This window comes from Metabacillus sp. RB-C-LZQ-3-1, from assembly GCF_058315175.1.
Genome location: NZ_JBZFLI010000017.1, coordinates 1 through 86,104, shown reverse-complemented (window position 1 = coordinate 86,104; position 86,104 = coordinate 1). Strand labels below are relative to the sequence as shown.

General features: G+C 35.2%; 105 protein-coding genes, 1 tRNA gene, 1 rRNA gene, 1 pseudogene and 1 riboswitch. Of the genes and pseudogenes, 85 read left to right on the top strand and 23 right to left on the bottom strand.

The features are described 5' to 3' along the window. Nucleotides 1-943 precede the first annotated feature (943 nt). The 5 genes from AC4GZ8_RS21265 to AC4GZ8_RS21245 all read left to right on the top strand — a co-directional run bounded on the left by AC4GZ8_RS21265 (nucleotide 944) and on the right by AC4GZ8_RS21245 (nucleotide 3,855). Nucleotides 944-1,363 carry a BlaI/MecI/CopY family transcriptional regulator gene (locus tag AC4GZ8_RS21265; RefSeq protein WP_491083910.1) on the top strand — a complete coding sequence of 140 codons (420 nt, stop codon included), beginning with the start codon at nucleotides 944-946 and terminating at the stop codon, nucleotides 1,361-1,363. After that, complete coding sequence (locus tag AC4GZ8_RS21260; protein ID WP_491083909.1) at nucleotides 1,360-2,214, top strand: M56 family metallopeptidase; 855 nt, start codon at nucleotides 1,360-1,362, stop codon at nucleotides 2,212-2,214. The genes AC4GZ8_RS21265 and AC4GZ8_RS21260 overlap by 4 nt, the downstream gene beginning before the upstream one ends. A gap of 138 nt (nucleotides 2,215-2,352) precedes the next feature. Continuing rightward, nucleotides 2,353-2,757 (top strand): DoxX family protein, encoded by a 405-nt coding sequence (locus AC4GZ8_RS21255; protein WP_491083908.1) that lies wholly within the window; start codon nucleotides 2,353-2,355, stop codon nucleotides 2,755-2,757. 8 nt (nucleotides 2,758-2,765) lie between these two features. Beyond that, entirely contained in the window at nucleotides 2,766-3,446 is a 681-nt protein-coding gene (locus AC4GZ8_RS21250; RefSeq protein ID WP_491083907.1) for a DsbA family protein, read from the top strand. Nucleotides 3,447-3,453: 7 nt separating this feature from the next. Next, complete coding sequence (locus AC4GZ8_RS21245; protein WP_491083906.1) at nucleotides 3,454-3,855, top strand: disulfide oxidoreductase; 402 nt, start codon at nucleotides 3,454-3,456, stop codon at nucleotides 3,853-3,855. Nucleotides 3,856-4,121: 266 nt separating this feature from the next. On the opposite strand, the gene AC4GZ8_RS21240 is transcribed toward AC4GZ8_RS21245, so the two are convergent. Then, complete coding sequence (locus tag AC4GZ8_RS21240) at nucleotides 4,122-4,235, bottom strand: YjcZ family sporulation protein (protein WP_491083905.1); 114 nt, start codon at nucleotides 4,233-4,235, stop codon at nucleotides 4,122-4,124. 313 nt (nucleotides 4,236-4,548) lie between these two features. Here AC4GZ8_RS21240 and AC4GZ8_RS21235 point away from each other — a divergent pair, with 313 nt between their 5' ends. Continuing rightward, nucleotides 4,549-5,283 (top strand): YwaF family protein, encoded by a 735-nt coding sequence (locus tag AC4GZ8_RS21235; protein ID WP_491083904.1) that lies wholly within the window; start codon nucleotides 4,549-4,551, stop codon nucleotides 5,281-5,283. 15 nt (nucleotides 5,284-5,298) lie between these two features. Here the strand turns inward: AC4GZ8_RS21235 and AC4GZ8_RS21230 are convergent, their stop codons facing one another. From AC4GZ8_RS21230 to AC4GZ8_RS21215, 4 genes are all read right to left on the bottom strand, one after another. Continuing rightward, nucleotides 5,299-5,484: a hypothetical protein gene (locus tag AC4GZ8_RS21230; protein ID WP_491083903.1), complete on the bottom strand. Its 186-nt coding sequence runs from the start codon at nucleotides 5,482-5,484 to the stop codon at nucleotides 5,299-5,301. 334 nt (nucleotides 5,485-5,818) lie between these two features. Then, complete coding sequence (locus tag AC4GZ8_RS21225; protein WP_491083902.1) at nucleotides 5,819-6,592, bottom strand: 3D domain-containing protein; 774 nt, start codon at nucleotides 6,590-6,592, stop codon at nucleotides 5,819-5,821. Between the two features lie 345 nt (nucleotides 6,593-6,937). Next, a complete protein-coding gene (locus AC4GZ8_RS21220; protein WP_491083901.1) occupies nucleotides 6,938-8,005 on the bottom strand; it encodes a PQQ-dependent sugar dehydrogenase in 1,068 nt (355 codons plus the stop codon). 98 nt (nucleotides 8,006-8,103) lie between these two features. Next, a complete protein-coding gene (locus AC4GZ8_RS21215) occupies nucleotides 8,104-8,433 on the bottom strand; it encodes a hypothetical protein (RefSeq protein WP_491083900.1) in 330 nt (109 codons plus the stop codon). A gap of 172 nt (nucleotides 8,434-8,605) precedes the next feature. On the opposite strand from AC4GZ8_RS21215, the gene AC4GZ8_RS21210 reads away from it, so the two are divergent. Further along, on the top strand, nucleotides 8,606-9,196 hold the full coding sequence (locus AC4GZ8_RS21210) for a nitroreductase family protein (protein ID WP_491083899.1): 591 nt from the start codon (nucleotides 8,606-8,608) through the stop codon (nucleotides 9,194-9,196). Between the two features lie 186 nt (nucleotides 9,197-9,382). Further along, the gene (trhO, locus tag AC4GZ8_RS21205) at nucleotides 9,383-10,330 is read left to right on the top strand and encodes an oxygen-dependent tRNA uridine(34) hydroxylase TrhO (protein ID WP_491083898.1); all 948 of its coding nucleotides are present in this window, start codon (nucleotides 9,383-9,385) and stop codon (nucleotides 10,328-10,330) included. 44 nt (nucleotides 10,331-10,374) lie between these two features. Here trhO and AC4GZ8_RS21200 read toward each other — a convergent pair whose 3' ends face one another. After that, nucleotides 10,375-11,247 (bottom strand): helix-turn-helix domain-containing protein, encoded by an 873-nt coding sequence (locus AC4GZ8_RS21200; RefSeq protein ID WP_491083897.1) that lies wholly within the window; start codon nucleotides 11,245-11,247, stop codon nucleotides 10,375-10,377. A 143-nt stretch (nucleotides 11,248-11,390) separates the two neighbouring features. Here AC4GZ8_RS21200 and AC4GZ8_RS21195 point away from each other — a divergent pair, with 143 nt between their 5' ends. From AC4GZ8_RS21195 to htpG, 6 genes are all read left to right on the top strand, one after another. After that, the gene (locus AC4GZ8_RS21195; RefSeq protein WP_491083896.1) at nucleotides 11,391-13,682 is read left to right on the top strand and encodes a beta-L-arabinofuranosidase domain-containing protein; all 2,292 of its coding nucleotides are present in this window, start codon (nucleotides 11,391-11,393) and stop codon (nucleotides 13,680-13,682) included. 423 nt (nucleotides 13,683-14,105) lie between these two features. After that, complete coding sequence (locus AC4GZ8_RS21190) at nucleotides 14,106-15,716, top strand: extracellular solute-binding protein (protein ID WP_491083895.1); 1,611 nt, start codon at nucleotides 14,106-14,108, stop codon at nucleotides 15,714-15,716. A 183-nt stretch (nucleotides 15,717-15,899) separates the two neighbouring features. Beyond that, nucleotides 15,900-16,757: an ABC transporter permease gene (locus tag AC4GZ8_RS21185; RefSeq protein ID WP_491083913.1), complete on the top strand. Its 858-nt coding sequence runs from the start codon at nucleotides 15,900-15,902 to the stop codon at nucleotides 16,755-16,757. A gap of 36 nt (nucleotides 16,758-16,793) precedes the next feature. Next, entirely contained in the window at nucleotides 16,794-17,696 is a 903-nt protein-coding gene (locus tag AC4GZ8_RS21180; RefSeq protein WP_491083894.1) for a carbohydrate ABC transporter permease, read from the top strand. 175 nt (nucleotides 17,697-17,871) lie between these two features. After that, nucleotides 17,872-18,510, top strand: coding sequence for a YesL family protein (locus AC4GZ8_RS21175; RefSeq protein WP_491083893.1), 639 nt, complete (start codon nucleotides 17,872-17,874; stop codon nucleotides 18,508-18,510). Nucleotides 18,511-18,680: 170 nt separating this feature from the next. Then, nucleotides 18,681-20,561 (top strand): molecular chaperone HtpG, encoded by a 1,881-nt coding sequence (gene htpG / locus AC4GZ8_RS21170; protein ID WP_491083892.1) that lies wholly within the window; start codon nucleotides 18,681-18,683, stop codon nucleotides 20,559-20,561. Nucleotides 20,562-20,624: 63 nt separating this feature from the next. Here the strand turns inward: htpG and AC4GZ8_RS21165 are convergent, their stop codons facing one another. Continuing rightward, nucleotides 20,625-22,034, bottom strand: a complete 1,410-nt coding sequence (locus AC4GZ8_RS21165) for an aminotransferase-like domain-containing protein (RefSeq protein WP_491083891.1) — start codon at nucleotides 22,032-22,034, stop codon at nucleotides 20,625-20,627. 111 nt (nucleotides 22,035-22,145) lie between these two features. Here AC4GZ8_RS21165 and AC4GZ8_RS21160 point away from each other — a divergent pair, with 111 nt between their 5' ends. Next, nucleotides 22,146-23,048 carry a DMT family transporter gene (locus AC4GZ8_RS21160; protein ID WP_491083890.1) on the top strand — a complete coding sequence of 301 codons (903 nt, stop codon included), beginning with the start codon at nucleotides 22,146-22,148 and terminating at the stop codon, nucleotides 23,046-23,048. Nucleotides 23,049-23,132: 84 nt separating this feature from the next. Here AC4GZ8_RS21160 and AC4GZ8_RS21155 read toward each other — a convergent pair whose 3' ends face one another. After that, entirely contained in the window at nucleotides 23,133-23,885 is a 753-nt protein-coding gene (locus tag AC4GZ8_RS21155) for a YqcI/YcgG family protein (RefSeq protein WP_491083889.1), read from the bottom strand. A 300-nt stretch (nucleotides 23,886-24,185) separates the two neighbouring features. Here AC4GZ8_RS21155 and AC4GZ8_RS21150 point away from each other — a divergent pair, with 300 nt between their 5' ends. The 8 genes from AC4GZ8_RS21150 (at nucleotide 24,186) to AC4GZ8_RS21115 (ending at nucleotide 32,423) form a co-directional block, all read left to right on the top strand. Then, nucleotides 24,186-25,919, top strand: a complete 1,734-nt coding sequence (locus AC4GZ8_RS21150) for an ABC transporter ATP-binding protein (protein ID WP_491083888.1) — start codon at nucleotides 24,186-24,188, stop codon at nucleotides 25,917-25,919. 152 nt (nucleotides 25,920-26,071) lie between these two features. Further along, nucleotides 26,072-26,278: a PspC domain-containing protein gene (locus AC4GZ8_RS21145; RefSeq protein WP_491083887.1), complete on the top strand. Its 207-nt coding sequence runs from the start codon at nucleotides 26,072-26,074 to the stop codon at nucleotides 26,276-26,278. Nucleotides 26,279-26,479: 201 nt separating this feature from the next. Beyond that, nucleotides 26,480-27,034: a TetR/AcrR family transcriptional regulator gene (locus tag AC4GZ8_RS21140; RefSeq protein ID WP_491083886.1), complete on the top strand. Its 555-nt coding sequence runs from the start codon at nucleotides 26,480-26,482 to the stop codon at nucleotides 27,032-27,034. 66 nt (nucleotides 27,035-27,100) lie between these two features. Beyond that, nucleotides 27,101-28,546 carry a serine hydrolase domain-containing protein gene (locus tag AC4GZ8_RS21135; protein WP_491083885.1) on the top strand — a complete coding sequence of 482 codons (1,446 nt, stop codon included), beginning with the start codon at nucleotides 27,101-27,103 and terminating at the stop codon, nucleotides 28,544-28,546. Nucleotides 28,547-28,752: 206 nt separating this feature from the next. Further along, nucleotides 28,753-29,262 (top strand): YhcN/YlaJ family sporulation lipoprotein, encoded by a 510-nt coding sequence (locus AC4GZ8_RS21130; RefSeq protein WP_491083884.1) that lies wholly within the window; start codon nucleotides 28,753-28,755, stop codon nucleotides 29,260-29,262. Between the two features lie 176 nt (nucleotides 29,263-29,438). Beyond that, entirely contained in the window at nucleotides 29,439-30,254 is an 816-nt protein-coding gene (locus AC4GZ8_RS21125; protein ID WP_491083883.1) for an alpha/beta fold hydrolase, read from the top strand. Between the two features lie 20 nt (nucleotides 30,255-30,274). After that, the gene (locus AC4GZ8_RS21120; protein ID WP_491083882.1) at nucleotides 30,275-31,483 is read left to right on the top strand and encodes a PP2C family protein-serine/threonine phosphatase; all 1,209 of its coding nucleotides are present in this window, start codon (nucleotides 30,275-30,277) and stop codon (nucleotides 31,481-31,483) included. 289 nt (nucleotides 31,484-31,772) lie between these two features. After that, a complete protein-coding gene (locus AC4GZ8_RS21115) occupies nucleotides 31,773-32,423 on the top strand; it encodes a TVP38/TMEM64 family protein (RefSeq protein ID WP_491083881.1) in 651 nt (216 codons plus the stop codon). Nucleotides 32,424-32,664: 241 nt separating this feature from the next. Here AC4GZ8_RS21115 and AC4GZ8_RS21110 read toward each other — a convergent pair whose 3' ends face one another. The 6 genes and pseudogenes from AC4GZ8_RS21110 to AC4GZ8_RS21085 all read right to left on the bottom strand — a co-directional run bounded on the left by AC4GZ8_RS21110 (nucleotide 32,665) and on the right by AC4GZ8_RS21085 (nucleotide 35,956). After that, nucleotides 32,665-33,870 carry a tyrosine-type recombinase/integrase gene (locus tag AC4GZ8_RS21110; RefSeq protein ID WP_491083880.1) on the bottom strand — a complete coding sequence of 402 codons (1,206 nt, stop codon included), beginning with the start codon at nucleotides 33,868-33,870 and terminating at the stop codon, nucleotides 32,665-32,667. 11 nt (nucleotides 33,871-33,881) lie between these two features. Next, nucleotides 33,882-34,259: a hypothetical protein gene (locus tag AC4GZ8_RS21105; protein ID WP_491083879.1), complete on the bottom strand. Its 378-nt coding sequence runs from the start codon at nucleotides 34,257-34,259 to the stop codon at nucleotides 33,882-33,884. Between the two features lie 5 nt (nucleotides 34,260-34,264). Further along, nucleotides 34,265-34,870, bottom strand: a complete 606-nt coding sequence (locus tag AC4GZ8_RS21100) for an ImmA/IrrE family metallo-endopeptidase (protein ID WP_491083878.1) — start codon at nucleotides 34,868-34,870, stop codon at nucleotides 34,265-34,267. A gap of 75 nt (nucleotides 34,871-34,945) precedes the next feature. Beyond that, entirely contained in the window at nucleotides 34,946-35,044 is a 99-nt protein-coding gene (locus AC4GZ8_RS21095) for an SHOCT domain-containing protein (RefSeq protein ID WP_491083912.1), read from the bottom strand. A gap of 78 nt (nucleotides 35,045-35,122) precedes the next feature. After that, nucleotides 35,123-35,590, bottom strand: a pseudogene (locus AC4GZ8_RS21090) (PH domain-containing protein); the annotation flags it as partial. A 15-nt stretch (nucleotides 35,591-35,605) separates the two neighbouring features. Then, complete coding sequence (locus AC4GZ8_RS21085; RefSeq protein WP_491083877.1) at nucleotides 35,606-35,956, bottom strand: helix-turn-helix domain-containing protein; 351 nt, start codon at nucleotides 35,954-35,956, stop codon at nucleotides 35,606-35,608. Nucleotides 35,957-36,115: 159 nt separating this feature from the next. Here AC4GZ8_RS21085 and AC4GZ8_RS21080 point away from each other — a divergent pair, with 159 nt between their 5' ends. From AC4GZ8_RS21080 to AC4GZ8_RS20825, 52 genes are all read left to right on the top strand, one after another. Then, nucleotides 36,116-36,361, top strand: a complete 246-nt coding sequence (locus AC4GZ8_RS21080) for a helix-turn-helix transcriptional regulator (protein ID WP_491083876.1) — start codon at nucleotides 36,116-36,118, stop codon at nucleotides 36,359-36,361. 11 nt (nucleotides 36,362-36,372) lie between these two features. Next, the gene (locus AC4GZ8_RS21075; protein ID WP_491083875.1) at nucleotides 36,373-36,564 is read left to right on the top strand and encodes a helix-turn-helix domain-containing protein; all 192 of its coding nucleotides are present in this window, start codon (nucleotides 36,373-36,375) and stop codon (nucleotides 36,562-36,564) included. After that, nucleotides 36,564-37,259, top strand: coding sequence for a Rha family transcriptional regulator (locus AC4GZ8_RS21070; RefSeq protein WP_491083874.1), 696 nt, complete (start codon nucleotides 36,564-36,566; stop codon nucleotides 37,257-37,259). Before AC4GZ8_RS21075 ends, AC4GZ8_RS21070 begins: the two co-directional genes overlap by 1 nt. A 54-nt stretch (nucleotides 37,260-37,313) precedes the next feature. Beyond that, nucleotides 37,314-37,841, top strand: a complete 528-nt coding sequence (locus AC4GZ8_RS21065) for a helix-turn-helix domain-containing protein (protein ID WP_095302109.1) — start codon at nucleotides 37,314-37,316, stop codon at nucleotides 37,839-37,841. 94 nt (nucleotides 37,842-37,935) lie between these two features. After that, entirely contained in the window at nucleotides 37,936-38,118 is a 183-nt protein-coding gene (locus tag AC4GZ8_RS21060) for a hypothetical protein (RefSeq protein ID WP_491083873.1), read from the top strand. A 281-nt stretch (nucleotides 38,119-38,399) separates the two neighbouring features. After that, nucleotides 38,400-38,576: a YjzJ family protein gene (locus AC4GZ8_RS21055; RefSeq protein ID WP_491083872.1), complete on the top strand. Its 177-nt coding sequence runs from the start codon at nucleotides 38,400-38,402 to the stop codon at nucleotides 38,574-38,576. Further along, nucleotides 38,563-40,530: a hypothetical protein gene (locus tag AC4GZ8_RS21050; RefSeq protein ID WP_491083871.1), complete on the top strand. Its 1,968-nt coding sequence runs from the start codon at nucleotides 38,563-38,565 to the stop codon at nucleotides 40,528-40,530. Before AC4GZ8_RS21055 ends, AC4GZ8_RS21050 begins: the two co-directional genes overlap by 14 nt. Next, nucleotides 40,530-41,417 (top strand): recombinase RecT, encoded by an 888-nt coding sequence (locus AC4GZ8_RS21045; protein WP_491083870.1) that lies wholly within the window; start codon nucleotides 40,530-40,532, stop codon nucleotides 41,415-41,417. Before AC4GZ8_RS21050 ends, AC4GZ8_RS21045 begins: the two co-directional genes overlap by 1 nt. Further along, entirely contained in the window at nucleotides 41,414-42,118 is a 705-nt protein-coding gene (locus AC4GZ8_RS21040) for an MBL fold metallo-hydrolase (RefSeq protein WP_491083869.1), read from the top strand. Before AC4GZ8_RS21045 ends, AC4GZ8_RS21040 begins: the two co-directional genes overlap by 4 nt. Then, nucleotides 42,105-42,281, top strand: coding sequence for a hypothetical protein (locus tag AC4GZ8_RS21035; RefSeq protein ID WP_491083868.1), 177 nt, complete (start codon nucleotides 42,105-42,107; stop codon nucleotides 42,279-42,281). Before AC4GZ8_RS21040 ends, AC4GZ8_RS21035 begins: the two co-directional genes overlap by 14 nt. 25 nt (nucleotides 42,282-42,306) lie before the next feature. Then, the gene (locus AC4GZ8_RS21030; RefSeq protein WP_491083867.1) at nucleotides 42,307-43,275 is read left to right on the top strand and encodes a Lin1244/Lin1753 domain-containing protein; all 969 of its coding nucleotides are present in this window, start codon (nucleotides 42,307-42,309) and stop codon (nucleotides 43,273-43,275) included. A gap of 4 nt (nucleotides 43,276-43,279) precedes the next feature. After that, nucleotides 43,280-43,480 (top strand): Fur-regulated basic protein FbpA, encoded by a 201-nt coding sequence (locus AC4GZ8_RS21025; protein WP_491083866.1) that lies wholly within the window; start codon nucleotides 43,280-43,282, stop codon nucleotides 43,478-43,480. Continuing rightward, nucleotides 43,477-43,707 (top strand): hypothetical protein, encoded by a 231-nt coding sequence (locus AC4GZ8_RS21020; RefSeq protein ID WP_491083865.1) that lies wholly within the window; start codon nucleotides 43,477-43,479, stop codon nucleotides 43,705-43,707. The genes AC4GZ8_RS21025 and AC4GZ8_RS21020 overlap by 4 nt, the downstream gene beginning before the upstream one ends. A gap of 3 nt (nucleotides 43,708-43,710) precedes the next feature. Further along, nucleotides 43,711-44,517: a DNA adenine methylase gene (locus tag AC4GZ8_RS21015; RefSeq protein ID WP_491083864.1), complete on the top strand. Its 807-nt coding sequence runs from the start codon at nucleotides 43,711-43,713 to the stop codon at nucleotides 44,515-44,517. A 22-nt stretch (nucleotides 44,518-44,539) separates the two neighbouring features. After that, nucleotides 44,540-44,719, top strand: a complete 180-nt coding sequence (locus AC4GZ8_RS21010) for a hypothetical protein (RefSeq protein WP_491083863.1) — start codon at nucleotides 44,540-44,542, stop codon at nucleotides 44,717-44,719. 11 nt (nucleotides 44,720-44,730) lie between these two features. Then, entirely contained in the window at nucleotides 44,731-44,880 is a 150-nt protein-coding gene (locus AC4GZ8_RS21005; protein WP_491083862.1) for a DUF6011 domain-containing protein, read from the top strand. Beyond that, nucleotides 44,870-45,310, top strand: a complete 441-nt coding sequence (locus AC4GZ8_RS21000) for a DUF1064 domain-containing protein (protein WP_491083861.1) — start codon at nucleotides 44,870-44,872, stop codon at nucleotides 45,308-45,310. The genes AC4GZ8_RS21005 and AC4GZ8_RS21000 overlap by 11 nt, the downstream gene beginning before the upstream one ends. 117 nt (nucleotides 45,311-45,427) lie before the next feature. After that, nucleotides 45,428-45,880 (top strand): hypothetical protein, encoded by a 453-nt coding sequence (locus AC4GZ8_RS20995; protein WP_491083860.1) that lies wholly within the window; start codon nucleotides 45,428-45,430, stop codon nucleotides 45,878-45,880. A gap of 34 nt (nucleotides 45,881-45,914) precedes the next feature. Next, entirely contained in the window at nucleotides 45,915-46,166 is a 252-nt protein-coding gene (locus AC4GZ8_RS20990; RefSeq protein WP_491083859.1) for a hypothetical protein, read from the top strand. A gap of 39 nt (nucleotides 46,167-46,205) precedes the next feature. After that, a complete protein-coding gene (locus AC4GZ8_RS20985) occupies nucleotides 46,206-46,604 on the top strand; it encodes a hypothetical protein (RefSeq protein WP_491083858.1) in 399 nt (132 codons plus the stop codon). A 121-nt stretch (nucleotides 46,605-46,725) separates the two neighbouring features. Continuing rightward, nucleotides 46,726-46,908: a DUF3954 domain-containing protein gene (locus AC4GZ8_RS20980; RefSeq protein WP_491083857.1), complete on the top strand. Its 183-nt coding sequence runs from the start codon at nucleotides 46,726-46,728 to the stop codon at nucleotides 46,906-46,908. 232 nt (nucleotides 46,909-47,140) lie between these two features. Next, nucleotides 47,141-47,344 (top strand): hypothetical protein, encoded by a 204-nt coding sequence (locus AC4GZ8_RS20975; protein WP_491083856.1) that lies wholly within the window; start codon nucleotides 47,141-47,143, stop codon nucleotides 47,342-47,344. Between the two features lie 63 nt (nucleotides 47,345-47,407). Next, on the top strand, nucleotides 47,408-47,530 hold the full coding sequence (locus AC4GZ8_RS20970) for a hypothetical protein (protein WP_491083855.1): 123 nt from the start codon (nucleotides 47,408-47,410) through the stop codon (nucleotides 47,528-47,530). 108 nt (nucleotides 47,531-47,638) lie between these two features. Then, on the top strand, nucleotides 47,639-48,097 hold the full coding sequence (locus tag AC4GZ8_RS20965; RefSeq protein ID WP_491083854.1) for a helix-turn-helix transcriptional regulator: 459 nt from the start codon (nucleotides 47,639-47,641) through the stop codon (nucleotides 48,095-48,097). 374 nt (nucleotides 48,098-48,471) lie between these two features. After that, nucleotides 48,472-48,708: a hypothetical protein gene (locus AC4GZ8_RS20960; RefSeq protein ID WP_491083853.1), complete on the top strand. Its 237-nt coding sequence runs from the start codon at nucleotides 48,472-48,474 to the stop codon at nucleotides 48,706-48,708. A 73-nt stretch (nucleotides 48,709-48,781) separates the two neighbouring features. Beyond that, on the top strand, nucleotides 48,782-49,585 hold the full coding sequence (gene terS, locus AC4GZ8_RS20955; protein ID WP_491083852.1) for a phage terminase small subunit: 804 nt from the start codon (nucleotides 48,782-48,784) through the stop codon (nucleotides 49,583-49,585). After that, nucleotides 49,578-50,852, top strand: coding sequence for a PBSX family phage terminase large subunit (locus tag AC4GZ8_RS20950; protein ID WP_491083851.1), 1,275 nt, complete (start codon nucleotides 49,578-49,580; stop codon nucleotides 50,850-50,852). The genes terS and AC4GZ8_RS20950 overlap by 8 nt, the downstream gene beginning before the upstream one ends. A 14-nt stretch (nucleotides 50,853-50,866) precedes the next feature. Continuing rightward, nucleotides 50,867-51,070: a hypothetical protein gene (locus tag AC4GZ8_RS20945; RefSeq protein ID WP_095302346.1), complete on the top strand. Its 204-nt coding sequence runs from the start codon at nucleotides 50,867-50,869 to the stop codon at nucleotides 51,068-51,070. A gap of 18 nt (nucleotides 51,071-51,088) precedes the next feature. Continuing rightward, complete coding sequence (locus tag AC4GZ8_RS20940) at nucleotides 51,089-52,594, top strand: phage portal protein (RefSeq protein ID WP_491083850.1); 1,506 nt, start codon at nucleotides 51,089-51,091, stop codon at nucleotides 52,592-52,594. After that, complete coding sequence (locus AC4GZ8_RS20935) at nucleotides 52,594-52,881, top strand: hypothetical protein (RefSeq protein WP_491083849.1); 288 nt, start codon at nucleotides 52,594-52,596, stop codon at nucleotides 52,879-52,881. Before AC4GZ8_RS20940 ends, AC4GZ8_RS20935 begins: the two co-directional genes overlap by 1 nt. Next, complete coding sequence (locus tag AC4GZ8_RS20930; protein WP_491083848.1) at nucleotides 52,881-53,984, top strand: phage minor capsid protein; 1,104 nt, start codon at nucleotides 52,881-52,883, stop codon at nucleotides 53,982-53,984. The genes AC4GZ8_RS20935 and AC4GZ8_RS20930 overlap by 1 nt, the downstream gene beginning before the upstream one ends. After that, complete coding sequence (locus AC4GZ8_RS20925; protein WP_491083847.1) at nucleotides 53,984-54,133, top strand: hypothetical protein; 150 nt, start codon at nucleotides 53,984-53,986, stop codon at nucleotides 54,131-54,133. Before AC4GZ8_RS20930 ends, AC4GZ8_RS20925 begins: the two co-directional genes overlap by 1 nt. A gap of 100 nt (nucleotides 54,134-54,233) precedes the next feature. After that, nucleotides 54,234-54,830, top strand: a complete 597-nt coding sequence (locus AC4GZ8_RS20920) for a phage scaffolding protein (RefSeq protein ID WP_491083846.1) — start codon at nucleotides 54,234-54,236, stop codon at nucleotides 54,828-54,830. 23 nt (nucleotides 54,831-54,853) lie between these two features. Next, complete coding sequence (locus AC4GZ8_RS20915; protein ID WP_491083845.1) at nucleotides 54,854-55,834, top strand: major capsid protein; 981 nt, start codon at nucleotides 54,854-54,856, stop codon at nucleotides 55,832-55,834. Between the two features lie 17 nt (nucleotides 55,835-55,851). After that, nucleotides 55,852-56,160 carry a hypothetical protein gene (locus AC4GZ8_RS20910; protein ID WP_095302352.1) on the top strand — a complete coding sequence of 103 codons (309 nt, stop codon included), beginning with the start codon at nucleotides 55,852-55,854 and terminating at the stop codon, nucleotides 56,158-56,160. A 2-nt stretch (nucleotides 56,161-56,162) separates the two neighbouring features. After that, on the top strand, nucleotides 56,163-56,546 hold the full coding sequence (locus AC4GZ8_RS20905) for a head-tail connector protein (protein WP_491083844.1): 384 nt from the start codon (nucleotides 56,163-56,165) through the stop codon (nucleotides 56,544-56,546). Then, on the top strand, nucleotides 56,536-56,877 hold the full coding sequence (locus AC4GZ8_RS20900; RefSeq protein WP_491083843.1) for a putative minor capsid protein: 342 nt from the start codon (nucleotides 56,536-56,538) through the stop codon (nucleotides 56,875-56,877). Before AC4GZ8_RS20905 ends, AC4GZ8_RS20900 begins: the two co-directional genes overlap by 11 nt. Then, the gene (locus tag AC4GZ8_RS20895; RefSeq protein ID WP_095302355.1) at nucleotides 56,878-57,246 is read left to right on the top strand and encodes a minor capsid protein; all 369 of its coding nucleotides are present in this window, start codon (nucleotides 56,878-56,880) and stop codon (nucleotides 57,244-57,246) included. A 14-nt stretch (nucleotides 57,247-57,260) separates the two neighbouring features. After that, nucleotides 57,261-57,659, top strand: coding sequence for a minor capsid protein (locus AC4GZ8_RS20890; RefSeq protein ID WP_491083842.1), 399 nt, complete (start codon nucleotides 57,261-57,263; stop codon nucleotides 57,657-57,659). Next, nucleotides 57,660-58,112, top strand: coding sequence for a phage tail tube protein (locus AC4GZ8_RS20885; RefSeq protein WP_141231564.1), 453 nt, complete (start codon nucleotides 57,660-57,662; stop codon nucleotides 58,110-58,112). A gap of 60 nt (nucleotides 58,113-58,172) precedes the next feature. Next, entirely contained in the window at nucleotides 58,173-58,556 is a 384-nt protein-coding gene (locus AC4GZ8_RS20880; protein ID WP_491083841.1) for a hypothetical protein, read from the top strand. Nucleotides 58,557-58,565: 9 nt separating this feature from the next. Then, complete coding sequence (locus AC4GZ8_RS20875; RefSeq protein ID WP_491083840.1) at nucleotides 58,566-59,189, top strand: Gp15 family bacteriophage protein; 624 nt, start codon at nucleotides 58,566-58,568, stop codon at nucleotides 59,187-59,189. A 6-nt stretch (nucleotides 59,190-59,195) separates the two neighbouring features. Further along, nucleotides 59,196-61,802 (top strand): phage tail protein, encoded by a 2,607-nt coding sequence (locus AC4GZ8_RS20870; protein WP_491083839.1) that lies wholly within the window; start codon nucleotides 59,196-59,198, stop codon nucleotides 61,800-61,802. 1 nt (nucleotide 61,803) lies between these two features. Continuing rightward, the gene (locus AC4GZ8_RS20865; protein ID WP_491083838.1) at nucleotides 61,804-62,610 is read left to right on the top strand and encodes a phage tail domain-containing protein; all 807 of its coding nucleotides are present in this window, start codon (nucleotides 61,804-61,806) and stop codon (nucleotides 62,608-62,610) included. Nucleotides 62,611-62,621: 11 nt separating this feature from the next. Continuing rightward, nucleotides 62,622-64,526, top strand: coding sequence for a glycoside hydrolase family 55 protein (locus AC4GZ8_RS20860; RefSeq protein WP_491083837.1), 1,905 nt, complete (start codon nucleotides 62,622-62,624; stop codon nucleotides 64,524-64,526). A 103-nt stretch (nucleotides 64,527-64,629) separates the two neighbouring features. Continuing rightward, a complete protein-coding gene (locus AC4GZ8_RS20855; RefSeq protein WP_491083836.1) occupies nucleotides 64,630-65,856 on the top strand; it encodes an O-antigen ligase family protein in 1,227 nt (408 codons plus the stop codon). Nucleotides 65,857-66,051: 195 nt separating this feature from the next. Then, the gene (locus tag AC4GZ8_RS20850; protein ID WP_491083911.1) at nucleotides 66,052-68,049 is read left to right on the top strand and encodes a phage tail spike protein; all 1,998 of its coding nucleotides are present in this window, start codon (nucleotides 66,052-66,054) and stop codon (nucleotides 68,047-68,049) included. Beyond that, a complete protein-coding gene (locus tag AC4GZ8_RS20845; protein WP_491083835.1) occupies nucleotides 68,049-68,201 on the top strand; it encodes a hypothetical protein in 153 nt (50 codons plus the stop codon). The genes AC4GZ8_RS20850 and AC4GZ8_RS20845 overlap by 1 nt, the downstream gene beginning before the upstream one ends. Before the next feature lie 2 nt (nucleotides 68,202-68,203). Then, entirely contained in the window at nucleotides 68,204-68,386 is a 183-nt protein-coding gene (locus tag AC4GZ8_RS20840; RefSeq protein WP_491083834.1) for a hypothetical protein, read from the top strand. A gap of 24 nt (nucleotides 68,387-68,410) precedes the next feature. Continuing rightward, nucleotides 68,411-68,545 (top strand): hypothetical protein, encoded by a 135-nt coding sequence (locus tag AC4GZ8_RS20835; protein ID WP_283936336.1) that lies wholly within the window; start codon nucleotides 68,411-68,413, stop codon nucleotides 68,543-68,545. A 35-nt stretch (nucleotides 68,546-68,580) separates the two neighbouring features. Then, nucleotides 68,581-68,985 carry a phage holin family protein gene (locus tag AC4GZ8_RS20830; RefSeq protein ID WP_491083833.1) on the top strand — a complete coding sequence of 135 codons (405 nt, stop codon included), beginning with the start codon at nucleotides 68,581-68,583 and terminating at the stop codon, nucleotides 68,983-68,985. Further along, a complete protein-coding gene (locus tag AC4GZ8_RS20825; protein ID WP_491083832.1) occupies nucleotides 68,985-69,905 on the top strand; it encodes a peptidoglycan recognition protein family protein in 921 nt (306 codons plus the stop codon). The genes AC4GZ8_RS20830 and AC4GZ8_RS20825 overlap by 1 nt, the downstream gene beginning before the upstream one ends. A gap of 29 nt (nucleotides 69,906-69,934) precedes the next feature. On the opposite strand, the gene AC4GZ8_RS20820 is transcribed toward AC4GZ8_RS20825, so the two are convergent. From AC4GZ8_RS20820 to AC4GZ8_RS20810, 3 genes are all read right to left on the bottom strand, one after another. Further along, a complete protein-coding gene (locus AC4GZ8_RS20820) occupies nucleotides 69,935-70,141 on the bottom strand; it encodes a hypothetical protein (RefSeq protein WP_491083831.1) in 207 nt (68 codons plus the stop codon). A 93-nt stretch (nucleotides 70,142-70,234) separates the two neighbouring features. Further along, on the bottom strand, nucleotides 70,235-70,456 hold the full coding sequence (locus AC4GZ8_RS20815; protein WP_491083830.1) for a hypothetical protein: 222 nt from the start codon (nucleotides 70,454-70,456) through the stop codon (nucleotides 70,235-70,237). A 5-nt stretch (nucleotides 70,457-70,461) separates the two neighbouring features. Then, on the bottom strand, nucleotides 70,462-70,671 hold the full coding sequence (locus tag AC4GZ8_RS20810; protein ID WP_491083829.1) for a helix-turn-helix transcriptional regulator: 210 nt from the start codon (nucleotides 70,669-70,671) through the stop codon (nucleotides 70,462-70,464). 314 nt (nucleotides 70,672-70,985) lie between these two features. On the opposite strand from AC4GZ8_RS20810, the gene AC4GZ8_RS20805 reads away from it, so the two are divergent. Genes AC4GZ8_RS20805 through AC4GZ8_RS20795 form a run of 3 tightly spaced genes read left to right on the top strand, consistent with a single transcriptional unit; the run spans nucleotide 70,986 to nucleotide 73,241 of the window. Further along, nucleotides 70,986-72,266 (top strand): FtsK/SpoIIIE domain-containing protein, encoded by a 1,281-nt coding sequence (locus AC4GZ8_RS20805; protein ID WP_491083828.1) that lies wholly within the window; start codon nucleotides 70,986-70,988, stop codon nucleotides 72,264-72,266. Beyond that, complete coding sequence (locus tag AC4GZ8_RS20800; protein WP_491083827.1) at nucleotides 72,247-72,789, top strand: replication-relaxation family protein; 543 nt, start codon at nucleotides 72,247-72,249, stop codon at nucleotides 72,787-72,789. The genes AC4GZ8_RS20805 and AC4GZ8_RS20800 overlap by 20 nt, the downstream gene beginning before the upstream one ends. Before the next feature lie 11 nt (nucleotides 72,790-72,800). Then, entirely contained in the window at nucleotides 72,801-73,241 is a 441-nt protein-coding gene (locus AC4GZ8_RS20795) for a hypothetical protein (RefSeq protein ID WP_491083826.1), read from the top strand. Nucleotides 73,242-73,349: 108 nt separating this feature from the next. Here AC4GZ8_RS20795 and AC4GZ8_RS20790 read toward each other — a convergent pair. Together AC4GZ8_RS20790 and AC4GZ8_RS20785 are read right to left on the bottom strand one after the other, a co-directional pair. Then, a tRNA-Ala gene (locus AC4GZ8_RS20790) sits at nucleotides 73,350-73,422 on the bottom strand. Between the two features lie 104 nt (nucleotides 73,423-73,526). Next, nucleotides 73,527-73,892: a DUF2188 domain-containing protein gene (locus tag AC4GZ8_RS20785; protein WP_491083825.1), complete on the bottom strand. Its 366-nt coding sequence runs from the start codon at nucleotides 73,890-73,892 to the stop codon at nucleotides 73,527-73,529. Nucleotides 73,893-74,067: 175 nt separating this feature from the next. Between AC4GZ8_RS20785 and AC4GZ8_RS20780 the strand changes: the two genes are divergently transcribed. The 3 genes from AC4GZ8_RS20780 (at nucleotide 74,068) to AC4GZ8_RS20770 (ending at nucleotide 78,587) form a co-directional block, all read left to right on the top strand. Next, nucleotides 74,068-75,795: an ABC transporter ATP-binding protein gene (locus tag AC4GZ8_RS20780; RefSeq protein ID WP_491083824.1), complete on the top strand. Its 1,728-nt coding sequence runs from the start codon at nucleotides 74,068-74,070 to the stop codon at nucleotides 75,793-75,795. Then, entirely contained in the window at nucleotides 75,792-77,642 is a 1,851-nt protein-coding gene (locus AC4GZ8_RS20775; protein WP_491083823.1) for an ABC transporter ATP-binding protein, read from the top strand. The genes AC4GZ8_RS20780 and AC4GZ8_RS20775 overlap by 4 nt, the downstream gene beginning before the upstream one ends. Nucleotides 77,643-77,708: 66 nt before the next feature. Beyond that, nucleotides 77,709-78,587, top strand: a complete 879-nt coding sequence (locus tag AC4GZ8_RS20770; RefSeq protein WP_491083822.1) for an SMP-30/gluconolactonase/LRE family protein — start codon at nucleotides 77,709-77,711, stop codon at nucleotides 78,585-78,587. Nucleotides 78,588-78,840: 253 nt separating this feature from the next. Here the strand turns inward: AC4GZ8_RS20770 and AC4GZ8_RS20765 are convergent, their stop codons facing one another. Beyond that, nucleotides 78,841-80,235, bottom strand: coding sequence for a protoporphyrinogen oxidase (locus tag AC4GZ8_RS20765; RefSeq protein ID WP_491083821.1), 1,395 nt, complete (start codon nucleotides 80,233-80,235; stop codon nucleotides 78,841-78,843). A 215-nt stretch (nucleotides 80,236-80,450) separates the two neighbouring features. Here AC4GZ8_RS20765 and AC4GZ8_RS20760 point away from each other — a divergent pair, with 215 nt between their 5' ends. Together AC4GZ8_RS20760 and AC4GZ8_RS20755 are read left to right on the top strand one after the other, a co-directional pair. After that, entirely contained in the window at nucleotides 80,451-81,221 is a 771-nt protein-coding gene (locus AC4GZ8_RS20760; RefSeq protein ID WP_491083820.1) for a hypothetical protein, read from the top strand. Nucleotides 81,222-81,371: 150 nt separating this feature from the next. Continuing rightward, the gene (locus AC4GZ8_RS20755) at nucleotides 81,372-82,289 is read left to right on the top strand and encodes a DMT family transporter (RefSeq protein WP_491083819.1); all 918 of its coding nucleotides are present in this window, start codon (nucleotides 81,372-81,374) and stop codon (nucleotides 82,287-82,289) included. A 12-nt stretch (nucleotides 82,290-82,301) separates the two neighbouring features. On the opposite strand, the gene AC4GZ8_RS20750 is transcribed toward AC4GZ8_RS20755, so the two are convergent. The 3 genes from AC4GZ8_RS20750 to thiT form a co-directional block, all read right to left on the bottom strand. Then, entirely contained in the window at nucleotides 82,302-83,420 is a 1,119-nt protein-coding gene (locus AC4GZ8_RS20750; protein WP_491083818.1) for a gluzincin family metallopeptidase, read from the bottom strand. Nucleotides 83,421-83,716: 296 nt separating this feature from the next. Further along, nucleotides 83,717-83,899, bottom strand: a complete 183-nt coding sequence (locus AC4GZ8_RS20745; protein WP_491083817.1) for a hypothetical protein — start codon at nucleotides 83,897-83,899, stop codon at nucleotides 83,717-83,719. A 148-nt stretch (nucleotides 83,900-84,047) separates the two neighbouring features. Next, nucleotides 84,048-84,617 carry an energy-coupled thiamine transporter ThiT gene (gene thiT, locus AC4GZ8_RS20740; RefSeq protein ID WP_491083816.1) on the bottom strand — a complete coding sequence of 190 codons (570 nt, stop codon included), beginning with the start codon at nucleotides 84,615-84,617 and terminating at the stop codon, nucleotides 84,048-84,050. Between the two features lie 105 nt (nucleotides 84,618-84,722). Then, nucleotides 84,723-84,828: riboswitch (TPP riboswitch) on the bottom strand. 122 nt (nucleotides 84,829-84,950) lie between these two features. Between thiT and AC4GZ8_RS20735 the strand changes: the two genes are divergently transcribed. Continuing rightward, the gene (locus AC4GZ8_RS20735; protein ID WP_491083815.1) at nucleotides 84,951-85,598 is read left to right on the top strand and encodes a hypothetical protein; all 648 of its coding nucleotides are present in this window, start codon (nucleotides 84,951-84,953) and stop codon (nucleotides 85,596-85,598) included. 432 nt (nucleotides 85,599-86,030) lie between these two features. Then, nucleotides 86,031-86,104, top strand: a 16S ribosomal RNA gene (locus tag AC4GZ8_RS20730); the annotation flags it as partial.

Genomic DNA, 86,104 nt, shown 5'->3' with positions numbered 1-86,104 from the left:
ATATGGTGAGTTTTCTTTATAAGGTTTATGAGGACCAAATCCGTTCGGAAAATCAGAGAAAGTGGTCATCATAAAGGAGATGAAGACCATATCCCTTCGGAAAATCAGGGGAAATGGTTTTCATAACGGGGATTTGAAGACCAAATCTCTTTTGGAAAACGAAGAAAGTGGTCATCATAAAGGAGATGAAGACCATATCCCTTCGGAAAATCAGGGGAAATGGTTTTCATAACGGGGATGAAGACCAAATCTCTTTTGGAAAACGAAGAAAGTGGTCATCATAAAGGAGATGAAGACCAAATCCCTTCGGAAAATCAGGGGAAATGGTTTTCATAACGGGGATGAAGACCAAATCGCTTTGGAAAATCAGGGGAAATGGTTTTCATAACGGGGATGAAGACCAAATCCCTTCGGAAAATCAGGGGAAATGGTCATCATAAAGGAGATGAAGACCAAATCGCTTTTGGAAAACGAAGAAAGTGGTCTTTATAAAAGTGATGAGGACCAAATCCCTTCAGGAACATCAAAGAAAATGGTCTCCATATAGATAATGAAGGTCAAAACTCTTCGAAAAAATAGAAGAAATAGTTTTATAGCAAATGCCATTTGTTCCATCAACCTGAACCACTTAGGAATTAAAACACATTAAAATTGACAGCTCGGCAGTCACATTGACAGTTAATTTTGCAGTTTTTTTATTTGTACAATGATTGTTGTCCATCATAAAGAATGATGTCAATTGTCATGTCAGAACGATCAAAAATATTCAATACCCTTGATAAATATAGATAATGACGTGTATCAATTTACACGTCATTTTTTATGTCATTTATAAAGAATGCACACGTAAACGGAACCCTATATATCTTAAACGGCTCGTCTTTTCTGTGCTTGCCGGAATAATTCATTTACACTACAATATGTAATGAAAGGTGAGATCATAATGAATATTAATAATTTCCGATTCGACCAGGTAGGATTAAATCGTTTTTTTGGTCCTCTAGAAGCTAAGATTATGGACATTCTATGGCAAGGCTCTGAGAAAAGCATAAAGCAAGTTCAACAACAGCTGGAGAAAGAGAAAGCAATCAATTTTAATACCGTTATGACCGTAATGAACCGTCTAGTGGAAAAGGGTATCCTGCAAAAAAGGTTAGAAGGAAGAACATCTCTTTTTAAACCTGTTAAAACAAAAGAGGAATTTATTGAGGAACAATCGAAAAAGCTAACTGATAACTTACTAGATGAATTTGGTGGTTTAGTTGTCAATCATATGTTGGACTCTTTAACGGAAGTCGATCAACAATTATTAAATCGACTGGAAGAAAAAATTGATCAACTTAAGAAAGGAAAAAAGCAATGAATTGGAGATATAAATCCTTAGTTGTTTTAGGTCTAGGTCTTTTCTTAGCCATCGTTCTTTTTATCCAGATGGGGGCGTATTTATTTAATCATATTTTTGGAACGATGATTCATTATAATGTATTTCAGCTTTGTATTAGTTTGTTTAGAGGAAACACGATGCTATATCATTTCATTTTATTTTTAGTAAACTCGTTTATTGCTTGGACTGGCATAATGATTTGTATAAAAATCATTCAACAAATGATTCTATGCTCAAAGATGAAAAAAAGAGTGAAACGAGAATTAAATCATTCAACTACTGAAGACATGAATATGTTGTTTAATCGAAAGAAAAAGGATATCCATGTTATTCATCACCATGAGCCTATTGCTTTTACAATTGGTTTCTTACATCCAATCATTGTCCTCTCAACAAATCTTATTGACATGTTGGATAAAACTGAACTTGAGGCTGTTATTCACCACGAAACTGCACATCAAAAATATAATGATCCCCTAAAAGTACTTATTTTACAAGTGATTTCAGAGGTAATGTGGTATATCCCGTTAACAAAATGGAGTTATGAAAATTATAAAATAATGGTTGAATTAGTTGCCGATGAATATGCGGTTAATCGGATGGGTTCAGAGGTAGGGATAGGCAGTGCTTTAGTAAAACTAATCAAAACACGTATCAGTCATCGACGATCTTCTCCAGTTTTAGTACCCTTTTCAGATGGATCTGTGCATTTTCGGATAAAACAGTTACTAGAACCTGAATTTTCTATTCCTGTTAAATGTCATTTTACATCCATTATTGTGTCTATTAACATGATTGGAATGTTGATGATGGTCATGATCATTGTTTAGTTACGATGTTAATGCTTGACCCAAAAGTTCACCTACACTACAATGGGTAGTGTAGGTGAGGATAGGGTAATAGATAAGAATTTTTTACCACAAAACACTACGTTATGTAGTGTTATTAAATGAAAAGGAGAATAAAAAATGAAATCATTGGAAGTAGGAATATTAATTCTTCGTGTTTATTTAGGATTTGCCTTTTTTATGCATGGACTTGCAAAGTTTCAAGGTGGTGTTGAAAACACAGCAGGCTGGTTTGATAGCATAGGAATACCGGGGTTTACTGCTTACATCATTGCTTTTGTTGAATTAATTGGTGGTTTGTCTTTGATTGTTGGATTTGGTACACGATATATTTCGGCGTTATTCTTTATCATTATGATTGTTGCAACGTTTAAGGTGAAACTATCATCAGGTTTTATGGGGAATAGTCAAGGCTCAGGTTTTGAACTGGATTTGGCTTATGCTGTTATGTCTTTACTTCTTGTTTTTTATCCAACATCGACCCTATCGCTTGACGCGAAGGTAGGGAAAAGGAAAGAGAGATAGGTGAAATAATGGCTTCCCGTAAGAAAAAAGAAAGTAAACCTCAAAAATTAATCGTTTTGATTGTTGGTATTTTTGTTATTTGTATGGCTGCATTGATGTTTATATCAAACCCTTCAAGCTCGACAGTAGAAGCATTAAACGTTGAAAATCAGCCGTATCTAGGTCAAGAGTCGGCCCCGGTTCAAATTATTGAATTTGGTGATTATAAATGCCCGATTTGCAAAAATTTTCACGAAGGATTTGTTTCACAAATAGAAAAAGATTTCGTTGAAACTGGTCAAGCAAAATTTTATTTTTTAAACTATTCGTTTATTCATGTGGATTCTATTCGGTCTGCGAAGTTTGCAGAAACTGTTTACGAGGAGTTAGGTAATGATGTATTTTGGAAATTTCACGATTTACTTTATGAAAAGCAGCCAGAAGATTTAAAGTATGAAAAAATAGATGTTTTTACCGAAGAGTTTCTAGAAAACTTGTTAAAAGAAATTGTTTCTGAACAAGAAGCTAGTAAAGTACTTTCTTCCTTTCAACAGAATAAAGCAGAAGCGGCATGGGACAAGGATATGAAGCTAGCAAACAAATTGAAGCTAACCGGGACTCCAACTATATATGTGAATGGTAAACAATTTGAAGGGAATAGTTATGAAGATCTTAAAGATATGGTTGAAGATGCTATAAAAGGAGAGTAATGAAGGAATGAATAAATCATTACTTTTTTCATGGATAGTATCTCTTGTTGCAACCTTAGGGAGCCTTTTCTTTAGCGAGGTTCTTCATTATGTTCCTTGCACATTATGTTGGTATCAGAGAATTCTTATGTATCCTTTAACGATCATTTTAGGAGTTGCGTTTTACTATGGAGATCGAACAGTCTACAAGTATGGCTTCCCAATAGCAGTAATCGGAATGTTTTTTTCATTCTATCATTATTCTTTGCAGAAGCTCTCATTTTTGCAAAAATTTGAAATGTGTACAAATGGAATTCCTTGTTCTGGTGAGTATTTAAACCTGCTAGGGTTTATTACCATCCCTTTATTAGCATTCTTAGCTTTTACACTAATAGCGATTAGCATGTATATTATAAGGAAAAACAATTGATGAATATCAAAAACTCTTACAGATAGATGGTTGTTTTTATATAGGTTCTTTGAGCAAAAACTGTTTAGGATTGAAGCTAGGATCCAAGACATTCCTTTTACTTATTACATAGCAAAAATGTTTACGATAAAAGGTTAAATCAAATAATAAAGGTCTTCGCCAGAGGGGGTAGCGAAGGCCTCTATTTATTTCCATTTACCGTGTGAGGGGGATCTCACTGTCCCATAAGATTCCTAACATTGAAGGTAATGAAAAAGAGGGGAGTATTAGTAGCCTACATAAGCTGCACCAACGATAATCAATAAAATAAACAATACTACAATTAAAGCAAAGCTGCTTCCTCCGTTATAACCACCCATTCTATCACCACCTTTACTCATGTGATGCTATATTTTATGAATCGCCGTATTTGTTTGAAAGGGACAGACATGGAGTTATAAAAAAAGTGATGGTTTTGACTAACTCATTTTAAAAAAATAATATTAATATCCTTATTTTTCTTACTAGGGCTGTGTGTTATTTTGGTGATGTACAGAGTTATTACTGCAGTAATGAAAGGGCTTTGTTTTTTTAGGAAACAGGAAAAAGATTGTCTGCACACTAAATTTTTTGGTTGTTCGTAATTGGTAAGAATAAAGGTAAAATAGGGCATCGTAAAATATAATAAATGATTGAATAAAGTGAGGTGGGGATATGGATTATTTTTCACCCCAAGCTGAGAGTGTATTTATTTTATTTTCAATTGAACATCTTATAACACTGTTCACCTTTATCATAATTACTTTATTTATCTATTTCTTTCGCAACATGTTGCAAAAAGGCTCCTATGATGCTTTGGCACGTTTTTCTTTGTTTCTCACCATGGTATTATCAGAAATAAGTTTGCATGTTTGGTTGTATTGGTATGATTCATGGTCTTATTCTCACTCACTGCCATTACATCTAAGTAGTATTACTCTTCTTTTATCTGCTATTATGCTATTATCCAAATCCTATTCATTATTTGAATTTACATTTTTTGCAGGGGTAGGCAGTGCGATTCAAGCGATGATTACTCCGGATATTAGTGATTACATATTTCCGCATTATCGCTATATTCATTTTTTTGTTTCACATGGAAGTACAGTTTTAGCTAATCTATATATGGTATTTGTTATTGGCTTTCGACCAAGATTACGGTCAATATGGAAAGCATTTTTATGGTTGAATGCTTATGCAGCTATTATTTTTGTTATCAATTTACTTATAGGCGGAAATTATATGTATATCTCGAGGAAGCCTTTAAACCCAACAATGATTGATTACTTTGGTCCGTGGCCTTGGTATATTATCCCTTTAGAATTCGTTGCATTGGGTACATTCTTCATTCTTTATTTTCCTTTTGCAATAACCGAATGGAAGCAAAAACGACTTACCAAAAGTCGGTAAGTCGTTTTGTGTTACTTATGAACGTTGGATACCAGATGTTGCAAAATTTTTAATGAGCTTTTGCAAATTCCGATGTCCTTCTCGCAGTTTTATTGTCTCTTCAATAATATGTTGAAAGTTCTCTATATCTTTATCAGACGCATTTAAAAGTGATTTTGGGATACCTTCTGCAAGTTGTTGTAAGGTCAAATCATCTCTCACGAACAATGTCCACCTTTCTTTTCATGTACTTTTTCTTCTTACTTAAATAAATTTTAGAAATCTATCAAATCTCCTTCAAAAATTTATCTACAATTCTCAGCATGATTTTTAAAAAAACAAAAAGTAGGATTGAAATATTGCAATACCTGACACAATTAGTTATGTTTTTACGTTAATTAGTATGTAGTGTCGTATTTTATAATAAAATGCTTTATGTAGAAACGGACTGTCCCACATGAGACAGTCCGTTATAAAAATGTATTAGGCAAACTTAAGTAATAAACTTTGTTTACGTTTAGAACCTAAGAGATAACAAAACCATTTTTAGTATCTGTTACTTATCAAGTACTTTGATCTTAACTTGTTTTCTACCCCAGTCGATTGCATCTGATTTTGAAGGGATAAAGACATCAATTCTATTACCTTTAATTGCTCCGCCTGTATCAGCTGCAATTGCCGTCCCATAACCTTCAACTTCAACAGTTGAGCCTAAAGGAATAACGGAAGGATCTACAGCAATAACCTTTTTATCCGGGTTCGCATGTAAGTCGATTCCCATTTTAGTTGTACCAGAGCAGCCTTCACAGTTTGCTGTATAAGCCGTTGCGGTCACAGTCATTTCTTGACCATTTTCTTCTGTTTCAGCTGATTTTGTATTTTTAACTTCTTGTTTGTCCTTTTTAGGTTTAGCTGATACTGTGTTTTTAACTTCTTGACTGTTCACTTTAGTAGCAGGCTTAGAAGAATCTTTTTCTGCTTCAGAATGCTTGATGAGGAGCTCGTCCCCTGGTTGAATAATGTGGGAATCAAGGTCATTCCACTCCTCAAGCTCGTCTACTTCTACCTCATAATGTTTAGAAATATCCCAAAGAGTATCACCTAGCGTTACTTCGTGAGATTCATTAAGAATAAGCTCGTCCTCTGGATGAATTTTATCACTTGTTAGGTTATTCCAATCTATAATATTATCTACTTCTACTTCATTTTCTTCAGCGATATCCCAAAGAGTATCGCCTTCTTTTACTGTAATTTCTTTTGCAGCAGCTTGTACCGAAAATCCAGCTGTTAAGGCTGCAAATGTGATAAACGATATAATCTTTCTTTTCATGGTAAATACCTCCTTGTTAGCGGTTGTGCTAATCAATGAGTTCATCTTACCACGAAAAAGAAAGTTTAAAAGAACAAGCACTTAACAGTTTGTTTACGGTATTACAACTATATGTTAGTAAAGTTACAAAGCGTTCCAACAATATCCATTTCATCTAGTTATCGCTAATTTGTTGGCATAAACCCTCTGTATTACCTAAATGTGGTAACTTATTCGCTATTGAAATAGTTAAGAATCATGAACAAAATCAAAAGTTATCAAAGTAAAATGACGGTTATCATTTGTCGGTAAAAAATATGATAAGAACCCCAACAGTTACTAGACAGATTAAAATAACTAGTTTGGTTAATACTCTCGTGCTGTTAGAGAAATCTTGAGTAGCTTGTCATCATCTTTCGCAGGAGTTCCACGTCCATCCCGATTATTTGTAATCGCGTAAAGTTGATTATCAGTAATATAAACATCACGCATTCTGCCGCTGCTCTCATGAAGGACCGAAACCTTTTTTGAAGCTGGGTCAAAACGGCGGATCTTTCCGTCTCTAAGTGTTGCAATATAAAGATTTCCATTCCAATATTCAATACCTGACGGTGCCCAAGTTTGCTCTCCAGTATGAAAAATAGGTGTTATCATACCAGATGATTCTTCATCACCTTGAATAAGCGGCCAGCCGTAATTTTGTCCAGGCTTAATTAAATTTATTTCGTCATGAGCGCGTTGTCCATGCTCTGTACTATATAGGTTGCCATCATCATCCCATGCAAGACCTTGAGGATTTCTATGACCATAAGAATAAAGATAAGAAGCTTTTATTGGGTTATCAGTTGGAATCGTGCCATCAAGGTTCATACGGAGGATTTTTCCGGCCAAACTATTCTTATCTTGTGCGAGGTCGGGATTACCTGCATCTCCAGTGGTAACATAAAGCATATCGTCAGGGCCGATCTTAATTCTGCCGCCATTATGGATTCTCCCTCCTGGGATATCCTCTAATAAAGCATTCTGTTCAACCCATATATCATTTTCTTTCTGAAGAACAATGATACGATTTTTTATTTCATTTCCTTCCTTATATGTATGGTAGGCATATGCTTTTTGGGTGGTTGAAAAATCAGGTGCTAACACAAACCCCAATAGCCCGCCTTCCCCTTCATGATGGACATTTTTCGTAAGAGATAAGGTCTGTTCTTTTAGAGTCTCCCCTTTTATTTCGATGATTTTCCCTGCCCGTTGAGTAAGGTAAAAGGTTTGATCATGTCTTGCTATGGTCCATGGAATATCTAGGTTTTTAGCAAGAGCTTCGACTGTATTTCCTGTTGTCTCCACATCATTTATTTGTTCCTTAGGAGATCCGAAAGCACAGCCTGTAAGAACAAAAAGTAAAATCAGCCAATAGCCAGCTTTATTGATCACGTTATCACTCCATCTTTAGATTTGGTAAGATAATCCAATCATACCAATTATGAAGTAATGAATCAAAAAAAAAGAGAAGGCACTAAACCTTCTCCTGTCTATTTTTCGGAATCATTTTCACTAGATTCACTAACCTTTTCAATTTTATCGACAAACATTTGAAATACTTTTCTTTTTTCGTCTAATACTCTTATGTATTGCTTTAGTTCATCGTATTTCTCCACAAACGGTGCTTGATAGGTTGTTTTGATTGTTTCGATAATCTCATCATTAATGGTGGATTGAATTACTTGTTTCGTAATACCTGATTTATAAGAGTAGATTTGAAGCTCACTTTTTACTTTTTCGTATTCTTCGTCAAGCTCGATCTTTTGTTTGAGTATCTCTTCCTTCCACTCTGCTAAAGCATCTTTTACATGGGTCTCCATCATAGCCCTCCTTTGTTGAAATAATAGGTAAGTATAATAACATTTCTTATAAAATAGTTCTTATTTCATTGCGATTTATGGGGGTAATTTGCCTTCAAAAGGTTGGAATGTCAAATTTTTAAATAGGTGAATATGATGATTGAATGACAGATATTGTTTGGAGGCGTATGAAATGGATGTATTGAAAGCAATTTCGTCAAGAAGAAGCATGGGGGTTGTGAAACCAGATCCTGTTTCATCTCAACTTATTGAAAAAATTCTTGAAGCAGGAACTTGGGCTCCTTCTCATTTTCGAACAGAACCTTGGCGTTTTTTTGTATTGACAGGAGAGGCAAGAACTAGGTTAGGAAAAGCCTTAGCATCGATCATTGCCAAAACACTTGATGATCCGCATTCTGAAGAAATTTTAAAACGGTTAACAAAGGAAGAGCAAAAACCGCTTAGAGCTCCAGTTATCATCATAGCAGCTGCAGAACCTATGACGACAAATAAACGTGTTATGAAGAGGGAGGAGTTGGCGGCTGTACATGCAGCAATTCAAAACATGCTGCTTGCAGCACATGCTCTAGGGTTAGGAGCAATATGGAGAACGGGAGAAAGCTGTTATTCCCCGGAAGTAAAAAGTTTGTTTCCACTTTCAGAAGAAGCAGAGGTGGTCGGTTTCTTATATATCGGTTATCCAAATATGAAAGAACGAGCAGCGAATAGAAAAAGTATTTCCGAGGTGACTAAATGGTATAACATGGAAGATGATTTTAAGTGAAAAGTGGGGACAGTCTGAACATTAGGGGGGGCTGTCCCCATTTTAGAGGATTTAGATTGGTTGCATTTATATGAGATTTTTGTTTTAATAAGATGTTACGTTTTATATACATTAAGATCAACGTAACAGCAAGTAACCATCTCTGTATGTATATCTTGCAAATATAATATAGAAGGTGAGAGTTAAATGGAAAATAAAGAGTATCGAGTTTTATTATATTATCACTATGTTCCAATTGAAAATCCCGAGGAATTTGCTCAAGAGCATTTAGAGTATTGTAAAAACCTTGGGGTATTAGGAAGAATTTTAATCGCTCATGAGGGGATCAACGGAACTATTTCAGGAACTGTTGAACAGACAGATCAATATATGGCCCATATGAAAGAGGACCCTCGTTTTAATGAAATGGTTTATAAAATAGATGAAGCTGATGGACATGCATTCAAGAAAATGAAGGTCCGTCATCGCCCAGAGCTTGTGACCCTTCGATTAGAAGAGGATGTTAATCCTTTAGAGGTAACAGGTAAATATTATAGCCCAAAAGAATTCCTTGAAGCGATGCAGCAAGAGGATACAGTTGTTATTGATGCGAGAAATGACTATGAATATGCTGTAGGTCATTTTAAAAATGCAATTTTACCTGATATCAATACATTTAAAGAATTACCAGACTGGATTCGAGACAATCGTGAAAAGTTTGAAGGGAAAAAAATCCTCACGTATTGTACAGGTGGTATTCGTTGTGAAAAGTTTTCTGGTTGGTTACGCAAGGAAGGCTTTGAAGATGTTGCACAGCTTCACGGCGGAATTGTCACATACGGAAAAGACCCTGAAGTACAAGGGGAAAACTGGGATGGACAATGCTATGTGTTTGATGAAAGAATTACTGTCCCTGTAAACAGAGTAGAGCCAACAGTTGTGGGAAGAGACTATTTCACAAATGAACCATGTGAACGATTCGTTAACTGTGGGAACCCAGAGTGTAACAAAAAAATTCTTTGCTCAGAAGAAAATGAACATAAATATTTACGTGCATGCAGTCATGAATGTCGTGTCCATGAGCGTAATCGTTATGTAGAAGAGCATGGTTTAACAGAAGAAGAAGTAAAAGAAAGACTGGCTTTGTTAGTTTAAAATATAAATTGAGAAAAATCCCTTTCAGATCTGAGAGGGATTTTTTAATTTCTATATATTTCATTTAAGTAAGTAGTAGGTGAGACACCAGTTACTTTTTTAAACACACGGCTAAAATAAAAGGGATTGGAAAAACCTAATGAATGACTAACTTCAGAGATATTAATAGATTCTTCTTTTAGCATTTTGATAGCCTTTTCTATTCGTAATTCATCCTGAAATTGTGTAATGCTTTTCCCTGTTTCTTTTCGGAATAATGTAGATAAGTAAGCGTAATTCATCCCTATTGCGTCGGCAATTTCTTCACTAGATAATTTTTTAGAAGAAGTGTGGCTGAACAGGTCAATCATTTTTCCAACAATCCGGTGCTGCTTAGAGTTATTGGATTCCTCTAGCTTCTTGTTATACAAATCAATAAAAAACTGGTAAGTCATCGAGGAAGTTGTTAACGGTCGTAATGAATGAGGGGATGAGTATTCTTCACATAGCTTTTTTAGTTGAAGCTCTGTGTATTCTGGGTTTTTCACTATCCCTGTTTTCGGGAGAGTCATTTTAGAAAGATAGGTTTCTTCCATAATAAGGGTTGAGTGCTGATATTGAGAATATTCTCTAGAGATATCAACTTCTATGTAATCTAAAGAATCATAAAAATGAATATAATACCATTCCGTTCCAGGCGAATAAAATTTAGTTCCCCAATGAGGTATGTTTTTCTTAAGAAAGAGATATGTTCCAGCGTGTAAGTTATACTCCACATCATCCTCAATGACCTGAATATCTCCTTTTCTTACATAAATAAATACATTAAGGGTTTCCATCAGACGTATAGGGTGTCCTAAAATACCCTCATCATCCCACATATGACCGATTTCTCTTATTAGAGGCAGAGTATTTGTGCATAAACTCACTTCATTCATCCTATGATCCTCCCGCTTTTTTCTATACTTTACCATGAAAAAACAAAAATAAGATATGGATTATATGGAATTGTGAATTCAGTTTTTGGTGTCTTTTCTTCACAATAGAAATCATAACGATTAGTTTTAGGGAGGACTTTAGAATGGAGAACGTAACATTGCTAGATGGTATTTTTAAAGATTCTCAAGAAAAAGGGAAGGAATACTTGATTTACCTTGATGTCGATCGCCTTGTCGCCCCTTGTTATGAGGCAGTTAACCAACCTCCTAGGAAGCCTACATATGGTGGCTGGGAAAAAAGAGGAATTAGAGGGCATTCGATTGGACACTGGTTATCTGCGGCATCAACAATGTATTCAGTAACAAAGGATCCTGTTCTAAAAGAAAAATTATTCTATGCAGTTGATGAGCTTGCTCAAATTCAATCATTTGATAAAGATGGATATGTAAGCGGCTTTCCTAGAACTTGTTTTGATAACGTTTTCTCAGGTGAATTTGAAGTGGATCATTTTTCATTAGGAGGAAGCTGGGTTCCATGGTACAGTATCCACAAAATATATGCAGGGTTAATTGACACTTACCAATTAACAGGTAATCAAAAGGCACTTGAAGTTGTAACAAAGCTAGCAGATTGGGCAAGTAAAGGGCTTAGTCTTTTAAATGAGGAACAGTTTCAGAAAATGCTTATTTGTGAACATGGAGGGATGAATGAAGTCTTTGTCGACCTTTATAACATCTCAAAGAATGAAGCTTATTTAGAGTTAGCCAAGAGATTCTGCCACAAAGCTGTATTAGACCCATTATCAAAAGGAATAGATGAACTAGAGGGAAAGCATGCAAATACACAAATCCCTAAAGTTATAGGTGCAGCAAAATTATATGAAGTAACAGGTGAAAAACAATATAAAGATATGGCGGAGTATTTTTGGAATCAAGTAACAAAACATCGCTCATATGTGATTGGCGGAAATAGCATTGGAGAACATTTCGGACCTGAGGATAAAGAGGAATTAGGCGTTACGACCACCGAAACATGCAACACTTATAATATGTTAAAGCTTACGGAATGCTTATATCGTATTTCACAGAAAGTTGAATATATGGATTACTATGAAAAAGCTTTATATAACCACATTCTCGCTTCACAAGATCCTGATACGGGGATGAAAACTTATTTTGTTTCAACACAACCAGGACATTTTAAAGTGTATTGTACACCGGACCAATCATTTTGGTGCTGTACAGGAACAGGAATGGAAAACCCTGCAAGATATACAAGGAATATCTACTATTATCAAGATGACGAGTTATATGTGAATTTATTTATTGCATCTGAAATTTCTCTTAAAAATAAAAAAATGGTCCTGAGCCAATCAACCGTTTTCCCTGAATCAGATCGAACTCAGTTAATTGTTGAAAAAGGGGATCACATAAATTTAACGATCCGAATCAGAGTCCCAAATTGGATTTCTAAACCTGTAACGGTAACAGTGAATCAAGAAGAACAACACATCAGTACTAAAAATGGTTATATCACACTAGATGGAACATGGAATAAAGGGGATACAATTGATATCAAACTCCCTATGGAAGTTTATGAGTCACCAATGAAACAAGATTCAACGAAAGTTGCTATTCTATATGGACCAATTGTACTTGCCGGAGCACTTGGTACAGAAAACTTTCCGGAAACGGATATTTTAGATGATCATTTGAAATTAAATAATTATCCATTAATAGATGTTCCAGATCTCGTAACAGATGAGGAAGATATAAGGAACTGGTTAAAACCTGTTGAGGATGAGCCCTTAGCATTTAGGACAGAAGCAATTGGTCAGCCCGGAAATAAACATGTCAAATTAATACCATTTTACAAGCTGCATCACCAACGATACACACTGTATTGGAATGTAATGAGTCCATCTATGTACAAGGCATTTGTGAAGAAAGAAAAAGAGAAATCGGATTTTCTTAATAGCATTACAATAGATGCTGTCAGCCCTAATGAACAACAACCTGAAGTAGAACATTCTATTACAAAAAGCAACTCACGATCAGGATATAGTAACCTTTTTAACTGCGGGTGGAGAGATAGTGTAAATGAAGGATTTTTCAGCTATGAAATGTCAATTTCAAAAGATACACAAATGTACTTATACGTAACCTATAATGGCAATGATACAAATCTGCATATTGATGGAAAATCGTATGCACGTGAATTTGATATATTTGTAGACAGTTCGCCGATTGCCCGCCAAGTTCTGAAAAAGAATCAGCCGGGATCACTGTTTTCCGTTTGTTATGAAATCCCAATGTCATTAACGAAAGGAAAAGAAAAGGTGGAAGTGAAGTTTGCATCTGAAGATGGGAAAGTTGCAGGTGGTGTTTATGGGGTAAGAATAGTAAATACAAATGATATTTTCCAACATCATTAAAAACATGTATCTAGGTAGAGAGAAGACTATGATGAGGTAGTCTTCTTTTTTGATGATGGAGTTTTTTCTTTATAGTATCAGAATTTATAATTTTTTACTTAGTTTCGGTGTCTAGCTCCAGCGCCTAGCCCTTCGAGGTCATAAGCCGATTTGGAATTCAAGGCAAAGAACACCCTATATTCAAATTGGCTTATGCTTGTCGGGGCTGATCAAGGCGCTTTCACTTTTCTTATATGTCTTTCATGAAAATTCCAAAGAAAAGATATGTTTTCTAAGGAATTGTGAATTCTCATCATTTAGAAAATATTTCATAATTAAATCAGTTAGTTATTGCTAGTTATCAAAGAAATAGCTTTATGCTTCACAAGAATGTAAGGGGTTGCATAATGTCTGTTTCGAAATAAAACCAAAGGGGATGCTAGGATGAAAAAAGTGACTGCCCTTCTATTGATCATCTTTTTATGCTTAACTTCAGCATTAGTAGGTTGTAGTAACACAGAGAAAGTGGAACAAACAGAAGATGGTAGAGTGGTACTTACTGCATTAATTACTAAACACCCATTAACACAGGAATTATCGAAAATAGAATGGCTTCAAGAAGCTGAAGAAAGAGCAGGTGTTGAAATTAAATGGGAGGAGGTAACAGCTGATTGGCCTCAGAAAAAGGGAGCAATGCTCGCAGCTGGTGATATACCCGATTTAATAGTTGGTCCTAATGCTATTACAGATGCTGAGTTTGCGAAATTTAATGGTCTATTTGAAGATCTAACTCCATTGATAGAGGAGCATGCACCGAATGTACAAACAATGTTTGAAGAAAAACCAGAACTGAAAGCTCTATCAACACAAAGAGATGGTGAAATTTTTGGTCTACCAAAATATCAAAGGTTTTGGCCAGAAACAGCGACTCGACAATTTATTAATAATCAATGGTTAGATAATCTTGGCCTGGAAATGCCGACTAACTGGGATGAACTTTATAAAGTCTTAGTTGCATTTAAAGAGAAAGATGCAAATGGTAATGGTGACCCAAATGATGAAATCCCAATGGATTTCTCTCCAACAGGAACTACAGGTTTTGGATATTTTCAACCAACCGTTCTTTTAGGTAGTATGGGGATCACAATAGGAGATGGAAGTGGAACGGGAATATTTGTTGAAGATGGGAAAGTAAAAAACTTTTTGATTGATGAAAGATATAAAGAGCTAGTGTCATTTTTAAATAAATGCTGGGAAGCAGGCTTAATTAATAAAGAGGTATTTACTCAGGACTATACAAAATACCAATCAGTTGCCCGTGGTGATGGTGACACGGCAAAAGTCGGCTATACATTTGGATGGGAGGTAACAGACAGATTCGGTAATACCCTTGCACCACAGTATGAATCAATGGCACCATTGAAAGTTTCTGCTAATTCTACAGAAGAGCTTTCTTGGAGCTATGATTATAACAACTTAAACTACGGAGTTAACTTTATTCAAATGTCATCTCAAAGTAAAAACAAGGAAGCAGCTATGAAATTTATTAATGAATTGTATAACCCAGAGGTTAGTATGCAGGTGTTATTCGGTTCGCTTGGAACAAACATATCTGAAAATGGTGATGGTTCTTATACTGTATTACCTCCAGAAGATAAAGCAATGGATCCAGGGACATGGAAATGGACAACAACTTGGGCTGATAATGGACCTATGTATATATCAGACTCGTTAGAACTTACCCTTGGAGAAGATATGCAATCAGTCGGGAAGCAAACAGAGCCATTGCAACCAGTTTTTGAATCTTTAGATAAAGAAAAGGACGTTTTCCCGGGTATGTTTATTAAATATAGTGATGAAGATAATAATGCTTTAAGTCTAGCAAACACAGAAATTATGAATTTAGCAATGGCGAAATACTCTGAGTGGATTACAAAAGGCGGGATTGATTCACAGTGGGAGAATTATGTCCAGGAACTAGAAAAGATAGGGATCAATAAGAACACCGAAATCATTCAAGGCTATTATGATGAATACATGAGTAATATGGAATAAATAATTACCTGGAGATATGGCTGTCATTGTATATTTGAGACAGCCATACTCTCAAAGTAAAGGAGAATGTATATGGCTTTGCTAAGCACGAGGACAGCTAAAACGAATAGTGCGCCTAATATAAAACTGGAGAAAAAGCCGACAATTATAAATACATTTAAACGTGATTATCAGTTATGGTTGATGATTTTTCCGGCAATTATCATAGTCTTTGTCTTTAACTATATTCCTATGTATGGAATCCAGTTAGCTTTTAGGGAGTACGATTTTACAAAGGGGCTTACCGGCGGAGATTGGGTAGGATTAAAGTACTTTACTCAATTTATAGAAAGTCATATGTTTACAGATCTTTTAAGAAATACAATTGTATTAAGCTTAACAACGATTATTGTAGGCTTTCCTGCACCAATCATTCTGGCGTTGCTTATTAACCAGATTAAATGGAAAAGGGGAAAAAAGATTCTCCAAACAACCGTGTATTTACCCCACTTTATCTCCATTGTGGTGCTTGTTGGATTATTAAATGTCCTATTATCCCCAAATACAGGAATTGTTGGACATATCATGAATGCATTTGGTTTTCATGATGTAAATCTATTAGCCTCTACAAGTACTTTTGTTCCTGTATATGTTTTATCTGATGTTTGGCAGCATGTAGGGTGGAACAGCATCATTTATTTAGCAGCCCTTTCGAGTGTAGATCCGCAACTATACGATTCGGCAAAAATGGATGGAGCAAACCGATGGCAAATCATTAAAAATGTTGAAATACCCGCGATCATCCCAACAATTATCATCTTATTGATTTTAAATATGGGTTCTATCATTAGTACAGGCTTTGAAAAAATCTTTTTAATGCAAAATCCATTAAACCTGCCAGTTTCTGAGGTTATTGAAACATATGTATATAAAATAGGAATCATATCAAATCAATTTAGTTACGCTGCAGCTATTGGGTTGTTTAATACTCTGATTAATTTTGCCTTACTTTTAACGATGAATTATATCGCGAAAAAGTTCTCCAATATTAGTCTTTGGTAATGTTTTGTCAATTCAAATATGCAGGGAGGAGCTGTTATGGCAATACTCACGAAAAAAGGAAAAAATGTGAATGACATAATATTTGATTTATTTATATACGTTATCTGCGGGATTATTTTTTTCATTATCGCATATCCCCTATATTTTGTTGTGATCGCTTCTGTTAGTGATTCTACCCTCGTTTCTACTGGTAAGGTATTGTTATTTCCAAAAGGGTTTAGTTTATTTGGATATAAGGAAATCTTTCAGGATGCAAGAATATGGGTTGGTTACAAAAATACAATGATCTACTCTCTATTAGGTACCTTTGTTAATTTATTACTTACACTACCAGCAGCCTATGTCTTATCAAGAAAGGAATTCCGTGCAAGACGAATTTTAATGTTTTTCTTTGTTTTTACGATGTTCTTTAATGGCGGATTAATTCCGACTTACTTATTAATGAAAGATTTACAGTTAATTGACACAATGTGGGTGTTCATTATTCCATTCTCGGTGAATGTTTTTAATTTAATTATTACAAGAACATTTTTTGAAACAAGCATACCAAATGAATTATATGAAGCCGCTTCAATCGATGGGTGTAATCATTTTACATTTTTTCTTAAGGTTGTATTGCCTCTCTCCAAAGCGGTTGTATCTGTAATTGGACTTTACTACCTCGTGTGGCACTGGAACGATTTCTTTACGGGGTTAATTTATATAAGGGACTATAGCCTGCAGCCTCTGCAAATTGTCTTAAGAGATATACTGCTTTCTAATCAAGTGTTTGCCGAAGGAGCAGGAAGTGGTGGTGCCGCTGGTGGGTATGCTCAAAGATATGCGGATCAAATAAAGTACGGGGTTATTATTATTTCAACATTACCAATTTTAATTGTTTATCCATTTATTCAAAAGTATTTCGAAAAAGGGGTTATGATTGGATCGGTAAAAGGTTAAAAATGGGAGCACATATAACGGGCAGTAAGTCCCTCACCTCAAACTTTTGAGTTTACAAAGAAGGTGGTTGGGAAAGCTGCCCATAAAGGGTCCGATTGGTTCAACTAATCATTAGTGGGGGGATGAAGAAAACACCTGTTAATGGAAGTTTCACTTTATATGGAGGGGTAGGAGGATGAAAGAGTTTGGAGGCAAATATGTTCGTCTAGGTGAATGGTGTTTGAAATTGTTTCTATTAAATTGTCTATGGTTTATTTTTTCATTAGTCGGTGTGTTCTTCTTAGGGATCTTCCCTGCTACTGTAGCTCTTTTTACTGTATTAAGGAAGTTAACGATGGAAGCTGAAGAAGAAGTTCGTATTTTTCACCTTTTCTGGATAACGTATAAATCAGAGTTTATTAGAGGAAATATGCTTGGGTATGTATGGTCTATCATCGGAATTGTGCTATTGATTGATTTAAGAGTGTTGAATCAGGTTGAGAAAACTCCTTTACATCAAGCGTTAACTATTGCACTTTATTTTCTCTTAGCTTTTTATTTATTCATATCATTATATTTATTTCCGATTTATGTGCATTATAATTTAAGATTTCTAGAGTACTATAAATATGCATTTGTTCTTGTTATAGGTCGACCGCTCAAATCACTTCTTTTATTTACTTCGGTAATATTAGTGCTATTCTTATTTTCACGTATCCCTGGACTAATTCCTGTTTTGGGAGTTAGTTTTATAGGTTTTATAATGATGAAAATAGCGTCAACTTCATTAAAAAAACTAAACCGTTCTCAACTAGAGGAAGTTGAATCATTTTAGCACAGTTCTAAAGATAAGATTATAGTTAAGAAATATACCTATTTCCATTCATATTATTGACAGAAAAAGTATGATATGATATTTAAATGTATATGTTAGCACTCTCGTGTTTAGAGTGCTAATTGTTGTGGTTTTTAAAATATGTACATAATATGGAAGGAGAGGTTAAATTGACGAAAAAGCAATTTAAAGCAGAATCCAAAAGACTATTGGAAATGATGATTAACTCCATTTACTCTCAGCGCGAGGTATTTTTAAGGGAGTTGATTTCGAATGCAAGTGATGCAATTGATAAAATTTATTACAAAGCATTAACAGATGATTCATTAACATTTGATAAAGATAGCTATTATATTAAAATTACTCCAAACAAAGAGAGTAGAACGTTAACGATTACTGATACTGGAATCGGGATGACGAAAGACGAGCTTGAAAACAATTTAGGTGTTATCGCGAAAAGCGGCTCTTTAGCGTTTAAAAAGGAAAATGAATCAAAGGATGGCCACGATATTATCGGGCAATTTGGTGTTGGTTTTTATGCTGCGTTTATGGTAGCGGACGTTGTAACAGTTATTAGTAAAGCACTCGGAAGTGATGAGGCTTACAAATGGGAATCAGAAGGTGCAGAAGGTTATACAATTGAACCGTATGAAAAAGATACAGTCGGGACAGAGATTATTCTGAAAATCAAAGAAAGTGCTGAAGAAGAAAGCTATGATGAGTTTTTAGAAGAATACACGCTAAAATCCATTATTAAAAAATACTCTGATTTTATCCGTTATCCGATTAAGATGGATGTGTCAGGACAACGTCCAAAAGAGGGAACAGAAGGTGAATTAGAAGAGTATACAGAAGAGCAAGTTATTAATAGTATGGTGCCGATCTGGAGGAAAAATAAGAGTGAATTAAAAGATGAGGACTATGAGTCATTCTATCATGAGAAACACTATGGCTTTGATAAACCTATTAAGCATATCCACATCAATGTAGATGGATCAGTCCGATACAATGCGATTCTTTATATTCCAGGGAAAACGCCGTTTGACTATTATTCAAAGGAATATGAAAAAGGTTTAGAGCTTTATTCAAATGGTGTCTTAATCATGAATAAATGCCCAGAGCTATTACCTGACTATTTCAGCTTTGTAAAAGGTATGGTTGACTCTGAGGATTTATCTTTAAATATTTCAAGGGAAATTTTACAACAAGATCGCCAATTAAAATTCATTGCGAAGAACATAAGTAAGAAAATTAAAAATGAATTGAAAAGCCTCTTGAAAAACGATCGTGAAAAATATGAAGAATTTTATAAATCGTTCGGAAGACAGCTGAAATATGGAGTATACAGTGACTTCGGAAGTAACAAAGAAGTTCTTCAGGATTTATTGCTATTCTACTCATCAAAAGAGAAAAAACTTGTCTCACTAGATGAATATGTATCTAGAATGCCTGAGGATCAAAAATATATTTATTATGCTACAGGAGAATCAGTTGAAAGAATTGAAAAGCTTCCACAAACAGAACTAGTTTCTGAAAAAGGCTACGAAATTCTTTACTTTACAGAGGATATTGATGAATTTGCAATAAAGATGGTCATGAATTATAACGAGAAAGAATTTAAATCTGTTTCAAGTGGTGATTTAGGAATTGAATCTGAAGAGGATCAAAAGCAAACAGAAACTGAACAAACTGAGAATAAAGAGCTCTTCGACTATATGAAAGAAGTTCTAGGCGGAAAAGTAAAGGATGTCAAATTATCGAAACGTTTAAAATCACATCCCGTATGTTTATCAACAGTTGGTGAAGTGACAATTGAAATGGAAAAGGTTCTAAGCGCAATGCCTGACAATCAAAATGTAAAGGCGGAGAAGGTGTTGGAAATTAACAGCAATCACGAAGTGTTCCAATCATTGAAAAATGCGTTTGACCAAGATAAAGAAAAAGTAAAATTATATACGAACCTATTATATAACCAAGCCTTGTTAATTGAAGGCTTACCAATTCAAGACCCTGTTGAATTTACAAATGATATGTGTAAAGTGATGGTGTAAGAAAAGATAATATAAGGGACTGTTCCTTTGAACAGTCCCTTATTTACGCATTACAGGTGTACTTCAAAGCTGATCCATCACCTCAATCAATTTTCTAATCCCTTCCCTTATCTTTTTTTCACTAACATACGAATAACTTAACCGCACCCAGGAAGTTGCCTGTTTTAATGGATCACAAACAGCACCAGGTACAAATGAAATACCGTCTTTAAGTGCCGTTAAATAAAACTCTTGAGCAGAAACTCCATCAGGAAGCTTGATCCATAAATTCAAGCCGCCTTTGGGACTTTCCCACTTCCAATTGGTTGCGGCTAGCTCCACTTCCATGATTTCCTTACGTATCTGCAAAGCTATTCTTAATTTTTCTAAATGTTGTTGCAATCGTAATGATGAAAAATAATGAAGGAAAATTTTCTGATTTAACAGTGGTGACCCATTATCTATTAGCGATTTTGAAGATAATAAAGATTTTATTGTTGCTTTAGATTGACAAATAATTGATGCTACTCGCAACCCGGGAGAGATATATTTACAAAAGCTTCGGACATAAATAACGATTCCAGCTGTATCGTACGTGTAAATTGGTGGTGGCGGAGCTTGATCAAAATAAATATCATGATACGCATCATCTTCAATGAGTAAGCATTTATATTTCTCAGCTAAATCTACCAGTTTTTTTCGTTGCTCAGAAGGAATCGTAATGCCTGTCGGATTATGAAAGGTAGGATTTAGATAAAAGAGGCGAGGCTTATATAGCTGCATCTGCTTTTCAAGCAGATCTAAATCATATCCATTTTGGGTGATATCAGTGGTTATAATATTTGCTCCACGGGCTCTAAATACATCAATTGCTGCACTATAGCTAGGTCTTTCAAATAATACGGTATCTCTTGGTTTAATAAATGCTTGAGAGATTAAGTGAATCGCTTGCTGCGAGCCTGATGTAATCAATAATTCATCTTTATGAAGAGGAGTTTTATATTGTTGAACGAAATAATGAGCCAATGTCTCTCGAAGCTCCTCATCACCTTGTACAGTTGAATAGGTGGCAAGTACTTTAGGGTGTACATCAAATACTTTTTTTACATATTCTGATAGAAATTGATTCGGTAATAAATTTGGGTCAATAAGTGCTTGTGAAAAATTATATTGCACATGGTGCTGATGAATATCAGACAAGTGATTTTTATGATCATATGCCGAAACCATTGGAAGATCGATAAGATCAGGATTCATAGTACGTTCTGACATAACGAAATAACCGGATTTATCTTTTACATAAACTTTGTTATGATCCTTCAAAAGCTGATATGCCTTTAATACGGTGAGACGATGAACATTCAGTTGATTTGCCAGGCTTCTAACAGAAGGGAGTTTCTCATCTTTTTTCCACTCATTACGTTCAATACGGTTTAGGACATAATCGTATACTTGTTTAAATAAGTAATCTTGTTTTGGATTTGCTGTTTCCACATCAATCCCCCCTTTATCAAGATTTTACCATTATTCTTATTAAATCTGTTCTATTTAAACTAAACTGTTCTGCTCCTCTTCTTTTATGATAAAGCAGAGGAGGAGAATGAAATGATACTCATAAATTATTGCTTCATGTGCTTCATCTTTGGGACAACTTTTTTAGCCATTAAGATTGGAATTGATGCTGGCTTAACCCCGTTTTTTTCAGGAGGAATCCGTTTCTTTCTGGCTGGGCTCTTAATATTTAGCTTTATGATGTTAAGAGAGAAGCAGCTTTTTCGTTTACTGTTTCGAAAAGAACTGTTTTTCTCAGGAATTGGTTTGACGTTTGGAACCTTTTCTACATTATATTGGGCAGAGCAGTACGTAACCTCAGGAATTGCTGCAGTTTTATCAGCGACAGGACCAATGATGATCATCCTTATTCAAAGCATTCTTTTAAAACAAAAAGCAACGATTCAATCAATTCTTGGTTGTGCGCTTGGCATCATAGGTGTATTGCTGCTCGTACAACAAAGTTTTTCAATGGACATTAGCTCTTTGTGGATCATAGGTTGTATTGCGATTATCATTGGTGAGGTATTTTATGCTGCAGGAACAATCTATACACGAAAAGTAACGAAGCTTTTTAAAGAAACGTCACCTATTGCACTGAATTCGGTTCAAATGATGTATGGTGGAGTACTTCTGCTTTTTCTAGCTATTTTCACAGAGGATGTTCAATTTAGTTCTGTTCTACAACCTGCATCAGCTGGCTCGCTTATCTATTTAATTGTGTTAGGATCAATGATTGGACACAGCTTATACTATTGGCTGGTTTCAAAAACCAATCCGGTGTTTCCTTCAACATGGCTTTATATATCACCAATTGTTGCAATGGCTTTAGGGATTATGTTTTATCAGGAGTATTTTTCATTTGTCACTGGACTAGGAGCTGTGATCATTATAATCGGCATCATCTTAATCAATTTTGAAAATTTACGAGAGCGCTGTTCGTTCAATATCGGTTAAAGTAAGGAGTTATAAAAAAAGCCTGTTCCCAAACAAATAAAGAAACTCTCCCATTACATTATTTTGAATGGGAGAGCTTAGTATTTATACATGATCCTTTTTAAATACACTTATAAATTTATGAAAAGGACAATGTGATAATGTAGAGTTATCATCACGCAAGAAATACTGCTTCCATTCAAAATTATCTTCTTGCCCATAGCTTTTTAGTTCAGTGTGTACAGAAATGGAGTCATATTTGCTAAGTCGTTTTCTGATGTTTGATTTAATTTTCTTTGACAGGGACGGAGACGAATGGAATCCTTCAAGTACCCATCTAGGTGTAATAGCCAACATATAATATGGAAAAGACCGGCTCAATCTATTTTTATGGGCTGGAGTTGCACAATACATGAAATATTGTTCGCCGTGGAAGCAGAACTCCCAAGCAGGTTGAGTTGGATCAGGGGGGATGTGATTCGGCCATTCAATTGAGTCTAACTTAGTTAACTTATTGAGCTGCTTCCAAAATAGCTTCTCAAAATCCTCTACATTATAGGAATTTGAAAGGTCTTGCGGAGTATCAAAAAAGACAATGAGTGATGTGTATTTTCCAAGATTTCTAGAATTCAATGTATATGCGGAAAGCAACTTAGCTAACTCTTCAGAAGAAATATCGTCTCTTGGGTCACCTATAAATCCGTATTTCAAGTGATGTAAGGAAAAACCTTGTATAGCAGGGATGCATGGAAACTTCTTTTCTTTATCCATCATTTTTGCCTCGAACTTTTCTAAAGCATCTCTTTTCCAAAAAGGTAGTTTATCTTTATTTATTAAGTCTCTTGTTAGGAGCTCCATCTTTTTTAACCTCCTATCACAGTACATTAATATTCATGCAATTTAGGATAGGTGAATATCACATTAATGGTCTCCTGGTATCTAAATAAAGATTGTTCTATGAGTTTCTCTCTATTTTGTACTGTTTTCTCCGGAAGAAATCGCTTACAATGTAGTTACAAACAGTTAAGGAGGAGTCATGATGAAAAACAAATCAACTCAAAGATGGCAAACTTATAAGGGGGTAACTCTGTCCTAACTTAGCATGAAGCTACACCCTTATATGTGATTTTGGAAAAAACACATTAAAAGGGGTATAGGATGCAATTTCCAATAAAAAAATTTCTCTCATATTATAAACCGTATTTTAGATTGTTTTTGCTTGTTTTGGCTTGTGCGTTTATCGTTTCAGCAATCTCACTGATCTTTCCGTTGCTCGTTCGATATATCACAAAAGATGTTCTCGAAGGGGACTTGTCAATCGCTCTACATAAAGTATTTTGGATTGGGGGACTGATGCTTGTTCTCGTATTAATTCAAAATGTCGGGAACTTTTTTGTTGACTATAAGGGACATGAGATTGGTGCACGTATGGAAAGCGATTTGCGTGCTGAGCTGTTTGAGCATATGCAGAAGCTTTCATTTCGATTTTTTGATCAAGAAAAAACAGGCCAACTTATGACGAGAATTACCAATGATCTGTTATTGCTTTCCGAATTATATCATCACGGACCTGAGGATTATATTAAATATTTTGTTCGCTTTATTGGAGCCTTTGTGATCTTGTTTTTTATAAATTCACCATTAACACTGGCTGTATTTTGTTTTTTACCTTTTTTAGGTGCATTTGCTTTATTTTTTAATAAAAAATTGAACAGGGCTTTAAGAAGAAACAAAGAGCGGATAGCTGATGTAAATGCACAGGTAGAGGATAGTCTTGCAGGAATTCGAGTGGTAAAGTCATTTGCTAATGAAAGAATAGAAATTGAAAAATTCACGAGAGAAAATAATCGATTTCTTGAAAGCCGTAAGAAAACCTATAAAGCTGAAGCATATTTCTTTAATGGGATGGAAACCTTTATTCAGCTTATTACTATTACGGTCATTGTCATAGGTAGCGCCAGTATTGTAAACCAAACATTAGATTTAGCCGATTTGATCACATTTCTACTTTATATCTCTTATATGATTGAGCCAATTCAGCGTTTGACTCATATGAGCATGCAATTTCAAGAAGGTATCACAGGATTTCAACGCTTTATGGAAATAATGAATATTGAACCGGCAATAAAAAACAAGCCAAATGCGATAAATCTTGCAAACGTTAAAGGTGAGATCGCATTTAAAGACGTTTCCTTTTGTTATGGTGATCACTATGACAATGTGTTTGTGAATTTATCTCTTCACATTCAACCAGGGGAATATGTAGCGTTAGTTGGTCCTTCTGGAGCTGGAAAAACTACATTGTGCTCATTGATCCCACGCTTTTATGATGTATCTAGTGGAGCAATATTAGTAGATGGAATCAATGTCCGTGATGTTGATTTACAGTCACTTCGGAATAATATTGGAATTGTTCAACAGGATGTTTATTTATTTTCAGGAACGGTTATGGAAAACATCAGATACGGAAATGTAAATGCCAGAGATGAAGAGGTTATAATGGCAGCAAAGCGTGCCAATGCACATGATTTTATTATGAACCTGCCAAAAGGGTATTATTCAGAGATAGGACAGCGTGGTGTTAGGCTTTCTGGCGGACAAAAGCAACGGCTTAGTATTGCGCGTGTATTTCTTAAAAATCCACCGATTCTGATTTTTGATGAAGCAACAAGTGCACTAGATAATGAAAGCGAAAGCATTGTGAAGGACTCATTAGAGCTTCTGGCAAATGGTCGGACAACGATCGTTATCGCTCATCGCTTGTCAACAATCCGTTATGCTAAACGAATTATTGTGTTAACAGAGGAAGGAATTATTGAACAAGGAACACATGAGGATTTAATGGAGAAAAAAGGTTTCTATTCACACTTATATACTAAGCAATTTGATTAAATGTTCGTAGGTTCAGTCCTTTTATAAAATGGATTGAACCTTTTTTTAGCTGAAAGTTATTTAGACACAGAACTTAGCATTCTTAAACGATAATAAAATTAAAACGAAACGTTTTAAGAGCTGCTTCGTATTAGAAATAGAGGTGATTCAATATGAAAACTTTATACAGATCAACTAAAAATAAACAATTAGCCGGTGTGTTAGGCGGTATTAGCGAATTATACAAAATTGACGTTAGTCTACTTCGGATCTTGACGTTTTTATTAGGGTTTTTTACGGGGGGAACGGTTTGGTTGATTTACTTAGTAGCAGCGATTGTGATGCCTACAGATAAGCAGCTTGAGAAGGATCGAGAGTAGCAGGTTTTTAACTCTTCATGGCGCTATGAACTTATAATAGCGTCTTTTTTGATTCCCCTAGCTTATTGAATAAGGAGAGCAAAATCACAAAAAGGTTAAGAGCGGAACACATATCATTTCCCAAAGATAGGGCAAATCTGATTGACTAAAGAAAAACTGTACTTTATAATTTGGTTGGTTAACCAAATATTGAGGTGGATTATGAAAAAGGATGACAAAAAACAACGAATTATAGATGCTTCTTATAAAGTATTTGCTCAAAAAGGTTATACCAATGCTTCCATTAAAGATATTGCAAAAGAAGCAGATGTTACACCAGGGTTAGTTCATTATTATTTTGAGAGTAAATTAGACCTGTTGCTTTCTGTTCAAAGACATGTTCAGGATCAGTATCATCAATTATATAAGAACAAAGATGTGAAGCTGTTAACTCCAAGTGAAACTTTACAAGAAATTAAATCAAGATCTGAGAAAGATCCCGAATGGTATCGCTGGCGCTATGAAATTTATTCACTAGGCTTGAAAAATGAGGAAATACAAACAGAAGTAGCAAAGATTCTACAGGATGGAAGAGATAGCTTATCAACACCATTAAAGAAACTAGATCCTAGTCATCAGGATCCTGAAATCATGGGAAGTATATTATTAGCATGTTTTGATGGATTGGCATTACAGAAGATTATGGATCCGACATTTGAACTAGACAAAGCATATCAATTATTAGAAGATCTATTTGAAGTCTATTTAAAAAAATAGGCTTTACATTTACATCCAAATTGGTTGGTTGACCAAATAAAAAATGATGAATGAGAGGGCGTACAGGTGAAAAAACAAATAGGATTCCTTCTTTTGTTTTCTTTTTTCATTATTCCTATACAAGTTACAGCGAATCCATATAATCAAACAGAATTAATTGAGAAATATATGGATCAAGCAATAGAAAAGTATCAAATTCCAGGTGCTTCACTAACAATTATTCAAAATGAGAAAATCATGTTTCAAAAAAATTGGGGAAAACAAAGCAATGGTAAGCCTGTAACAAAAGATACATTGTTTACAATTGGTTCTGTCAGCAAACCTTTAACTAGTCTTGCTGTTATGAAGCTAGTAGAACAAAATAAGATAGAGCTTGACCAGGAGATCAATCGGTATATTCCGTCTTTTGAATACAATGCTAATGGATTTGAAAAGAGAATCACCATCAGACATCTGCTGACACATACAAGCGGAATTAGTTCTTATGATGGTCTTAAAATTGCAGATTTAAATTTAAGAGGCACAGATGCGATTACTAAGGCTGTAAAGAAATTAAATCACGTAACGCTCAACCATGAACCAGGTTCAGTACATCAATATAGTCCAGCAAATTATCTTCTTTTAGGAAGTATTATAGAAAATGTAACTGGTAAGTCATTCTCTACATTTATGGATGATGAAATTTATTCAAAGCTTGGGATGAATCATACTGTGTCCACTTATGAAGAAGCTTCAAAATTAGGATATCAACCAGGTTTTAAGTCTATCTTTGGAAAACCAGTTAAAAATAAAATTACATATGACAACAGTGGTGCGCCTTATGGATATACGGTTTCTACTGCTGAAGATATGTCAAAGTATATACAATTTTTGTTGAATAATAATAGGTTACTATCTAGAGAACAATTCAATGAATATACATCACCGCAAATCCATAGAAAGGATGAGGTGTATTATGGATTAGGTTGGAGAATATCTACGGATATAGATAATCCTTACTTTTTTCATGGGGGAGAAACACCAGATTCAAGAGCTGAGTTATTTATTAGCCCTAAAAGAAATTATGGATTTATTTTGCTAACAAATAAAAATGATTTTTCTGATGCAATGTCCACTATTTCTTTAAGAGAAGGAATTAAAACAATTATTGAAAATGAAAAAATTCCTGAAATTCAAGAGATGAAATATCATATGCAGTGGATTCCCTTATTATTAACAGTTTTTTTGACTGCATTTGGAATCTGGTATTTGCATCGTCTAAATAAAAAAACAAGTTTTCACTATAAGTTTTTGACCATAGTTGGTTTTCTACTCATTTTATTTTCAATTATTTTAATACCAGCAATTTGTTACTTGTTTGGATCGCCTTGGCACACAATTTATCATTATGCTATGGTCACTGCCATTTTCATTCACAGCTTAGCTTGGATTCTTGGTATAAATGGTGCCATCATAATATTCATATGCTTTAAAAAGAAAAAACAAAGTATCATTTATTATGAGGAAGTTTAAGAAGGAACTACAGATTTTGTGTAAATTTGAAAAGGGATCAACTGTTAAGGTTTAGCGCGGGAAAACCAAGCAGTCAAATTCATGTTACATATCAACAACAATAAGTGTAAACACAGTTTGTGGAGAATATTGGTTGTTCATTATCTACATACAATAGTAGTAACAGGCAATCCTAATTTTGTAAATTCAATTTAGGAGGGAACAGGATGAAAGCATTAAAAAGAATTTCCTTACTTGTCTGTGCTATTACTATGTTAGCTGGTTGTGGTGTGAACAATGGAGCCAATGACCAAGGTAATGCAAACAATAATACGACTACTAATACGACAAACGTAAATAACCGGAATAACAATATACGAAATGTCGGAACAAACGATAATACAAGAATGCAAGTAGCAGATGAAGCTCAAAATAAAATTGAAAATTTGGATGAAGTTCGAGATGCAAATATTATTGTGACTAATAGAAACGCATATGTCGCAGTCGTATTAGAGGATAATTCAAAAGGTGATGTAAGAAGAGAACTTGAAAACAAAATTTCTGATCAAGTGAAACAAACTGATAACAATATACAAAATGTATTTGTTTCAAGTAATCCCGACTTTGTTGATCGTATGGGTGATTATGGAGAAAAGATCGAAAGTGGTAAGCCTGTTCGCGGTTTGTTTGAAGAATTTAATGAGATGGTACAAAGAGCCTTTCCAAATGCTCGATAATCAATATTTACGACGAACGCCCCTTTCAAAAAGGGGCGTTTTTCTGTATGGTTTCTATATCCGCTTAAATTTTAATCGTGTAACTCAACCTAATCCAATTATATCCACAAAAGAAAGCTATATTGGAAAATGACATGGTAAGATGTAGGTAGGAATGTATTAGGGAGGAACATTATATGAATCAAGATATCTTGTTACGTAACAATGTGCAAATAGAAGGATCTGGAGAAAAATCAATCATTTTTGCACCTGGTTTTAATTGTGATCAAACGGTTTGGAAATCAGTTGCAAATGCATTTAAACAGGAGTATCAAGTTATCTTGTTTGATTATGTCGGTCTGGGAAAATCCGATATTCAGTCATACGATAGAAATCGATATCATACATTATCAGGATATGTTCAGGATCTATTAGAGATTTGTGCTGCGTTAGATTTAAAGGAATCAATATTTGTTGGGCATTCGGTTAGCAGTATGATCGGGATGTTAGCATCTATCGCAAAGCCAAGTTATTTTTCTCATTTGATCATGATCGGACCTTCCCCATATTATCTAAACGATCCTCCGTCCTATTATGGTGGCTTTGAAAAAGAGGATCTGTTAGGGTTAATTGATATGATGGAAAAAAACTATATTGGATGGGCAAATATGTTTGCTTCAACTGTCATGAATAATCCGGATCGGCCCTATCTAACAAAGGAGCTTGAGGATCGCTTTTGCTCTACTGACCCCCTCATTGCTCGTCAGTTTGCTGAAGCAGCTTTTTTTGCAGACAATCGTGGGGATTTATCAAAAGTATCTGTTCCTTCTCTCATTATGCAATGCTCTAACGATATTATTGCTCCGACAGAAGTAGGAGAATATCTTAAAAATCATTTACCATATAGTCATTATAAAAAATTAAAAGCAACTGGACATTGTCCGCATATGAGTCACCCTGAGGAAACAATTGAAGTTATTCAAGAATACCTAAGTGCAACTGTCAAACAATAAAATCAAGGAGACCAAACTTAATGGATGAACAGTTGAACCATGCACCCGGTGGATTTCTAACGTTATCGGAAGATGGAATCATTTTATCAAGTAACCAAACATTATTAGGGGAATTAAATTACAGCATATCTCAACTAACTGGTCAACATATTAATAAAATCTTCACGAAATCAGCTCAGCTTTTTTATCAGCTTTATTTTGTTCCTCTTATAAAGGTTAATAAGAAGGTAGAGGAGATGTATCTTTCGTTAGAATCAAAGTCTAGAAAAGAAATTCCCGTTCTTTTGAACGCTCAGGCCAAGATACGTCAAAATGAAACTGTTATAGAATGTATCATGATTCCTATTCGACAACGCCATGAATTTGAAAACGCCCTGCTTGAAGCTAAGAAAGAGGCTGAAGCAGCCCTATTGGCAAAAAACAAAGCTGTTTCAGATCTAGAAATTGCTTTAAAGTCCTTAAAAGAAAAACAATCTGAATTACTAAAGTTAAATGAGCAAAACCAAAAGTACAAGATAGAAACAAAAAAAGAATTAGAGCTTGCTAGAAAAATACAAGAGACAACATTAACGGATTCAATCAGTAATGAATTTATACATATCGAAGCATTTTATAAAGCATCTCGGGAATTATCTGGGGATATCTACGGGGTCTATCAGATTGACAAATATCGTTATGGAATTATCATACTCGATGTAATGGGGCACGGTATCTCTTCAGCACTAATTACGATGTCCGTCCAATCACTGTTTCAACGATTAATCTCAAAAGAAGGAAATCCTGAAATCGTCGTTAAAGAATTGGACCAACATTTGCACAATCTTTTTCAAAATAATGAAGAGGCTCGGCATTACTGTACAGCTATGTATCTATTAATAGATACAAAGGAACAAAAGATAGACTTTATTAACGCTGGACATCCACCTGCTTTTTTGCAAAATTCCATGGGAATACAAGAGTTGAATTCTTCCGTTCCTCCAATCGGAACATTCGAAGGAACACAATTCAAAACAAGAACAATTCCTTATCAAAAAGGGAGCAGGGTACTTTTATATACCGATGGAGTGACAGATCCTTTTGGCTTTAATCATTTAAAACCATTACTATTAGATAATGAAACAAAACCAATGCATGAACTTAAAGAGGATATAATCCAATCAATGGATAACACAAACTTTGCCTATCACCAGAGTGATGATCAATGTTTTTTGTTGATTGATTTGTTTTAATGGAATAAAGACATCAAAAACCCTTAATAAATAAATAAGGGTTTTTTTGATGATGGAACATGGGGAAGTGCAGAGTTTACCTCTACGAACCAGAGAAATATTTTCATTAATAAACTCTGTAAAACAAAATAGAGTAAAATCTTATCTGGATATAATTGAGAGTGTAGAGAAGAATAAATGAGAGACGTATGCATGAATTTCATTGCTTCCTTTAAATGTACTTTAATAATGTCCATTGCAGCAGGACAATTGCATCACCCATGTTAAACAGACCATGGAGGTTACATCAATGAAAAAAGGATTAATTTTTGGAATAATATATGTAATGATCCTTGTGATTGCATTTTATTTCAAAGATTTTTTATTAACTTGGCTAAATGACAGTGATTTATCACAAATCCCCATGATGTTTTTTCTATCTATAATCTTTAGTGTGTTTCCTATTTTTCCTTTTTCAGTATTTGCTGGAATAATGGGAGTGAAATATGGCATCTTGATTGGGAGTATTATTAACTGGTTTGGTTCAGTAGGCGCAGCCATTATCTTTTTTGTTTTTGCACGTTATTTTTTTATTAATGAATTAAAAAAGTATGTCACTCGCTTCAAAGGGTTTGAATATTTAAATAAAACAATAAATCGAAGTCCTTTTTTGGCTGTATTATTGGCTCGGATCATTTATATTATCCCACCCCCAGTAATCAATATTTATTCCGGGTTAAGTCCGATGTCGTTTAAAACATATTTTCTTGCAACTGCTATTGGTCAAGTTCCAGCAATGATTGTTTACGCCTTTTTAGGAAACCAATTATTTACTTCTGCTCAAACATTTCTTCAAGTCCTTTTCATTTACGTAGGATTTATTCTAGTTGTTTTGTTCATTTATCGAAGGTGGCTTAGAGAAAAGTCAAAGATTGATTTCGATTGTCCGAAAGTCAAATAACATAAAAAAACACTCTTTATTCTGGAATTGCCAGAAATAGAAAGAGTGTTTCAAAGTATGGAGCATAGGGGGCTCGAACCCCTGACCTCTACGCTGCCAGTGCATAGGGCATATCAGGAAGGGAACGGACGTTCTTGGGTTAATCCTTTTGTATCAAAAGGTTCTTAGGATGCTTTATGGTTTAAATTGGACTAAATATGAATGTTGTCGCCAGTTTTCGGCGACAATTTGGCGACAATATTCATATTATAGTAGTTTTTTGTTTTTTAGAGAAAAGACCATCCAACTTATTTGCTGCCTCCTGATCTGCTTTCCTTAATACATGACCGTAAGTGTTCATTGTTACTCTTATATCGGAGTGACCTAAACGTTCAGAAATAATCTTTGCATGCACACCCTGATTGATTAATAAGGTTGCAGAAGTATGACGAAGGTCATGAAGTTTAATGTACCTAATACCTGTTCTTTCCGTAAATCTTCTCCACCATTTTGTAGGAGTATCAGGATAAAAGTGTGTTCCATCTAAATTGCAGAAAAGCCATTTATGCTCTTCTTCTATCCAAAGGTCTTCTGATTGCAGTTTCTCTTTTCTCCAATGTAGATAATAATCTTTGAGTTCACTGACTACTGAATCAGGAAGCGAGATCAATCGTTTAGATTTTTTTGACTTCGGTCCTTTAAGAACAGGTCCGTATTTTCCTTTTACAATAACTTGAGTAATATCTAGTGTATTATCATCCAAATCCACCTTTGACCATTCCAAACCTAAACACTCACTTCTCCTTAAACCAGCTGCAAGTGTTAACGTCAGAAACATCCTCCAATGAAAAGGTTCATTTTCTGCAGCAATGAACATCTTTTCAACTTCATCCTCATCATAAACATTTACGATCTTATCATCATCATCCTTAACTTTTGGCTTTCTAACACTATTTACTGGATTTTCCTTAATTAGTTTCCATTCTACGGCTCTTGTCATTACATTCCTAATGACTAAGTAGGTATCTTGTTTAGTCCTTTCACTCAAAGGAATTTCAGGATTTTTGACTCTTTTCATTCCATCTAACATATCAATTATATGAATAGGTTTAATCTGATCAATACGTTTATGACCTAATGCGGGTAAAATGTGATTTTCCAAATGATTTAGGTAGTTAGCTAGTGTCGTAGCTCCTAATTCCTTGATAGCGTACTTTTGTTCCCAGTCTACCGAAAATTCTTTTAACGTCATTTTTTCAGGTGCAATATATTTACCTGCTTCAACTTCTGCTTTAAACTTGTGATACTCAGCTTCTAGAAAATCCTTTAACTTCTTTTTTGTCTTTAATAGTGAATTATCTTCAATTTTTATCGTTTTATATTCACGATTTCTTTTCCCTTTTACTCCATATCCTGTTTCAACAGTTAGTAAAAAAGACCGTTCTCCTCTTTGGCGGATATTAGACATAGTACTCCTCCTTAGATAAGAATAAAAGAAGCTTTTCTTTCATTCGGTAGTAATTTTAGTACTTCCTCTATATCTGGCAATTGAATAATAAACTGACTAACTTCATAGGGTTCTATTCCATGTTTTAGAATTCTCTCTTTAATGCGATTTAAATTTAATCCTAAGTTGCATTCGTGGAGATTATTAATTAGTAAGTCTTCAATATTAATAGATACGCTCATTATCGAATCATCAAATTCATCACGGCCAAAGTATTCAAACGGTGCAATAACCTCAAAATAATAAGCATCTTGTTCCCAAGGGATTTCTTGATATTTAAAGGTTAATACATACCAAAAAGGAACTTCTTTACCCTCAAAATAGTCATAATATACTCGCTGTCTAGGCACAAATATCAAACTCCTTGTAATGGTTTTTTCTTTTCTATTTGTCTATTAAGCTTGTCCAGTAAAGATTTTGTCTCATCAGACCAATTTTCAGGACTTGCTTTTGGATAAAGTCTATTCATGTAGAGCCTAAACTTTTTATCAGACTCAGCTTGTTGTAATTGGTTACGGAAATGCAATAGTCGTTTCTTTGCGAAACTTTCAGTCACATTAAATGTCTCAGTAACAAATGTAATGCCATCCTCTATATTTAAATAGTTTATAATTTCATTTCTTAATAGCATAAATGTGGGGACACAAAAGTGGAGAGCGAAGTTATTCGCCTGTGCCTCCTGATGTTCTAAAAATGAAATAGTCATATATGTTTGATTACCATAATGGCGTAATACATGACATAATTCATGTCCAAAATCTTCCCATTGTTCTTGTAAACTTAATCTTTTATCTATAATGATTTCACCAGCATAAACTCTACTTGAAAAATTTTTATAATGTACGAAGATTCCTAAACGTGCTGCAATTTCTTCTAAATCAAGTTGTCTCGGTTGATAAATATCAATGCTGTAATAAAAGTTTTTTACCCAATCTTCTATAATAGTAGTTTGATATTTCATAAATTGACCCTCTTTTTAAGAATGTATGTTCGGTTTTATGATTAAAAAGAAAAGCCTATATAGGCTGAATGGTGATTAAATTCCAAGTAATTGTTTCTTTTTTGCATTAAATTCTTCTTCAGTTAGTATTCCTTCGTCTCTAAGAGTGGCAAGTTTTTTAATTTCATCCGCCACACTTGAGGTAGAAGGGGACTCAGTTTCCTGAATAGCTGAATCTTGTTTATTGTCAATTTGAATTCCTCCGTTAGAACCTTCTCTGATTAACTTAACAATATAATCCAAGCTATTTTTAGGTATATTTCTTATAGTTCTTTTCTTGCTACCAAATCCACTCTTAATTTTCAAATTAAGAATACCTAATTCCATTTGAGCCATACCGAATGGGTCTGGAGCTATGTCAAAATCCACTTCGACTATATCAGAATATTTAACAACCTCAGATTCAGCTCCACCAAATAAACCACCTTTCATGGAAACAAGTACAATTTGTTTATCTGTTACGACTAAAAATCCCGTTTTAGTTAGTTTAGGATCCGCAGTAGTAAATGAAAAAATATTTTCATCTTCTTTAATAACTTTCTTTAAATCCTTTATAGCAAATTCATAAAATTTTCTTTCAGTTTGCGGAAATTCTAAAGTTATTTCTTCCATTTCCTTCAGGGTAACGGGGTACTCAATTATTCCAAATCGATAATTTAATTTTGTGAACTTATTAGCCATGATATTGATCCGCCTTTACTGTTTATCTTTGTCTCGCTCCTTAATGAATTCCCAAAAGCGTATTAACTCTTCTATCTTTTCTTCTGGAGCATCTTTTAAATCCTTAAAAAAGATTTGGGTTTTCGGATCCAAGAACTCTTCCCACATCTCATCAGGTGAATTTGAACTCTCATTACCAGTCAATAAGTAATCAATTGAAACATCAAAAAATTCAGCAATCTTTTTTAATGTATCGAAATCTGGTTGCCTATGACCCTGCTCATAAGATGCATATGTAGTCCTAGCTATTTCAAGCCTAGTGGCCATATCCTGCTGAGTTAATTTTTTCTCTTTTCTAAGAGACGTCAATCTATCTTCGAAAGCCATGGTTATTCTCCTTGACTATAATTTACTTATAATTATAACTCCACAATAAGCGTCATTAAATAAATTACACAAAAAGAGTAATTTTGTATTGACTATACACTAAATGCGTAGTATATTAATGTCATAAGATGACGCGATAAGCGTATGGAGGTGGATAATATGCCTAAAAAGGCATCATATAGAGAGTGGCTAGCAGATTTCAGGGTTTCATTGGAACTAACTCAAGAAGAAGTTGCAAAAAAGGCTGAAATTGCTAGAACAACTTATGCATCTATTGAAAAAGGCGATCGTAACCCAAGTGTTAATAACGCAAAAAAGATAGCTAATGTACTTGGTTTCGAATGGACTCTTTTTTTTGAAGACAGAGTACGCGAAACGAGTCGAAAATCAATACAATCAGCATAAGGGGGTCCATCATGGGTAACAAAAAACTTACAGTTCAAGGTGTTGCTGAATATCTAGGTGTTCATCCAGATACGATTTACAACATGGTAAGAGAAAAACAAATACCACATTTTAGAATCCGTCGTCGCATTTTGTTTAGTGTTGAAACAATCGACGCTTGGATCCGTGAACAAGAATCTAAAATCAGTCAGGAGGCAATCTAATGAATCAATTAGTCTTTATTGAAAATAATCAAGTCGTTACAGATAGTCTTACAGTCGCTGAAGTGTTTGCTAAACGTCACTCAGACGTTATTAGAGATATTGAAGTTCAAATTAATAAGCTTTATGAAGCAAATGAACATGAATTTGGAAAACGCAACTTTGCGTTATCGTCATATCAATCAGGAACAAGAGAGTATAAAAAATTCAATCTAACAGAAGATGCGTTCACTTTAATTGCAATGTCATACGTAACACCTGAAGCAATGAAAATGAAAGTGAAATTCCTTCAGGAGTTTAAAAAAATGCGTGAGCATATTGAACAAAACAAAGTAACACCTTTATCAAAAGACCAGGCACTAGTAACTGTTCTTCGTACAACAGCTGACCTAGTAGAAGATACACAGGCAATTAAAGTAGAGCAGCACGAGATTAGAAAACTCATTACGCAAGTTGATCAAAAAGTTGATGAACAAATCACTCTTGATTATGGGGAGCAACGCAGACTTCAAAAAGGTGTAGCAACCAAGGTATATGAAGTCTGCAAAGACCCAAAAGAGAGACCAAAACTATTTCGTGAGCTCTATCGAGAAATCAAAGATAGATTCGGTGTTGCTAGTTATAAGGATGTAAAACGAAAGGAATTACAAACTGCCCTTCGCTACATAGAAAATTGGATACCTAGAAAAGTATCATGACCTTAATTCTACAGAATTTTACAAAATTCAACGGTAGAAGGGGGGTGTCTTGAAATGAAAAATGGTAGGGCAGCAAAAGCGGTTAAGGAAGCTAGGGTTGAAGAACGATTGACACAACAACAACTTTCTTTTGAAATCTATGAATCTCGTGAAGCAATCTCTCAACAAGAAAATGGCAGATATAAAGTACAACCGAATATAGCTAACTATTTCGTAGAGGAACATAATAATCCATTCCCAGCAATTGAAGCAGCGCATGAATATACAAAATGGGGAGTAGCTAAGTTGGATGGTGACGCAGTTGATTTACATAGAACAAGCGTCTCAATGAAAACAAAAGAAGAGTTACATGAAGCGTTGGAAGCTGTTGCAGAAGCGAATAAAAAAATCTTAGTTAATCCTAACACATTGGATCCAACATCTATTAAAACGATTGAAAACTCTATTCAGGAATGCATCGATGCAATTACTGCATTAACACATTATGTCGCTATTCTTTGCAAGGAGTATGGTATCAGTTGGATGAAGATGTGGACACAACACAAACTGAAGCTAATTCAAAGGAGGTTTATAAAACAATGATTGATGTATTTACTGTTTTTATTTTAGTTTTCACAGTTGGCTCATTGGGTGTAATGATTGGTTCATTCGATAGAAAAAAGTCAGGTGAGAAGAAATGAATTTAGAAGATTCATTAAAAAATTTAGTTGGAACATTTAAAGACCTTGCTGAGGATGCCTCGGAAAACATTAAAAAATACAATGATGTAAATCTTCAAGGATTCTTCCTCGGAAAAGAACAAGCCTATAGGTTAGCTGCCAAGTGGGTTTTAGACATTATCGCAGATACAAAAAAATAAACAGTTGTGTTCGTACCACAACTGCCTAATCAAAACCCATTCGATTAATAACATTATATCATTCTATAACATTTAAAGGCAAGAACTCTTGTTCTTGTCATCACAGTTAGGAATATAGAGTAACTTACTGTCCCCCGAGTTTATATTCCTGGCTGTGATGATGCGAATAAGCATCAAAAAAGCCCACTGGGTAGAGTGAGCTTTTGGGATTCATTGAATATGAAAACTTACATTTATTTTAATGGATCCCTCTAAAAAATTCAAATGGAGGTTGAAGGAAAATGATTGAAGTCCCTTTTAATCAAGCAGACCAACGTCGTTTGGCACTTGCAGGAGGACAGATCACAATCAAGGCAAGTGGGTTACCGGTGTTCCAATTCAAATCTAAGGAACAATTCAACTTGTATGTAGAGTTAGGAAAATTAAAGAAAGAGGGGAAATTGCATGCGCCAAATTAAGTTGGTAAAACTAGTTCTCGAAAATTTTAAAGGAGTCCGTGATTTTACTCTGGATTTACAAGCTGAAAATGTAAAAGTCTATGGTGATAATGCGACTGGCAAGACAACGCTATTCGATGGATTTATCTGGCTTTTGTTTGATAAGGATAGTCAAAATCGTAAAGATTTCCAAATTAAGACGTTAAGTAATGGAAGGAGTTTAAAAGGCTTAGAACATGAAGTAGAAGGAGTTTTTCTAATTGATGGAACAGAACTTTCTCTTCGTAAAGTATTCGCCGAAAAATGGACAAAGAAACGCGGAGCTGCCCAAGCAGAATTTAGTGGACATACTACAAACTATTACATTAATGGAGTACCAGCTAAGAAGAAGGAGTTTACTGATAAAGTTGCATCGATTGTTGAAGAGGATATTTTCAAACTTTTAACGTCACCATCTTACTTCAATGAACAATTACATTGGCAAAAACGTCGTGAAATTCTTTTAGATATATGTGGCGATATTACAGATGAAGAAGTAATTTCTAGTAACACAAAATTGGCAAAGCTTCCAAGTATTCTAGGAAATAGAAGCATCGAAGAACATAGAAAAATGATTGCTGCTAAGCGTTCAGAAATTAATAAAGAATTAGATCGCATTCCTGTCAGAATCGATGAGGTTCAAAGAACGGTACCGGACATTTCTGAACTCGATGAACAAGAAATTCATGAAGAGATTACATTCTTTAAAAGCCAAGTTGATGGTAAAGAACAAGAATTACTTCGTATTCAAAACGGATCAGAAGTAACTGAAAAACAAAAGCAATTACGTGAAGCTGAAATGGAGTTAATGGATATAAAGAATGACCATCAACAAGCTAATTTCAGTAAAACTAACGAAAAGCAAACACTTCTATATGAAGCTAAGAGCCAATTAGATTCTTTAAAACATAACAGAAAGATAAATGAGCGTGAACTTGAGTCATTTCGAATGCAAGCTAGTGCCAAAGAAACAGCAATTAAAAACCTTAGGGCTCATTGGTTTAGCGTAAATGAGGAAACTTTCGAACATCATCAAACTTCTTGCCCTACATGCGGACAAGACTTACCAGCAGAACAAATTGAAGAATCCATTAGCCGTTTCAATCTAGAAAAGGCAGAGAAGTTAGAAAAGATTCAGCAAGAAGGTAAACAGCTAGCTGAGGAATTAGAACATGTTAAAGAAGAGATCGTATCTCAAGAAGTTGCTTTAGAGATGCATGATAAAGATATCACTGAGCAAGAGAAAATCGTTCAATCAATTCAAGAGGAGATTGAGGAAATTAAATCAACTGTTACTGATGTTACTCAATCACCTGAATACCAAGCAAAACAAAAGCAAATTGATACTATTAAACAATCTATTGAAGAATTAAAAAAATCTACTTTTACTGCAGCTGAATCAGTTAAGCAAGCCATCCATGGCTATAAAGCAGAAATTGCAAAGCTTGAGCAAGAGAAAGCAAAATTTGCCCATGTTCAATTAGTTGAAAAACGTGTGATGGAACTACAGAACCAAGAGAAAGAACTTGCTAAGGAATTTGAGGACATCGAACAACAGTTATTCCTTACAGAAGAGTTTATCCGTACAAAGGTAAATCTACTCGAGGAGAAAATCAATTCTAAATTCAAATATGCTCGTTTCAATCTTTTCAAAACTAACATTAATGGTGGTCTTGAAGAAATATGCGAAACAACATTCAACGGTGTTCCTTACTCTGGTGGCTTAAATAATGCAGCACGTATCAATGTCGGCCTAGATATTATAAATACACTTTCTGAACACTACGGTGTATCAGCTCCAATCTTTGTTGATAACAGTGAGGCTGTTACACAGTTAATAGATATTGAGTCACAGGTTATTAGCTTAATAGTTTCGGAAGCTGATAAGAAGCTTAGAGTGGAATATCCAAGACAATTAAATAGGGAGGCAATCTGATGAGTACTAAACAAGTGGCAATAATCCAAAAAGATATAACGGATGACGTAAATCGTAGTTTAGGAAGATTGCAAGATGAAGGATTGCAACTTCCTGCAAACTACAACGCAAGTAATGCTCTAAAAAGTGCGTTCTTTAAATTGCGTGAGGTAAAAGACAAGAGTGGTAAACCCGCATTAGAAGTTTGTACAAGGGAATCAATTGCTAACTCTTTACTAGATATGGTTGTCCAAGGGTTGAGCCCAGCTAAGACGCAGTGCTATTTCATTGTGTACGGCAATCAGTTACAACTTAATCGTTCTTATTTTGGTACTCAAGCAGTACTTAAAAGATTAACCAATGTAAAGGATATTTGGGCAAACGTAATTTTTGAAGGTGATGTGTTCGATTATGAAATTGTTGGTGGTAGAGAAAAGTTGCTTAAACACGAAACGAATTTCTTGAATCGGGATAACGAAATTTTAGGTGCATATGCAGTTGTAAAAACAATAGATGATGAAGAATTGCTAACGGTTATGACGAGAAAAGAAATTGACGCAGCGTGGGGTCAAAGTAAGACTTCACAAAGGGTGCACAAAAATTTCCCCCAAGAAATGGCTAAACGTACAGTTATAAATCGAGCTGCCAAAGCCTTTATTAATACAAGTGATGATAGCGATCTACTTGTAGAAGCAATTAATAAATCAACTGAAAATGAGTACGAAAATGAACGTGTGGATGTGACTCCTGAAACAGAGGTACAGCAACAAATTGAGGAAAATGCTAATTCAGAGATTATTGATATCGAATACAGTGAAGTTCAAGACGAACCTGAACAGATTAGAAATGAGGAACCACCACAAAAACAAAGTGCTTTTGATTTTGACCAGGGCGGTCCAGGATTTTGATTGAGGTAACAGCACTTGCATCTAGTTCAAAGGGGAATTGTTACCGTGTTACAGACGGTCATACTCCCCTTCTACTGGAATGCGGCATCAACTATCGGGAGATTCAAGAAGGTCTGGATTTTCAAATGTCTGACATTGCTGCTTGCTTAGTAACCCATGAGCATCGTGATCATTGCAAATCAATTAAAGATGTCCTGAAATCAGGCATTGATTGTTACATGTCAAAGGGTACAGCTGAAGCTATAAACGTGCAGCATCATCGGATTAAAAAGATTCAAGCAAAACAACAGTTCAAAATTGGCACATGGACCATATTACCTTTCGATGTTCAACATGATGTATCTGAACCCTTAGGGTTTTTGCTAGCTAATAAAGACGGTGAGAAGCTTTTATTCGCAACTGATACCTATTACATCAAATACAAGTTCAAAGGCATTACACACCTTTTAGTTGAGTGTAATTACTCTTTAGAAATACTCAATGAAAACATTATGAGTGGAAAGGTACCACAAGTAATGAAGAAACGTCTTCTACGGTCTCATTTTAGCCTAGAAAACTTCAAAGAGTTTCTGAGGGTAAATGACCTCTCAAAGGTACAAGAAATCTGGTTGCTCCATTTAAGTGATTCAAATAGCAATGCTGAACTATTTAAGAGAGAAATACAACAATTAACAGGGAAGGTTGTTCATGTCCCAGGATAAAGTTGAAGTTGATATTTTACTAGAACACTATTATTTAGCGAAAGATGCTCCTAATAAAAAAGAGTATTTCACTAGCTTAGTTCATGGGTATATAAAGCTTTATTTCCCACATTTGGAGCTTGTATCAATCAAAGGTATGAAAGCAATCTGTAAAAAGAAATAGGGCACGAAAGAGGAGGCGAGGTGATATGTCCAAAGAAGCATATTACTTTTCACACGACAGCAATGCGAGGCATGACCCAAAAATACTATCAATGAGAAGTGTATATGGATCTGAGGGATATGGTTGGTACTGGATCATTATTGAGATGTTACGTGAGCAAGAAAATCACAAAATTGAAATCACAAAATACGTGTGGAATGCATTAGCAATGCAAACGCAATGCAACGCAGATGCAATGCAGAGCTTTGTATCAGATTGCATAAACGAGTTCAAATTGTTGCATTCAGACGGAGAATATTTTTGGTCTGAGTCACTTTTAAGAAGGATGGAATTTAAAAGTGAAAAGTCAGAAAAGGCAAGGAAGGCAGCTGAAGCTCGTTGGAAAAAATCCAGTAAAGACAAGGCTTCTGCTAACGAAGAAAAAAAGCAAAGCACTAGCAATGCAGGTGCAATGCAAACGCAATGCGAAGGCAATGCCATAAAAGAAAAGAAAGTAAAAGAAATAAAAGAAAAAGAAAGTAAATTATTTAAATTAAAAGATGATGACGGCACACCTGAAATTATTCAGTCGTTAATTGATAATCAAATTGTTTCTCCAGGTGGATTAAATAAAACCCTTAGTGATGATCTAGACGACATTATTCAAAACTTTGGTTTTACTGAACCGCAAAAAGTAATTCTGGAAGCAATAACAATATCAGCTCGTGGAAATGGTAGAACCTGGCGGTTTGTATTTAATAAACTGAATTTTTGGCGTAAGAACGGGGTTAAGAGTGTTACAGATGCCATTAATCTTGAAAATAAGCCAATAGGGAATCAGTCTTCAAGATTCGCAAAAGTAATTCGTACTGAACAAAAACCTGAATGGATGGGTAAGGAAAGCGAACAACCTCAAAAAAGAAACTATACACCAGAAGAAATTGCTGCATTCGAAGCAGAAAAAGCAAAGCTGTTTGGACGTATAAAAAACTATAAAGAACAGAAAAGTGGGTGAATATATGAACACACAAGCTACTAAGCTATCGCAAGCAGTTGAACAACGAAAGGATTATTTAAAGAACGAGCTTTTGCGTTACGGATACTTTAAAACTCCTGACAATAAACAGTTATACGAATTAACCTTAACTGAATTAGAGCAGATACATATCTCTGTTAAAGCTCAATTTGGCAAAGAAATGTCAAAGGATGAAGGAGCATGAAAGGCGGCAGCGTTATTCTCAAGGATTGGAATAAATTAAAGTTGGTCAAAAGAGTACAAGAATTAGAAAAACGCGGATATGTTTGTGCAACTCCTATTCGAACAATCAAGACATCATCTAAACAATTTGATTACGTAATGGATGGTTATTCGGGTAATAAGCGTAAATTTGTTGGTACACAGGAACTTGATTTATTTATGGTCAAAATGACGAGGGAGGGTGCGTGATAAATGACCATACCAAGAATATTGCATTATCCAGGTAGTAAGTGGAGTATGACAGATTGGATAATTAGCAAAATGCCTGACCATGAAACATATTTAGAACCTTTCTTTGGATCCGGAGCAATCTTTTTTAACAAGAAACCTTCAGGGATTGAAACTATAAATGATTTAGATAGTAATGTTGTTAATCTTTTTAGGGTTATTAGAGATCACCCATTTGAATTAGCAGAAAGAATTGAATGGACTCCATTTTCTAGAGAGGAATATTATTCATCCTATGAGGGACAAACAGGTAATGATTTAGAAGATGCTAGAAGGTTCTTAGTACGTTGTTGGCAAGCTATAGGAGCAAAAACAAGTGACAGAACAGGATGGAGAAGTTTAATTAACTTTAACGGTCCAAATACTGCAAAAGAATGGGGAAAGCTTCCGAATAAAATTTTACTGGTCGCTAATAGATTAAAGGAAGCACAAATCGAACATCAGCCTGCAGTTAAGTTAATTGAACGGTATAAAAGAGAAAGAGTTTTGATTTATGCAGATCCTCCTTACATCATTGAAACTAGAACAAAACGTCACTATAAACATGAAATGACTTTAGACGATCATATTGAATTACTGGAAGTATTAGATAATCATCCAGGACCCGTTCTTCTTTCAGGATATGCTCATCCTTTATACGATAAGAGATTGAAAGATTGGTACAGGGAAACAAAGAGTGTATCAGCTGAAGGTGGAGCTAAGCGACAAGAGGTTCTCTGGATTAATCCTAATGCTGCAGAGTTTGGTTATAAGCAACAATCGCTATTTTGAAATAAAGGGAGGCAACGGCCTAATGACAAATGAGCAAGCAAAAAGAAACTTTGTTTTGGATGAGTTGAGACGGCTGGGTGTGACTACAACGCAAAGTGGGACAAGCATCACAGATTGCAACTACGAGGAACTGAAATATGAGTTGGTGCTTGCTTCATTTCGCGAAATTGATATTCAAACAGATTCACATAGATGGTTTTAGGAGGGAATTGAATGAACTGTCCAGTTTGTAATCGCCCATTAAAGAGCAAGAAAAGCATCGAGAGGGGTATTGGTCCTGTTTGTGAAAGAAAGCTTGAAAAACTGAAGGACAATGCTGACGAAAATCAATTGAAAATGGATTTGAAGAACAATGCAAGCTAAAAAGTACGGAAATAAAGTCGTGTATGCTGATGGCCACAAATTTGATAGTAAAGCCGAAGAAAAATACTATCAGCAATTGAAATGGCTCAAACAGGCTAAACAAATTAAATCATTCAAGCTTCAACCAAGATACTTGCTGCAGGAAGCTTTCAAAAAGAACGGTAAGTCATTCCGTAAGATTGAATATGTCGCAGATTTCGAGATTACTAACTTAGATGGATCCATTGAGGTAATCGATGTCAAAGGAGTAGAGACTGAGGCTTTCAAAATTAAGCGTAAGCTGTTTGAAAAGCTTTACCCTTATAATCTATCCCTAATCACTTTTGAAGAGAAATTAGGCAAATGGATGGACTTAGAAGAGCTAAAGAAATTAAAGGCGAAACCGCGAAAGAAAGCGAGGGCGAGGAAAATTGGCAAACCGAAAACGTAAGCGCAAATGGTACTTACTCTTTCGTTTTGAAGATGGACAAGCTGTTTACCTTTATGAACCTTTGCAAAAGCACGATTTGAATAGCAGATTACGTGCTGGTTGGAAGAAGGTGAGCTGATGTTACAAGGTATATGCATCGGTACAGAAAATACAGTGGTGTTAACAGAAGGAGAACAATATTATCTCTTCCCAAATGGAACGGAACACTATTATGTTTCTAAATTTCCTAATGAAGGAGCTCATACTGGTTGCTTTCAGGCTAAATATTTCAAGGTGATTGAAAAAGAGGATGTTGCAATGCCTGAACTGGATAGAGAAAAGGTTTATTTTGCTCACATGTATCGTAAGGAAGGTTATCCCGGACTGGAGCTTATTGAATATTACATCAAACCAAAGAATACACACTGCAATATCTATTTTGATAAAGCTTTAACTCAATTTAAAGGTTGTTTTCCGATAGATTGGTTTACTGATTTTGAGGAAGTCGTACCGGAAGCACAGAAAAGCGATCCGATTGTTGAGGAAATTGAATTTCGATGTACGGAAAACGGACAACTGGTGTTGTTTTGACGAAAAATGCGAATCAAGGAATGGAGGGAATAAAATGAGTGTTGTTGATAAATTGAAAATTATTAATAGTATGCCTGTTGCTGATTATTCTGTTGCAGGTGGTGAAGTTGAATATGTAGTAACAAAAGAAACAGATAAAAAGGTTGAAGCACTAAGGGAAATGGGAATGACAGATACTGATTATAAACAAATGACAGATGAAGAAGGATATTTAGATTTATCTTATTTTGCATTTAATGTTTTGGGTGCTGAATGGTGGAGTAGAAAAACAGGATTCAGTATTTAGTGCGTATTTCGAATAAAAAATGAAGGAAGGAGAAGTGAAATGGACATTACAGTTAATGAACAATCACAGCGATTTTATTTAGCACTTGAAGAGTGGGTTCCTGTAGTTGGTCACGAAATTAAGGTGGGGAAATATAGATTTTGTGCTATTCCATTAAAAAAAGTAATTAACATATCTGAAGTAACTACGGGTTGCAAGTTATTCAATATTCCACTAGATATAACAATCCACCTAATCACATCAACAAAAGAGGACACAATCAAGTTCCTATATACAGTTGGTGAATCGATTAAACGAACAATTGATAAGCAATCCGACTTTTCTGGGATGCTTTCAGAAATGAAAAAGACAGTTTTTGAACGATTAGGTGAAATGCCACCAATCGAAGATGTTGATACTGATTGGATATTTCAAAAGGTTAGTGATGTTTTGAATTAAAGAAAAAAGTCAGGCGGCAACCTGACTTTTAAGGTAGATATGAATGTTTTGGATAATAGTATATACGCACTTGAATCCTATAAGTTTCATAAAAAGTAAATTTTATCACAGGGGTGCTTGGATGAAAATAAACGTTGATAAAATGGCCGTTGAAATTGACCTAATGAAAAACGCAACATACATCGTGAAAGACGGAGAAATTCAAGAAGTCCCTACTCCTAAAGATGGTTATGGTAAGCAGATTATTAGCTGGCAAGGTGGCAAGCCGTGTCATGGAAAATTGGAGATAGATTTTAGGTTTTGACGAAAAATCCACATTAAGAAAGGAGTGTTTAATAGTGTATTGTTCCAATTGTGAAGGGGAAAAAGACTTTAAAGATTTGGGCGAGTGTGTGGCTTGCAAAGAACTGTTTTGCGTAGATTGTCTTGTATCACCAAAAGCTCCACCGCACCCGATGATTGATTTCAATATTTGTGATTTTTGCTACAATTTCAATTCGTAGTTTGAACAAAAATCCTTAAAGGAGTTGAATAAATTGGATAAAGATTGTTACGTGAAAATAAAAACTGAATTCGTTGAAGCAGAATTTATTGGAGTTTTTCAGTATTCAAATGTCATAGATCCTTCCCCTATGGTAGGAGGTCATCGTGGGGGAGTAATTGCTTACCCAATAGCAGTAGTGAAGATGAATGATGAACTAAAAGAAGTTAGGCTATCAAATGTAACGTTTAATAATTAAATAAGCTTATCGGAAAAACCGAGGGCACATTTCATTCATGCGAGTAATTCGCGGTGGTGATTTGTGCCCTTTTTTATTTTACTTGGAAGGGGACAAGGGTATGCAGAAATCATTTCAAGAGCAATTGAAGCAATGGAAGAAGAACCATATGCAGGTGAAAGAGCAAAGGAAATGCAAGCCAGTTAAACGGAAGCCAAATAAGAGATATTCTGAAAAGCTTTCCCAACGTGAATTGCGCGACTTAATGGGGATGAATAGACAGATTTTACATCGGGGGAAAGGTGGAGCTTATAAATGAATAGAAAAGACATTGAAAATATATTGAAAGATTATCACTGGATGATTAACTCAATTAAAATTTTGAATGATTCCATGAAGGATGCAGGAGAAGGTTTAACAGCTCAATATGGCGATGCAGCTGGAATGCCAAAAGCGCAGGGAATAACAGGCGATCCGATTTACCGTGAAATTGTAAGACGGGAAAAAAGGTATAAAGTAATAAATAGGTACAAGGCTAAGATATCAATTATTCAAGATAGATTACATGTTATCGATAATGACCGTGAATCCGAGGTGTTACATTGGCTATTAGAGGGGAAAAGCTATCGTTGGATTGCCATGCACATGGGACTATCTCATTCACATATAAGCCGATTAAGAGAAAGTATAATCGATAAATTAGTCAATTATGTTCCAAATGTTACAAATGGTACAAACGAAACAAAATTGCAAAATCAAAAATCTGCTTGCTAAAATGGGAGGGAGGTCGGCGCGGTTGAGTTACACTAACCTCTTTTATCCTCGTTTTGCAAACCTTAGGTTTTTATATAAGCGAATTTTTCTACTTTAAGCATTTTTATAAATAAATTTAATATATATTTATTAAGGACCCCGAGACGTCACACTGAAAATCCGTCCGGGGTAATAAAAACTGGGCCAGTATTAGCGGTATATATTTATCTCTATATACGGGCCATTCTTTATTTGTATAATTATGAAAAAAATCAAGAAGAGTATCAACAGATCACCTCCTAGTTCCCCCTTTATTTAAAAATATATGTTGATGGTTTATGTTGTATGCAATTTCCTCCTTTTTCCTTATAATGGACAAAAGGGGGGTGAAAATATTGGAAAAGTTTTATATTGCATTTCACATGAATAATGGCGATAAGATTGAAATCGAAGAGGAGAACGATGCAAGTTATGATTTCTCCATTGCTCTAAAGCAAGCAGACAAATGGCTTAAAAAAGATAACCAAATTATCAACTTAGATAATGTAAATTACATCAAAATTGAGACTGAAACACAGAAACAAGAAGATTTAAAATCTATGACAAGTGCATTTACAAACTTGAATTTTTAACTAAAGCATCCTTCGGGGTGCTTTTTTATATTCCAAAACAACTCAAACACTCGGAGGTGGCAGGTGATGTAGCATGGCTGAAAAATATGTCTTAGCTGAAAAAGATTATGTCAAAGGCATGAAATACAAAGATATTGCCGAAAAATACGAGGTTTCAATTAACACGGTTAAGTCGTGGAAAAAGCGATATGGATGGAATCGTGATAGGGGTGCACCCAAAGAAAAAAGTGTGCACACAAAAAAGAGGGGCGCACCTAAAGGGAATATTAATGCAAAAGGCAATGAAGGTGGAGCACCTAAGGGAAATCAAAACGCTGTTACTCACGGTTTCTTTTCTAAATTTCTTCCACCTGAAACATTAGAAATCATGGAATCTATGCAAGAGAGAACAGCTGCAGATCTAATATGGGATCAGATACAAATCCAATATGCAGCTATTATTCGAGCTCAACAGATTATGTTTGTTACTGGTAAGGATGAAATGATTAAGGAACTTAAGAAAGCTAAATATGAATACTATGAGAAGCCTAAAGACCAAGGTGGAGGGTATGAGCAACAAGTAACAGAAGAGGAATTTGAGTTCCAATTCGCTTGGGATAGACACGCAACCTTCTTAAATGCTCAGTCCAGGGCAATGGGTGAATTGAGAAGTCTTATAAAACAATTCAACGACTTAGCTCATGAAGAAGATGAGCGCAGACTTAAGCTTGAACAAATGCAACTTATTTTCGAGAAGACAAAAGCAGAAACTGACTTTGCTCGAATGCGTGCTGATAAACTTCGTGGGGCTAAGAAAGATACATCTATGCTTGATGCTCTTGTTGAAGGTCGTAAGCAATATGAACAGATGATGAAAGAACGTGAGAAAGATGGCTAAAAATATTGTTTTCAGTCCCAAACAACTAGAAACCATTTATAGACCTTTTGATTACACATTTGATGTACTGGAAGGAACACCACGTTCTGGGAAGACAACAGCTGGTCATTTTCGTATGGCTGATTATTATGCAGCATGTCGTGATACAAATCACTTGATTACTGCTTATAACCAAGAGCAAGCATATCGATTATTTATCGATGGTGATGGAACAGGGTTAATGCATATTTTCGATGGTTTATATGATATGAAGCATGATGAGCACGGCTCACACATGGAATTACACACTCCAACAGGTGTGAAGAAAATTTATTACAAGGGTGGAGGAAAAAGCAATAGTGTCGGTGCAATAACAGGTATGTCGCTTGGTAGTGTAGTATTTTGTGAGATTAATTTGCTACATATGGACATGATTCAGGAATGCTTTAGACGTACCTTTGCTGCATTAGACCGATACCATTTAGCAGACCTTAACCCACCAGCTCCGCATCATCCTGTTATTAAGGAAGTGTTCGATGTTCAGAATACTCGATGGACTCACTGGACACCAAATGATAATCCGATCTTAACCGACCAAAGAAAGAAGGAAATTCACGATGTATTAAGTAAGAATCCATACTTATATGCACGTGACTGGTTAGGACAACGTGTAATGCCTGAGGGTGTCATTTACTCCATGTTTGATATGGATAAGCATGAAAGACCAACTCTTATTGGACAACCTTATGAAATGTACTTTGTAGCCGATGGTGGTCAATCAGATGCAACGAGTGTTAGCTGCAACATCGTGACCAGGTATGAAGGAAAGTTTAGGTTAAATCGTGTAGCTAACTACTATCACAGTGGTAAAGACACCGGACAAGTAAAGGCGATGTCAACTTATGCGAGGGAGATTAAAGAGTTTGTAAGATGGTGTACTGATAAATTTCAGATGCGTTTTACAGAGTTTTTTGTCGATCCTGCATGTAGGTCATTACGAGAAGAATTACACCTAATTGGCATCCAGACAACAGGCGCAGATAATAATTCCAAAGATATAAAGAGCAGTGCAAAAGGAATTGAGGTTGGTATTGAGCGTTCACAGAATGCCATTACTAATAATCAATTCTTTTTAATTGAGTGTGATAAATATGACCACTACAACTTTCTCAAAGAAATAGGGATGTATTGCCGCGATGAGAGTGGAAAGCCCATTGATGATTTTAACCATGCGCTTGATGAATTCCGGTACAGTGTGAACTATTTCTATAAACGATATGTAGTGTAAGGGGAGAGAATTTAATGAAACATTCTGATGTATATTACAAAATTGAATTAAGACCAAAATACACTGATGGTGAGCGTGTAGAAGTTTATATAAAAGGTGACAAAAAGAAACTTGTAGCCTTTCTTTTAGATATTGGTGATTCGTTTTATGTAACGGTTTTAGATGCAAATTCAGAAGGCTATATACTTAAAACAAAAGAAGCACCACTAGAAAGGTAATAATAAGGCGGTGATTAAATGTTTAAAAGCCTAATCCAGAAAGTAAAGGCGGTGATGTACAAATTGAAGCTTATCAAAGGTGTCCAGAAACTCACCGACAAGAAAGAAATACCTGTTAACGATGAGATGTATGAGTTAATCGACAAGTGGAAAGCAATTTACGCTGGATACTTTGAAGAATGGCATGACATCTCTTATATGACTGTTAACGGGAAGAAAAAACGTAAACGAGCATCGATGCGAATGGCGAAAGTAGCTGTTCAAAAGATGGCCACTTTAATTTTTAACGAGAAATGTGAGATTAATATATCTGATTCAACTCTTGAAAAGAATATTAAAGACATTCTTGATAAAAACAAATTCAATCGTGAGTTTAGAAGATATCTAGAGTATGGTTTTGCTCTTGGTGGCATGGTTATGAAAGCCTATTATGAGGATGAACAAATTAAGGTCTCATACACAACGGCTGATTGTTTTATTCCATTAGCGTGGGACAACTTCCGGATAACTGAGGGAGTATTCGTAAGCACGTTCAGAAAAGGCGCTAAACGATATACACATCTTGAGTGGCATGTTTGGGAGGATAATAATTATATCGTCCGAAATGAGCTATATGAGAGCAAGAACGATAACGAGATTGGTGTGAAAGTGTCACTTGATATTCACTTTGATGGATTGGAAGAAGAGGTAATTTTCCATTCGATTGAGAAGACAATTTTCGTTTATTTTAAACCAAATATAGCAAATAACTTTGACACTAATTCACCGTTAGGTATTTCAATCTATGCAAATGCACTAGATACGCTTAAATCATTGGATATAGCTTACGATAGCTTCCAGAGAGAGTTTATCCTCGGGAAGAAGCGTATTATTGTTCCTCAATCTGCAATCAAAACGGTGGTTGATCCAGAAACGGGTCAAAGGCACCGTTATTTTGATGCTGATGATGAAGTATATGAAGCAATGAACCTTGGGGATGGCTTAGAAGGTGAAAGAGTTCATGATATTTCTGTTGAATTAAGAGTTGAAGAGCATATTGCAGCTATTAACGCTTTTCTAAATATCTTTGCAATGCAAATAGGCTTCAATGCAGGAACATTTACCTTTGATGGCGCTGGTGTAAAAACCGCTACTGAGGTAGTTTCAGAGAATAGTGAAACATTCCGTACTAAGCAGGATCATGAAACGAATGTTGAAGCAGCTATTCAAGAACTAGTGGATGCGATTGTTGAAATTGCAGATACTTTCAATGTTTTCCCCCGTCCTGGGGAATATGAGGTTACTGTTGCTTTTGATGATTCGATTGCTGAGGACCAGTCAGCTGAGATAGCTAAGCAAATTCAGTTGGTTACAAATGGTCTTAATAGCAAGGTTAGAGCCATTATGAAAATACATGGACTAACTGAGAAAGAGGCAGAAACCTTATTGAAAGAAATTCAAGCTGAGCAAGCTACTGCACTGACTGAGAGTATTGATTTCTTTGGGATGAATCGTAATACAAAGAAAAAGGAGGATGAGAAATAATGCCTAAATATCGTAAAAAACCAGTTGTGATTGAAGCTGTTCAATTTTTCGAAGAAGAATATGCAATTAATCCGGAAAAATATATGAATTATCCAGTTTCGGACAAGGCTAGTTTAAGTGAACTTTGGTTCGGAAAAACTGTTCATGATAAAAGGTATTACATTGCAACTTTAGAGGGAGCTATGACTATTTCTGAAGGTGATTACATCATAAAAGGGGTAAATGGAGAGTTTTATCCTTGCGACCCTGACATATTCGAAAAGACTTATGAAGTAGTTGAGGATTAATGGATCCGCTCAAACAACAACAACTAGCAATGCCAACTGTCGAGGTTTTCCTTGCTATTGAAGAACAGCTGCTTATCAATATTGCGAAACAGTTAAAGAATCATCGTTCTTTGCTGACGGAATATAATATTGTTTCTTGGCAAACGGAGCAACTAGCTATGCTTGGAGAACTGACTCAACAAAATATCATTGCTATTGCAAAGTATTCCGGATTGGCTGTTGATGAAGTAGCAAAGGCATTAGAACAGGCAGGATATAGTGCTATTGAGGAAGATGAGAAAGACCTTCAAACAGCTGTTGTGATGGGGTTGCTGATTGCTCCACCAAGTATTGAATCTAGCCAGGCATTACAAAATGTCCTATCAATCTATCAAGAACAAGCACTCGACACTTTTAATCTGATAAATACAACTATGCTTCAACAGTCTCAGCAAGTCTATTTAGACATTGTCAATCAAACAGTAGGGAAAGTATTAGCTGGAACTCAAACGCCACAGGAAGCTCTTAGAGAGACTGCTAGTAAATGGGCAAATAAAGGTGTTCCTGCTTTAATCGATAAAGCTGGGAAGCGATGGTCTACTGAAGCATACTTAAATGCTGTTATGAGGTCCACAGTAAACAATGTTGCAAATGATATGCAAGATGCTCGAATGGATGACTATGGTGTTGATTTAATCGAAGTTTCTTCACATCTGGGCGCTCGTCCTGGATGTGCACCTTATCAAGGTCGAATCTATTCTAGAAGTGGAAAACACCCTAAATATCAAGCACTTAGTGAGACGTCCTACGGTGAACCGGCAGGGCTTTTTGGTGTTAACTGTGGTCATGTGAAATATCCGTATGTTGAAGGTCTTTCAAAACGCACCTACAAGCCATATAACGAAGCTGAGAACAGTAAAGAGTATGAACTGAGCCAACAACAAAGATTGCTCGAAAGACGTATTCGTGAATCTAAGCGAGAGCTCCACATGATGCAAACTATGGGCGATGATGTTGGTATTAAAGCAGCTCGTAAAAAGGTTAGAGATAGACAAGCTGATATGAGGGACTTCATTGTAGCTACTGGAAGAACAAGAAACAGACCAAGAGAGCAGGTGTATTAATGTTTATCTCAAAAAAAGAACATGACAAATTGAAAAATAAAGTCGCTGAACAAGATAATTTACTCCGTGAGATGATGTACCACTTGAATCAATTAGCACAGGAATTACAAGAATTGAAGAAACCGAAAGAGCCTACATATTTCAAGTAAGGCTTTTTATTTTGGTCTTTTTAAAGGCTAGACCCTAAAGAGGCGTATTCCTTAGCGTGGAGGGTTACACGTCAAAAAAACTAAAGAGGAGCGATTATAGATGCCATTAAAAGAGTTATTAGGTGAGGACTTATATAAACAAGTCATGGAGAAAGTAGGAGACAACAAGATTGATATTATCTCCAATGGGAATTGGATTCCTAAGCAAAAATTTAATGATTTAAATGATTCATTAAAGGATTTAAAGAACCAATTGCAAGACCGTGATACACAGTTGGAAGATTTAAAAACTAAGGCTGCTGGCAATGAGGATTTGCAGAATACAATCAAGCAACTTCAAGATGACAACAAAAAAATTAAAGATGATTATGAAAAGCAAATCCAGCAACAATCCTTTGATTTTGCTCTAAAGGATGCTTTAACTGGTGCAAAAGCTAAGAATCCTAAAGCTGTGGAAGCTCTTTTAAACAAGGAAGCTATCAAGCTAGATGGTGACAAGTTACTTGGATTAGAGGAGCAACTAAATAAGCTTAAGGAAAGTGATTCTTATTTATTTGATGCTGACCAACAACAGGAGCAACAACAGCAATCAGGAGTTAAATTTACCACTGGACAACACCAACATCATCAAGGTGGTAATGCACCTACTTCTCTTGCGGATGCATTAGCACAAAGATTTTCAACAAATAATCAATAATTTTAATTAGGAGATGATTATATATGCCGATCACATTAGAACAAGCAAAAGTAGGAATGGCTGACCACGTAGATCAAATGGTTATTGACGAGTTTCGACGTAGTTCATTACTTTTAGATGCATTAACTTTTGATAATGCAGTTTCACCAGGTACTGGGGGTTCAACATTAACATACGGATATACACGTTTGAAAACTCCTTCAACTGCCGGATTTCGTGCACTTAATAGCGAGTACACAGCAAATGAAGCTGACCGAGAAAACTTAAGTGTTCAACTAAAGATTTTCGGTGGAGCTTATGAAATTGATCGTGTAATTCAAGATACTTCTGGCCAGATTAACGAAGCGGATTTTCAATTGCGTCAAAAAATCCTTGGAGCTCGTAATCTATTCCATCACACAGTTATTAATGGTGATTCCGCAGTAAATGCAAATGCTTTTGATGGATTAGATAAAGCACTTACTGGTTCAAGCACTGAATTAAACACAGGAGCTGTCATTGACCTTTCAAATGAATCGGGTCTAGAAAGTAATAAATTTTCTTTTCTTGATGAATTAGATAATTTCTTAGCTGAATTAGATGGTCGTCCGACTATGTTAATGGGTAACAGCAAGCTAATTACAAAGATTAAATCTATCGCTCGCCGTGCTGGTTATAAAACAAGCTCAGAGGATGCATTTGGACGCAAGGTTGACGGATATGATGGGATTCCACTTGTTGACCTTGGCTATTTCTATGATGGTGGTGCAACGGTACCTGTTGTTCCAATTGAAGCACGTACTGTAGAAACTGCTCAAACAGGTCTAACTGACCTTTATGCGGTATCCCTTGGAATGGATGGCTTCCATGGTGTTTCTCCTACTGGGAATGGAATAATTCGTAACTATTTACCTGATTTCAATTCACCTGGAGCAGTTAAAAAAGGTGAGGTTGAGATGGTAGCAGCTGTAGCTCTCAAAGCTACTCGTAAAGCTGGCGTATTACGCAATATCAAAGTTCAATAATGAAGGGAGTCTTATAGATGCCTATTATCAAAAGTCCTAACCCTCAATATACGGGGGTTAGTGCTTCCCTTTCATTTGTAAAAGGTGAAGCTAAAACAGAAGATCCATGGTTAATTGATTGGTTTAAAAATAAAGGATATGAAGTAATTGAGGAAGAAAAGGAAAAACAATCACCAGTTAGCTTACCAAATGAAACAGATTTAACTAAGAAAACAAAAGATGAAATAAAAGCAATACTTGATGAGTTAAAAGTTGAATACAAGTCTGATGATAACAAAGATGTTTTGATCGAAAAGTTAAAAGCAGCAACCGAAAAGAGTGAGTAACCATGCCATACATCGATTACACCTATTACACTGATGAGTTTAAGGGCACAGCTATTTCGCAAGAACAATTTGATAGATTAGTTGTTCGAGCATCCGATCTAATCGATATTAATACTTCATACGTCCTTCATGGTGTCGATTTTACTCAATTCGCTCAGTTTATTCAGGACCAGGTGAAGAAAGCCACTGCTGCACAGGTTGAATATATGGTTATGCAAGGGGGAGAAACATCTGTACATGGTGGTTCTCCTTCGTCTGTTAATATCGGGAATTTTAGCTATCAAAAAGGAGAAGGTAATGAACAACAAACTATGTCGCCAATGACATTTGATTACCTTCGTCCAACAGGGCTTCTGTATAGGGGCGTGAGTGTTCTTGATTGTTAAACCTATTCCACTTCATATTTTGACTGATACAGTCCAATATAGACCTTTTCAGGAGGGGGATGGCATTACAACCGAAGATGGATTTGGTGATGCTATCACTCTTTCTAATGTGAGAGTGCAATACCTTTCAAACATTAGTAAGAATACTAATTCAGAAGAATTAAAGTATGAAGCTATGTTGTTTTATGACGTTGTTAATTCAAATAGTAGCGATGCTTTTGAATTTACTGAGAAATCCGAGATTGATTTCGATGGGAAAACAATGGTTGTCGAGAAGGTTAATCCTGTTCATGCATTCAAGCTACATCACTATGAAATTGGGTTGGTTTAAATGTTAAGAATAACTGTTAATGCGAACCTTGATATCGACGAAATTATCAGAAGACAACAGGTAGCAAATAAAGAAGCACAATTTGCACTGGATAACCAGGTATTAAAAGATAGTAATTACTTTGCACCTGAAGACTTAGGATATGCTGGTGGTCTAAAAGCAAGTTCTTTACTTCACAGCCGATTAGGACAAGGCCATATAGAATGGAATACACCTTATGCAAGAAGGCTATATTACAATCCTCAATATAATTTTAGCAAGGACAAAAACCCGAACGCACAAGGGCTTTGGTTCGAAGCAGCTAAGGCAGTTAATAAAAATAATTGGGTAGATGTAGCGCAAAAATCATACGATAAGTATTTTGGTTGAAGGTAGGTGAATAAATGGATATCATTGCTCAAATCACATCATATCTGAAAAACAACGTAAATCTGAATGGTTTACCAGTTGTTTCACCTATCCTTAATCCTGATAATTCAGTGGCTATTCGTGAAACACCGTCTTCTATTGTTAATCGATACATGAATACTGAAAAAACGTTCAATTTTCAATTTCAAATCCTTGTTAAACATGATAAAACCATCACATTAAGAAATATAATTAATGAGATTTTTATAAAACTAGACGGACTGCCAAGCGGTGCTATTTCAAGCGCTAACGGCAGTTTTTTTATGTCCAAATGTGAGTGTTATTCTTCACCAAGTTTTGTGGAGAAAACTGAAACAAATTACGTTATTTACTCAGCAATTTTTAACGCTGAAATAGAGATCGGAGGTAATTAGATGTTTCCATTAATGAATGCTTATAAATTTGAAATCAATACAACACCTGGAACAACCCCAGGTACTTTAGCATTATTAGCAGCAGGGATTATGAATGTTGAACAAGGTAACAATGAAGAATTAGACCAAACGAAGTATCTTGACGGTAATGGATATGGAGAAACTGACGTAACAGGCGCACAGCTTGTTTTAACATTCAGTGGGCACCGTAAATATGGAGATGCAGCACAAGACTTTATATTTGGTAAATTGCTACAGTTAGGAAATAGCCGGAGAACTAATTTTGTTATTACGGAACCTAATGGGGATAAAATCGAAGGTGATTGTACGATTGCTAATATCACACCGCCTTCTGGTGATGCAGGAACAAAAGGAGAAATGAGTTTTGAAATACATTTCAACGGACTACCTTCATTAACAGAAGCGCCAGCAGAAGCACCAACAGGATCTTAATACTATTATTTTGGAGAGTCGCTTTCATGCGGCTCTTTTATTTTAGAGGAGGAATAATTAATGGCTATTAAAATCGAGGTACAAAAAGCATACGAAGAGGTAGAAATCGCCGATAAAATTTACCGTATCGAAATGACAGATGAAAAAATGAAGCAACATTTAACAACTTATGCGAAATTTCAAAAAGAAATCAAAGAATTAGAAAAAATAGATGCTGCATCAACTTCACCTGATGAAGCTATTAAAATCAATGAAAAAACAAAAGAGTTATTTGAAGAAGTGATTAACTTATTGCTAGGTGATGGTTCATTTGATGAAGTATATGAGGTTTGTGGGAAATCTACAGTAGTTTTATCAGATGTATTACGTCAGTTGATGGAAAATGTAAGAAATCGCTTTGACAAAATTAATGAGAAAAACAAAGCATATTACACTGGTAAGTAATGATGCTCTATGAAGCTAACAGACAGATATGACAACGAAATAGAATACAAAGGTAATAAATTTTTTATGAATTTAGCCTTTGACATTGTGTTAAGGGCTTATGAATTAAAAAGCGATCCTAACTTCAATAATTATCAGCGTGTAAGCATCATGTGGGAAATGTTCATTGTTAATCACGATGAACATGACGTTACATTTGAAGATAAAAATACGATTGTGAAAACGATTTTTGACCATTTCTTAGAACCTGAGAAAGAGAAAGAAATAAATGATGATAATAAGTCTCAAGGTCAAGGAAAACCCTTGTTTGATTTTGAACATGACGCCGAATATATATATGCTTCATTTTTGCAAGATTACAAGATTGATCTGTTTGAAATGCAAGGTGTTTTAAGATGGGAAAAATTCTTGGCTCTATTAAGTTCTCTAAAGGATGATACGAAATTTAAAGAGGTTATTGGTATTAGAGGTCAAAAAATACCTCCTCCTACAAAATTCAACAAAGATGAACGAGACAGAATCATTAAATTGAAACAGATATATGCACTTCCTGTCGCTTCAGAAGAAGAAATTCAAAGCAATATGAACAATGTATTAAGTAGTCTGAGTGCAACCTTTAAGGGAGGAAGGTGATAATACATGGCTGATGGAAAAATAGTCATTGATACTAGCATTGACCAAAAGGGCATTCAGGAAGGTTTAAAAACAATTAGCAAGAATGTTACTAGTTCAGCTAAAGACATGGAGAAAATAAGCGACGCTGTTGCTAGTCAAGGTAAAGCAAGAGCGAAAGCCTTCTCGACATTTAGCGATGCAATGCAAGATTCTTTAAAGGGTGTCAGGTCTGAACATGAAAAGTTAAAAAGAAGCTTATACGATACACCTGAATATAAAGAATACAGAGCATTGAACAACGAATTAGAAATCATGGAACTTCAAATGAAAATCACTAATATGAAAGCTATGATGCCTTTTCAAAAACAAATGGTTCATACTCGTAAAGGTATGTTCGAATTAGCTCAATCTATGGGAAAGTATTCGGGGACTACCAAACAATTCATGGGTGATGTTAAACAACTTGGTGCTGAATATAAAAAAGCAAATGATGAAATGATTAAAGCAAATAAAATGCTCGGGGCCTCAATCATTCAAACTGCTGGAACAATGATGAATATGACCACACAAGCCCAAAGAATCAGTGACAACTATGATAGGATGCAGAATCCTATATATAAAGTAAACAAAGCAGGGTTAGCCGTTGCAGATACGATGAACAAAATCGCAAACAACGGAAATGCTGCTGTTTTGGCATTGAAATTATTAGGCCCTAACGCCAACATGAAACAACTTAGAGACATGCAAATGATGATTAATCAGGGATTAATGAGATTCCAAGCTGTGGCCTTAGGTGCTGCAACAGCATCTGCAATTTTATATACATCTCTTTTCAAAGTAGCGAAAGGACCTGACCCAAGCGAAGTTTATCAAAAACAAGCAGAAGCGTTGGCTCATTATGCTGAAGAATTGGACAAAAGAACAAATGAAATAGCAAATGCTTGGAATCTATTTGAGGATATACAACTTAAATCAGTTAGTAGCAAAGCGCTAACCAAAAACCTCCAAGAACAAGTGAACGAATTAAGAAACTGGAAAGATAACTTGGCAGATATCGCAGAACATGCAGGAGAAGAGTTTGCGCAATATTTAGCTGATATGGGGCCACAAGCAGCTGGTGAAGTAGCAACTATTGCTAAAATGACTGGTCCTCAATTAGATAAGTACGTTGCTCTTTGGAAAGAAAAAATGGCATTAGCTAGAGAACAAGCTACAACTGAATTAGAAGGACTAAAAGCTGCAACAGATAAAAAAGTGAAAGAGTTACAAGATTCGCTTACGCCACTTGGACTTGCACTAGAACCATTAAAACAAGTATGGGCTGAAGCCTTTAAGCCGATGGTGGAAGCTTTTACTTTGGTGTCGGTACCCCTTGTTAATTTTCTTACTCTTATAGGTGAGATGGTCGTTAAATTTAATGAAGCACATCCAACATTAGCATTGATTATCCAAGGTATTTTGATGCTTATTCCACTACTAACATTGATATTATCCCCATTAGCAATAGGAATCGGTTTAATTGCTGGGTTTCAAGCTGCATGGTCTGCTTTATGGGTTATTATCGGACCATTGATTACTGGTTTAGCTGCAATGAGCTCGACTGTTTTGATAGTAGCTAGTTCATTAGTGGCTTTGGTAGCAGCAATCATGTACCTGTGGAATAACACTAGCTGGTTTAAGGATATGGTTCTAAGTGCTTGGGATTTAATCTTATCTACTACACAAACAGTTTGGAATTTTATTTTTAATTCAATTTTAAAGCCAATTTTCAATTCAATTGTTAGTTTTGGAAAGTCTATACTAGACCAATTCGTTGGTTTTTGGAAAGATAACGGAACAGAAATTATGACATTTGTAAGAGCATTTATGAATACTACTTCAACCCTTATAAAGGGAGGTATGGAGTTAATAAAAGGTATTTTCCAAGTAGTTTGGCCAATTATTTCTGGAATAGTTAAAGTGGCTTGGGCACTAATACAATCTATTGTATCAACAGCAATTTCATTAGTTCTTGGTGTCATTTCAACAACTATGAAACTATTGAATGGAGATTGGGAAGGCGCTTGGGAAGAAATAAAAAATACAGCTCAAACAATATGGGAAAATATTGTTGGATTCTTTGAAGGAATTGATTTATATGAAATTGGAGCAAATATTATTCAAGGTTTGATTGATGGGATTGGGTCAATGGTAGGAGCTGTTATGGATACTGTAGGAGGGATTGTTGAAGACATACAATCAGCTATCACAGCACCTCTTGAAATTCATTCACCATCACGTTGGATGAGGGATTTTGTTGTAGGAAACATGTCTAAAGGTTTTCAAATCGGATGGGATCGTGAAGAGTCTCCGATTATAAATAAAGTTAAAGAAATCACTTCTTGGATGATGCCTAGTATGCCTGATTTATCAGGGCTAGTTCCTACATTTTCTTCGGTTGGTATTAACAATGATGCGAAGGTATCAAGGAACACTAACACTGGCGAAAATGGTGTGTTAAGCATCCTTGAAAACCTACCTAAAATACAATTACAAATTCCTTTGAATAATAGAGTAATAGCTGAAGAAACAGTTGATATTCAAAGTGAATTGATGAATCAAAGACTTATAGGAAATAGAAGGAGGTTGTGACATGAGTATAAAAATAGATGATGTTCCAATTTCTGAATACAACATTAGATGTGAATTAGACCATGAACACCCTGCTTTACCTTCTACAAGGGATTATACAATTTCTATTCCTGGTATGGCTGGTGCTTATGATTATGGGGCTGATATGGGTGTTAGAGATTTTGAACTTCCTATGGTGATTCAGAACGTTGATTCTAACATTGATATATCGTTAGTTGTAAGAAGGTTTAAGAGGGCTATCCTTGATGAATACGGAAACCCTAAGACCTTCAAACTGTTATTTGATTATGAACCTGATAAATATTACAACGCTCGCTATAGTGGAAACTTGCCTTTAGAAAGGCTTGTCTATAGGGGGCGTTTTGTTTTGCCATTAACGGCATTTGACCCTTTTGCTTATTCGGTTGTTATGAATGATGAAGTGACATGGGGTAGTACAGTTATAGATTTTAATTCTATCGCCTACACATATGGGAACACTGGCGGAAAAACTCACTCAGTTATATATCCTGCGAAAATTATTGAAACTGTGACAGGAGATTCGTTAAGACCTATTTTCAAGATAAATGGTTCAGGAACAAACGTATCAATATCTTCTAATGGACAATCTTTTTCGTTAGGTTCTTTTAAGAATACTAATTGGATTGTTGATGGTGATAACTATACAGTCATTCGAAATGGCATTAATGGATTGAAGTACTTTTCAGGTGATTGGATTGAATTTATAAATGGAGAAAATCAAATCACTATTTCAGGAACTGGCTTAAATCTTACCTTTGAATGCTTATTCAGAGATAAATACATGTAGGTGGTGAGGATATGCCAACAGAATTAATAAAATATGAAGATGTTTTAAGAGAAGGTACAGATAAATTAAATAGTGCGATTGAACAAGCAAATCAAGCTGAAACAGATAGTCAAACTGCTTTATCTGCTGCTAATACTGCCTTAACCAATTCGGAAAACACACAGACACAATTAAATACTATGGTAATTGAAGGTGATTCTTCTCCTGCAGCTGACCAAGCGAGAACAGATATACAAGGTATTGTTGCTGATTCACTGAAAGACAGGATTGATAAACAGCAATATTTCATAAGTGTAATAACTTATGGGGCTGTTGGAGATGGTATCACAGATGATACTGCAGCAATTCAAGAAGCAGTTGATTCTATTTTACCTACAGGAGGTACTTTATATTTCCCTCCTGGTACTTATCTTGTATCAAGTACAATTAATATCAAAAAAGCAGGAAAAGCAAATGTTTGTATAAAAGGTTCAGCAAAATCAACAACAATAAAAAAGGCGAATGGAGATTTCACTGTATTTGATTTTGGTTCTACAGTTGTCCCAGCAACAACTTATGCTGATAGAATACAAGATGTGGAATTAAAAGAATTTACATTTTCTTCCGACGATAATCTAGGTAGAGCGTTTCGATTTAGAAACTTTGGAAGGATTTTTGTCAGAGATATTTACACAATAAGATTTGCGGTAGCTTCTGAATATGCTGGCGGTTCAGAACTTTTTATAAGAAATTTCGATTCTGCGCTATCAGGATTAGGAGCAAGGTTTAAATTAAGTGATGGTTTAGGTGGTTCAGGTGCTGGAATTGATATGCAAGTAATACATGTATTTGATTCTCAATTCGCAAACTCAACAAAAAGTATTGAGTTAGATAACGCTCTTGATGTTCACTTTCATAATTGCATTTTCGCTTCTGCGCCTGGAGTTATAATGGGAGCTAATTCAGGACACTTTTATTTTAATTCATGTCATTATGAGTGGACTAATTCTCCGATACTTCAATTATTAGACTTTTCTAGTGTTAGATTTACTAATAATGAATTTGCGCATTTATCCAATACGACTGTTTATCCAATCAATGTTAATCTCACAACAACTCGAAATACTCGTAGAAAACTTGAATTGGATAAGTGTGTTCAAGATGCAACTTCAAATATAGTTCCTTTTGTTAATATCCAAAGTGGAGATGGAAACTTAGAAGTTGATATTAAAAACAGTTTTCCAGCTTATTATGATGCTATTTACAGTAGAAGTGATGAAACCTACTATACACCAAAGACATATTTAAATGAAGTTACATTAAATCCATTTTTCAAAAAAGGATTTATTTCAGCTAGGAAAACAGGTGCAAACTTAATTCTTTCATTGAATAGCACTGAAAAAGTAACAGGTAGTAATTCTGTTGAAATGCAGAATGTTGCAGGTGTTTGGAATATTTTCAAAGTAGAAGAAGTTTGCGATACTATTGACCAAAACGAAAGAGTTTTGATTGATATTATCCTTAAAGGTACAAACTTCACTTCGGGATGTCTTAAAGTTATTCTAAGGGATAAAAATGGAGTTTTATCTCCCGCAACAGTTATACAATCTGCCACAAATACAAGATCGTTTAATGTTCAAAACTTCGCTAATGGATTTAAAAGATATATGCTTTGGTATTTAGTTCCTTCAGGTTATGAATTAGATACAATCCAAATCGCAAAAGACCAAAATCCTAATGTTTATCTATATATAGACAGTCTGCGAATATTTTCCCAAAAAACAGCTTATCACCTAACAAGTAATTCTGTTCCAACAGAAGGTACATTCTCTACTGGAGAAAGAGTCATCAATACTGCACCAGCAGCAGGAGGATATGAAGGTTGGGTTTATGTGTCTAGTGGAGTTTGGAAAGGATACGGGTTAATACAGGCATAAAAAATAAATCAATTAAAATTGAAGTTATTAAAGAACCACTTTGTATATCTTCAAATATAAAATTATGGTATACTAGTAACAGTTTTCTATAAGGAGAAAAATCGTGGTCAATTTTAGAAAAATATTAAATTTTATATTTTGTATGTCTATTTTTTCAATATTCCTTCCTAACGCTATTTATGTAGCCTTTTTCGCTTTATATATTGTGTTAGGATGGATTTTCATAATGATGAATAGTCATATTAAAACTTTTAAGGTTCTTAAAGGAACAAAATTAACTTTAGTTGGATTATTAATATTTTTGATTTATGGCATTACTATTATTATGTTTGGTGAGAAAAATATAAATGGTTTAAATCTTTATTTGAAACTACCTTTAAACTTAGTTTTCATTATTACGTTTTTCATTTGTTCATCTGTTTATAAAATGAATTTCGAAAAAATATTTAAAACTGTTTATTTTTGTTTGTTCTTATCAACAATTCAGGTTATTGTCGCTTTAATTCAAACAAACAGTTTACAATTATTTTTAAGTGGTATCAGTTCATCAAACGAAGCATTCCAAATAACTCAAACATTTATTTGGTTTGGGAATGAATCGAAAAACATTTGGGCAACAAAGATATTATTAGTTTCTCTTCCTGTTGTTCTTTATCGTTTAAATACAAGAAAGAAATTTATAGATAAGTTAATGTTTGGTCTCCTTGTTTTTTGCACTTTAATGACATTCAGTAGAACTGCATTAGTCAGTTTTGTTGTCGCTGTTACTATATTCTTTTTATTTAAAGTTTTCAGAAGCAAAAAAATATATAAATATTTTGTTATATTAATTTCTCCTTATGTTTTGTACAAAGGTTATATGTATATCTATGATAATTTCTTGCATATAACAATGACAAATACGGATGGTTTATATTCTCGTTTTGTTATGTATGAAACAATCCTTGAAAATTTAGGTCAATTTAGTATCTTTGGAGAAGGTATTTATGCAGCTTCAAGGGTTTTACCTCTTTATTCAACTGAGTATTTTGGAGAATTATATATTCATAATATTTTCTTAAACTCTTATTTAGATTTGGGTATTGTAGGTTTAATATCATATTGTTTGTTTTTAATAGGTTTTTATATTTGTTTAAATAAAAACTTACCAAAACAACTTTCATGGAGTTTATATGCTTCATTTTTCGCAATAATTATTTCACAGTATGTGGGATATGATAATGATTTAATTATCTTCGTAGCTTTGACTTATGTTATTGCAACTCAATATAAAAAAGAATTAAGTAAAGAAAACACCAATAGCAATTTACCATTAAAGAAATCTGCTTAATCAGAAAGGAGAAACATGGAGAAAAAACAATTATTTATTGTATGTATCTTTGTAGTTGTTTCAGTTGTTTTAGGTGGATTAATACCTGTTATATTTAATTAAATCATTTAAAAGACCATCAATTATAGATGGTCTTTTTTAGTGGAACGAGGTGATACCTTGAGAAAAAGACACATTCGAGTTTATGACAGGGATATGAACCTAAAAGCCATATTAAATAAGGCTTATAAGATAGGTTATGACCTTGAACAAAATAACCTTTGGACTTGTAAATTCACAATGCCATTGAATGACAAGAAGAACGATGAAATCATCCCTAAAAACTTCATTGAGTTATGGGATTTCGAAAAACGTATTGGAATGTTTGTTGTTCAGCCGATTGAAACAGTAAAAAACGAAAGTAATAGAAGTATCACATATACTTGCGAACACGTACTGGGGACTTTACATAGTGAAGTCCTTTTTGGTTACCATCAATTCACTAACTGGAAAACTAGAGATGTGCTACAAGCGTTAATTGATACTCAAGACGAAGTGTTTTGGAGGCTTGGAAAGGTTGATTTTACACGATATTTCCATTATGCATGGGAGAATGAAGATTCACTATTAAATGCTATTGTGAGCGTTCCTAAACCCTTTGACGTTCCTTATCTTTGGACATGGGATGATACCACTTTTCCATTCACTTTGAATCTGATTAGTCCAATTGATGAACATGTTGATACATTAAGATTTGGAAAGAATCTAAAGGGTATCAATAAAGATATTGATTCGACAGAACTTTATAACCGTATATATCCATTGGGATATGGTGAGGGAGTTAATCAATTGACCATCAAAAAGGTTAATAATGGTGTTCCTTATGTTGAAGATGCTGCATCAATTGCGAAATATGGACTTCATAAGAAGGTATGGGCTGATAGACGATTTGAAGATGCTAATGCATTAAAAGCGAGTGCTGCAGGGTTGTTAAAATCTTATAAAGACCCTAAAGTCACAGTAAGTGTTGATTGTATTAACTATGAGCTTATTGACCCTTATCAGATTGTTAAATACGGTGTAGGTAAGATAATGAGGGTTGAAGATGAAGATACAAACACATATGAAGATTTAAGAATCATGAAAATAAGTCGTTCAGATATCTATGGTAATCCAGATGATATAAAATTTGACCTAAGTAATGTTAGGGAGCCCTTAGAAACCACAATAACTGATCTAGAAAAGAAGCAGCTAGTCAATGAAACATACGCACAGGGTTCAACTAATATTGATTCCCATGATTATTCGGATAACTGCGATCCTTCACATCCAGCAGTTATCCGTTTTTATTTGCCGGATGATTTAGTGAATGTGAACACTATGTCCTTATCTTATGAAACAGAAGAGTTTAGAGCATATTCTCAAGCAACTGAAGGAGGTGGGGCAATTGTAGAATCAACAAATGCTGGTGGTGGGGTTGTTAAATCAACCTCAAGTGGGGGTGGTTCGACTCAGACATCTAGTTCCGGTGGTGGCTCAACTCAAACAAGCTCTAGTGGAGGAGGTTCAACTCAAACATCAAGTTCGGGTGGAGGAACTACTCAATCTTCGTCAGCTGGAGGTGACCATAGGCACAGGGTTTTTAGATATACAGGCGATACACCACATACTGATGATGATTTAAGAATCTATTCAGCCGTTTCTAATTTAGATGGTTCTGGTGCTGTAAGTATTGCTTCTCGCGGTGGCCCAACGGATGTTTACACTGATACTTCTAGTGGTAATCATGCTCATTCTGTAACTGTACCTGATCATACACATACAACTCAGATTCCAAACCATACGCATTCTGTTACGATTCCTGCACATACACACACAGTTACAATACCGAGCCACACACATGAGATAGATATCCCTAATCACTCTCATGAAATCACGTTGCCGAATCATACTCACCAGATTAAGCATGGAATTTATACATTATCAGAAATGCCGACATCTGTTGTGATTAAGGTTGATGGTAATGTAGTCCCTATTTCTGCTACATCTGGACAAGATATCAATATAATACCTTATTTATCCGTAGATAGTAGTGGTCGAATAAATCGGGGACAATGGCATGAAATAACGATTACTCCAGATAAATTAGGTCGTGTTAATGCGAATGTCATTTCGAGATTATTTATTCAAAGTAGAATTGGAGGTACTTACTAATGAGAGAGTGGTTAATTAAGAAATTGATTGGTAGTAAACCTGTCATTGCCAATGTCACTATACAAGTAAATGGACCAATCAAAGCTTCAGAACCAGAAATAATATACCATCAATCTTTTATAGAGGATGTAAGATTAAAGGGAGGAAACTAAAAATGGTTTTGAACGTATTAACTCATAGTGGTCAAGATTTACTAATTGAAGTGGAAAGTTATGACCCTGTAAGTTTAAATGAAAAATTAAACAGCAATGAAATACACACAGTGGTGATAGGAAATACAATTTTTTCAAAGATTGATATAAAATTAGTGGCTCCGGTTAGCGAAGGAACAATATAATCCCTAATTGAAAGGAGGGTAGGCATGAAAAAAATTCTGATTTTAATAATGATGTTGGTAGTTGTCTATCCTCTTGTGGTGAAAGCAGACGATTGGAAAACAATAAGTAGAGACTCTCAAATCGGAGAGACATTAATCATTAAGAATCCTAATTTATAGGGTTCTTTTTATTTTGCCTTGAAAGGGTGGAGAAGATGAAATATTTACAAGAAGGAATTGCAGCAGTAGTAGGATTTTTCACTTGGTTAGTAGGTGGATGGTCAATACTTTTAACAGTTTTAATTATCTTAAATGTACTCGACTTTGGTTCAGGTATGGCTGCTAACTGGGGAGATATAAATAGCAAGAGAGGGTATAAAGGAATTGTAAAAAAGGGAATGATGTGGGTATGGATTGTAGTTGCTAATCTAATGTATTTAGTGCTTGATTATCAAAATTTAGACATTGGAGTAGTGATACCAAATGCAGTTGCAACAATGTTTATCATTAATGAAGTAGTTTCTCTTGGTGAAAATAGTATTAAGTTAGGAATCAATATTCCAGAGCCGATCCAAAAAGGGTTGGCTCTTTTTAATGACAAAAAAGGGGAGGAAAAGTAATGACGAAAATTCAAGATATCCGCAATAAAACAGCAGGTGGACATAGTAAACGTGCAATAAGCAAAGTTGAAAATATTGCACGGCATCATTCAGCAACAACAGATGGTGATTATTTTGCATTCTGGAAGTCATGGAAAGCGAAAGGATGGAATACTGGAGGTTACCATGAAATTATCCTGAGAGATGGAACAGTTCAGCTATGTTATGATCCTAATGTGATTACAAATGGAATTAAACATCATAACAGTGAAACATATCATATTTGTGTTGTAGGTAATGGATCCTTTACTGAAGCACAAGAAAAAGCATTTGATGAACGTTGTAAGGTTGCAATGGCTCTATTTGACCTTCCAGTTGAAAAGGTACTTGGCCATAAGGAATTTAGTGGAGCGTCAACTGCATGTCCAGGAATCGATATGAACATGGTCCGTAATCGCCTAAAAGGAAAAACAACTACTGTACAAGCTCCAAAGACAGAAGTGAAAACTGAGGTTGTTAAAGCTCCATCTAAACCTAAACCAACTAGTTCTGGTAACAGCTTCATTAAGAAGTTTCAGGATTGGTTGAATAAAACATATAAGTTCAATTTAGTTGTGGATGGTATTTATGGTCCTAAAACTAAAAAGGCTGCTCTTATGGCATTACAAACTGAATTAAATAAACAATTCGGTGCAGGACTAAAAGTTGATGGTATTTGGGGACCTAAGACAAAGGCTGCTATTCGAACAGTATCTAGAGGAGCAAAAGGCAACATCACAAGAATCATTCAAGGGATGCTTTATAGTTTAGGTTTTGACCCTAAAGGTTTTGATGGTATCTTTGGTTCAGGGTGTGAAGCTGAGGTTAAATCATTCCAGCTTTCAAGAGGTTTAGATGATGATGGGATTGTTGGTAAAAATACGTTTGAAAAGATGTTTTAAAACAAAAAAGCCCTTCTTAATTGAGGGGCTTATTCCAATTCTTGATATTTTTTCAATTTCCACCTAGCAAGTTTTTTTGCTTCTTCTTTCGTGCTACCATAACAATTAACAACTGTTCTTTTTTCGTCTGATGCCGTTGCCATGTATGTATCCCCATAATCATATACACGGTATCTAATCTTCCCGCGCCGATAATACCAAAACCAATTCCAAAAACGCTTTAAATATTCTAGCAATAAAAAACCTCCCTATGTAATTTGTTCTAAGAAAATTAGACTATAGGAGGTTTTAGGGGGTTTTAATTAAATGTAAATTATTTGTAAATTTCTTTATATGACTAATTGAGTTATGTCCACTTCATCATAGAGCACTTTATATATTTCAATCTTATATATGTATTCTTTTCTAAGTTCTCTAATCCACTGTTTTGCAACATCAGCTGCAGCTTCGTCAGGGTTTTGTTTGAATTTAGATGCATTAATTTTAAAAAATCCCCTACGTAGTGTTTTTACATCATTAATAACATAATGAACTTTAATTAACACTTGCATTTCAATTACCTTCTATCATTAATTAAATCTCCAAATAACTCTTCAACACTCTTATTTAATACCTTTGCAATAGCAAGGGACACGCTTGTTTTGGGATCCTTGGTCTCTCCGGAACAAATTTTCGATAGTGATCCTGGGGAAATTCCCGCCTTTTCAGCTACCCAGCCTTTTCGTAAACCTTTTTCTATTATAGCTTCCTCTACTTTTGTAGTCATTTTTAACACCTCATATATTTCATTCAATGTTAAGTTTAAAATTCCTTTGACTTTTAGAAAAATAATTTTAACTGGACAGGCAAGAAATTACACTACAAGTTCATATACATTATCATCAGCACAAAACGATGCTAGATACGATGCTCAGACAATGACCAGAAATTGTGTGCATTTTAGTTATTCCAACCCAAATGCAAGTAATGAATGTTAGATGGCAGTAATCAAACCTAGTGGTATCAAAGGGGAAATCAAAAAATCGAATGCAATATCGCAGCAACTATTACTACGTAATATCCAAATTGGAGGTGGTGTAATTGATTTTCGAAATAGGCTCAACAATCATAATGAGTGGTGTAGCAGGTTATGCATACTTAAAGACTAAAGGATCCACTTCAAATGATGCAGATAAAATACAAAAGATATTTGCCAATGCTGGATGGACTGGACGGAACGGTGAGACTATTCGACTTCAAAGAAAAACGAAATTTCAAGGTGGTGTTGAATATGTTTATCAGATTCCGTTAGGTTTTGACCGAAGGAAGATTGAGACTGAAAAACACATATTAGAGGATGGCCTAAACATTAGACATAAACTTTTTGAGGTTGATTTGAGGGACCTATTAAAAATTAAGTTGGATACAACAATTCTGCAGCAACTTAAGAGGATACTTGAAAATAAAAAGATTAGAAGAAAGGAAATCGAACTTAGTTTTGATGGGATGTTAAGAATAAAAGTTTATAACGAAGGTATGCAAGATCGATATGACTGGGATGAGAGTTATTTAATACCTGGTACTTGGTCCGTATCAATTGGTCAAACTCATCATGGTGTTGTTAGACATGACTTTGATGAACATAAGCATTTAATCATTGCTGGAGCAACAGGTTACGGTAAAAGTGCAATCCTTAAGCTAATTGTTACATCTCTTGTGTTACAACAGCCTGAAAATACAAATCTACATTTAATTGACTTGAAGGGTGGATCAGCTTTTCAGAGGTTTAAAGATTTAAAGCAAACCAAAAACTTCACTAGGGAACCTTCAGACGCCAAAGATATTCTCAAAGAAATCCAGAAGGAAATGAACAGGATGTATACAAAAATAGTTGATCAAGGATATGAGGATATCAAAGAATCTGGTAGAAAAGAACGCCACTTTATCATTATCGATGAAGCAGCTGACATTGCGGATGATGCTAATTGTATGCAAGTGGTAACTGACATTGCAAGACGCGGAAGGGGAGCTGGCTATTATCTAATCTATGCTACCCAGTATCCTTCAAGTCAATCCATTCCACAGCAAACTAAGAGAAACATCCCTTCACGTTTATGTTTTGTATTAGATGATGCGACAGCTTCAAATACTGCTCTAGGTCAAACAGGAGCAGAAGACCTTCCATTGATACCAGGACGCGGAATTTATAAGAATGTAAAAAGTCAGGTTGTTCAAACACCGTATATCAGCAATAAGGAGATTAAAAAGCAGATTGCTCCACACGTTGTGATTAGACCTCGAAAGGAAAAGGAGAGTGACAACGTTGAATATAGAGAAGGTAAAGAGAGAGGAAGCAATACTTTTGAGTTTGAAGAAGTGTGATTATCTAACGAGAGAACAAATACAAAAGATGCATGCTTTGGGAAAACCGAGAAATGCACATCGAGTATTAAGTGATATGGAAGAGTATATTTCAGCTTTCACTAATGAAAGAAAGCACGTTTACTACCTTAATAAAGATGGTCGTGAAAGAGTTGGAGCAACAAAAGTCAGGAAAAAAACTGCAATGGTCAACCACTTCCTAATGAGAAATGATTTGTATATTGCGCTCGGTAGGCCATCAACTTGGAAAAACGAAGTGAAAATAACCATTCCCAATACTCAAATTTCAATCATTTCAGACTCAATATTCATATCTAATAAGGTTCATCATTTTGTAGAAGTTGACTACAAGCAAACTATGAGTAAAAACACAACTAAAATAAAGAGATATCAACAGTTAGCTTCATTTAATCCCCAATTTGTTCTTTTGTGGGTAACAACAACACCGTATAGAAAGAAAAAACTTCAATCACTTTGTGAAAGTTTAAATGTTCAAGTGTATTTATGGGATGACATTAAATAGGAGGGTTCACCATGAGAACACAAACAATGACACTTAATGAATTTATGATGGGTGATTATAAGGTGAAAAAAAAGAGAGACAGAAAACAAATTAAAGCAGCTGCAACGTCTCTAGTGCCTTTTGCTTTGTTCCCATTAATTACTCATGCTCAAACTCCAACATCGATGCCAGTGGTTGCTCAACCAGAAGCTATCCCAGTTGGGGCAAGTGAGTGGTTAGGGGATAAAGCACTTGAAACATTGGCACATGCATTGGATCCACTTGTGGATTTAATGGTTGCTTTAAGTTTTCCTGTAGCATCTGTTATCATTGTTGGAGGGTGTTTTTTCTTTATGTTAGGGAAATCTGAAAGAGCTTGGAGTACAATTCAAAATGCTGGATTAGGTTACGTATTGATTCAAATTATGCCACTTTTATTGAATGTGCTGAAGGAGGTAGGAGGGGCAATTTGACTAAAAAAATCTATTTCGGCGACAATTCGGCGACAAGTAGGGGTTTTACCGTAATCCTGTAAAGAATCAAAACACCTAGAATCGTTATGTCTCTAGGTGTTCGTGATATGGAGCATAGGGGGCTCGAACCCCTGACCTCGACACTGCCAGCGTAGCGCTCTCCCAGCTGAGCTAATGCCCCGTATAAAAATTGAATATAGCAGTATTGTACACGCCTTCAAGTAAAATGACAAGAGAAAAAATAGCGGATTTTGTTAAAGAAATCCGCTATTTTTTCTGAAGCTTTCAACTGACTCTTTCGATCGTGCCGTCCTGTTTGTGAATCACCAGTTTGGCATTATTTTTTCTAACTAGATTATTTGCTTTTGCGATTGCCTCATTTTTTGTTTGAAACACCTCTGTTACTCTAGAGGCATTTTGTTTTTTTATTGCCCATTCTCCATCATGTGGGACTAAATGATATGTTAAGTCATTTGTCGAGTTATTCATTGAATCAGTATATTCCTTTGCTTTTGCTATAGCGATGCTAATCGCTCTGCCTTCTTCATAGCCTTCTTCTAGTAGGGCATTTGCGATTTCGATAGCCTTAGCTCTAGTAGATCCAGATAGATTTTTCATAGAGTCAGGATAATTATTTTTGTTCCAGGTCATGATAATCCACACCTTTCTACTTTTTTATGAAAAATCAACTACACTTGTCCTTTACCACCTTATGAGAGTTTTAAAACTTAAAAAGATCTTACTCATATTGAATATTTCAATAGGTTAACTATAGCTCCTATATTATAATGGTCATATGAACAAAATCGTGCAATGAGGTGACCGAATGAAAGAAATGATGAAATACTTAAAGCCTTATAGGAAACAGCTGTTTCTAGTTATTGTATTTTCGTTAGCTGCTATTCTTTTTGAGCTTTATTTGCCAACATTAATGGCTGAGATTGTCGATGTAGGAATTATGAATTCTGATGTACCTTATATTCTTCAAACAGGTGGATGGATGTTATTTTGCTCCTTTATGGCGATTATCCTAATGGTAGGAGTTAGTTATTTTGCTTCCAGGGTATCACTTGGATTTGGCCGGGATATGCGGAGGCATTTATTTGTCCATATCGAGCATTTTTCTCTTGAGGAATATGAAAAGTTTGGTTCAGCATCACTGATTACTAGAACAACCAATGATGTAAAAGTAGTTCAGGATGTTATTAATATGATGCAGAGAATGATGACAAGAGCCCCGCTTATGTTAGTTGGTGGTGTGATTTTAGCGGTGAGTCGAGATAGTACTTTATCGCTTGTTTTTTTAGCAGCTTTACCTATATTGGCGCTTGTTATTTTCATTGTTGCTCGAAAAGCGATTCCACTCTTTTCGGCATTGCAAAAGAAAACAGATCGTTTAACACTGATTTTAAGGGAAGCGTTAACAGGAGTTCGTGTTGTTCGGGCGTTTAATCGAGTTGAGCATGAAAGAAAAAGGTTTAATCAAGCGAATGAAGATTTTCGTGATACAGGGATTAAGGTCGGGAAGTTGATGGCTTTAATGTTTCCGATTATGCTGATCATCATGAACTTTACGAATATTGCGATTGTTTGGTTTGGGGCAATTCGGATTGATCAAGGGGAAATGCAAGTAGGGAATTTACTGGCGTTTATTCAGTATGCAGCGATGATCTTAATGTCACTTATTATGTTATCGATGGCATTTATTATGATTCCGCGAGCTCAAGTTTCTGCTAAACGTTTAACTGAAGTGTTGTCAACAAAACCAATGATAAAAGACCCTGACCAAGAAACTCTTCCTCATCAAAATCAAGGTTTGATTGAATTTAAAGATGTGACGTTTCGTTATGAAGGGGCAGAAAAGCCTGTTCTAAAAAGTATTTCCTTTACGGCTAGGCCAGGTGAGACTACGGCAATTATTGGGAGTACAGGTGCGGGAAAAACAACTGTTCTTCAGTTAATACCTCGATTTTATGATGTGGAAAGTGGAGAGATTTTAATTGATGGACAGGATATACGAAAAATGAAGCAAAGTACGCTTCGAAGTAAAATAGGCTATGTTCCTCAGAAAGCAACGCTTTTTAGTGGGACGATTGCTGAAAATATAGCTTTTGGAAAAGAAAATGCAACAGAAGCGGAAATCTATGCAGCATTACAGACAGCACAAGCAATTGATTTTGTAGAAAAAAGAAATAAAGGGATACATAGCAGTTTAGAGCAAGCGGGGGTAAATCTTTCCGGTGGTCAAAAGCAAAGATTATCAATTGCACGTTCACTCGTAAGAAAGCCTCAGATTTATTTGTTTGATGATAGTTTCTCAGCTTTAGATTATAAAACAGACCGTGTTCTAAGGGAGGCTTTAAAAACTGAAACTGCGGATGCAACGATTTTAATTGTTGCACAGCGAGTGAATACAGTAAAAGATGCTGAGAAAATAATTGTGTTAAATGACGGTGAGATTGCAGGAATTGGAACACATGCTAAGCTGTTGGAGAACAACAGAATTTATCAAGAAATTGTTGCTTCTCAGCAGGATGGGGAGGTGAGTGCATGAGTAAGAGAAACCATCGGGGAGGATCTCCTATGGGAGGTGGAAGGCCGCATGGACATGGCATGATGGCTACCGAGAAACCAAAAGATTTTAAGAAGACATTTAAACGACTTTTAGGTTATTTAAAGCCTTGGAAATATCGAATGATCCTTGTAGCGGTTGCAGCGATCTTTTCAACTTTGTTTAATGTCATTAGTCCAAAGTTATTAGGTGATGCCACTTCTTCTATATTTGAGAGTTTCAGCTCAGGAACATCCGTTAATTTTGAGTATATTGCTAGAATTTTATTGCTCCTTATTTGTCTGTACATCTTTTCATCTATGTTTTCTTATGTGCAGCAATATATAATGGCGTCAATTTCACAACGAACGGTTGCTCAAATGAGGAAGGAAGTGAATGAAAAACTATCGCGTCTGCCTCTTAAATATTTTGATCAGCACTCACATGGTGATTTATTAAGTAGAGCTGTGAATGATATCGATAATATTAATAACTCGCTGCAGCAAGCTTTGACACAAGTGATAAACTCTGTTATTTCCATACTGGGAATTATCATTATGATGCTTGTTATTAGTCCGGTGTTAACATTAGTCGTGTTAGTAACGATTCCTTTAAGTTTAGCAGTGGCACGTTTTGTGACGAAGTTTTCTCAAAAGCATTTTGTTAAACAGCAGGAAGAGCTGGGTCATATTAATGGACATATAGAAGAAATGTTCACTGGACATCAAGTTATAAAGGCGTTTGGCCGTGAAGAGAAGTCGATTGAAATCTTTGATAAGATAAATGATCAGCTATATGATTCAAGCTGGAGAGCACAATTCATCTCAGGCTTAATGATGCCTTTAATGGGATTTGTCGGGAACTTAGGATTTATTATTGTGGCCATTTCAGGTGGTCTGCTTGTTTTAAACGGAAGTATTCGAGTCGGTGATGTTCAGGCTTTTATTCAATACACACAGCAAATATCACACCCTTTGGCACAAGCTGCAGGTATTGCCAATATGATTCAAGTTGCGATTGCATCAGCAGAACGGGTTTTTACTTTATTAGATGAAGAAGAGGAACAAGAAGATAAAGATGCATCGATTCAAGTTTCTTCACTTCGAGGTAATATAGAGTTCGATCATATTCAATTCGGGTATGACAAGAATCAGCCAATCATTCATGATGTAAGCTTAAACGTAAAAGAAGGACAGACTGTAGCCATTGTTGGACCAACTGGTGCAGGGAAAACAACCATTGTGAATTTGTTGATGAGGTTTTATGAATTAGACAAAGGGGCTATAAGGATTGATGGTGTAAGTTTAACAGAAATGAGCAAGGAGCAGGTTCGTAGTATGTTTGCGATGGTTTTACAGGATACTTGGCTCTTTAATGGAACGATTCGCGAAAATATTGCATATGGAAATAAACAAGCAACAGATGAAGAAATAGAACAAGCGGCAAAAAATGCATATGCAGATGAATTTATTCGGACTCTCCCTGATGGTTATGAAACAATGCTTGGCGAGGATGCAGCAAACTTGTCCCAAGGACAACGCCAGTTACTGACAATTGCACGTGCCATCATTGCTAAACCAAAAATTCTCTTGCTTGATGAAGCAACAAGCAGTGTTGATACAAGAACGGAAATGAAAATTCAAAAAGCTATGACGAATCTTTTAGAGGGAAGAACAAGCTTTGTCATTGCCCACCGTTTATCAACGATACGAGATGCAGATCTTATTCTTGTGATGAACCAAGGTAATATCATTGAAAAAGGTACTCATGATGAGCTATTAGCAGCAGGTGGGTTTTATTCCGATTTATACGAAAGTCAATTCACTCAAAGTGAGTCAGTTTCTTCATAGAAAAGCAGGAATCTTCTAAATGTTATGGAATGAAGAAGAAGGGGGATTTTTAGGGGAGGAAGAAAAATGGCATATCAAGCGGAACTAGTTGTTGACCAAAAGGCAATCCTAGGGGAAGGACCACATTGGGATGGACATGTGCTTTATTGGGTCGATATTATAAGCAAAAGGCTTCATCGGTACGATCCAGAGCATCATCGTAATGACACATTTCAGCTGGATCAATATATCGGTGCAGTGGTACCATCAGTAAATGGCCAATTAGTTGTAGGCCTTCAAAATGGAATCCATGCCTTGGACTTACAATCTGAGAGCTTAACCTTGATTGGGGACCCGGAAACGGATTTACCTCATAACAGGTTCAATGATGGTAAGTGTGATCCATCAGGCCGCCTCTATATCGGAACAATGGATGTAAATGCTAAGAGAGGAAAAGGATCTTTATATCGTTTGGATTTTTCCGGGCAACTAAAAAAAGTGATTTCACCTGTTACGATATCGAATGGACTTGCATGGAGTCCTGATGAAAAATTGATGTATTTTATTGATACCCCCACAGGAGAAGTTTCAACCTTTACTTACGATAAACAAACAGGAGATATCGTTTATAAAGAAACAGCTGTACGTATTCCAAACGAAATGGGTTCACCAGATGGGATGACAATTGACCAAGAAGGAATGATATGGGTTGCCCATTGGGGAGGTTCAAGAGTAACGCGATGGGATCCCCATATTGGAAAACAGCTGGATGAGGTTCGTGTTCCAGCACCGAATGTTACATCATGTACATTCGGTGGACAGAATTTAGATGAATTGTATATTACAACAGCTAGGCAAGGGTTAACGGATGAAGAGTTATCCTTGTCCCCTCAAGCAGGCGGCCTGTTTAAAGTGAAAACAAAGGTAAAAGGCATGGTGGGGCAAGTATATCGAGGGAAAATATAAAAATAAAGCAGTGTCGTCCACCTAGATGGTACTGCTTTATTTATGTAGTACATAAAGCACCATTAAGAATGAAATATTAGGGCAACTATAGCCTTGCGTTCTCCTTACTTGCTCGTCTATTAGTGAGTTTTTTACAAATATAAGAAAGTATAAAACTTTGTATTTAGTTATAGTGTCTAGCCGCAAATGAATTGAAGACAAAGAACGTCTTCTATTCATTTGCGGCTTATTTGCCTGAGACTGATCAAGGCGCTTACGCTTTTCTTATTTCATTCACAATTTTTTCTGCTGTTTGTTTTCCATTTTTAATACAGGCTCCGATGCCTACTCCGAAATAGGAAGCACCTGCAAGAATGACCTTTGGAAACTGTTCACTCATTTTTTCACTAAGTGAAGTAACCGCCATATGATGTTCCAGGTGGTAATTTGGCATTAAATTATTCCAGTTAGTTACTTCAACCGTTTTGGGTTGAGCTGTGATTCGCAGGCTTTTTTCGATATCCTTTAAGGCTGTTTGAATCATCTCGTTTTCGCTCATGTTTTTTAATGTTTCATAGAATGGATTAGAGCTTTTATAAAAAAGGCGAACGAGAAGCCCTCTCTTAGAAGATGTATGTGTCCATTTCCGACTTGTCCATGTACAGGCATCGCAATGAAGATCGCTATTTTCCGTAACAATAAAGCCTGTCCCATTGGCAGGGAGCTTGTGATCTGGAATATCGAACCCAAGATATACACTTGTAAGCGATGAGTTTTTAAGTTTATCAAATTCATGATCAAGCTGTTCATTATTTAACAGTTTTTGTGCTGCATCATGTGGAGTTGCTAAGATAACATAATCTGCTGAAATCGTATGATTATTTTCTAATGTGACTTCATATTTGGTCTGAACGAGCTTAATACTGTTTGTTTTCATTCCTTTTAGGATTGTTACATCTCCTAATTGTTCTTCAAGTCGATTTATGATTGTGGAAAGACCGCCTTTAAAGGAAAGAAACTTTTTATTACTAGATGATTGGAATTTTGCTTTATTTTTAGACATTCCTCGAATAATACTTCCATATTGATTTTTATATTCTAGTAGATATGGAAGGGTGGAAGCCATCGTTAGTTTATTAAGCTTACCGGAATAGACACCAGAAAGGACTGGTGAGATTTGATTGTCTACTATTTCTTTCCCTAAAAAAGCTTCGAGAAATTCCCCTACAGAACTTTCACTAGTAAATTGTTTATTCTTCGTGACAAAATCCTTTAATGCGGAAATTTTACCTTTTGGGGAAATCAAGGTGCTGCTAAATAACGATTTCACACCAGTAGGAATCCCGAAAACAGAATCAGCAGGGATGGGCTTAAGTTCATTTTTGGTATAGATATAGGAAATACCTGTCTCATTATAAACAATATCATTCTCTAGCTGTAAATCCTTAATAAGCGGCATGACGCCTTCGTTTCGTGCAACGATCGAATCAGCACCAGTTTCCATAATAAATTCATCGGTTCTTACTGAGCAAATCTTTCCACCTAGCTGCTTGTTTTGCTCAATAAGGATAAGTTGTAAGTCAAGGTTTTGGTCTTTTTTTAATTTCTGTAAATAATACATGGCAGTAAGACCGGTAATTCCGCCACCTATCACAAGGGCCGTTTTCACTACTTTCACTCCTAACTAAAAGTTCACCAACATCTATTGAAACGTAACCATGTTATCTATTTCACATTATATATGTTATGCCCAATAGATACATAATTTTTAAATTGAAAGTCGAAAAGATGAAACAAATTTTTAACAATTATTTCATGAATATTGGAGACTATAAGTGATGAAGATCACAATTTAGAAACATCAAATAGTTGGAGGTAGAAAAATTGAAGAGAAAATTTGCTACATATGTGTTCGTCGGTGTACTTACATTAGGATTGATAGGAACCAATCATGCATTCGCTGAAAAAATCCCTGAAGATGCACCAACTTTAATGGAGGTGGGAATTGATAAAGAAGAGTTTCAACACCATAAAAGACATAAATTGAATCCAGAGACAATTAAGAAGCGCGCAGAAGAGTTAGGAATTGATACAGAAGGTAAGGATACAGAAGTTTTAGCGAGAGAAATCCATGAGGCGAAAATTTTAGAAAAAGCAAAAGAGCTAGGGATTAAAACGGATGGAAAGAAGATTGAGGAAATTGCCAAGGAAGTAAGAGAATCACATATTTTAAACAAAGCAAAAGAACTGGGAATCAAAACAGACGGAAAAGAAATTGAAGATATCGCATATGAAATAAGAGAAACACTTATAATCAAGAAGGCAAAAGAGCTTAAAATCGACACAGAGGGGAAATCACTAGATGATCTAAGCAAAGAGATATTTGAAGTCAGTGTGATGAATGCGGCAAAGGAATTAGGAATTAATACAGATGGCAAGGATTTAAAGGATATTGCCCGAGAAGTAATCGATAAAAAAACAATGCAAACCGCTAAAAAGCTGGGTATTGATGTGAAAAATAAATCAACACAGGAATTACTAGAGGATATCTTCACAAATTATAAAGATGAAGCAAAAAAACAAAAGCTATTCCCATTTGATGAAGAAAATCGAGAATTTCTTTTTATGAGACATAAAGAAAAGCATAGCAATTAATATTATGGAAGAGGATGACGAATGATCTGTTGTTATCCTCTTCCATTTTTATTAGAAAATAAATTTGAAGATGAGTATATTGGCAAGCTGCTTTTCTCAATTTCGTGTTAAAATGTTGAAGGCATTTTATATACGATGGAGGGAAAACCAGTGGATTCATCACGACGATTACTACCGTTTGTAGCTCTTGTTATCGGAGTCATTGCGGTATCGACTTCAGCTATTTTTGTGAAGTTAGCAACTGCTCCTGCACCTGTTATTGCTTTTTATCGTTTGTTTTTTTCGACAGTTCTTATTGCACCGTTCTTTTTTCTAAAGCATATCAGTGAATTGAAAAATTTATCAAAAAAAGAATGGGTGTATTCAACAATCGCAGGAGTCTTTTTAGCTTTTCATTTTATCTTGTGGTTTGAATCCTTACACTACACATCTGTGGCAAGCTCTGTTGTGTTGGTTACTCTCCAGCCCTTGTTTGCTTTTATCGGAACTTATTTCTTTTTTAAAGAAAAAGTATCCATTGTGGCCATTTGCAGCGGATTAATTGCTATAACAGGTAGCGTAATTATAAGTTGGGGAGATTTTAAAATTAGCGGTATTGCATTATTTGGAGACTTGTTAGCTCTTGCAGCATGTGCGATGATAACTGCATATCTATTATTCGGGCAAGAAATTCGGAAGAGACATTCTTTAACATTGTACACATTTATTGTCTATGGAATTAGCTCAGTTACATTACTAGGGTATTGCCTTGTTTTAAGATATCCATTAGCGCCTTACCCGCAGGCAGATTGGATTTATTTTCTGTTATTAGCAGTCATTCCAACGCTCCTAGGTCATTCGCTTTTTAATTGGTCGTTAAAATGGGTTAGTACGAATACGATTTCTATTATGATCCTGTTTGAACCGGTAGGATCGATTATTCTGGCATATTATTTTTTAGGGGAAAAAATGATTGTTCCTCAAATCATTGGCGGAATTATTATTATGCTAGGTATTATCTTATTTGTGTTTGAGAGACAAATAATAAAAGTGAAGCTAAAAAAAGAAATGAAGCCTGCCAAATCATAAAGTTGGAGGCTTTTATTCGGTATAAGTCTGTTTCGCATCTTTGACGTAAAGCTCTTGTAGATCTTCAATCGTAATACCAGTTGCCTTCAAAAAACCTTTATCAAAATCATTTTCCTTTGCTGTTTCAATAATGATGGTTTTGATCATAGATTCTCCATACTGATCAACAAGGTACTTAATTCCATAATAACTTTGTAAATAAACATCATACTTTTCTAAACGATATTTTTCCCAATCCTGATGACTATCGAGATTTTCAAATTCAATCTCTTGAAAAGGATAATACCTATGGGCTACATTATACATCCCTATGTATTCTGCTACACCTTCATGAAACCATAAGGGGATTCTATACACATAGATGCCTTGTTGTTTAATAAATGCTTGTAATCGATAATGTGTATATTCATGTAAGATTGTGCTCTGAAAATAAAAGGATTGAGGCATTTCGTCTGAAAGGATGTTTGATAAATCTGTAACTGCTATGCCTATAATGTTATTAGGATCATCAAAATATCCCATTGTTTCAATTAATGAAGTTTTCTCATATAATTCCTCAGTTGAAGAATGAAGGATCAAGTCGATTTGATTATCTTTCACCTCACCTAAAAGAGATGTTGTGAGTTCATCTGCTTTATCTATTGAGTCTTCAATAATTGGGATTAACTTTTCCTCATGTGGTTCATAATAAATATCTACATGACGGTAAGTGGTCGCCAATTTGTCTTCCTTCATCTCTTTGTAATCAGCTATGGTAACGACTTTATCCTGAAAAGGAATCATATATAACTGATATTTTTCTTCGATTGTTAAGTTTTCCCCAAGTTCTGTTGCGATCATGAGGTTAATGGATAAAAAATAAATAGATAAAAAAGTCATACTAATGGTTAGTAAGATAAACGAGGGGGTTACACCTTTCTTGTTAATAAATGAGAAATTTTGTTTAGGTCTAATGAGAGTAAACAAACATAAACAAAATAACAAAAATGAAATTAGGACCATTATGACACTGTAAGCAGTAGATATCTTTATGTTGAAAAATAAATGTACACATACCGATATGACAAAGAGCACGAAAAAGACAAGTGAAAAATAAATGATATTCTTTGAGACCAGGATAAATGTTTTCAATGTGACCTCCTACAAAGGTGATCTTTTTTATCGTTAGGAAATTATAAAATTCTTGTACTATGGATAAGCGTGCGGCATCCAGCTTCAGAGCCTAGCCCCTCTATGGTCTAGCCACAAATGATGAAGACAAAGAACGTCTTCTATTCATTTGCGTCTTATGCTTTTCGGGGCTGTTCAAGGCGCTTGCGCTTTTGTTCATATTTATGAACAAGGTCTAAAAAAAATGACGTAGTTCAAACGCGAAAAAGAGGATGCACAATGGGATCATTCCCTTGGTCATCCTCTAAAAAAAGCGACTATAGGTAAAAAATTGAACATAGATAAGCGAATATAAAGCCTAGTGGAAAGCTGAAAATTAAGGAAAAACCTTGAACAGGACCTTCTTCATTGCTTATTCGAATAGCTTCTTTATATCCGTAAGAAAAATGAAATAATGATAGAAACAAAGTTAGTAGAATAATTGCAAAAGATATACTCATCATCTGTCCTCCGTTTTAACAATCTAGTCTTTCTATTAATAGATGCTAGATAACAGGAGAATATGATCATTTTTTTGAGAAGGATAAGAGGGAAGTAAAGATCACTTTTTCAACAAAAAAACCTTGGTCACTGACCAAGGTTTAAAAGTTATTTCCTATTTACCAATCGTGGAGCTGTTAGTAGTAACAAGCAGACAACAATTGCTGAAACAACTATTGTCGGAATCATATACGATGCGTTATATCCGATAGAATAGATTAAAACAGGTGTACCCTCTGGTGCGAAAGATGCAAAAAAGAATACTCCTGCAATAACATGAGCGATTGCTCTAAGTACTCCTCCTAAAATTGTACCTAGAGTAATAAATAAAATAGCCATTTTTTTATTATTGTTTGTTAATGAATTTTGTATAGCTTTAAAGAATACACCACTTGCTCCTACTAATGTAAAAGCCAAATAATAATCTAAAAATCCCTGAACAGGGTGAACGATATAAGGGTTAAATATTGCTTGTAATAAACCTAATATGAGTCCAGTAAGTAGTCCGCCTTTTAATCCCCATCGATATGCCATAATAAATACTGGGATCATCCCAAGTGAAATAGAACCACCTTGCGGCAATTTGCCGACTACTCCTGATAATAAATCTAATAAAAAGGCCAAAGCACCTAACATGGCAACTTCAATTAAAAAAACTAAACGTTGATTTCCTTGCAACTAAATTCCCTCACTTCTTACATTAAACCAAAGGGAAGCCTTCATTCTGTGAAAAATAAAAAGCAATGGTTGGAATGATCATCATTAGTCCCAAACATTGCCTTATTATATGATCATCCACATCCCTACACTAGTATTAACTAACAGGTTCAAAGGGTTAGAATGATTACTCTCATTCAGTCTCAGCTAAAAGGCTCCCCCTGTGGTTTAAACGTATTATTTTAGTCATTACTATACACGATCATGATAAAATCAACAACTATAATATTTAAATGGTAATGAATGAATAAGGTTGTACATATAATTCACCAGAATTGTCCATGAGGTGAATGTATGGGGATTAAAAAACTCTTTATTTTTAAACAACCTACAATCAGTAGGGAAATGGAAGTATCAAATAAAGGATATCGATATGGAGGTATTATTCATCAATTACAGCTTGATGATTTTTGGCATAACTTAGAGGGATATGAAAAGAAGTTTATACGTAATTGTGCAAAGTGGTCATTTGGTGGAAGAGTAAAAGGAGAGGACGTTGACCATCATGATAGCCTTGTTCAAACAAAGAGAAATGTTTGCAGTTTCCTAATGGGAAATGCTGCTTGGGCTTTTGAATCCAAAGAATATGAATTAGCTGAAAAATTACTTATAGAAGTGATTCACCGCTCGCCAAATCCATGTACACTCCATCGAGCATATCAGAAATTAATGAATATATATGATGCACTAGATAGAGTAAATGAAGATCTTTTACAAAGGTGTAAGAATTATTGCAAGGAACATATCAAGCTAGCTCCAGCATTATTTTATGAGTCAATTAACAAAAAACATGAGCCACCAGAAATTAAATCGTTTCATATGCTAAAAAAAATTTTACAAAGTGAAGACGATATAGCTGGATATGAAACAATATTGTTATTAGAACATCAGTATCATAACGGCAATCTTTCTATTGAAGATATCAATATAAATAAAATGTAGAACATAATAGAAGAAGAATGTCGCACATGTTGAATAGAGTTGCATACATAAAGCACAAAGATCTGTCTTTTAGAAATTGAATAGTTCCATTATAATTAGAAGGGTTCAGGTATATATTTCTGAATCCTTTTTTCTATGATTCGTAAAAAAACTAAAAAAATCAAAAAAGCACTTGCAGTATAAAAAGTATCGTGATATATTATTAAACGTCGCTGCTGCGGTAGTGATTAAGAAGACAAACACCAAACGTCAACAACGAAAAATAATTGTTGACAAGCTATTGAATAGGTGTTATATTAATAAAGTCGCTTCTGAGAGAACGACGAGATAAGTGATCTTTGAAAACTAAACAAAACCAAGCGTGCCAACGTTAATTTCGATTAACAAGAACGTACTATATAGTACAAATTTTTATGAGCTACATCAAACACTTTATTGGAGAGTTTGATCCTGGCTCAGGACGAACGCTGGCGGCGTGCCTAATACATGCAAGTCGAGCGAATCTA

Bases quoted from the DNA above. Each gene is read 5' to 3' on its own strand.
- AC4GZ8_RS20770 (WP_491083822.1), top strand. From the start codon at position 77,709: ATGGCATATCAAGCGGAACTAGTTGTTGACCAAAAGGCAATCCTAGGG.
- AC4GZ8_RS21035 (WP_491083868.1), top strand. From the start codon at position 42,105: ATGTCCCAGGATAAAGTTGAAGTTGATATTTTACTAGAACACTATTAT.
- AC4GZ8_RS20860 (WP_491083837.1), top strand. From the start codon at position 62,622: ATGCCAACAGAATTAATAAAATATGAAGATGTTTTAAGAGAAGGTACA.
- AC4GZ8_RS20890 (WP_491083842.1), top strand. From the start codon at position 57,261: ATGGATATCATTGCTCAAATCACATCATATCTGAAAAACAACGTAAAT.
- AC4GZ8_RS21010 (WP_491083863.1), top strand. From the start codon at position 44,540: ATGACAAATGAGCAAGCAAAAAGAAACTTTGTTTTGGATGAGTTGAGA.
- AC4GZ8_RS21000 (WP_491083861.1), top strand. From the start codon at position 44,870: ATGCAAGCTAAAAAGTACGGAAATAAAGTCGTGTATGCTGATGGCCAC.
- AC4GZ8_RS21075 (WP_491083875.1), top strand. From the start codon at position 36,373: ATGGGTAACAAAAAACTTACAGTTCAAGGTGTTGCTGAATATCTAGGT.
- AC4GZ8_RS21155 (WP_491083889.1), bottom strand. From the start codon at position 23,885: ATGGAGCTCCTAACAAGAGACTTAATAAATAAAGATAAACTACCTTTT.
- AC4GZ8_RS21140 (WP_491083886.1), top strand. From the start codon at position 26,480: ATGAAAAAGGATGACAAAAAACAACGAATTATAGATGCTTCTTATAAA.
- AC4GZ8_RS20930 (WP_491083848.1), top strand. From the start codon at position 52,881: ATGGATCCGCTCAAACAACAACAACTAGCAATGCCAACTGTCGAGGTT.
- AC4GZ8_RS21025 (WP_491083866.1), top strand. From the start codon at position 43,280: ATGAACACACAAGCTACTAAGCTATCGCAAGCAGTTGAACAACGAAAG.
- AC4GZ8_RS21195 (WP_491083896.1), top strand. From the start codon at position 11,391: ATGGAGAACGTAACATTGCTAGATGGTATTTTTAAAGATTCTCAAGAA.
- AC4GZ8_RS21245 (WP_491083906.1), top strand. From the start codon at position 3,454: ATGAATAAATCATTACTTTTTTCATGGATAGTATCTCTTGTTGCAACC.
- AC4GZ8_RS20945 (WP_095302346.1), top strand. From the start codon at position 50,867: ATGAAACATTCTGATGTATATTACAAAATTGAATTAAGACCAAAATAC.
- AC4GZ8_RS20950 (WP_491083851.1), top strand. From the start codon at position 49,578: ATGGCTAAAAATATTGTTTTCAGTCCCAAACAACTAGAAACCATTTAT.
- AC4GZ8_RS21160 (WP_491083890.1), top strand. From the start codon at position 22,146: ATGATACTCATAAATTATTGCTTCATGTGCTTCATCTTTGGGACAACT.
- AC4GZ8_RS21060 (WP_491083873.1), top strand. From the start codon at position 37,936: ATGAATTTAGAAGATTCATTAAAAAATTTAGTTGGAACATTTAAAGAC.
- AC4GZ8_RS21045 (WP_491083870.1), top strand. From the start codon at position 40,530: ATGAGTACTAAACAAGTGGCAATAATCCAAAAAGATATAACGGATGAC.
- AC4GZ8_RS21030 (WP_491083867.1), top strand. From the start codon at position 42,307: ATGTCCAAAGAAGCATATTACTTTTCACACGACAGCAATGCGAGGCAT.
- AC4GZ8_RS21080 (WP_491083876.1), top strand. From the start codon at position 36,116: ATGCCTAAAAAGGCATCATATAGAGAGTGGCTAGCAGATTTCAGGGTT.
- AC4GZ8_RS21005 (WP_491083862.1), top strand. From the start codon at position 44,731: ATGAACTGTCCAGTTTGTAATCGCCCATTAAAGAGCAAGAAAAGCATC.
- AC4GZ8_RS20965 (WP_491083854.1), top strand. From the start codon at position 47,639: ATGAATAGAAAAGACATTGAAAATATATTGAAAGATTATCACTGGATG.
- AC4GZ8_RS21235 (WP_491083904.1), top strand. From the start codon at position 4,549: ATGGATTATTTTTCACCCCAAGCTGAGAGTGTATTTATTTTATTTTCA.
- AC4GZ8_RS21100 (WP_491083878.1), bottom strand. From the start codon at position 34,870: ATGAAATATCAAACTACTATTATAGAAGATTGGGTAAAAAACTTTTAT.
- AC4GZ8_RS20870 (WP_491083839.1), top strand. From the start codon at position 59,196: ATGGCTGATGGAAAAATAGTCATTGATACTAGCATTGACCAAAAGGGC.
- AC4GZ8_RS21125 (WP_491083883.1), top strand. From the start codon at position 29,439: ATGAATCAAGATATCTTGTTACGTAACAATGTGCAAATAGAAGGATCT.
- AC4GZ8_RS21110 (WP_491083880.1), bottom strand. From the start codon at position 33,870: ATGTCTAATATCCGCCAAAGAGGAGAACGGTCTTTTTTACTAACTGTT.
- AC4GZ8_RS20885 (WP_141231564.1), top strand. From the start codon at position 57,660: ATGTTTCCATTAATGAATGCTTATAAATTTGAAATCAATACAACACCT.
- trhO (WP_491083898.1), top strand. From the start codon at position 9,383: ATGGAAAATAAAGAGTATCGAGTTTTATTATATTATCACTATGTTCCA.
- AC4GZ8_RS20825 (WP_491083832.1), top strand. From the start codon at position 68,985: ATGACGAAAATTCAAGATATCCGCAATAAAACAGCAGGTGGACATAGT.
- AC4GZ8_RS20915 (WP_491083845.1), top strand. From the start codon at position 54,854: ATGCCGATCACATTAGAACAAGCAAAAGTAGGAATGGCTGACCACGTA.
- AC4GZ8_RS20845 (WP_491083835.1), top strand. From the start codon at position 68,049: ATGAGAGAGTGGTTAATTAAGAAATTGATTGGTAGTAAACCTGTCATT.
- AC4GZ8_RS21015 (WP_491083864.1), top strand. From the start codon at position 43,711: ATGACCATACCAAGAATATTGCATTATCCAGGTAGTAAGTGGAGTATG.
- AC4GZ8_RS21130 (WP_491083884.1), top strand. From the start codon at position 28,753: ATGAAAGCATTAAAAAGAATTTCCTTACTTGTCTGTGCTATTACTATG.
- AC4GZ8_RS20745 (WP_491083817.1), bottom strand. From the start codon at position 83,899: ATGAGTATATCTTTTGCAATTATTCTACTAACTTTGTTTCTATCATTA.
- AC4GZ8_RS20980 (WP_491083857.1), top strand. From the start codon at position 46,726: ATGAAAATAAACGTTGATAAAATGGCCGTTGAAATTGACCTAATGAAA.
- AC4GZ8_RS20735 (WP_491083815.1), top strand. From the start codon at position 84,951: ATGGGGATTAAAAAACTCTTTATTTTTAAACAACCTACAATCAGTAGG.
- AC4GZ8_RS20920 (WP_491083846.1), top strand. From the start codon at position 54,234: ATGCCATTAAAAGAGTTATTAGGTGAGGACTTATATAAACAAGTCATG.
- AC4GZ8_RS20795 (WP_491083826.1), top strand. From the start codon at position 72,801: ATGAGAACACAAACAATGACACTTAATGAATTTATGATGGGTGATTAT.
- AC4GZ8_RS20940 (WP_491083850.1), top strand. From the start codon at position 51,089: ATGTTTAAAAGCCTAATCCAGAAAGTAAAGGCGGTGATGTACAAATTG.
- AC4GZ8_RS21020 (WP_491083865.1), top strand. From the start codon at position 43,477: ATGAAAGGCGGCAGCGTTATTCTCAAGGATTGGAATAAATTAAAGTTG.
- AC4GZ8_RS20865 (WP_491083838.1), top strand. From the start codon at position 61,804: ATGAGTATAAAAATAGATGATGTTCCAATTTCTGAATACAACATTAGA.
- AC4GZ8_RS21055 (WP_491083872.1), top strand. From the start codon at position 38,400: ATGATTGAAGTCCCTTTTAATCAAGCAGACCAACGTCGTTTGGCACTT.
- AC4GZ8_RS20880 (WP_491083841.1), top strand. From the start codon at position 58,173: ATGGCTATTAAAATCGAGGTACAAAAAGCATACGAAGAGGTAGAAATC.
- AC4GZ8_RS21225 (WP_491083902.1), bottom strand. From the start codon at position 6,592: ATGAAAAGAAAGATTATATCGTTTATCACATTTGCAGCCTTAACAGCT.
- AC4GZ8_RS21190 (WP_491083895.1), top strand. From the start codon at position 14,106: ATGAAAAAAGTGACTGCCCTTCTATTGATCATCTTTTTATGCTTAACT.
- AC4GZ8_RS20995 (WP_491083860.1), top strand. From the start codon at position 45,428: ATGTTACAAGGTATATGCATCGGTACAGAAAATACAGTGGTGTTAACA.
- AC4GZ8_RS20830 (WP_491083833.1), top strand. From the start codon at position 68,581: ATGAAATATTTACAAGAAGGAATTGCAGCAGTAGTAGGATTTTTCACT.
- AC4GZ8_RS20875 (WP_491083840.1), top strand. From the start codon at position 58,566: ATGAAGCTAACAGACAGATATGACAACGAAATAGAATACAAAGGTAAT.
- AC4GZ8_RS20990 (WP_491083859.1), top strand. From the start codon at position 45,915: ATGAGTGTTGTTGATAAATTGAAAATTATTAATAGTATGCCTGTTGCT.
- AC4GZ8_RS21065 (WP_095302109.1), top strand. From the start codon at position 37,314: ATGAAAAATGGTAGGGCAGCAAAAGCGGTTAAGGAAGCTAGGGTTGAA.
- AC4GZ8_RS21185 (WP_491083913.1), top strand. From the start codon at position 15,900: ATGATTTTTCCGGCAATTATCATAGTCTTTGTCTTTAACTATATTCCT.
- AC4GZ8_RS20780 (WP_491083824.1), top strand. From the start codon at position 74,068: ATGAAAGAAATGATGAAATACTTAAAGCCTTATAGGAAACAGCTGTTT.
- AC4GZ8_RS20850 (WP_491083911.1), top strand. From the start codon at position 66,052: ATGAACCTAAAAGCCATATTAAATAAGGCTTATAAGATAGGTTATGAC.
- AC4GZ8_RS21260 (WP_491083909.1), top strand. From the start codon at position 1,360: ATGAATTGGAGATATAAATCCTTAGTTGTTTTAGGTCTAGGTCTTTTC.
- terS (WP_491083852.1), top strand. From the start codon at position 48,782: ATGGCTGAAAAATATGTCTTAGCTGAAAAAGATTATGTCAAAGGCATG.
- AC4GZ8_RS21240 (WP_491083905.1), bottom strand. From the start codon at position 4,235: ATGAGTAAAGGTGGTGATAGAATGGGTGGTTATAACGGAGGAAGCAGC.
- AC4GZ8_RS20815 (WP_491083830.1), bottom strand. From the start codon at position 70,456: ATGCAAGTGTTAATTAAAGTTCATTATGTTATTAATGATGTAAAAACA.
- AC4GZ8_RS21120 (WP_491083882.1), top strand. From the start codon at position 30,275: ATGGATGAACAGTTGAACCATGCACCCGGTGGATTTCTAACGTTATCG.
- AC4GZ8_RS21250 (WP_491083907.1), top strand. From the start codon at position 2,766: ATGGCTTCCCGTAAGAAAAAAGAAAGTAAACCTCAAAAATTAATCGTT.
- AC4GZ8_RS21150 (WP_491083888.1), top strand. From the start codon at position 24,186: ATGCAATTTCCAATAAAAAAATTTCTCTCATATTATAAACCGTATTTT.
- AC4GZ8_RS21265 (WP_491083910.1), top strand. From the start codon at position 944: ATGAATATTAATAATTTCCGATTCGACCAGGTAGGATTAAATCGTTTT.
- AC4GZ8_RS20925 (WP_491083847.1), top strand. From the start codon at position 53,984: ATGTTTATCTCAAAAAAAGAACATGACAAATTGAAAAATAAAGTCGCT.
- AC4GZ8_RS20905 (WP_491083844.1), top strand. From the start codon at position 56,163: ATGCCATACATCGATTACACCTATTACACTGATGAGTTTAAGGGCACA.
- AC4GZ8_RS20810 (WP_491083829.1), bottom strand. From the start codon at position 70,671: ATGACTACAAAAGTAGAGGAAGCTATAATAGAAAAAGGTTTACGAAAA.
- AC4GZ8_RS21175 (WP_491083893.1), top strand. From the start codon at position 17,872: ATGAAAGAGTTTGGAGGCAAATATGTTCGTCTAGGTGAATGGTGTTTG.
- AC4GZ8_RS20785 (WP_491083825.1), bottom strand. From the start codon at position 73,892: ATGACCTGGAACAAAAATAATTATCCTGACTCTATGAAAAATCTATCT.
- AC4GZ8_RS21215 (WP_491083900.1), bottom strand. From the start codon at position 8,433: ATGGAGACCCATGTAAAAGATGCTTTAGCAGAGTGGAAGGAAGAGATA.
- AC4GZ8_RS20895 (WP_095302355.1), top strand. From the start codon at position 56,878: ATGTTAAGAATAACTGTTAATGCGAACCTTGATATCGACGAAATTATC.
- AC4GZ8_RS20775 (WP_491083823.1), top strand. From the start codon at position 75,792: ATGAGTAAGAGAAACCATCGGGGAGGATCTCCTATGGGAGGTGGAAGG.
- AC4GZ8_RS20935 (WP_491083849.1), top strand. From the start codon at position 52,594: ATGCCTAAATATCGTAAAAAACCAGTTGTGATTGAAGCTGTTCAATTT.
- AC4GZ8_RS21145 (WP_491083887.1), top strand. From the start codon at position 26,072: ATGAAAACTTTATACAGATCAACTAAAAATAAACAATTAGCCGGTGTG.
- AC4GZ8_RS21180 (WP_491083894.1), top strand. From the start codon at position 16,794: ATGGCAATACTCACGAAAAAAGGAAAAAATGTGAATGACATAATATTT.
- AC4GZ8_RS21070 (WP_491083874.1), top strand. From the start codon at position 36,564: ATGAATCAATTAGTCTTTATTGAAAATAATCAAGTCGTTACAGATAGT.
- AC4GZ8_RS21085 (WP_491083877.1), bottom strand. From the start codon at position 35,956: ATGGCTTTCGAAGATAGATTGACGTCTCTTAGAAAAGAGAAAAAATTA.
- AC4GZ8_RS21210 (WP_491083899.1), top strand. From the start codon at position 8,606: ATGGATGTATTGAAAGCAATTTCGTCAAGAAGAAGCATGGGGGTTGTG.
- AC4GZ8_RS21050 (WP_491083871.1), top strand. From the start codon at position 38,563: ATGCGCCAAATTAAGTTGGTAAAACTAGTTCTCGAAAATTTTAAAGGA.
- AC4GZ8_RS21255 (WP_491083908.1), top strand. From the start codon at position 2,353: ATGAAATCATTGGAAGTAGGAATATTAATTCTTCGTGTTTATTTAGGA.
- AC4GZ8_RS21200 (WP_491083897.1), bottom strand. From the start codon at position 11,247: ATGAATGAAGTGAGTTTATGCACAAATACTCTGCCTCTAATAAGAGAA.
- AC4GZ8_RS20910 (WP_095302352.1), top strand. From the start codon at position 55,852: ATGCCTATTATCAAAAGTCCTAACCCTCAATATACGGGGGTTAGTGCT.
- AC4GZ8_RS21115 (WP_491083881.1), top strand. From the start codon at position 31,773: ATGAAAAAAGGATTAATTTTTGGAATAATATATGTAATGATCCTTGTG.
- AC4GZ8_RS20835 (WP_283936336.1), top strand. From the start codon at position 68,411: ATGAAAAAAATTCTGATTTTAATAATGATGTTGGTAGTTGTCTATCCT.
- AC4GZ8_RS20985 (WP_491083858.1), top strand. From the start codon at position 46,206: ATGGACATTACAGTTAATGAACAATCACAGCGATTTTATTTAGCACTT.
- AC4GZ8_RS20840 (WP_491083834.1), top strand. From the start codon at position 68,204: ATGGTTTTGAACGTATTAACTCATAGTGGTCAAGATTTACTAATTGAA.